At 55.2% G+C, this 111,127-nt stretch carries 124 protein-coding genes, 1 tRNA gene and 1 pseudogene (2 of these 126 only partly in view); 61 read left to right on the plus strand and 65 right to left on the minus strand.

The features are described from left to right. From ABLO27_RS17600 to ABLO27_RS17690, 19 genes are all read right to left on the minus strand, one after another. On the minus strand, positions 1-39 hold the 5' portion of the coding sequence (locus ABLO27_RS17600) for a hypothetical protein (RefSeq protein WP_353034298.1). 435 nt of this gene lie to the left of the window's left edge; the window shows 39 of its 474 coding nt (coding positions 1-39); the start codon lies at positions 37-39; its stop codon lies off the left edge, out of view. Positions 40-230: 191 nt separating this feature from the next. Beyond that, complete coding sequence (locus tag ABLO27_RS17605; protein WP_353034299.1) at positions 231-704, minus strand: hypothetical protein; 474 nt, start codon at positions 702-704, stop codon at positions 231-233. 469 nt (positions 705-1,173) lie between these two features. Beyond that, on the minus strand, positions 1,174-2,211 hold the full coding sequence (locus ABLO27_RS17610) for a hypothetical protein (RefSeq protein WP_353034301.1): 1,038 nt from the start codon (positions 2,209-2,211) through the stop codon (positions 1,174-1,176). A 364-nt stretch (positions 2,212-2,575) separates the two neighbouring features. Then, a complete protein-coding gene (locus tag ABLO27_RS17615) occupies positions 2,576-3,163 on the minus strand; it encodes a hypothetical protein (RefSeq protein WP_353034302.1) in 588 nt (195 codons plus the stop codon). 411 nt (positions 3,164-3,574) lie between these two features. Next, positions 3,575-4,342: a hypothetical protein gene (locus ABLO27_RS17620; protein WP_353034303.1), complete on the minus strand. Its 768-nt coding sequence runs from the start codon at positions 4,340-4,342 to the stop codon at positions 3,575-3,577. 293 nt (positions 4,343-4,635) lie between these two features. After that, entirely contained in the window at positions 4,636-5,664 is a 1,029-nt protein-coding gene (locus ABLO27_RS17625) for a hypothetical protein (RefSeq protein WP_353034304.1), read from the minus strand. After that, on the minus strand, positions 5,665-6,168 hold the full coding sequence (locus ABLO27_RS17630) for a hypothetical protein (RefSeq protein ID WP_353034305.1): 504 nt from the start codon (positions 6,166-6,168) through the stop codon (positions 5,665-5,667). It abuts the gene before it with no gap. Between the two features lie 434 nt (positions 6,169-6,602). After that, positions 6,603-6,833, minus strand: a complete 231-nt coding sequence (locus ABLO27_RS17635; protein WP_353034306.1) for a hypothetical protein — start codon at positions 6,831-6,833, stop codon at positions 6,603-6,605. A gap of 163 nt (positions 6,834-6,996) precedes the next feature. Then, the gene (locus ABLO27_RS17640; RefSeq protein ID WP_353034308.1) at positions 6,997-7,413 is read right to left on the minus strand and encodes a hypothetical protein; all 417 of its coding nucleotides are present in this window, start codon (positions 7,411-7,413) and stop codon (positions 6,997-6,999) included. Positions 7,414-7,711: 298 nt separating this feature from the next. Next, positions 7,712-8,005 carry a hypothetical protein gene (locus ABLO27_RS17645; RefSeq protein ID WP_353034309.1) on the minus strand — a complete coding sequence of 98 codons (294 nt, stop codon included), beginning with the start codon at positions 8,003-8,005 and terminating at the stop codon, positions 7,712-7,714. A gap of 104 nt (positions 8,006-8,109) precedes the next feature. After that, the gene (locus tag ABLO27_RS17650; protein WP_353034310.1) at positions 8,110-8,940 is read right to left on the minus strand and encodes a hypothetical protein; all 831 of its coding nucleotides are present in this window, start codon (positions 8,938-8,940) and stop codon (positions 8,110-8,112) included. 99 nt (positions 8,941-9,039) lie between these two features. Further along, the gene (locus ABLO27_RS17655; protein ID WP_353034312.1) at positions 9,040-9,567 is read right to left on the minus strand and encodes a hypothetical protein; all 528 of its coding nucleotides are present in this window, start codon (positions 9,565-9,567) and stop codon (positions 9,040-9,042) included. A gap of 189 nt (positions 9,568-9,756) precedes the next feature. Then, positions 9,757-10,932 (minus strand): cell wall hydrolase, encoded by a 1,176-nt coding sequence (locus ABLO27_RS17660; protein ID WP_353034313.1) that lies wholly within the window; start codon positions 10,930-10,932, stop codon positions 9,757-9,759. Positions 10,933-10,951: 19 nt separating this feature from the next. Continuing rightward, a complete protein-coding gene (locus ABLO27_RS17665; protein ID WP_353034314.1) occupies positions 10,952-11,308 on the minus strand; it encodes a hypothetical protein in 357 nt (118 codons plus the stop codon). A gap of 482 nt (positions 11,309-11,790) precedes the next feature. Continuing rightward, positions 11,791-11,976: a hypothetical protein gene (locus tag ABLO27_RS17670; RefSeq protein WP_353034315.1), complete on the minus strand. Its 186-nt coding sequence runs from the start codon at positions 11,974-11,976 to the stop codon at positions 11,791-11,793. A 331-nt stretch (positions 11,977-12,307) separates the two neighbouring features. Further along, entirely contained in the window at positions 12,308-12,850 is a 543-nt protein-coding gene (locus tag ABLO27_RS17675; protein WP_353034316.1) for a hypothetical protein, read from the minus strand. 331 nt (positions 12,851-13,181) lie between these two features. After that, positions 13,182-13,808, minus strand: a complete 627-nt coding sequence (locus ABLO27_RS17680; RefSeq protein ID WP_353034318.1) for a hypothetical protein — start codon at positions 13,806-13,808, stop codon at positions 13,182-13,184. A gap of 49 nt (positions 13,809-13,857) precedes the next feature. Then, positions 13,858-14,733 (minus strand): hypothetical protein, encoded by an 876-nt coding sequence (locus tag ABLO27_RS17685; protein ID WP_353034319.1) that lies wholly within the window; start codon positions 14,731-14,733, stop codon positions 13,858-13,860. Then, positions 14,733-15,044: a hypothetical protein gene (locus ABLO27_RS17690; RefSeq protein ID WP_353034320.1), complete on the minus strand. Its 312-nt coding sequence runs from the start codon at positions 15,042-15,044 to the stop codon at positions 14,733-14,735. The genes ABLO27_RS17685 and ABLO27_RS17690 overlap by 1 nt, the downstream gene beginning before the upstream one ends. Positions 15,045-15,236: 192 nt before the next feature. Here ABLO27_RS17690 and ABLO27_RS17695 point away from each other — a divergent pair, with 192 nt between their 5' ends. Continuing rightward, on the plus strand, positions 15,237-15,524 hold the full coding sequence (locus ABLO27_RS17695; RefSeq protein ID WP_353034322.1) for a hypothetical protein: 288 nt from the start codon (positions 15,237-15,239) through the stop codon (positions 15,522-15,524). A gap of 120 nt (positions 15,525-15,644) precedes the next feature. Then, positions 15,645-15,962 (plus strand): hypothetical protein, encoded by a 318-nt coding sequence (locus ABLO27_RS17700; protein WP_353034323.1) that lies wholly within the window; start codon positions 15,645-15,647, stop codon positions 15,960-15,962. Here ABLO27_RS17700 and ABLO27_RS17705 read toward each other — a convergent pair. Together ABLO27_RS17705 and ABLO27_RS17710 are read right to left on the minus strand one after the other, a co-directional pair. Then, a complete protein-coding gene (locus tag ABLO27_RS17705; protein ID WP_353034325.1) occupies positions 15,959-17,674 on the minus strand; it encodes a portal protein in 1,716 nt (571 codons plus the stop codon). The genes ABLO27_RS17700 and ABLO27_RS17705 overlap by 4 nt on opposite strands. 676 nt (positions 17,675-18,350) lie before the next feature. Continuing rightward, positions 18,351-19,298: a LysR family transcriptional regulator gene (locus ABLO27_RS17710; protein ID WP_353034326.1), complete on the minus strand. Its 948-nt coding sequence runs from the start codon at positions 19,296-19,298 to the stop codon at positions 18,351-18,353. A gap of 108 nt (positions 19,299-19,406) precedes the next feature. On the opposite strand from ABLO27_RS17710, the gene ABLO27_RS17715 reads away from it, so the two are divergent. The 6 genes from ABLO27_RS17715 (at position 19,407) to ABLO27_RS17740 (ending at position 23,519) form a co-directional block, all read left to right on the plus strand. Continuing rightward, complete coding sequence (locus tag ABLO27_RS17715) at positions 19,407-20,018, plus strand: FMN-dependent NADH-azoreductase (protein ID WP_353034328.1); 612 nt, start codon at positions 19,407-19,409, stop codon at positions 20,016-20,018. A gap of 172 nt (positions 20,019-20,190) precedes the next feature. Next, on the plus strand, positions 20,191-20,757 hold the full coding sequence (locus tag ABLO27_RS17720) for a hypothetical protein (RefSeq protein ID WP_353034330.1): 567 nt from the start codon (positions 20,191-20,193) through the stop codon (positions 20,755-20,757). A 153-nt stretch (positions 20,758-20,910) separates the two neighbouring features. Continuing rightward, positions 20,911-21,267, plus strand: coding sequence for a winged helix-turn-helix transcriptional regulator (locus ABLO27_RS17725; RefSeq protein ID WP_353034332.1), 357 nt, complete (start codon positions 20,911-20,913; stop codon positions 21,265-21,267). Between the two features lie 93 nt (positions 21,268-21,360). After that, on the plus strand, positions 21,361-22,068 hold the full coding sequence (locus ABLO27_RS17730; protein ID WP_353034334.1) for a glutathione S-transferase family protein: 708 nt from the start codon (positions 21,361-21,363) through the stop codon (positions 22,066-22,068). Between the two features lie 13 nt (positions 22,069-22,081). Next, positions 22,082-22,786, plus strand: coding sequence for a DUF899 domain-containing protein (locus tag ABLO27_RS17735; RefSeq protein WP_353034336.1), 705 nt, complete (start codon positions 22,082-22,084; stop codon positions 22,784-22,786). Further along, positions 22,773-23,519 (plus strand): DUF2182 domain-containing protein, encoded by a 747-nt coding sequence (locus ABLO27_RS17740; RefSeq protein WP_353034337.1) that lies wholly within the window; start codon positions 22,773-22,775, stop codon positions 23,517-23,519. The genes ABLO27_RS17735 and ABLO27_RS17740 overlap by 14 nt, the downstream gene beginning before the upstream one ends. Before the next feature lie 18 nt (positions 23,520-23,537). Here ABLO27_RS17740 and ABLO27_RS17745 read toward each other — a convergent pair whose 3' ends face one another. Next, the gene (locus ABLO27_RS17745; protein ID WP_353034339.1) at positions 23,538-24,422 is read right to left on the minus strand and encodes a helix-turn-helix transcriptional regulator; all 885 of its coding nucleotides are present in this window, start codon (positions 24,420-24,422) and stop codon (positions 23,538-23,540) included. A 199-nt stretch (positions 24,423-24,621) separates the two neighbouring features. On the opposite strand from ABLO27_RS17745, the gene ABLO27_RS17750 reads away from it, so the two are divergent. Then, positions 24,622-24,912, plus strand: coding sequence for a putative quinol monooxygenase (locus ABLO27_RS17750; RefSeq protein WP_353034341.1), 291 nt, complete (start codon positions 24,622-24,624; stop codon positions 24,910-24,912). Positions 24,913-25,286: 374 nt separating this feature from the next. Here the strand turns inward: ABLO27_RS17750 and ABLO27_RS17755 are convergent, their stop codons facing one another. Then, the gene (locus ABLO27_RS17755) at positions 25,287-26,087 is read right to left on the minus strand and encodes an aminoglycoside phosphotransferase family protein (protein ID WP_353034343.1); all 801 of its coding nucleotides are present in this window, start codon (positions 26,085-26,087) and stop codon (positions 25,287-25,289) included. 173 nt (positions 26,088-26,260) lie between these two features. Between ABLO27_RS17755 and ABLO27_RS17760 the strand changes: the two genes are divergently transcribed. Together ABLO27_RS17760 and ABLO27_RS17765 are read left to right on the plus strand one after the other, a co-directional pair. Next, positions 26,261-26,722 carry a hypothetical protein gene (locus tag ABLO27_RS17760; RefSeq protein ID WP_353034345.1) on the plus strand — a complete coding sequence of 154 codons (462 nt, stop codon included), beginning with the start codon at positions 26,261-26,263 and terminating at the stop codon, positions 26,720-26,722. Positions 26,723-26,847: 125 nt separating this feature from the next. Further along, a complete protein-coding gene (locus ABLO27_RS17765) occupies positions 26,848-28,632 on the plus strand; it encodes a B12-binding domain-containing radical SAM protein (protein WP_353034346.1) in 1,785 nt (594 codons plus the stop codon). Positions 28,633-28,636: 4 nt separating this feature from the next. On the opposite strand, the gene ABLO27_RS17770 is transcribed toward ABLO27_RS17765, so the two are convergent. The 4 genes from ABLO27_RS17770 to ABLO27_RS17785 all read right to left on the minus strand — a co-directional run bounded on the left by ABLO27_RS17770 (position 28,637) and on the right by ABLO27_RS17785 (position 32,339). Further along, on the minus strand, positions 28,637-29,071 hold the full coding sequence (locus ABLO27_RS17770; RefSeq protein WP_353034348.1) for a hypothetical protein: 435 nt from the start codon (positions 29,069-29,071) through the stop codon (positions 28,637-28,639). Positions 29,072-29,115: 44 nt separating this feature from the next. Beyond that, on the minus strand, positions 29,116-30,696 hold the full coding sequence (locus ABLO27_RS17775; protein WP_353034349.1) for a hypothetical protein: 1,581 nt from the start codon (positions 30,694-30,696) through the stop codon (positions 29,116-29,118). Then, complete coding sequence (locus ABLO27_RS17780; RefSeq protein ID WP_353034350.1) at positions 30,668-31,150, minus strand: hypothetical protein; 483 nt, start codon at positions 31,148-31,150, stop codon at positions 30,668-30,670. The genes ABLO27_RS17775 and ABLO27_RS17780 overlap by 29 nt, the downstream gene beginning before the upstream one ends. Before the next feature lie 391 nt (positions 31,151-31,541). Next, the gene (locus ABLO27_RS17785; protein WP_353034352.1) at positions 31,542-32,339 is read right to left on the minus strand and encodes a helix-turn-helix domain-containing protein; all 798 of its coding nucleotides are present in this window, start codon (positions 32,337-32,339) and stop codon (positions 31,542-31,544) included. Between the two features lie 112 nt (positions 32,340-32,451). On the opposite strand from ABLO27_RS17785, the gene ABLO27_RS17790 reads away from it, so the two are divergent. Continuing rightward, positions 32,452-33,342, plus strand: a complete 891-nt coding sequence (locus tag ABLO27_RS17790) for an SRPBCC family protein (protein ID WP_353034353.1) — start codon at positions 32,452-32,454, stop codon at positions 33,340-33,342. 115 nt (positions 33,343-33,457) lie between these two features. Here the strand turns inward: ABLO27_RS17790 and sigZ are convergent, their stop codons facing one another. Next, positions 33,458-34,006 carry an RNA polymerase sigma factor SigZ gene (gene sigZ, locus ABLO27_RS17795; RefSeq protein WP_353034355.1) on the minus strand — a complete coding sequence of 183 codons (549 nt, stop codon included), beginning with the start codon at positions 34,004-34,006 and terminating at the stop codon, positions 33,458-33,460. Positions 34,007-34,187: 181 nt separating this feature from the next. On the opposite strand from sigZ, the gene ABLO27_RS17800 reads away from it, so the two are divergent. After that, entirely contained in the window at positions 34,188-34,898 is a 711-nt protein-coding gene (locus ABLO27_RS17800) for a glutathione S-transferase family protein (protein ID WP_353034356.1), read from the plus strand. A gap of 155 nt (positions 34,899-35,053) precedes the next feature. Beyond that, positions 35,054-35,566 carry a hypothetical protein gene (locus ABLO27_RS17805; RefSeq protein ID WP_353034358.1) on the plus strand — a complete coding sequence of 171 codons (513 nt, stop codon included), beginning with the start codon at positions 35,054-35,056 and terminating at the stop codon, positions 35,564-35,566. A 50-nt stretch (positions 35,567-35,616) separates the two neighbouring features. Here ABLO27_RS17805 and ABLO27_RS17810 read toward each other — a convergent pair whose 3' ends face one another. The 9 genes from ABLO27_RS17810 to ABLO27_RS17850 form a co-directional block, all read right to left on the minus strand. Further along, complete coding sequence (locus tag ABLO27_RS17810) at positions 35,617-37,869, minus strand: hypothetical protein (RefSeq protein ID WP_353034360.1); 2,253 nt, start codon at positions 37,867-37,869, stop codon at positions 35,617-35,619. Beyond that, positions 37,866-38,351, minus strand: coding sequence for a hypothetical protein (locus ABLO27_RS17815; RefSeq protein WP_353034361.1), 486 nt, complete (start codon positions 38,349-38,351; stop codon positions 37,866-37,868). The genes ABLO27_RS17810 and ABLO27_RS17815 overlap by 4 nt, the downstream gene beginning before the upstream one ends. A 200-nt stretch (positions 38,352-38,551) precedes the next feature. Continuing rightward, complete coding sequence (locus tag ABLO27_RS17820; RefSeq protein WP_353034363.1) at positions 38,552-39,037, minus strand: hypothetical protein; 486 nt, start codon at positions 39,035-39,037, stop codon at positions 38,552-38,554. A gap of 199 nt (positions 39,038-39,236) precedes the next feature. Further along, positions 39,237-39,722 carry a hypothetical protein gene (locus ABLO27_RS17825; RefSeq protein WP_353034364.1) on the minus strand — a complete coding sequence of 162 codons (486 nt, stop codon included), beginning with the start codon at positions 39,720-39,722 and terminating at the stop codon, positions 39,237-39,239. 318 nt (positions 39,723-40,040) lie between these two features. Next, the gene (locus ABLO27_RS17830; RefSeq protein WP_353034366.1) at positions 40,041-40,865 is read right to left on the minus strand and encodes an ABC transporter permease; all 825 of its coding nucleotides are present in this window, start codon (positions 40,863-40,865) and stop codon (positions 40,041-40,043) included. Next, positions 40,858-41,625 carry an ABC transporter ATP-binding protein gene (locus ABLO27_RS17835; protein ID WP_353034368.1) on the minus strand — a complete coding sequence of 256 codons (768 nt, stop codon included), beginning with the start codon at positions 41,623-41,625 and terminating at the stop codon, positions 40,858-40,860. The genes ABLO27_RS17830 and ABLO27_RS17835 overlap by 8 nt, the downstream gene beginning before the upstream one ends. A 65-nt stretch (positions 41,626-41,690) precedes the next feature. After that, on the minus strand, positions 41,691-42,710 hold the full coding sequence (locus ABLO27_RS17840; RefSeq protein WP_353034369.1) for an ABC transporter substrate-binding protein: 1,020 nt from the start codon (positions 42,708-42,710) through the stop codon (positions 41,691-41,693). Between the two features lie 42 nt (positions 42,711-42,752). Beyond that, on the minus strand, positions 42,753-43,418 hold the full coding sequence (locus tag ABLO27_RS17845) for a GntR family transcriptional regulator (RefSeq protein ID WP_353034371.1): 666 nt from the start codon (positions 43,416-43,418) through the stop codon (positions 42,753-42,755). A 334-nt stretch (positions 43,419-43,752) separates the two neighbouring features. Next, positions 43,753-44,124, minus strand: a complete 372-nt coding sequence (locus ABLO27_RS17850; protein ID WP_353034373.1) for a DUF6362 family protein — start codon at positions 44,122-44,124, stop codon at positions 43,753-43,755. A 92-nt stretch (positions 44,125-44,216) separates the two neighbouring features. Between ABLO27_RS17850 and ABLO27_RS17855 the strand changes: the two genes are divergently transcribed. Beyond that, positions 44,217-44,561 carry a hypothetical protein gene (locus tag ABLO27_RS17855; RefSeq protein WP_353034374.1) on the plus strand — a complete coding sequence of 115 codons (345 nt, stop codon included), beginning with the start codon at positions 44,217-44,219 and terminating at the stop codon, positions 44,559-44,561. A gap of 115 nt (positions 44,562-44,676) precedes the next feature. Here the strand turns inward: ABLO27_RS17855 and ABLO27_RS17860 are convergent, their stop codons facing one another. From ABLO27_RS17860 to ABLO27_RS17870, 3 genes are all read right to left on the minus strand, one after another. Further along, positions 44,677-44,850 (minus strand): ribosome modulation factor, encoded by a 174-nt coding sequence (locus ABLO27_RS17860; protein WP_353034376.1) that lies wholly within the window; start codon positions 44,848-44,850, stop codon positions 44,677-44,679. Positions 44,851-45,012: 162 nt separating this feature from the next. Then, a complete protein-coding gene (locus ABLO27_RS17865) occupies positions 45,013-45,429 on the minus strand; it encodes a hypothetical protein (RefSeq protein ID WP_353034377.1) in 417 nt (138 codons plus the stop codon). Continuing rightward, the gene (locus tag ABLO27_RS17870) at positions 45,429-45,791 is read right to left on the minus strand and encodes a hypothetical protein (protein WP_353034379.1); all 363 of its coding nucleotides are present in this window, start codon (positions 45,789-45,791) and stop codon (positions 45,429-45,431) included. The genes ABLO27_RS17865 and ABLO27_RS17870 overlap by 1 nt, the downstream gene beginning before the upstream one ends. 229 nt (positions 45,792-46,020) lie before the next feature. Between ABLO27_RS17870 and ABLO27_RS17875 the strand changes: the two genes are divergently transcribed. Next, the gene (locus ABLO27_RS17875) at positions 46,021-46,746 is read left to right on the plus strand and encodes a LexA family protein (protein WP_353034380.1); all 726 of its coding nucleotides are present in this window, start codon (positions 46,021-46,023) and stop codon (positions 46,744-46,746) included. A 142-nt stretch (positions 46,747-46,888) separates the two neighbouring features. Beyond that, on the plus strand, positions 46,889-47,221 hold the full coding sequence (locus ABLO27_RS17880; RefSeq protein WP_353034382.1) for a hypothetical protein: 333 nt from the start codon (positions 46,889-46,891) through the stop codon (positions 47,219-47,221). A gap of 22 nt (positions 47,222-47,243) precedes the next feature. On the opposite strand, the gene ABLO27_RS17885 is transcribed toward ABLO27_RS17880, so the two are convergent. The 3 genes from ABLO27_RS17885 to ABLO27_RS17895 form a co-directional block, all read right to left on the minus strand. Next, on the minus strand, positions 47,244-47,690 hold the full coding sequence (locus ABLO27_RS17885; protein ID WP_353034383.1) for a hypothetical protein: 447 nt from the start codon (positions 47,688-47,690) through the stop codon (positions 47,244-47,246). Positions 47,691-47,722: 32 nt separating this feature from the next. After that, positions 47,723-49,129 (minus strand): RtcB family protein, encoded by a 1,407-nt coding sequence (locus ABLO27_RS17890; protein WP_353034385.1) that lies wholly within the window; start codon positions 49,127-49,129, stop codon positions 47,723-47,725. A gap of 1,059 nt (positions 49,130-50,188) precedes the next feature. Continuing rightward, positions 50,189-51,766 carry a VWA domain-containing protein gene (locus tag ABLO27_RS17895; RefSeq protein WP_353034387.1) on the minus strand — a complete coding sequence of 526 codons (1,578 nt, stop codon included), beginning with the start codon at positions 51,764-51,766 and terminating at the stop codon, positions 50,189-50,191. Positions 51,767-51,973: 207 nt separating this feature from the next. On the opposite strand from ABLO27_RS17895, the gene rtcR reads away from it, so the two are divergent. After that, complete coding sequence (gene rtcR / locus ABLO27_RS17900; RefSeq protein ID WP_353034389.1) at positions 51,974-53,557, plus strand: RNA repair transcriptional activator RtcR; 1,584 nt, start codon at positions 51,974-51,976, stop codon at positions 53,555-53,557. A 17-nt stretch (positions 53,558-53,574) separates the two neighbouring features. Here rtcR and ABLO27_RS17905 read toward each other — a convergent pair whose 3' ends face one another. Both ABLO27_RS17905 and ABLO27_RS17910 read right to left on the minus strand, forming a co-directional pair. Beyond that, positions 53,575-54,144 (minus strand): IclR family transcriptional regulator, encoded by a 570-nt coding sequence (locus tag ABLO27_RS17905; protein WP_353035059.1) that lies wholly within the window; start codon positions 54,142-54,144, stop codon positions 53,575-53,577. A 12-nt stretch (positions 54,145-54,156) separates the two neighbouring features. Then, a pseudogene (locus tag ABLO27_RS17910) lies at positions 54,157-54,333 on the minus strand (helix-turn-helix domain-containing protein); the annotation flags it as partial. Between the two features lie 173 nt (positions 54,334-54,506). On the opposite strand from ABLO27_RS17910, the gene ABLO27_RS17915 reads away from it, so the two are divergent. The 10 genes from ABLO27_RS17915 to ABLO27_RS17960 are packed head-to-tail and all read left to right on the plus strand — an operon-like array spanning position 54,507 to position 63,128. Continuing rightward, positions 54,507-55,346, plus strand: a complete 840-nt coding sequence (locus ABLO27_RS17915) for a cyclase family protein (RefSeq protein ID WP_353034391.1) — start codon at positions 54,507-54,509, stop codon at positions 55,344-55,346. A 60-nt stretch (positions 55,347-55,406) separates the two neighbouring features. Further along, the gene (locus ABLO27_RS17920) at positions 55,407-55,754 is read left to right on the plus strand and encodes a cupin domain-containing protein (protein ID WP_353034393.1); all 348 of its coding nucleotides are present in this window, start codon (positions 55,407-55,409) and stop codon (positions 55,752-55,754) included. After that, on the plus strand, positions 55,754-56,554 hold the full coding sequence (locus ABLO27_RS17925; protein WP_353034395.1) for an SDR family NAD(P)-dependent oxidoreductase: 801 nt from the start codon (positions 55,754-55,756) through the stop codon (positions 56,552-56,554). The genes ABLO27_RS17920 and ABLO27_RS17925 overlap by 1 nt, the downstream gene beginning before the upstream one ends. A gap of 3 nt (positions 56,555-56,557) precedes the next feature. Beyond that, positions 56,558-57,481, plus strand: a complete 924-nt coding sequence (locus ABLO27_RS17930) for a 3-hydroxyacyl-CoA dehydrogenase family protein (RefSeq protein ID WP_353034397.1) — start codon at positions 56,558-56,560, stop codon at positions 57,479-57,481. Positions 57,482-57,532: 51 nt separating this feature from the next. Further along, positions 57,533-58,810, plus strand: coding sequence for an ABC transporter substrate-binding protein (locus ABLO27_RS17935; RefSeq protein ID WP_417714812.1), 1,278 nt, complete (start codon positions 57,533-57,535; stop codon positions 58,808-58,810). A 57-nt stretch (positions 58,811-58,867) separates the two neighbouring features. Next, positions 58,868-59,596 carry an ABC transporter ATP-binding protein gene (locus ABLO27_RS17940; protein WP_353034401.1) on the plus strand — a complete coding sequence of 243 codons (729 nt, stop codon included), beginning with the start codon at positions 58,868-58,870 and terminating at the stop codon, positions 59,594-59,596. Further along, on the plus strand, positions 59,589-60,293 hold the full coding sequence (locus ABLO27_RS17945; RefSeq protein ID WP_353034403.1) for an ABC transporter ATP-binding protein: 705 nt from the start codon (positions 59,589-59,591) through the stop codon (positions 60,291-60,293). Before ABLO27_RS17940 ends, ABLO27_RS17945 begins: the two co-directional genes overlap by 8 nt. A 1-nt stretch (position 60,294) precedes the next feature. Continuing rightward, positions 60,295-61,158: a branched-chain amino acid ABC transporter permease gene (locus tag ABLO27_RS17950; protein WP_353034404.1), complete on the plus strand. Its 864-nt coding sequence runs from the start codon at positions 60,295-60,297 to the stop codon at positions 61,156-61,158. After that, positions 61,158-62,180, plus strand: coding sequence for a branched-chain amino acid ABC transporter permease (locus ABLO27_RS17955; protein ID WP_353034406.1), 1,023 nt, complete (start codon positions 61,158-61,160; stop codon positions 62,178-62,180). Before ABLO27_RS17950 ends, ABLO27_RS17955 begins: the two co-directional genes overlap by 1 nt. A gap of 9 nt (positions 62,181-62,189) precedes the next feature. Continuing rightward, a complete protein-coding gene (locus ABLO27_RS17960; protein ID WP_353034408.1) occupies positions 62,190-63,128 on the plus strand; it encodes a 3-keto-5-aminohexanoate cleavage protein in 939 nt (312 codons plus the stop codon). 49 nt (positions 63,129-63,177) lie between these two features. Here ABLO27_RS17960 and ABLO27_RS17965 read toward each other — a convergent pair whose 3' ends face one another. Beyond that, complete coding sequence (locus ABLO27_RS17965) at positions 63,178-63,492, minus strand: DUF1272 domain-containing protein (RefSeq protein ID WP_353034410.1); 315 nt, start codon at positions 63,490-63,492, stop codon at positions 63,178-63,180. A 60-nt stretch (positions 63,493-63,552) separates the two neighbouring features. On the opposite strand from ABLO27_RS17965, the gene ABLO27_RS17970 reads away from it, so the two are divergent. Then, positions 63,553-64,548, plus strand: coding sequence for a GlxA family transcriptional regulator (locus tag ABLO27_RS17970; RefSeq protein ID WP_353034412.1), 996 nt, complete (start codon positions 63,553-63,555; stop codon positions 64,546-64,548). Between the two features lie 49 nt (positions 64,549-64,597). Here ABLO27_RS17970 and ABLO27_RS17975 read toward each other — a convergent pair whose 3' ends face one another. Continuing rightward, the gene (locus ABLO27_RS17975; RefSeq protein WP_353034413.1) at positions 64,598-65,077 is read right to left on the minus strand and encodes an RNA polymerase sigma factor; all 480 of its coding nucleotides are present in this window, start codon (positions 65,075-65,077) and stop codon (positions 64,598-64,600) included. Between the two features lie 525 nt (positions 65,078-65,602). Here ABLO27_RS17975 and ABLO27_RS17980 point away from each other — a divergent pair. Then, positions 65,603-65,995, plus strand: coding sequence for a hypothetical protein (locus tag ABLO27_RS17980; protein WP_353034414.1), 393 nt, complete (start codon positions 65,603-65,605; stop codon positions 65,993-65,995). Between the two features lie 275 nt (positions 65,996-66,270). Further along, positions 66,271-67,527: a hypothetical protein gene (locus ABLO27_RS17985; RefSeq protein ID WP_353034415.1), complete on the plus strand. Its 1,257-nt coding sequence runs from the start codon at positions 66,271-66,273 to the stop codon at positions 67,525-67,527. Between the two features lie 84 nt (positions 67,528-67,611). On the opposite strand, the gene ABLO27_RS17990 is transcribed toward ABLO27_RS17985, so the two are convergent. After that, entirely contained in the window at positions 67,612-68,703 is a 1,092-nt protein-coding gene (locus ABLO27_RS17990; protein WP_353034416.1) for a YeeE/YedE family protein, read from the minus strand. A gap of 131 nt (positions 68,704-68,834) precedes the next feature. Here ABLO27_RS17990 and ABLO27_RS17995 point away from each other — a divergent pair, with 131 nt between their 5' ends. Then, positions 68,835-69,773 carry an MBL fold metallo-hydrolase gene (locus ABLO27_RS17995; RefSeq protein WP_353034417.1) on the plus strand — a complete coding sequence of 313 codons (939 nt, stop codon included), beginning with the start codon at positions 68,835-68,837 and terminating at the stop codon, positions 69,771-69,773. A gap of 18 nt (positions 69,774-69,791) precedes the next feature. Here the strand turns inward: ABLO27_RS17995 and ABLO27_RS18000 are convergent, their stop codons facing one another. The 3 genes from ABLO27_RS18000 to ABLO27_RS18010 form a co-directional block, all read right to left on the minus strand. Then, positions 69,792-70,898 carry a YeeE/YedE family protein gene (locus ABLO27_RS18000; protein ID WP_353034418.1) on the minus strand — a complete coding sequence of 369 codons (1,107 nt, stop codon included), beginning with the start codon at positions 70,896-70,898 and terminating at the stop codon, positions 69,792-69,794. A 157-nt stretch (positions 70,899-71,055) separates the two neighbouring features. Continuing rightward, complete coding sequence (locus ABLO27_RS18005) at positions 71,056-71,406, minus strand: ArsR/SmtB family transcription factor (protein WP_353034420.1); 351 nt, start codon at positions 71,404-71,406, stop codon at positions 71,056-71,058. A 93-nt stretch (positions 71,407-71,499) separates the two neighbouring features. After that, on the minus strand, positions 71,500-71,874 hold the full coding sequence (locus ABLO27_RS18010) for a transcriptional regulator (protein WP_353034422.1): 375 nt from the start codon (positions 71,872-71,874) through the stop codon (positions 71,500-71,502). 91 nt (positions 71,875-71,965) lie between these two features. Between ABLO27_RS18010 and ABLO27_RS18015 the strand changes: the two genes are divergently transcribed. The 11 genes from ABLO27_RS18015 (at position 71,966) to ABLO27_RS18065 (ending at position 82,087) form a co-directional block, all read left to right on the plus strand. Then, positions 71,966-72,700, plus strand: coding sequence for a cytochrome c biogenesis CcdA family protein (locus ABLO27_RS18015; protein ID WP_353034424.1), 735 nt, complete (start codon positions 71,966-71,968; stop codon positions 72,698-72,700). A gap of 21 nt (positions 72,701-72,721) precedes the next feature. Next, positions 72,722-73,315 carry a SoxW family protein gene (locus tag ABLO27_RS18020; protein ID WP_417714804.1) on the plus strand — a complete coding sequence of 198 codons (594 nt, stop codon included), beginning with the start codon at positions 72,722-72,724 and terminating at the stop codon, positions 73,313-73,315. Between the two features lie 157 nt (positions 73,316-73,472). Continuing rightward, positions 73,473-73,952: a sulfur oxidation c-type cytochrome SoxX gene (gene soxX / locus ABLO27_RS18025; protein WP_353034425.1), complete on the plus strand. Its 480-nt coding sequence runs from the start codon at positions 73,473-73,475 to the stop codon at positions 73,950-73,952. 23 nt (positions 73,953-73,975) lie between these two features. Continuing rightward, on the plus strand, positions 73,976-74,425 hold the full coding sequence (gene soxY / locus ABLO27_RS18030) for a thiosulfate oxidation carrier protein SoxY (RefSeq protein WP_353034427.1): 450 nt from the start codon (positions 73,976-73,978) through the stop codon (positions 74,423-74,425). A 19-nt stretch (positions 74,426-74,444) separates the two neighbouring features. After that, a complete protein-coding gene (gene soxZ, locus ABLO27_RS18035) occupies positions 74,445-74,774 on the plus strand; it encodes a thiosulfate oxidation carrier complex protein SoxZ (protein ID WP_353034428.1) in 330 nt (109 codons plus the stop codon). Between the two features lie 53 nt (positions 74,775-74,827). Continuing rightward, the gene (soxA, locus tag ABLO27_RS18040; protein WP_353034429.1) at positions 74,828-75,685 is read left to right on the plus strand and encodes a sulfur oxidation c-type cytochrome SoxA; all 858 of its coding nucleotides are present in this window, start codon (positions 74,828-74,830) and stop codon (positions 75,683-75,685) included. Positions 75,686-75,859: 174 nt separating this feature from the next. Beyond that, entirely contained in the window at positions 75,860-77,554 is a 1,695-nt protein-coding gene (gene soxB, locus ABLO27_RS18045) for a thiosulfohydrolase SoxB (RefSeq protein WP_353034431.1), read from the plus strand. A gap of 52 nt (positions 77,555-77,606) precedes the next feature. Then, positions 77,607-78,881 (plus strand): sulfite dehydrogenase, encoded by a 1,275-nt coding sequence (gene soxC, locus ABLO27_RS18050; protein ID WP_353034432.1) that lies wholly within the window; start codon positions 77,607-77,609, stop codon positions 78,879-78,881. Then, on the plus strand, positions 78,865-79,971 hold the full coding sequence (locus ABLO27_RS18055; RefSeq protein ID WP_353034433.1) for a c-type cytochrome: 1,107 nt from the start codon (positions 78,865-78,867) through the stop codon (positions 79,969-79,971). Before soxC ends, ABLO27_RS18055 begins: the two co-directional genes overlap by 17 nt. A 27-nt stretch (positions 79,972-79,998) precedes the next feature. After that, positions 79,999-80,757 carry a c-type cytochrome gene (locus tag ABLO27_RS18060; protein WP_353034435.1) on the plus strand — a complete coding sequence of 253 codons (759 nt, stop codon included), beginning with the start codon at positions 79,999-80,001 and terminating at the stop codon, positions 80,755-80,757. Between the two features lie 52 nt (positions 80,758-80,809). Continuing rightward, entirely contained in the window at positions 80,810-82,087 is a 1,278-nt protein-coding gene (locus tag ABLO27_RS18065; protein WP_353034437.1) for an NAD(P)/FAD-dependent oxidoreductase, read from the plus strand. A 79-nt stretch (positions 82,088-82,166) separates the two neighbouring features. Here ABLO27_RS18065 and ABLO27_RS18070 read toward each other — a convergent pair whose 3' ends face one another. The 6 genes from ABLO27_RS18070 to ABLO27_RS18095 all read right to left on the minus strand — a co-directional run bounded on the left by ABLO27_RS18070 (position 82,167) and on the right by ABLO27_RS18095 (position 88,426). Further along, the gene (locus ABLO27_RS18070; RefSeq protein ID WP_353034438.1) at positions 82,167-83,579 is read right to left on the minus strand and encodes a 3'-5' exonuclease; all 1,413 of its coding nucleotides are present in this window, start codon (positions 83,577-83,579) and stop codon (positions 82,167-82,169) included. Next, positions 83,579-84,100, minus strand: a complete 522-nt coding sequence (locus tag ABLO27_RS18075) for a hypothetical protein (RefSeq protein ID WP_353034439.1) — start codon at positions 84,098-84,100, stop codon at positions 83,579-83,581. The genes ABLO27_RS18070 and ABLO27_RS18075 overlap by 1 nt, the downstream gene beginning before the upstream one ends. A 60-nt stretch (positions 84,101-84,160) precedes the next feature. Beyond that, positions 84,161-85,990: a DUF294 nucleotidyltransferase-like domain-containing protein gene (locus ABLO27_RS18080; protein ID WP_353034441.1), complete on the minus strand. Its 1,830-nt coding sequence runs from the start codon at positions 85,988-85,990 to the stop codon at positions 84,161-84,163. A 106-nt stretch (positions 85,991-86,096) separates the two neighbouring features. Beyond that, positions 86,097-87,884, minus strand: coding sequence for a sodium:solute symporter family protein (locus ABLO27_RS18085; protein WP_353034443.1), 1,788 nt, complete (start codon positions 87,882-87,884; stop codon positions 86,097-86,099). Positions 87,885-87,899: 15 nt separating this feature from the next. After that, complete coding sequence (locus ABLO27_RS18090) at positions 87,900-88,160, minus strand: DUF4212 domain-containing protein (RefSeq protein WP_353034445.1); 261 nt, start codon at positions 88,158-88,160, stop codon at positions 87,900-87,902. 104 nt (positions 88,161-88,264) lie between these two features. Then, positions 88,265-88,426, minus strand: coding sequence for a hypothetical protein (locus ABLO27_RS18095; RefSeq protein WP_353034446.1), 162 nt, complete (start codon positions 88,424-88,426; stop codon positions 88,265-88,267). Between the two features lie 547 nt (positions 88,427-88,973). On the opposite strand from ABLO27_RS18095, the gene ABLO27_RS18100 reads away from it, so the two are divergent. Continuing rightward, positions 88,974-89,594, plus strand: coding sequence for a glutathione S-transferase family protein (locus ABLO27_RS18100; protein ID WP_353034448.1), 621 nt, complete (start codon positions 88,974-88,976; stop codon positions 89,592-89,594). A 146-nt stretch (positions 89,595-89,740) separates the two neighbouring features. On the opposite strand, the gene ABLO27_RS18105 is transcribed toward ABLO27_RS18100, so the two are convergent. Next, positions 89,741-90,262 carry a CBS domain-containing protein gene (locus ABLO27_RS18105; RefSeq protein ID WP_353034450.1) on the minus strand — a complete coding sequence of 174 codons (522 nt, stop codon included), beginning with the start codon at positions 90,260-90,262 and terminating at the stop codon, positions 89,741-89,743. Here ABLO27_RS18105 and ABLO27_RS18110 point away from each other — a divergent pair. Further along, a complete protein-coding gene (locus tag ABLO27_RS18110; protein WP_353034452.1) occupies positions 90,261-90,530 on the plus strand; it encodes a hypothetical protein in 270 nt (89 codons plus the stop codon). The two genes, ABLO27_RS18105 and ABLO27_RS18110, sit on opposite strands and share 2 nt — an antisense overlap. Before the next feature lie 16 nt (positions 90,531-90,546). Here the strand turns inward: ABLO27_RS18110 and nqrM are convergent, their stop codons facing one another. Then, the gene (gene nqrM / locus ABLO27_RS18115; protein WP_352940603.1) at positions 90,547-90,777 is read right to left on the minus strand and encodes a (Na+)-NQR maturation NqrM; all 231 of its coding nucleotides are present in this window, start codon (positions 90,775-90,777) and stop codon (positions 90,547-90,549) included. 21 nt (positions 90,778-90,798) lie between these two features. Then, a complete protein-coding gene (locus tag ABLO27_RS18120) occupies positions 90,799-91,842 on the minus strand; it encodes an FAD:protein FMN transferase (protein WP_353035063.1) in 1,044 nt (347 codons plus the stop codon). A 163-nt stretch (positions 91,843-92,005) separates the two neighbouring features. Between ABLO27_RS18120 and ABLO27_RS18125 the strand changes: the two genes are divergently transcribed. Genes ABLO27_RS18125 through nqrF form a run of 6 tightly spaced genes read left to right on the plus strand, consistent with a single transcriptional unit; the run spans position 92,006 to position 97,863 of the window. Then, the gene (locus tag ABLO27_RS18125; protein ID WP_353034454.1) at positions 92,006-93,349 is read left to right on the plus strand and encodes a Na(+)-translocating NADH-quinone reductase subunit A; all 1,344 of its coding nucleotides are present in this window, start codon (positions 92,006-92,008) and stop codon (positions 93,347-93,349) included. Positions 93,350-93,352: 3 nt separating this feature from the next. Beyond that, positions 93,353-94,552, plus strand: coding sequence for an NADH:ubiquinone reductase (Na(+)-transporting) subunit B (locus tag ABLO27_RS18130; RefSeq protein WP_353034456.1), 1,200 nt, complete (start codon positions 93,353-93,355; stop codon positions 94,550-94,552). After that, positions 94,545-95,369 carry a Na(+)-translocating NADH-quinone reductase subunit C gene (locus tag ABLO27_RS18135; RefSeq protein WP_353034458.1) on the plus strand — a complete coding sequence of 275 codons (825 nt, stop codon included), beginning with the start codon at positions 94,545-94,547 and terminating at the stop codon, positions 95,367-95,369. The genes ABLO27_RS18130 and ABLO27_RS18135 overlap by 8 nt, the downstream gene beginning before the upstream one ends. Beyond that, positions 95,369-96,022 (plus strand): NADH:ubiquinone reductase (Na(+)-transporting) subunit D, encoded by a 654-nt coding sequence (locus tag ABLO27_RS18140; RefSeq protein ID WP_353034460.1) that lies wholly within the window; start codon positions 95,369-95,371, stop codon positions 96,020-96,022. The genes ABLO27_RS18135 and ABLO27_RS18140 overlap by 1 nt, the downstream gene beginning before the upstream one ends. Further along, positions 96,022-96,630 carry an NADH:ubiquinone reductase (Na(+)-transporting) subunit E gene (gene nqrE, locus ABLO27_RS18145; protein ID WP_352940608.1) on the plus strand — a complete coding sequence of 203 codons (609 nt, stop codon included), beginning with the start codon at positions 96,022-96,024 and terminating at the stop codon, positions 96,628-96,630. The genes ABLO27_RS18140 and nqrE overlap by 1 nt, the downstream gene beginning before the upstream one ends. Positions 96,631-96,642: 12 nt before the next feature. Beyond that, the gene (gene nqrF, locus ABLO27_RS18150; RefSeq protein WP_353034462.1) at positions 96,643-97,863 is read left to right on the plus strand and encodes an NADH:ubiquinone reductase (Na(+)-transporting) subunit F; all 1,221 of its coding nucleotides are present in this window, start codon (positions 96,643-96,645) and stop codon (positions 97,861-97,863) included. Between the two features lie 224 nt (positions 97,864-98,087). Here nqrF and ABLO27_RS18155 read toward each other — a convergent pair whose 3' ends face one another. Further along, positions 98,088-98,993, minus strand: coding sequence for a LysR family transcriptional regulator (locus ABLO27_RS18155; RefSeq protein WP_353034463.1), 906 nt, complete (start codon positions 98,991-98,993; stop codon positions 98,088-98,090). A 116-nt stretch (positions 98,994-99,109) separates the two neighbouring features. Between ABLO27_RS18155 and ABLO27_RS18160 the strand changes: the two genes are divergently transcribed. The 5 genes from ABLO27_RS18160 to ABLO27_RS18180 all read left to right on the plus strand — a co-directional run bounded on the left by ABLO27_RS18160 (position 99,110) and on the right by ABLO27_RS18180 (position 104,418). After that, on the plus strand, positions 99,110-100,264 hold the full coding sequence (locus tag ABLO27_RS18160; protein WP_353034465.1) for an ABC transporter ATP-binding protein: 1,155 nt from the start codon (positions 99,110-99,112) through the stop codon (positions 100,262-100,264). After that, positions 100,264-101,184 carry a carbohydrate ABC transporter permease gene (locus ABLO27_RS18165; protein ID WP_353034467.1) on the plus strand — a complete coding sequence of 307 codons (921 nt, stop codon included), beginning with the start codon at positions 100,264-100,266 and terminating at the stop codon, positions 101,182-101,184. Before ABLO27_RS18160 ends, ABLO27_RS18165 begins: the two co-directional genes overlap by 1 nt. Continuing rightward, the gene (locus ABLO27_RS18170; RefSeq protein WP_353034469.1) at positions 101,181-102,116 is read left to right on the plus strand and encodes a carbohydrate ABC transporter permease; all 936 of its coding nucleotides are present in this window, start codon (positions 101,181-101,183) and stop codon (positions 102,114-102,116) included. Before ABLO27_RS18165 ends, ABLO27_RS18170 begins: the two co-directional genes overlap by 4 nt. 142 nt (positions 102,117-102,258) lie before the next feature. After that, on the plus strand, positions 102,259-103,518 hold the full coding sequence (locus ABLO27_RS18175) for an extracellular solute-binding protein (RefSeq protein WP_353034471.1): 1,260 nt from the start codon (positions 102,259-102,261) through the stop codon (positions 103,516-103,518). A gap of 75 nt (positions 103,519-103,593) precedes the next feature. Next, positions 103,594-104,418 carry a phosphodiesterase gene (locus ABLO27_RS18180; RefSeq protein ID WP_353034473.1) on the plus strand — a complete coding sequence of 275 codons (825 nt, stop codon included), beginning with the start codon at positions 103,594-103,596 and terminating at the stop codon, positions 104,416-104,418. Between the two features lie 101 nt (positions 104,419-104,519). Here ABLO27_RS18180 and ABLO27_RS18185 read toward each other — a convergent pair. Next, positions 104,520-104,596, minus strand: a tRNA-Ile gene (locus ABLO27_RS18185). A 235-nt stretch (positions 104,597-104,831) separates the two neighbouring features. Between ABLO27_RS18185 and ABLO27_RS18190 the strand changes: the two genes are divergently transcribed. Together ABLO27_RS18190 and ABLO27_RS18195 are read left to right on the plus strand one after the other, a co-directional pair. Next, positions 104,832-105,902 carry an AI-2E family transporter gene (locus ABLO27_RS18190; RefSeq protein ID WP_353034475.1) on the plus strand — a complete coding sequence of 357 codons (1,071 nt, stop codon included), beginning with the start codon at positions 104,832-104,834 and terminating at the stop codon, positions 105,900-105,902. Positions 105,903-106,017: 115 nt separating this feature from the next. Next, positions 106,018-106,785: an SIMPL domain-containing protein gene (locus ABLO27_RS18195; protein WP_353034477.1), complete on the plus strand. Its 768-nt coding sequence runs from the start codon at positions 106,018-106,020 to the stop codon at positions 106,783-106,785. 60 nt (positions 106,786-106,845) lie between these two features. Here ABLO27_RS18195 and ABLO27_RS18200 read toward each other — a convergent pair whose 3' ends face one another. Beyond that, the gene (locus ABLO27_RS18200) at positions 106,846-107,937 is read right to left on the minus strand and encodes an NAD(P)/FAD-dependent oxidoreductase (protein WP_353034479.1); all 1,092 of its coding nucleotides are present in this window, start codon (positions 107,935-107,937) and stop codon (positions 106,846-106,848) included. A gap of 116 nt (positions 107,938-108,053) precedes the next feature. On the opposite strand from ABLO27_RS18200, the gene ABLO27_RS18205 reads away from it, so the two are divergent. Continuing rightward, positions 108,054-108,395, plus strand: a complete 342-nt coding sequence (locus ABLO27_RS18205; protein ID WP_353034481.1) for a MerR family transcriptional regulator — start codon at positions 108,054-108,056, stop codon at positions 108,393-108,395. An 82-nt stretch (positions 108,396-108,477) separates the two neighbouring features. Here the strand turns inward: ABLO27_RS18205 and ABLO27_RS18210 are convergent, their stop codons facing one another. Together ABLO27_RS18210 and ABLO27_RS18215 are read right to left on the minus strand one after the other, a co-directional pair. Further along, a complete protein-coding gene (locus ABLO27_RS18210; RefSeq protein WP_353034483.1) occupies positions 108,478-109,356 on the minus strand; it encodes a substrate-binding periplasmic protein in 879 nt (292 codons plus the stop codon). 247 nt (positions 109,357-109,603) lie between these two features. Continuing rightward, positions 109,604-110,206 (minus strand): GNAT family N-acetyltransferase, encoded by a 603-nt coding sequence (locus tag ABLO27_RS18215; protein WP_353035064.1) that lies wholly within the window; start codon positions 110,204-110,206, stop codon positions 109,604-109,606. Positions 110,207-110,375: 169 nt separating this feature from the next. Here ABLO27_RS18215 and speD point away from each other — a divergent pair, with 169 nt between their 5' ends. Both speD and speE read left to right on the plus strand, forming a co-directional pair. Beyond that, the gene (gene speD, locus ABLO27_RS18220) at positions 110,376-110,933 is read left to right on the plus strand and encodes an adenosylmethionine decarboxylase (protein WP_353034484.1); all 558 of its coding nucleotides are present in this window, start codon (positions 110,376-110,378) and stop codon (positions 110,931-110,933) included. Then, a protein-coding gene (speE, locus tag ABLO27_RS18225) for a polyamine aminopropyltransferase (RefSeq protein WP_353034486.1) crosses the window boundary here: on the plus strand, positions 110,930-111,127 show its start. Its footprint extends 675 nt past the window's final position; 198 of the gene's 873 nt are visible here — the first part of the coding sequence; the start codon lies at positions 110,930-110,932; its stop codon lies beyond the right edge, outside the window. The genes speD and speE overlap by 4 nt, the downstream gene beginning before the upstream one ends.

Genomic DNA, 111,127 nt, shown 5'->3' on the forward strand with positions numbered 1-111,127 from the left:
CTCTTCCCGCCAACCAGTGATATCGTCAAAATTTGCCATTCACTCTGTCCTGAATTTCCCACCCAAAATGTTCATGAATTGTTCTGAAAATCAAGCGCTGCCCACCCGCCCAGAACCATCGTTGTAAAGGAAATAGTCTCCACGCCCGTGAAGTGCAGACAGTCCCTCAACTCCGGTTCGCCGTATAATCGTGAGAATTTGTGACGCGTCGATAACTACCACTCGTTCCATTACGGCATCTCCGGCGTGAAGGTAACAAAACGCGAGAATTCCTCTCTCACATACTGTTCCGCTTCGGGAGAGCGCAAGGACGGTAGATCGCCGTTCGCAACGTCGATGGCCAGCCTGTTACCTGCACTGAAAGTCGACCAGCCAGGGGCAATGTTCAGCTTCATGGCGTACCAGCGTGTGAAGGTATTCTTGGTCGCAATCGCGTCCCATGGGCACCAAGCTGAGAAGTTTTCGTCTTCCCGGCCGAAATCAGGGTTGTCATCCAGAAACTTCACCCATTTGGCTGATTTTTTCAGCGCCTCATGAATCTCTTCATGCCGGAAGAGCTCTTCCGCATAACGAACCTCCTGCTCAAAAGTCAGCTTGGTTGCCTTCGCCTTACCGTGTTTACCAAAAAAGGCTCGGCCTTCCTCAGTCGCCTCAAACGCTTCCAGCTCTTCCCGCCAACCAGTGATATCGTCAAAATCTGCCATCTACCTGACCTCAAACTGTTTTCCGCATAATGTTCGCCAAATGTTCCAGACGCAACCCTGGATAGGCATCACATGTGCTCAATTGCGATTTACGGGACAAGTTCAAGCTCTGCCGGAGAATGGCTACACCTACTCACGGTATCGGTATGAGGCTTGTTTTAGCCCGGTTTTGACGAAGCGTCGAGCGCACCCAAGTGTCTGAAACCCTTGTTCAGACACGAGCTTTCGAAAGTCGTTTTATGATCAAGCGCTTTTGCCTGTTCCAGGTTAAGCGCTTGATCGTCACTTTGTTTGACCTCGTGTCCCCTCCCCGTCTGAGAGTGGACCGAGGCGCCTGCGAACACACGCAGTTCGGGAGCACCCTGTCCCGCGGCATCCCCAGCTGAGTGACGCCCGGTTTTACGTCCGGATTTGCGTCAAAACGATAAGCCGGAGTGCCGCAGGTGAACCAACGCTCCCGTGAAGCGCTTTAGATATTCACCTTCAGGCAGGCGAGCTTGACGTTCTTGCGCGTGTATTTGCGATCCCAGTTGGCTGCGTTACGCAGCTCCGCAAGAGATGCACCCTGGGCTTTTGCGAGCGAAGACGCGGTAAAGTCCATGCCTGCCGGGTGGATCATTTCGAACCGGCGGGTGGTCAGGTAATCCGCGCCGCCACCGTCGCCGATATCCGGGTCGCGGGTGATTTCCGTGCCTTCGTTGCCGTAGATGGTTTCCCGGTTCGGAACGTCGTCAATGTGCATGAACGCGCCGGGGGCAAACAGGAAGCAGGAATATTCGTCCGAATTGGTGCCTGTCGTTACCGGCATCATTTCCGAATGCACCACCATCATACCGGCGTAGTAAGGCACCTCGAACGGAGCTTCCGACGGCTTCTTGAACTCGATCTTTTCATCGTCCAGAAGCGTGCCATAGACGAAGCTGTGCATGGCGATCACCCGCAGGTCATCCAGGTTTTCGCCCATGGTCAGCCGTGCCCGGTTGATCGCCTGATAGCTGATCCGGTTGGCCGCAGTCGGCGAGCCGACATCGGAATAGATAGAATAGACCATGTCGCCGGCATCATTGGCCACATTATCGGCGATCACGCCTTCGGCAGTGGCGATGATACGCTCTTCCTTGCGCCGGCCCCAATAGGCACCGATGCGCTCGGCCACCCGGTTCATGGCACTGTCGCCACGCCCGGTCGCCGCATAGCTCGCCACCGTCTTGGCGCCGTATTTCTTGGCCAGGCGATGCTTGTAGGCCTTCATGTCGCTGGCGGTAATCTTGCTGGTGGTGATCTTGTTGTCGCTGTCATCGATCACCGTCGGCTCCGCATCGTCCAGATCCTCCCAGTAAGGCACTTCGATCTGATTGCCCCCGGCCTTGAAGCGCTTGGCGATGTCCGGGGCGGGCGCGGCCAGAATGCCAGACTTTTCCAGCATGACCAGTTTCGCCGGCTTGTTCTCCGCCATGTAAGGGGTGAAAACGCGCGGCACGACGATGTCTGAAATTTGAGACGTCATTGATTGTCCTGTTTTTGGAGTTTTTTCAAAAAAAATCCGGCTGCAAACGCGCCGGAGCAGCGGACGGATCGTCCGTTTTCGGTCGGCATGCACCACTGGAGGGGCCTGCCGGAATGAGTTTTTCCCGAGGGAAATCCAGGCTTGATCGTCGATCAAACTATTGAATGTAATCGGCACAGAGAATTAGCGAGAGAACGCAGGCGTGCGTCGCTCAGCCATCCTTGTTCCCGGGGGGCTGCCCAAACGGTTCAGATCATATGATTTTGGAATGGCTTGTAGTCTCTGAAGCAAAGACCGGTCACGACGGGGCCATGCCCGCTCGAGCGTCAGTTCAATTCATCAATTGCAACTGGCGCAGTAGTTGCTATGCAGCCTTCGCGAACCCGAACATCCCGGGGTCGCGGCCAGCCGCAACAATCATTTGCTTCGCCTGCGCTGGATTTTGCTCCAGCATTTCGGCCTGCTGTTTGAGATTGGGATTGGTTAAATCAAACGGATTCACGTCTTCTTTGATGCTTCGCCGATGTCGGACCCGATTGTTTTGCCTGGCACTTGGCGCCGAAGGCACAAGCGGTTCTTTGATGGGTAAATCGCTGTCTTTCAAGACAGGTTTTTCAAGACCCAGAAACTCTCTGGCGCGTTGACGGCCTGCCTCCGAGTTCCCATACCCCGCAACCGCAGGCCCCACCTTGCCGAGTTCTCCAAGTTGCTGCAAAAACTGATCGGTATCTTCCTGTCCTTGGGAGATGCCAACTCGCGAACGGTTGTATATCAACGCCCCTTCGATCAGCTTGCGCGCCTCCCGGTAATCATCGCCCTTTCGCCCCCAGGCTCGGAGAGCTTCTTGCAACTTTTCGTCAGCAACGCCCTCCTGCCCATATTTATTCAAAAGGTGCTTCTGTATTTGATTGATTTCTTCGACAATTTGCTTTTCGGATGCTCTAGGGTCCAATGACTTCTCTCCTGATTTCAATTGTTTAGTTCGCCTAGCGACTTAAGCACTGAATCAGACGCTCTACTTTTCCACCGGACAGATGAACCGGCAGCGTGAGATATCACCTGTTTCAGTGAATGCGGGTGGTCGAGCCTTCAGGCCTGGGAACCTGGAGAGTGAATGCCTTCCGGGCCAGGGCCTCTTGCATCAACCAGGTACAAAAAGTGTGAAGACTTGCAGAGACAGGCCGCCTGGGAAGAAATGACATTTGCCCGACTTTTCAAAGTCGGCCTCGCCCGTTAGGCCGTTCAGAACACAGACAGTGTCCGCATTGTGCGAATTTGGAAACAAGTCAAGGTTCCCGCAATTTCCCGCGAGGTCACGCCAGACTGTCAATCCCTAGATGGACATTTGAAAATGCGGATGGGTTCAGTTTTGAGAGACCGGGTGCTCGAACGAAACAGAGGCAGGGCGCATGAAAATGAGCGCATGTTTTCGAAGACATGCAATTTGCTCATCTGAACCAGGTTGAGATCCCGAATAAACGATCATCGTATTCATTTGCTCGCCATTTTCCCAACCGTAGAACTCGAAGACGGACGTACAGCTTTCGTCAAACATGCGTTTGCGATAAGAGAATTCAGCCTTCGCAAAATCCTTCATTGGCGGCCCAAGCTCAGTGACGGTAGCGCTACCCATTGGGATTTGCATCAACGCGTAGATTCCACTTCCCAGATTATGAATAAATCCACCCTTGGGATCCAAAATTTCTGATACATCCCCATCGGCTGAAAAATCCTGATACTCGGTGTTTATGAAATCAGGAGCCAGAACCGTAATCGTGCCAGGATTTTGATACGCGCTCGGATTTACTGGCAGACTGTAATACTCGGTTCTACCATAAGGGGAATGCGTGACCTTGTATTCCTGAACCGCTGGAAAACGTGCAGAGTTTTCAGCAATTTCGCTCTCAGAGAAACCCAAATATGCAATGCGGATGTCTTTCCCGAGCCGAACCTTGGATGCTTCTGGATCATACGTCCCACTGATGTAAGACTTGATTTCTTCATTCAAAACCGATGGCTGCTCGGATAGGGGAATAGGCTGTTCTGCCTGCGCGACAGAATTCGACAAAATCCCGAGCCAACAGGAACCCGAAATTACCAAAAAGTTTCGCTTCAAAGATCCAAATGACACCGTGTAACCCTTGGCTGTGCGTGAACAAACTCAACAGACTTTCCAATTGCTGATCAGCAGCATATGTTCAACTTTTGTTCCTATCAATCACTAATTGCATATTTCCCGAAAGCCTTTGCTATCATTTCACATTTAGCACCTGAACAGATTCGGACCCGGCTCGCGGCAACATACGATGTTCCAGCCCGTGCCACATTTCACTCCTGAAGCTCGGACTGTTCCTTCAATCTTGGGCTATCACTTTCGATGAGGTTGGCACTGCCGCCTGCGGCAAGCCAAAGAATTGGCCCACGTCAGCTGATACCAAACAGTTTCGGATCCCGGTCGGCGGCCAAAATCATGCGCTTCGCCATGACAGGATTACGCTCCAGAATTTCTGCCTGCAGCTCGAGCCTGGGCCGAGCGGGATCGAAGGGGTTGGCATTTTTCCAAGCATAGGAGGCAGGCGTGGTTCGACTGTCGCCATTCTTCGTCTTAATGGCCGAACCGTTACTGGGCACTTGCCTCAGGGGCCTCCCCTGAGGCCCCGTAGGCCGTGAGAGTGGAACTGGCAACTCGGATTTCTGACGACGAGGGTACGGAGTTCCTGATGCGTGACCGAGAGGCACTGCCTTCCCGGAATACGGATGTCCGGCGCGTGTAAATTCACCTCCAGGAAGAAGACCACCGCCACTTTTCTGGTGGCCAGCGATTTCTTTGATAGGCGTCCCGCGAGCTAGAGCCCCATAAAATTTGTCGACGATAGGGTCACTGCTGGAAACAGACAACTCTTCGAAAGGAAACAACTCAAGAGACATTTCGGGATCGAGCTTGACGCGTCCCGACTCATAAATTTTTGACCCCATACGAATGTTCGGAGGGTTTCTTGGATTGTTCCACCAATCACCAGTGTCGTCTAAGTTCAGCCCCTTTCCATGCTTTTTCCACCCATTGTACAAGCCACCACCCGCCACGGCCGTTTCTTCATCAACGCCAGCAGCCCGAAGCGAAAGGCCAAAGTGAAACGAAGCAATGTCTCGAAACTCTTCAACAAACTCACTGCCCGCACCGCTCTTCGTCCCGTTGTAACTTCTTTGAAGGTCTTCCGGGCCTCGAGCTCTGAACGCTCGAATTATCTCTGCATACTTGTCAGGATCAATTTTCCAAAGGCCTCGAATGGACCGCCCATAGGTAATCGAATTTTCCACGAAGTAACTTGCAGGAGCGACATAAGGCGCCTTTGTTCTTGGGTTGATTATGAAGTTTCCATTCGAGTCAACAAGATGTTTGGCAAGTACATTCCTACCCTTTTGATCCTTGACATAAAAAGTTGAATTACTCATTTAACACCACGCCCTAACAACGACAAAATCCGTTCTTACCCTGCGTAAATTCAATTCACATTTTCCATTAACCAAGTGAGAATATTCACTCAGCTCAATTACTTTTTTAATTTCCGTCAGATCATCGGAAACCGTATTTACAAGAACGGTCTCATAGTTATGAGTGAATAATGGGTAATCTCCCCACCACATCACTTTTGCGATGGGAGACCCGTCACCAATCAACTTACTAACCCTAAGATAATCTATTAATGTTACTTGAAACGAAATAGAATAGAAAGAAACAAACAAGCAAAGAAATAGAACCAGCGACAGGCCCCACTTTCGCTTGAAAAGCAACACAAGCGCCAAAACAACTACAGACAGAGCAGAGATCAAAAACAATGGAAGCGCAGGAAAAATATAGTAATCATAGAAATTCAGATAATTTAAAATGGAAAAATACACAAACAAAAGAGAAAAAACAATGAAATATAGAAATTCAATACGAATTGTCTTGTTCATCGTTTCTGAATTCCTTTCCTAATGTTGCCCCTGCGAGAGCTACCCGAGGCTATCGGGCGTATTGCCGTTCTTGGATCACTCACATCAAGATTTGCAGTTCTAGAGGTTACAATCGCGACTATTCTTGCAGCTCCTTCTCAGATCAGCCCTATTTTCCGAACAAAAACATCGCCTCACCTTTCATGATGCTCACCCTCTGGAATCTCGCAGAAATCCTCTTCATAGGCTCCGTGTGCTCTTTGAAGTCTTGGTTGCCGTTCACGAACGGATCGGCGCCACAGCCGCATGTACTTTAAGGTCCAAACATTTCGGAATCCCGCCCCCAGTCATGATCATTTGCCAAGCCTGTGCCGGGTTTTGTTCCAGTAGCTCGGACTGTTCCTTCAGGTTGAGGCTGTCGCTTGCGAAGGGGTTGGCACTGCTTCCGCCATCGGTCAGCCCGAAATCTTTGGCCTAGGTCCGCCGATACCAAACAGTTTCGGTTCCCGGTCGGCGGCCAAAATCATGTACTTCTCCATGACAGGATTACGCTCCAGCATTTCTGCCTGCAGCTCGAGCCAGGGCTGAGCGGGATCGAAGGGATTGGCATTTTTCCTAGCATCGGAGGCAGGCGTGGTTCGACTGTCGCCACTCTTCACCTCAATGGCCGATCCGTTACTGGGCACTTGCCTCAGAGGCCTCCCCTGAGGCCCCGTAGGCCGCGAGAGTGGAACTGGCAACTCGGATTTCTGACGACGAGGCTACGGAGTTCCTGACCTGCACCCCTGAAATTCTCATTCTCGATTTTACTATACCTGCCATATGTATCAAAAACTGTTTCGCGATCCATTACTTCAATCTCAATTCAATGATCTTGTTTTCATAGTGAAATTTCAAGAGTTCAGTGTCACCCGGATCAAAACAACGCGTTTCGGTATCGATTTCTGACAAGAAGTAACCTGGAAATCTTAGCGACTCGCATTGCTTGTTCTCATAATAATAAACCATCACGACTGAACCTGAAGAAACATCAAACTCCACATCACAAGGAAACTTTGAATATTTGCGCGTTTCAGTACTTGGGATTTCTGCCATCCCAAAGAGACATAATTTGCTCCAATCCGAAGAAACTTTTTCACCTACACTGTATTGCTCAACTTCCAAATCAACATAAGTGCTGGAACTGTCTGGCAGGTAAATGAAAAGTAGAAACAAGAACAAAAGCAGAGAGAAAAAGACTGATATTCTGTAATCAAAAAAACTCACTGTACGGCCCCTGCGCAAAAGAAACACCGAACGTCGCCCCGTGAGTTAGCTCCCCAATGCCCGCGTTCCCCAATATTGATTGGGAATTTCAGCGCCGCTACACGTGTGAAGTGCCTTTTACTATCGTACATTATTCATTCCTTGCTCAAATCTCGTCAGTCCATCCGCTTTTTTCGCAATACCATTCAGGTTTTCGATTGGTTCCTGACACCAAACCAATTCTGCTGAGACAAAGGCCGTGTTTGGAGGAAACCCTTAGGAAGTAGCGAATAGGCGGAAGCTCCGGAAATGGAGAAAGTCAGTCGAACAAACTCGGCGCCCATTCTTGCTTGGCCGAAAACTCCAGATCCTGGTCCTTGTTGCAGTTCCTCATTTCAACGAAAAAGGCGTCATACAACCGCGAAATCCCTTCAGGTCGCGAGCCTTGAAAGCTTATCTTCATCTGCTCTGAAAGAGTTTCCAAGACAGTACCGGGTTCACAAGTCTTAGCCCCTCTTGCATCCCCTTTGGCTAAAGACGTGGAGTGGTCACCAGAGGCACGGGCACCAAGGAGAACGGCTAAGATCAGGCCCGGAATTGCAGCAGTCTTCACAAACTTTCTCCGAAAGCATTCGTAATCCCTATAACATGTTCACCATTCGCTCCAGAGCAATCTACAATTGCGATTCACCGGAGGAAACAACCATTTTTGCACATTTAAACCCTGAACAGTTTCGGATCCCGTTTCTCAGCCAAGATCATGCGCTTCGCCATGACTGGATTGCGTTCAATCATTTCGGCCTGAAGTTTGAGGTTGGGTTTTTCAAGGTTGAAAGGATTGCCACGCAAAGAGTTTGCGCTACCTGCCGAAGAACCTTTGATGCTCCTTCCTATGCTGGGCGCAAGAACAGGAGCCAAGTCAAACTCCTTTACCTGTTCCTCAGGTGAGAATGACGGTTGCAAAATGTCATTCGCGCCAGGCATCAACGGTTTGTTGGATAGGGGGTATTCGGACCGGTACTTCCGGTTGGGTTTTGACCGGGGAGAAGGAACTCTCCGATACTGTTGCGCCTCTGATTCTTGCAGGGTGTTCGGTACCTTACGAGTCGCTTGCTGCTTGTCATCAGCGGCACCTCCGGCTTTTTTGTCTGCGGGATCATCAGAAGAATACCGCCCGAAGGAAGGCACATAGCTCTCCGGAATAATGCTCTGATAGACTTCCACCGGTAACGTTGCGTACCGCCCCGGCTTCCCTTGAACCGCCCGGTAATAGTCCGAAATCATGGAAGCCTGTGCTTCAATTGCCATCTCGTCGAAGGGAATACCTTTACGAACCTCATCTGAGTACTGGTAATTGTTACTTAGCGGCGGCATGAGCTTTTCGCTCCCCTTGGACCAAGCCAAGTGCCTTCCAAATGTCTGTTCCTGAACAAGATGCGCTCCTTCATGGATGAACCATTCGGGAGCGGTCTGGCTGAAGTCATCCGAATAGGCAAGTTTGCCGACCTTAATATTATTGTTGCTCACCAAACCGAACTCGGACAGCATGTACCAGTTCCCGCGTTCTATCGTCGTTTGATAAAAGTAATCGCGTTCTCCGTAGATTTCCGTAAGTAGATCTATTTCGCCCTGCGTCAGATATCTTTTTCACTCATTTATATTTGCTCTTTCTTTTATTCGACAGGCTTGTTCAAAAAACTCCAAGTACGGTCTGAAACTCTCGTCTTTGCTGTACTCATCTAGGCTCTTGACGTAACCTTTACTGAAAGCCATTTCGGCACAATCCGCTTGTATATCTTCTGAATAACACTTTGCGATTTCGTCCAAGGGCCCTTTCCCAAACAAATCTCTGGTTTCCGGGTTTTCCTGCATGCCCACGAAGAACGACGCAAACTCTTCCTCGAATTCAGCCGTTCTTTGAAACGAGTGAATGATAAGAAACGAAACGAGCTTCAAGTATTGAAGCCCCTCGCTCGGCTCGAAGTCCTTGTCCGCATTCCAAATAACCGTTTCGGCGAACAGCCAGAACACTGGCCTGTTTTCCGGGTCAATGGTCGAGGTCCACTCCCGGTAGCTTGGGCAGTGTTCTTTCTCTTCTTCCTCCGAACCTTGAACGCTCGACACAGCGCCCAACAGGACCGCAAGCGCTATACAACCAGCTTTTGCCAATCTCATTTTTCTAATCCTGTGTTTTTCAAACCGGGCTCAACCCGATGCCGGCTATGTTCTTGATCGCATCCATCAATTTCAACTTAAAATTGTCATTAGTGAGAAACATGAACCAGAGCACTCATTCAGAGTAAGACTTTAACTTGCGATGAGGTTGGCGCCGCTGCCATTGGTCAGACGGAAATCTGGTATACGTCAGGCAAGACAAAACAGTTTCGGATCCCGTTTCTCAGCCAAGACCATGCGCTTCGCCATGACTGGATTGCGTTCAATCATTTCGGCCTGGAGTTTGAGGTTGGTTTTTTCAAAGTTGAATGGGTTTGCTTCGCGCGGAATTTCTGACGCCCTTTGATCAGGCTTCATTCGTGGAGTTGGAATTCGAATGCCCCCACTTCCATTCTTGGCATTTTTCGAGCGTGATCCATTGACGCCTGACGGTAGCGGCTTACGCGAAGGGGCGGGTGCACGTTCCACACCTTCCGCGGCAATGGATGGTTCAGTCTCGCTGTTCAAATCCAGAAGCGCGACGTCGTAGATACTTTGATCACGCGGCCCCACATGGTTCTCGCGGCCTCCAGCAAGATTTTTCTGAAACTCCAGTTTGGATTCAGTCCGGTCCCGGTAGTCATTGAAACTCAATGGTTTCCGTTCAGTGTGGTCAATGAGCTTTGCCCGCATAGGGTTTTGAGGAGCTCTTACCCCTTTTTCCGCCGGGATTGGCGGGGCTACCATGTCTAAGCCGTCGGGCGCCTTGAAGACGTGATGGAGATCATCGATTGAAGGTTTGTCGATTTCACTCGAAGGCGCAAATTTGATTGCAGGCGCAGCAGCCAAAGGACGCATGCTCAGGTCTGTCCCGTGAACGTGCGAGTGGTACTTGCCAGTTCCAGTGACCAGGTACGGGTCTTGTGCGATTTGCCAAACCCAACCATCCGGGCCCCTTGCATTGTCGCCACTATAGGCGGGATGAGGATTTGCGTAGTGAAGACTTGGACCGACAATACTGACTTGGCCGGAAGCCCGCTCGGCGATTGTTTCGCGAACCAGCCGGTCAATTTCCCCGCCGGCCTTCGGTGCATTTTGAACTCTACCGTATGGGTTAAGTTCAACACGCCTTTTCAGTTTAGAGTTGTGGTGGGATTTTGGTCCGTTTATCTTGGTGAAGGCATTTTGCCGATTGACGACATCCGTGACAGTTTCAGGAAAAGGACCATAAGCAACTCGGTTCAAAATCGTATCGACAATCGCTGCGACTCCCGTTTTCAGGACATCGCCTTGCCAGTTTGCGCCAACTTCCGTTTCAACAACACGAGCAATATGGTCAATGTCAGTCTCATTCAGAAAGATGCTCTCTGCATCTCTTTGTTTCATAACGGTTTATTCCAATTTTTCAGTAAAGGTTGCTGCGGAAGAAGAATGTAAGAACATTCTCTATGCAAACGAAGACAACACGCTCGTGCTTTTCTTTCACAATGACAGCGACCGCCCCAATTTCACGATGGTCCGTGATGGCGACGGTCAAATCTGTGAAGGTATTATCTCTTTTGGTGCAGGCGGAGTTAGTTTCTACTGCTCTCCAGAAGTAAACGGCATCATGCGGTCTGCTTGGGGTATCGACGGCGTCGATCCGGACAAAACCTTCCATTTCATGGACGAGCTCGTCACCGAACAATGCGCTCGCTAGCGGGTCAATGGTGCCGTCAGAGCCGCCAATTTCATTATTGTTTCCGGCGGCATTGCAATGCATTTGGATTCCTCAAGAGCAGCGTAGACGAGTTGGTGCTGTTCACTTTCGTCAAGTCGAATACTCAAAGGTGCTTCTTTGCTAAAATTTCTGGTTGGTGTGATTGTTGGAGCTTCAATCTCAACGGCTGCGGCGCAGGTTTACGTTACCTGCGGTCAGGGGCAGCTCAAGGGCTATACTGTTCAGGATTACGATCGAAACCAGGTATGCCGAGATCCAATGGTCTACAATAATTTCAGAGGTCCCGAAAGTTACATCGTGTGCTAACTGAATCCCCGGTTTTCCTTATTTAAGAAAGCTATAGCGTTTCGGGAAACCGTTAAAACGATCAGCATCACATAACGCGTTGAAATCTTTGATTTCAGGCAGCGTTAGGTGTTTCAAATTTTACCGACAACGCTTTAGCAGTTCGCTTTCATTGCGCGGTAAAAGTTTCCCCTTTAAACCCTGAACAACTTCGGATCCCGCCCCGCCGCCATGATCATCTACCGTGCACGCGCCGGGTTTCGTTCCAGAAGCTCGGACTGTTCTTTCAGGTTGAGGCTGTCGCTTGCGAAGGGGTTGGCACCGCTGCCGCCGTCGGTCAGCCCGGAAAGGCCATCCTCGGCAAAGGAGCTGTCGTGGATGAAAGCCAGTAGCTTGACTGCAACCGGATCGGATACCTGTTGCAAACCATTCGCGTCGGCACGTGAAAGCGCCCCCTTGTCGGCAAACCATCAGGTATCGCCCAGTCCAGACGCTTTCAGACGAGTGAGTAACCGGGTGGCGTCACCTAACAAATTCCGCCGTGTCCCACTCTCCGCAAATCTCCATCAGAATATCGAACTCTCTTATCCCCCCTGATCCAGGTCCGTCAGTTGTAGTTTCTGTCACTTGGAGCAAAGACAATTGCCCGAAAAATAAACAACATCTGTCTTTCTCAAAGAGTAATAATCATCCACTACAGAACAACAATTCATCCAGAAATAACAACAAATAGAACATACTAGTGCCTGCTAATTATCATCTTTCGGTAAGCTCGTTCGATCCAGTCCTCTCACACCAATCCAGAAATAATTGTATTGATCTTGATAAATACTCATGTTTCGCCAAACTTCCAAAGCTCGGGATATATCCTTTACGATACGCCATATTCGCACAATCTTCGTCAGTTTCCTCTAAAATGCACTCCGACAATTCAGACAATATTTCTTCACTAAACCGGTCTTGTATCGCCTTACTTGAGGATAGAGCCATAAAAAAATCTCTTAGATAAGCTACATATTCGTGACGCTGGAAAGTATGAACAGTTAACAACCAAGAAACTCGCATAAGTTCATCGTCCTCAAAGGCGGCACGGTTTGACTCTGCAAGTACTCTATTCAGGTTTCTCTCACCCATATAGAAGAACATGGGCCGCGTCTGAGGATCGAGCGTTGACCCCCATTCCCTATCGTTTGGGCAAAGACGGACATCTTCAGATTCCGAGCTTTCAACACCTGGCACCCCAGCTGCCAGAAGTCCAATAGCGACACAGCCTGTCTTCATCAGCTTCATAAAAATCATTGATCCTCGATCTGGAACTGAGCGAACATTCTCATGATACACCTGAACGCTTGCAGCTTGTTCATGATACGCTCCAATAATCAACTTTGAATTGAACTAAACCTGAACCACCCCTGAAGGAAGCTCTGGGAGGGGCTGAATAAAACGCATAAGCATCATCCGGCGAACCTGCCTATAGCCGAAACAATTTCGGATCCCACCCGGCGGCCCCGGTCATCTGTTATGCGCATTCCGGTCTCCTCACCAGAGTCAAGGACCTTTTCATGTTGAGGCTGTCACTTGCGGAGGAATTGGCCTCGGTACTATTAATCTGACAGAAAGCTGGCCTTGGTCAGGCAAGTCCAAACAATTTCGGATCCCGTCCCTCGGCCAAAATCATACGCCGCGCCATGACCGGATTCCTCTCAATCATTTCGGCCTGCTGTTTGAGGTCGGGCTTTTCAAGGTTGAAAGGGTTTGCGTTAGGCGAAACATGTTTTTGCGGTTTGCGTTTAGGCGTTGGGAAAACCTTGCCCGGTCTAGCTCGAGGCACAGGTCTGCTAACGTCACCGCTGTTTAGAGTAACTTTCGGTGATTTAGCTATGTCTGGCTTGCTACTCGGAACAGCTGTTTCCCCGTCTCTGAGATACTTACCGTAAATTGAAGCTCTCTCTCGCCAATGATCTTTGGTAGCATCTGAGGCCTGAGGCTTTTTCCTTTGCATTCCGGTCACACTTTCAGCAACGCCCTCCAACAGTCCTTTTTCCAAAGGGCTGAATACATAGTCAAAAAACTCGGGGCCTTCGCCATAGTACAACGCAACCGCCTCGTCGAATGTAATACCCAATGATTGAACCATCCTCTCAATTGTTACATGATTTAGATTTGTATCACTGGGAAGAATTTGATCGATAAGTAGTTCTTTCAGATCTCCTTCAAGTTTTTCGGAGATTTTATTTTTCGTTTTATCGCCAACCATGTTTTTAGGTTTCCTTAATTCTATCATTTTTTGAGTATGAGAGTGCACTTTATAATCTAAATAACTTCGGATCCCGCCCGGCAGCCATGATCATCTGACGCGCCCGTGCCGGGTTTCGCTCCAGAAGCTCGGACTGTTCTTTCAGGTTGAGGCTGTCGCTTGCGAAGGGGTTGGCGCCGCTGCCGCTATCGGTCAGACCAGCTAGGCCATCCTCGGCAAAGGAGCTGTCGTGGATGAAAGCCAGCAGTTTGACTGCCACCGGATCGGCCACCTGTTGCAGACCATTCGCGTCGGCGCGCGAAAGCGCCCCCTTGTCGGCAAACCAGCCGGTGATGTCGAGCCCGGTCGCCTTCAGGTGGGTTAAAGCCCGGTCGGCCTTGGCGACCGCATTCTGATAGGCATCGCTTTCCGGCTCACCATATTCCCGGATCAGGTCCCGGTGCGCGGCTTCCGCCACTTGAGCCTGCTGCTGCGCGGCGCTGTTGGCAGCGTCCTCCTGGGCACCGAAATGCTCAGCCATTTTGCCGACCCACTTGTCATGCAGTTTTTGCGCCGCTTCCGGGTGCAGGCCTGCCTCCTTGAACCAGCCGCTTGCTTCTGCGGCAAAGGCCTGGTCATAGGGAAAGTTCTCCGGCAGCGCCTCCGGCATGTTGAACTGGTAGCCGTCTTTTGGCGTCCAGCTTTTCGAAATGTCTTGGTAAAAGGCTGATTTTTCGTCGGCACTGGAGCCCTCATCGGGCACTATCACCGCGCTGGTCATCTGGTGCTGCAGCGCTTGATAACTCTCAAGCACACTGCCCGCATCCTGCCAGCCGTTTTGTGTGGCAAGTGCCTTATGGTCGTCATTCAGGCCCGACAGAAAGTCGTTCCCATCTGCCATAGGCTCCATGCCGTCATCACTGATGCCGAACTGGTCGTCCATCATCAAAAGTCCTCTTCGTGTTCAAAGTCGGGAAGGGTTTCCAAACGGGCCGCGGCCTGCAGGGCGGCATGTTCTTCCGGTGGAATGCGGATCATCGACAGAATCCGCGCATATAGCGCCTTGCGGCCGTCCAGATAGCCGCTTTCCCGTGGCCCCAGGTCCACCGGGGGGGCCTGATAGATCCCGCATTCCGCTGCCAGATCCGCCAGCACGGTTTCGCCGTCCGGGCACAAAAAAACGGACCGATAGGCCCGTTCCAGTTCACTTGCTCTGCTACGGCGGCTTGGCGCCCGCCGTCGGAGACAATTCCACATTTGTTTCTCCAGGGCCTGATGGAGCCGGAAAGCCGTTGATCGGTTATCTGGCCTAAACATCAGGAAATCGTTTGTTTTCAAGGGGCGTGCCTGCCCCGAGGCGAAGCAGGCAACGGTATTGAAACGCTGCTCGAACACGCCTAGATTGAATTCACCTCAAACATTTTCTTGAGCGAAAAAAGCGCGCAATAAATGATATCAAGATTTTCGGAACCTTATCGACTGAAGTGGCTTGGCATCATCTTGGCTATTGCCGCGCTGTTCACAGTTGATGAAATTCCGGTCACCGAAGAAAATGCCATGTTGATCGGCCTCCTAGGAGAGGCCGCCGCGCTTTGGCTCTTTCGATTTGGAGTGGTTGTTCTGATTGCCGTTCTTCTTTATTCAATTCTTTCAAGCAGAAAGCAGAACCAAAAGATCGAGGAAAGGATATTGCGCAACAACGCGGCCAAGCAGGATGAGAGGCGCATCCGCGACTGATCTTTTCCCTCTTCTGATAATAGAGTTCGGCATCCGGCTCGCTGATCGCAGCTGAAATTCGGCGTGCCATTCATGACTATCCATGCCACTCATTCACCAAACTGACGGCGGCTAGATACAATGCATACCCCACGCAAGTTCGGAATGATCCGCACTTACTATTCAACGCTGACCGGTTTCAAGTGGATGGGCATTATTTTAGGCGTTGTTGCCCTCTTCTCGGTCGACGAAATTCCGCTTGGATTGCAAGATGGCGGAGCTGTCAGCAGCGTCATCGAATTTGCCGCCCTCTGGTTGTTCCGCGCAGCAACGGTCCTGTTCATCTATATTCTCATTCGCTCAGTCGGTTCAGGCGTAAAGCAGGAACGTTACACCGAGGAATTGATAGAGCGCGAAAGGGCGATGAAGCGCGGCGAAGATCGGTTTCGAGATCGTTAAAGCCCTAGGTCCTTTGGCAATATGCTGCCATCCTGCTCACTGATCGCCTTTAGTAGCGGCGCTCCATCCTTGGCCATCCGCGCCATGCTTTCACCGGCCGCAAGCTGCTGTTGCTGCTCAGTTTCGGCCGCCCGCTCCTGCCGCAGTTTCTCAACTTCCTCCGGTCGCCGTTTCAGCTTCGCCGGAAGGCCAAGCGCGCGCCGGGTCAGGTCGTATTCTTCTTCCCGGTCGTGCAGATCCATGATGGTCGGGTCGGCACCGGCAGCGATGCCCAGATATTCCTGGAAGCCCATGATCGCCTCGAAATGCCCGGCCTCACGCATCTGGTCGATCGGTGCGGTCGGCACCAAGGTCACGTCGCTGTCGGCAATGCTGGCTGGCGGTGCCAGCGGAGAGCCTGAGGCAAACGCGCCCCGGCGACCCAGAATGCCGACTTCCCGCTCAAACAGAGCTTCGTTGCCGGCCATAATGTTGGTGGAGAACGGCCCGATCATGTCGGCCATTTCCTTGCGCCTGATATTTGCTTCTGTCGCCGTCCGCCCATTTCCTTCCAACAGAGTCTGCCACAAGTCGCCGTAGAGCCCGATCCGCAGCTTCTCGCGGATATTCTCGATCTGCGCATCGGCGGCACCCGGATTCACGGTATCAATCATCGGCCGGAACAGCGGCCTGCCCTGCTCGTCGATCAGGCCGGGATTCGTCCGCCCTGGATTGAGGTCCAGTTGCCGTTCCTGGGCATGGGTCGCGATCGGTGGGCGCACCGCCTGCGAACTGGCGATCAGGCCATCTCGCGCAAGGCTCTGCAAGCTCTTGATGTCGCTCATCAGCTTGGCCTGGGGCGGTGAACCATAGGGCGACAAGCCGTCCCGGTCCCAGCGGCTGATCACCAGCGGATACTCGAAATACCCGCCTCTCCGGCAGATATGCTTGCTTTCCTCTTCAAAGTGGATGCTTTCATAACGCGATTTGCGGATGTCCGTTGCTTCCTCAAAGCCGCCTTCGCGCATGAAGCAGGCATGAACGAATGTATGTTCCGCATTTTTGCGTTTTGGATCATCCGCTTCCTCCTTGATTTTGTCGGAGACGTTGCCGCCATATTCCTTTACCGCCTGCCAGGCCTTCAGCTTGCGCACCCGGAAGAAACCGCAATCGGCGCCCTGCGCGTCCACGATCAGATAAATCTCGTAAAGCGGCACATAGCGGTAATGGATCGGCGTGCGGATATCGGCCATATTGCCTTCGTTTTCGGCCGGAAACAGCACGCCTGTCCCCAGTTTCACCGTCGACAGAAGCCGCGACCGGTTGGCAAGCGCAAAACCGGACCTTCCAGATGAGCGCACGCGAAACAGATGATCGCGTACCAACTCGAAAAACTCCTCGTCCTCCTGTGTCGGCGGCGGCGCGAACGGATCACCGAAACCGACCCCGTGCCAGTTGAAACCTTCCGGCATGGTCAGCGAGCCAACGCCGGACGCCAACCGGTCCAGCAGCCAGACCGCCGTCGGATCATATAGCTTGCGCGACCTCTCCCTGGCAGCAGAATGGCGAAATGCACTCATGCCGTCCTGAGCGGTCACTCCGCCCGGCCGGTTGAACGCCCGCTCCATATCGGGCGCTGTGTAAGTCACATAGTCTTGCCAGTCAGCTTCGTACCACTGACGTTCGGCCCGAGCGCTTTGCAGCTCCGATTTCAGATCATCGACAATACCCATATGGATCAAGCCCGTCCCAGAAGCGTCACACCCGGCCGCGAAGCACTCAGGTAGTCGGAAACACCCAGCGGCCCGGTAACATTCGTTGCTCTTGTGTTGTATGCAGCAGCCCGGCGCCTGCTGTTTGAAAGTTGAAGGCTTTTTGCCTGTCGTTGCGGGTCCGGCTCACGCGGTGGCGGCGGAGTCGGCGTTGGTTCCGGAGTTTTCGGTTTTGAGAACATGCACATGGGGCACCTCGTTCTGTCTTGAGTAAAATTGCGGAAATGACGTCCATGAACGGCTCAGGACCGCCTGTCGCATTTCGCGCCGATCTGCAGCCCTTGCGTTTTCTGCAAGGTCCGGGCATAGGCGACGGCAGGAATTTGCAAATCGGGATCTGGAAGGGCGCGAGCGTCAGTCAAGACTGTGCAGCCTGACTTCCATTTGTTCGGCGCGTTATGCTCCGACGCAGCCACATTTTCCCAATGTATCGGTATGAGGCCTGTTTTAGCCCTGTTTTGACGAAGCGTCGAGCATGGCCAGATGTCTGAAACCCTTGTTCAGACGACAGGTTCTAAAACCCCTTTTGATATCAATTGCCTCTGCCTTGATCGCGTTGTGCGCCGGGGTAGCGATTTTTCTGCGCTGGCAACGCCAATGCACACCAAGGTGATCTGGTTCTGAATACCCACCGGTTTCAGCTCCACCCGGCCTGATACAATGGGTAGTTTCTCGCGATCTCCCGGTCCCAGGAAGGCTCAGAGGGAAACCGGTCGGCAATATGGTCAATCAGCGCTCTAACTCTGAGCGGCAGCACTCTGGCTTCCGGGTAAACCACATAGGCAGCATCATCCGACCAGACATGGTCAGAAAACAACGGAACAAGACGCCCTTCGGCAATTGCGGAACTGACAATGAAAGTCGGCTCAATTGCGACCCCAAGTCCATCTTCGGCACATCTGGTCAGAAACTCACCGTTGTTGCAAATGATCCGGTTCTTGATGTGCACGGCACCCCTCGATCCGTCGGGACGCGCAAAACTCCAGCGATTGCTCTGCCGGCTTGATCGATACTGCAATACAGAATAGCGACTGATGTCCTCGGGTCGTTCAGGCAATCCAAGTCTGTCCAGGAGTATCTTGCTCGCCACGGGAAGGTGTCGAATTCGGGTCAGCCGCCGCGCCCGCAACGAGGAATCCTGTAATCGTCCAATCCGGAGCGCCAGGTCAAATCCGTCCTGGATGATATCGACCCTTCGGTCATTTGTTTCCAGCTCCAGTGCGACGTCGGGATAAAGCCGAAGAAATTCCGTGAGGATCGGTCCCAGATGGCGACAGGTAAAGGAGGTTGGAGCCGCCAACCTGATGCGCCCTTCCAGTCGATGTGTTGTTTCGGAAAGGCTGGATTCCGCGTCGTTCAGATCGTTGATGATTTGCTGACATTGCAGGAAAAAGTCATGTCCCGCCTCGGTCAAACTGATCTTCCGCGTTGACCGCCTAACAAGCGTTACGCCAAGCCGTTTTTCCAGCTCCTTAAGTCTCCGGCTCACAGCCGATAAAGCCAGGCCGGTCCGACGCGATGCTTCGGACAATGATCCCGCATTGATGATTTCGACAAAATTTTCAATTTCGGTCAGTCGAGACATTTCTTCTCGTTTCAAGAATAATAAATTGCCATTTGAGGTCATTATCCTTCGCAACAAGAATAGTTAGATCAGATCCTGTCGTCAAAATCCAACCAGGCAGGAAATCAAATGAAGGTTCTACGTCTCGACACCAGTGCCCAAATCGGTAATTCGCACTCACGCGCGCTCACTGCGCGCTTCATTGCCGGTCTCGGTCCGGATACGGAAATCGTCCAGCGAGACCTGGCAAAGGGTATTCCTTTGATCGGCCCTGACTGGTTTAACGCCAGTTTTACGCCCGCGGACAATCGAGACAACGACCAGGAACAGTCCTTATCGGCCTCACAGGAGTTGGTTGAGGAGCTTCAGGAAGCCGATCTTCTGGTCATTGGCCTGCCAATCTATAATTTTGGCGTTCCCGCCAGCTTGAAATTATGGATTGATCAGGTCTGCCGCGCCAATCTGACCTTCAAGCACACGCCCGAGGGTTCTGTCGGCCTGCTGGAAGGCAAACGCGCTGTCGTCATCTACGTGTCCGGTGGCACTCCCTTTGAATCTGACGCCGATTTTGCAACGGACTATCTCCGTTACGTCCTCGGGTTCATCGGCATTAAGGACGTACATTTCATCAAGGCGGATGCCCATATGTCCGACGAAAGCTCACTTCCCAATGCACAGGTCGCAGCAGATCAGCTCAGCAAGAAAATCGGCTTTGAAGATGAAACGGCCCTGGTTTCCTGATCAGAACGTTTTGTTCATGCCGAGAGGCGGGCCTCCTGCCTTTCGGCATGCTTCCAGTCTCAGAAGCACATCTTCCAACTTGCGTCTCACTTGCCGGTAGCCGGTCCTTCAAGAGCGTGATACCAAGCGATCCGAATTCGACCTCAAGTGATATTGGCAAGGGTAACTCAGAGTGTTTTTCGCTCTTTCTGTGGCGCTGGCTTACGTGCTGACAAACATTGACGGCCTGTTCGCCTTCCTTGCCCTTTCCTCAGCTGGACGGCGCACGCAGGTTCTGACCGGATTTCTCGCCGCTCACGTGCTGGTCATTGGCGGTTCATTTCTGGTCGGAGCCGGCGCGACGTTTCTCTCTCCCGAATTTTTGGGATATCTCGGCATCATCCCGATTGGATTGGGATTGTGGGAGATCTGGAAAACGAACCGCCGCTCGGCGCTGGACAAGACCGAAACCCAGTCGGCCAACTCCGTCATCGGGGCATCGTCCATCTTCCTTGCGCTCAGCACCGATACATTCGTGTTGCTGGCAGCGATCTTCGCCGACAGTCGACAGGAGATGGATCATTTTGCGGTCCTAGGTGCTGTCCTTGCCGTCATCGGCCTCTTCGCGTTCGGCACGTTGCTTTCCAATGGTCTTGCAAAGAACAAGAAGATCGGCCGTTTCTTCGAACGTCTTTCACCCTTCGTCATGATCGCCGCAGGGATCTATATCCTGCTCGATACGACCACGGACGTGTTCTGAGGCGTATTCTTTTCGTGTTGGCACCGTTGCCGCTGAAAGAGCCGGACACACAGTTTCTGGAGGCAGGCATGAACTTGGCGTATAACCATCACATTGAGACTATCGAGCAATTCTCTGCCTCGATGGCCATTTCTGAAACCTAACGGAAGTTCCATGCCAGACGATCAGGACACCAAACTCTGCCCCGCTCCCGTCATCTTCAATATGATTGGCGGCAAGTGGAAACTCACCATTCTGCAGATCCTGATTTTCCGAGGCACCAAACGCTTCGGAGAACTGCAGCGTGAAATGGATGGCATCACTCAGACGATGCTCACCAAGCAGCTCCGCGCTCTGGAAGACGATGGACTGGTGAACCGCAAGGTCTATGCCGAAGTTCCTCCCCGTGTCGAGTATTCCGCAACGCCGGATGCACTGGCGCTGAAGACCATGTTTCAGACTATGCACCAATGGTGGGTGGACCACAGAGAAGAAAAATCGGAAGAAAAAACACTTCAATTTCAACAATAGTATCTTTTTAAGTCCTATATACGATTTTTCTGCCTACTTGTTAAACGATACCGTCAACGCACATTCTCCCTATCGGAAAACGGGAGAAGTTAGATGCGACCAACTCTTTACACTTTCAGTGGTGCGCCGCGTGGATGGCGGGTTCTCTTGGGCCTCGCCTTCAAGGGAATAGATGCGGACATCAGAATCCTGAGCGTTTCGGAACGCGATCACCTGAAGCCCGAGTTCCTGGCAATGAACCCGCGCGCGAAAGTTCCGGTCTTGACCTCTGGCGACACACTCTTGCGCGACTCCATTGCCATTCTCGCCTGGCTGGACAAGGCCTATCCGGCTAAGCCGCTGTTCGGCGAAACTCCAGAACAAGCCGCCATCATCTGGCAAGTCGCGATGGAGTGCCGGGAGTATCTGCGCGAAGCCAACCGGCAGCTCCTGAGTCGTGCGTTCTTCACCGATGCCAGAGTTCCTGAAGCTGGAAGCGAAGACGATCAAACCTTTCAGCAGGAAGCTGCTCTCGTTCATGCCGAATGCCGCTATCTGGAGAGCCTCCTGTCTGACGGCCGGACGTTCATGGCAGGTGAAACGCCCAGCGCCGCAGATGCTCTCGCCTATCCGGAAGTCAGGTTGCTGCAGCGGGCTGTCGAGACCAGAACCGGTTTGATGACAGCCGCCGGCTTCGGTTACCCGCCCGACCTTTATCCAAATGTCGCGACCTGGAAGAACCGGCTGAACGATTTGCCGGAAGTGGCCGCAACGATGCCGCCACACTGGCAGGATGAAACACCAATCGCCAGAAGTGCCTGAGGAGAATTGGAAGATGCCAAGTCCTGTTATTGCAACGCGCGAAGAATGGCTGAAGGCCAGGCTGGACCTGCTTCAGCGTGAAAAGGAACACACCCGGCTCAAGGACGATATCACCCAGGCACGCCGGGCCCTGCCCTGGGTCAGGCTGGAAAAAAACTACGCCTTCGAAACCGAAACCGGCCAGCAATCCTTGAGCGACCTTTTTGGGCCCCACTCCCAGCTCATCACCTATCATTTCATGTTCGGCCCGGCATGGGAGGAAGGCTGCAAGAGTTGCTCCTTCTGGGCTGACAGCTACGAGGGATTGTCAGCGCACTTTGCTGCGCGCGACATCGCTTTCACTGCGGTCTCATCGGCACCGCTGGAGAGGCTCCTTGAATTCAAGTCCCGTATGGGATGGACTTTCAATTGGGTCTCTTCCTTCCAGAACGGCTTCAATCACGACTTTGACGTTGGCTTTGACGAGACCCGTCCAACCGATCGCAGTCGAGCCTACAATTTTGGCATCATGCCAGAGGCATTCATGGACGAGATGCACGGTACCAGTGTCTTCGCCAAGAACGAGGATGGGGCCGTCTACCACACCTACTCCATGTATGGTCGCGGCCTCGATGCCACAAACGCCGCCTACGCCTATATCGATTTGACGCCCAAGGGCCGGGACGAACCAGCGGAAGGCAATCCGATGGCCTGGGTAAAGCACCATGACCGATACTGACAACTGGGCAGCAATTCGCACCGCACCGGCAGTTTTCCTGCCGGTGTCGTTGCTCTTCTCGTGTTCAGCACTTCTTTGGGCGTATGTCCTCACCGGCAGTGGCACCGGAATGTCCGTTTGGGCCATGACGCGACTGTCTTTGCCACCGGCTCAGCATGTGGCTGGTCTCGTGGTAGATTGGACAGCCAGCTACGCACTTCAGATGGTCATGATGTGGTGGACCATGATGCTTGCAATGATGCTATTGCCGATTGGTCTGAATGAGTTCAACCGCTTCAGACGCTCAACCGTCCTCGACATCCTTGTCTTTCTGTGTGGGTATTCGTTTGTTTGGCTATTGTTCGCAATCGCTGCTACCGGATTGCAATGGGGACTGGAAAGGGCGGCCCTGCTCCATCCCTTCATGATGTGGAGCGTTTCGCCGAACCTTTCCGCTGCTTTGCTGGCAGGTGCAGGCGTTTATCAGCTGACCGATTTGAAATCACGCACGCGGTCTGCCTGCCGCCTTTCCCGCTTGTCCCTTCATTCGGCCCTCGCCTTCGGGCAAAACTGTGTCCTCAGCACAGGTCCATTAATGCTGCTCTTCTTCGTTGGAGGTGCCATGAACCTGGTCTGGATGACCGGCCTGACACTCATCGTTCTGGCGGAACGCTGCCTGGAAGATCGAAAACTGTTTGACCTTTCGCTCAGCGCTCTACTGGTTGGAACGTCAATTTGGTGCGTTTATCACTGACGCAATTCAGTTCAGGTATTACAGGTTTGACAATCGCAATCGCTTTGGCGTTATGCCAAATCTGCTTTTGAACATGGCGATGAAATGCGACGTATTCTGGTATCCCGCATCCAGTGCTATATCCGTCACCGCGGCAGAGGTATCCAGAACGGCCTCACGGGCCTTGAGAAGCCGCTGCTCGATCAGATACTGGCTCGGCGCAATCCCGAATTGCCGTTTGAATTCTCTGTTGAACGAAGACACCGAGCGTCCGGACAACATCGCGTAGTCGGCCACATTGAGATTGTGCGCCTGATGGATACGCATGAGATGTCGAATGTTTCTTTTTCCCGTATCCGCACTGTTTTCTTCCAAAAACGCGCCAAGTGTCTTCGGTTCACCAAGTGCGGCCACAAGATGCAGCAATTCCAAAAGCTTGGCATGCAGCAATCCGCGCACATTGGGCAAATGCCGATAGGCGGTCGCTAGCGAACTCATATAGTTCGGCACGCCCTCCCTGGCAGCGATCTTGTATGCTCCTACCCGACAGCCAGTCGGTGTCCAACGGCCAGCTGCTGTCCGCTGAAACTCGGAAACAATCGCTTGATCAAAAAAGAACAGGAAGGCTTCCAGCGGACCGGCATCGTTGGTGAAGTTCGACACCATGTGCAAGTTCTGCGGCAATAGGATCATTTCTCCTGCCTGCACAACATACTCCTCACCAATGGGCGTGATGAAGGTTTCTCGACCGCGCAATACAAAACAGAGACAGGGAACTGAGCTAAAGAACTCTACGCCCAACGCATTGGCGCTTATCAGTTTGTGGAAAATAGCTGCGGCACCATCCTGCATTACTTTATGAGCATCGGCAAAACCCGCCAGCCCTTCGGGAATGACAAGGCATTGGTTCAATCCATTCGCCATCACCGCTGCCCTGTCATGTTTGCGCTTGTGTATACTGCCCCCCTCAGAAATTCAGGCACGATTGCATATTCCAGCATGCCTGTTCAGTGGACCTAATGCCTCATGCGATGCGCGATTTCCGGCATTTTTGATTATCCATGGATATCGGCAATTTCTAACGCCCCTTACGAAGATCACACTCAACAAAGGAGATGATCAAATGAGTGTTTGGGTGACTTTGGAGATGACCGTTCGCCAAGGGCAATATGCAAAGCTCGAACTGTTTTTGGAAGAAAAACTGCCAGCTGTAAGGAGCTTCAACGGTGCGTTGTCGGTGTCGGTGTTTTTCGATCAGGCAAGCAATCGTCTGTTGATCTTGGAGGAGTGGAAATCCCGCCAGCATCACCAGTCATATTTTCAGTCGATTACTGAAAACGGTGTCATGCCGCAGCTTCTGTCTTTCATGGTCGCTCCTCCAGCTGTCCAGTACTACGACAGGGTGATTATATGACCGGCTCCAAGGTTTTTATCCACCGTCGTGAGTTTTGACCTCCGGCATGGCGGCAACATTGACTGTCATGCTGCCCATTCAAACAAGTACGCGAATTTCGGAGAATATCATCGTTACGAAGACGGAGTTCTCAGCTGATACACCGGAAGCAACTCTAAAAGGCATTCTCGATCGCCGGATCATTGGAGGGCAGGTGTCGCGAAAAGTGCTCCGATCTTCTTCCAACGTTCTACTCATCGAAGAATGGAAAGGCTCTAAGCAAATGAGTGGCCAGCGACTTGTCCGGAGAGAAATCTAGACGCTATGACAACGACCGGGAGCAATAGCGATCTTATTCCGCTTGGCGATTGCTCCAGTTGTTGACAGATACCCTCCTACTTCAACAATCCAAGCTGTGTCAGCGTGTGTCGGCATTGCTGGCTCAGCGCCTCGTTCCGTCCGCCCCGATAGTAACTCAGTGCAATCACGGCGCCGTATAACGCCCACCCTTGCGCCCGCAGCCAGTCCGTCTCTCCGAGATCCAGCTCCCGGCGAAACACTTGCCTGGCTTCCGGCGCGACCCAGGTCCAGGCAACTGCATGATCGGCTGCGGGATCCCCCACTGCGCAAAGCCCCCAGTCGATCACGGCGACCAACCGCCCGTCTCTGACAAGCAGGTTATCCGCCTTGAGGTCACCGTGCAGCCAGACGGGAATCTTGGGCACGGACTGTGCGCAAGCATCGTCCCAAAGTTTGAAAGCCCTCTGAACATCGATCTCTTCTGCAAGATCTTCAATTGCGGCGCATGTGTTGACTGTCATGTCCTCAAGCGCAACACCTCTGTGATGATTGCTCGTGCCGGCAATCGGCGCATTTGCTGTCCCCTTGGACTGCAGAGCTTTCAAGAACATTGCAAGGTCAATCGCGGCCCTGGTCGGCTCTTGCAGGAGTTTCGTTTCGGCAACGCTCCCATCAAGCCAGTCGACGACCGCAAACAGCTGTTCGCAAGCTGTATCGGCATATCCGTGAAATCGCAGACGCGGTACTTCTAGTGGTAGATCTGCGAACAAAGGCAACCATGCAATCTCCTTCGTCAGCAGCGGTATTGCAGATCTGCGTCTTGGCAACCGCACAATCAATCTGTCACCCAGCCGATAAAGCGCGTTGTCTGTTCCAGAGCTGGCCAGCCGGCTCACTGGAAACGCGCCCAACTCGGGGGCCTGATCTCGGATCAAGCGTTTTACCAGCATTTCATCGGAAGGAATTTCGTCGTTAGGCTCCATAACCGTCGTACCGTGACTTGCTGCAACGAGAAGATGTCCTAGCTACAAACCCTGAGTGTGGGTTTAGGTCAAGGCAGGAGAGACTGGTGAGCCTGTTGCATGTTTCAATCAACGCAGAAAACCCGAAAGGTGTTGCAGAATTCCTCGCGTTTCTCATGGGGGGAAAGGCGATGCCTTTTCCGCCGTTTCCCGACAGCTGGATTGCCTTTGCTGCTGCAGATGATGGCTCTGCGATTGAAATCTATCCGCTCACGCACATTCTTCAGGCGGGGCCCGAACAGATCGAATGCCGCATTGGCACACCGGCTTCCGGTCCAAGTTTTGTCCATGCTGCGATCGCAACTTCGCTGACGGAAAGTGAGATCATTGCAGCCTCGGCTGAGCGAGATTGGCTGGCAAGAACCTGTCACAGAGGCCCTTTTGCCTGCGTGGAAGTCTGGCTGGAAAATCGGCTGCTCGTGGAGGTGCTGGATCCGGTCAGGCAAGAAGAATACCGAAAGGGTATGACGATGACGAACTGGGTCCAAATGTTCGACATCAATATGTGATCCCTCAATCAGGCAGATAACGTAGCGTAAACTTTGTTCTTGCACCCACACTTTCAGCTGTTAGGCTCTTTGCGCGACCGGCACTTTTCAGGGGCTTCTTCGTCCCAATCCGAAGGGAGGCCCGCATGCCGCGCGAATTGTTTCATGTCATATTGATCCGTCCCACCAAGTATGACGACGACGGCTATCCGATCCACTGGCATCGCACCACAATTCCCGCCAACTCCCTCGCCTGCCTGAACGGCATCGTTCGAGATTGTGATACGCGGAAGGTTCTGGGACCGGATGTTGACCTGAACATTCTCTCCATTGACGAAGGCAACACCCGCATCCTGCCGAAAAGACTGATCGCCCATATCAACCGCAACGGAGGTCGCGGTCTCGTTTGCTTTACAGGTGTTCAAAGCAACCAATTCCCACGCGCTGTCGATCTGGCACACCCGTTTCTGAAGGCTGGCCTTCCGGTTAGCGTCGGCGGCTTCCACGTCACGGGCTGCATGGCCATGCTCCCCGAAATGCCGGTTGAGATGCTTGAAGCGCAAGAGCACGGCATAAGTTTCTTCCTGGGTGAAGCGGAAGGCGAACGTTTCGACGCAGTATTGCGAGATGCGTTCGAAGGCAAACTCAAACCTGTCTACGACCATATGAAGGACCTACCCTCGCTTCCCGGTCAACCCAAACCGGTCGTTGAACGCGAGCAGATCGATCGATCGACGCTTGGCTATGGCAGCTTCGACCTTGGCCGCGGGTGTCCGTTCGAATGCAGCTTCTGCTGCATTATCAACGTTCAGGGCCGAGGCAGCCGCTTCCGCTCCGAAGACGACCTGAAAGCCATCATTCGAGATCATGCGAAGATTGGTGTGACCAAGTTTTTCGTGACAGACGACAACTTCGCTCGCAACCGGAACTGGGAAGCCTTCCTCGATTGCCTGATTGATCTCAGAAAGCGCGAAAAGCTGAAGTTCACATTGATCATTCAGGTCGATACGCTTTGCCACAAAATCCCGAATTTTATCGAAAAGTGCGTCCAGGCTGGCGTCGATCAGGTCTTCATCGGTCTGGAAAACATCAATCCCGACAACCTTGCCGGATCGAAAAAGCGTCAGAACAAGATCACCGACTACCGGGAAATGTTCCTGGCCTGGAAGAAGCATCCAGTCATTCTCACGGCTGGTTACATTATCGGTTTTCCGAACGACACGCGCGAGTCCATCCTGCGCGATATCGACGTAATCAAACGAGAGCTTCCCATTGATATCCTGTCACTGTCCATTTTGACGCCATTACCTGGATCGGAGGACCACAAAAACGCGGTCAAGGGCGGCATTTGGACAGATCCGGACCTCAACAAATACGATCTTACACACTGCGTTATTCGACACCCGAACTTTCCGGGAGACATGCTTGATCGTGTCTATCTTGAAGCGGTCGGTCGCTTTTATTCGCCTGACCATTGCCGCACTGTCCTGCGCCGTGCTGCGGCCCTTGGCAGCAACAAGAAAATCGCAACCATGAACCGTTTGCTTCTGTATGGCATTGGTTCACGATTGCACAACGTCTTCTCGCTTGACGGCGGTTACCTGCGGCTCAAGTATCGCACCGACAGACGCCCTGGCCTGCCTTTGGAAAGTCCGCTGGCTTTCTTCGCGAAACACTATTGGTTCACAGCCCGCAACATCTCGATCATGGCACTGCAGAGAATGCGATACAGACGCTTCATCAAACAGCTATGGGCAGACCCCGGAAGGTTTGACTATTCCGATCAGGCGATTGCGGAAATTGGCCACAAGGACTTTGAGACCCTTGAACTCTATACCGCCACCCGCGGCGGCAAAGAGGCCGTTGCAACCCATCGCAAGATGGAAAGCCTGAAGCGAAAGGCTCGCAGCGGCACGGCTGCGCGCGCCTGATGTCTCAATCCAGGCCCCTGCTCTGCCTGACCCAGGCATACAGCAGAAAGTCCTCACCACCTCGACCATAGGAGCGCAGCAGACCTTCCTTCCGGCCGCCCAGCGCCTCGATCCAGGTGTGAGCGATATCGTGTTCCTTATGGGTCAGGACCTGCAGGCGTCGGCACTCCCGTTCAAGAGTTGGTCGAAGTTCATTGAAATGCCTGGTGATCAAGGGGACGCATCGTCTGAAACGGTCAGTTCCAAAAGCCCAGGCCTGCCAGTGGTCCGGATCGAATGCTGAGGCGTGGCTGAAACCGAATGCCGCCGCCGGCTGCCCGTCATACCAGACCGACCAGACCTTGCCTCGAACGGCTGTCTCCACCGCGCAGACACCAAGCGCGCGGGTATCCCAGCTTTTCCAGAGACAGGCAATTTCTTCGAAATCTGCTTGCCGCATGTTGGCTGCTATGAAGGACGCGTCACGTACGCAAAGGTCCTTGATCAAAAGCCGGCGAGAGGGTCTTCCAATGGCGCGGTTTGTATCTGTCTCCGTAGTTTCAGTACCTGTTTGACTTCCGCCTTGTCCTTCCATCCCAATGCCTCAACAATTGCATCCGCTTCGTCCGGAGACGATCCGAGACGCTCCTTTATCTCTTCCTTGCTCTCAATCAGGATCTTGCCGTTCTTGATCTTCCAGCGGTGTGCTGTCAGTTGCGCCTTCACCGTTGCCGAGCGTTTGATGGCCAGCCCCTGGCCGCTTTTCGGATGCAGAGCTTCTCGAAGGCGCCAATAGAGCTGGGCCCGCAGGTTGTAGAAAGGGATGCGGCTGTCCCTCGCCCGTTCTCCGGACTGACTTGAGAAAACACATTTCTCTACCGGAATGTCGTTCTCGCGCTTCAGAAACCCAACGGTATCGCCGCCCCAACCGCCGGTGCAGTCAACCACAATCAGCGCATTGTCCCGCCGTTCCCTGATAATCAGCGACCCGACGTCCGAACCATCCCGCGTATCCGTTCCCTTTCGAATAACATTCTGCTCGAACCGTCTTCCGTGGAGCGGCTGCAAGACCGTCTTGTCCTTTCCGCCCTGCGCGACATCCACGGCAAGCACATCCATCGGCTTGTCTCTGTCGATGCCCTCGTCATAACGCTGAAACGCAAGGTCAACCCATTCCGAGGGGATCACCTGCCAATCATGATCCTGGCGCGCCGCTTGAAAGTCCCCGGTTCTCAAGGCCGTGCGCATCGGTTCTGGCATCTGGTCCAGTTGCGCGTCGTAGCTTTCATCAAGATAGGCATTGTCCATGCGCTTGGCAGGTATGAAGGTTCGGCTTTTCGGTGTCCGGATTTCACCCTCGATCTTCACTGGTTCCGGCCCGTCCACCCACACTGTGCGAATGGCATCGCCATCATCCAGAAACACGGCCCAAAGCAACTCTCCGGGTATCACCTTGCCGAACAACGGATGCAACGGATCCAGCCAGGGAGCGAACCATTCGACCAGAAAGTCCCCTTGTCCGCCAAGAGGTGGATTGGTGGCAATCAGCCCTCGACAACGCTGACCCGGGCGAGTCGTCCTGAGCCAGCCAAGCACGAAAATGATCTTGCGCGGATCCATTTGCGCCCCCTCATCGAAGGCCTTCAGGTCATGATCCCGACCCTGCCAGTCTTCCTCCGCCCCGGGCAGCCCCAGATGGCCGAACTCGATCATGCGCTCATCAGGCCCGACCCACTTGGGCGGATTGCCGGAGATCTTGCCGAGACCCGCCAGACGCATCAGCGTGTTCATGCGTTCGATGAGCCCTTTCAGCGATTTCAACGATTGCCGGAAGATGACTGCCTTGTGATGCGCAAACAGGGCAAGACCTGCAATCAGGTCGGTCTTGCCGCCTCCTGCCGCCCCGCCGTATAGCGTCAGATCTGCCTCGGAAAAGTAACCTTCGGTCTGAGGTCCGGCCTGTGGTTGCCAAACATTGAACTGGTCCAGAACGCCAGCCTGGTCCAGTTGCTTTTGCAAGGCAACCCGATCCGGAGCCGGCATCTTGTCTATGTGGTCAATCAGCGTCTTTAGTGCTGTTGTCATTCGTTTGTGTGCCCTCGCGCGTCAGCAGAGCCATCACCCCCAGCGCGATTTCCGCTGAGCTGCGTGGCTTGAATTTCTCCATCTTTTGAACGTCATCAGCCCCGCCCAGAACGCCCCATGTCTCCAGTTCAGCCCGGTCGCGCCAACCTGCCCTGTTCTTCATGTTGAATGTCCAGGCACTGGCGTTGAACTTGGCCAAATCTCCTTTCGCCCCCTCCTTGCCGATCCTCTCCCATTCAAGAAGCCCCCTGCGGGCTGCCTCCTCCAGCTTGTCGGCAGGAAAGTCCTCGGGAAACTGCTCTGCGTAGTAGCGAATTGTTTTCCGATCGGCAGAGGGAAAACTCTCGATCGAGTATCCTTGAGAAACATGCGTGCAGAAATCTTCACACGCCTTCTGCCGTGAAGCCGCCGTCGGCCATTTCAGCACGCAAGCGTCATCGCTCTCATCGGTCATGACGAGCCCCTTTGTTGATTGAATGTGATTTGCCGGAAGTGAAGTATTGTCCGGGCACCAAAGTGGCAGCTTTCACTCAGCCGCACTTGCCCGACTTACCAATCCAGGACCAGTTTTAGCGCGGTTTTGACGATTTGGCGAACGTGCCTGCTTGTCTGAACCCCCTGTTCAGACAGAGGTTTTCGTTTCTACGTGACGTTTCAATCGCTTGCGCTTTAGTTGCGTGATGCGCTTTTGGTCTTAAAAAACAGAACAGATGATCATGGCATCGTCTTTGAGCTCGCATCGATTCAGCGCGATCATCCGGTGCTGCTCTTTCTCCGCAGTCATGAGCATTGACGGCGCCCCGGAATAGAACCGGACCAGAAAACCGGACTGAGCCCAATTCACCTCATGGAGCCAATTCCAGAAACCAGCTGCGCGTGCGTTCATCGGCAGGCAACAACGTTTCTACGCGAATATCGTCTATGGCAGCATCTGCGCTCATGCCCACGGTAGCAATCAGTGAAAACAGGTGCAGATCGACGCCATCAACGTGGAAGTGAATTGAAAGAACAGGAGCGGGTCTCTCTTTGGCGGGTTGCTGCACGCAATCCGCAACACCCTCGAAAGAAAGCAGTTCGTCCAGAAGGCTCTGTGCCTCCTTGTCGTTCGGACGACGTGCTACCTCAAGTTCAAGCAGCCTGAAGAGCGCTCTCGTGATCTCGGACCAGTTGAAGATCGTTGATCTCACCGGACCTTCCTGGAAGATCGAGCGCAGCAAGTTGGCTTCTCCAACACCTCCCAGTATTGAAAAGAACCTCAAGGCAGCTTCATTCGCCTTCTGCAATGTCCAGATCCGGTCGATGGCAACAGCAGGAAACGGATTGTGCCCAGTCAGAATATGCCCGATTGATGTATCGACCGCCAATCGCGTGGCTTCGCTCCAGCGTTCATCAGGCATGCGACCGGCAAATCCGGCGGAGAGCAGCATCGCATCCACTTCTGCCGCCGGCATCTGCAACGCTTCTCCCAATTGCGAAATGGCGTAGCGACTTGGTTGGGAACGCCCGGTCTCCAGAAAACTGATGTGCCGTTGAGAAAGACCTGCATCCAGCGCAAGCTCAAGCTGGCTCATGCGTCGGCGTCGTCGCCAGTTTTTCAAAAGGCCTGGAAATCCTGAAACGGAATGTAGCTCTGCAATGGTCATGTCTCATTATCCCGAGGCACTGACAAAGTGTCTATTACCTCAGACGTAATTGAACCCATTCAAGGCGGTTGAGATCCTCAATGGCACTTCCAACCACATCGAGGAGTTCATCATGTCGACGACAAAACAGGCCCGAACCTTTCTTGGTCTCAATTGCGCCTTCTCCACAGCGACCGGTTTCATCGTTCTTGTATTCCCCGAAACCCTGACAGAATCCATGTTTCAAAACCCGGCAGGCTGGCTTCCCTTGCTTTTTCAAGGCCTTGGGCTCGGATTGCTAATCTTCGCGCTGGACCTCTTCTTGATGGTGCGCAACCCCTTTGTGACCCGCAAGGAGGTCCAATTGATTGTGCTGGCAGACATGGTCTGGATTGTCGGCAGTATCGCCTTACTGGTATTTGGCGCACATTTCTTCACCTTCACTGGCATGGTTGCAGTTGAAGTGGTTGCCATCCTCGTGGCCGTTTTTGCCATCGGCCAATATCTGGGAGCACAGAAGATCCAACCGCTGGCCAGCAGGGCCAGCGTCACGTCTCAGGACGGTTATGTCATAGCAAGCGTACGCCGCGCCGTCACAGCTCCGGTATCAGCCGTCTGGAACGTCATGAACGATCACCCAGGTTACGCGGACGTCGCCGATAATCTCAGTAAGGTCGAGGTACTTTCTGGGGACGGTGAAGGCATGCAGCGGCGTTGCTACGGCCCCAAGGGGGAACACTGGACGGAAACCTGTGATCTTTTTGAGGACGGACGGTCCTTTGGTTTCAGGATTCACACGGACGCACCGGATTACCCTTATCCGATTGAGGATCTCAAAGGACGTTGGTCCGTTAAACCGATTGCGGATGGCGCAGAATTTAGTATCGACATCACCGCTCGTCCGAAAGGCAACTTCCTGATGCGTATCCTGTTCCTGCTTGCCGCCAAACAGCAGTTCAAGACTATTCTTATAAACCTTGCTGACAGTTGGTCGGAACGCATGGAGCGTGAAGCGAAAGCTTAGATCCACCAGGTCATCAATTCAGTGTCAGGGTGCTGGAAACACATCCTGCGCTGTTTTGGGATTTCTTTGTTATGCGACTTTTATCCGGCGAAACGCAAACGAACCGCGCGGATATCTAGCACTTCCCACAGCCGTCGGACTTGCTGTGATATCCGACAATGTTCCCTTGGGCGTCCAGGGAGAAATCGCAGCAACTGTCATAGACCTTGCGCAATCTGGAGCGTGCCTTCTGAACACGTGACTTCAGCGTTGAATAGCTGATACCGAGATCTTGCGCATATTGCTTTTGCGAAACGCCTTCCAGTTCAATCTTGCGCAAGAGAATTCTCATGTCTTCGGGCAACGCCTCGATGAACGGTTTGATACACTGGTCCAGGTCATGCTTTTCCTCGCCCCCCAAATCGGAGTACCAAAGCTCTTTCGGATCCAAAGCCTTCGCTTTTGCCCTCTTGCGGTAAAAGTCGATTGTTGCGTTGTTGGCGACTTGAAACAGCCACGCCTTCAAACTGTCATCCTTTCCCAGCTTGCCGATGTTAGCGTGCGTCTTCAGAAGAATATCCTGAAGCAGCTCTTCCACATCGGCCGGATTGGAGACTTTTGACCGCAAAAACGCGTTCAAGCTGGATCGATAGTCTGCCCAAACCCTCTCAAGTTCTGTTTGCATGGCTTCATCGCTGTGTCGGTTTCGTTTGCCCTTAATAGGTAGGAAACTCTTTCCGTGGAACCAAGAAAATCAAAAATAGTGTTTTGCATCAATTCATTACAATTTTTCTTGGAGAAAATTTCGTCTTTTTGCCAGCTGCGTCGTCTTACAGGTCGAACAGTCAATCAAAAGGACCACATTCATGATCAGGATCGTCAGTTTCAAGATCTGCCCCTTCGTTCAGCGTGTCACGGCAATGCTGGAAGCCAAGAAGATCGACTATGAAATCGACTACATAGATCTCAAGAACAAACCTCAGTGGTTTCTCGACCTGTCCCCGACCGGTCAAGTGCCTCTGCTGATAGCCGAAGACGGAACCGCGCTCTTCGAGTCCGATGCTATTGTCGAATATATCGATGAAGTCACATTGCCCCTGCAGGAAGACCTTTCGGCCGAGCAACGTGCAATCAACCGGGCCTGGAGCTACCAGGCCTCCAAACACTACCTGGTTCAATGCAGCACCATGCAAAGCGCTGACAAGGCCATCCTGGACGAGCGCATGTCAAAGCTCGTCAAGTCCTTCGACAAAGCCGAAAAGCAACTTGGTGAAGGTCCGTTTTTCTCGGGGGAAAGATTGGGCAATGTCGATATGGCCTGGCTGCCGCTTCTGCACCGCGCTGCGATTGTCGAAAGCTTCAATGGATACGACATGCTCGACAGTCACCCAAAGGTAAAGGCCTGGCAGAAGTCGCTTCTGGAAACAGGAATTCCGCAAAAATCGGTTCCAGCCGATTTTGACGAAAAGTTCTCAAGCTTCTATCTCGCTGAACGCACATGGCTCGGGCGAGGTGCAAACCCGGCTGAACCGGCGGGCGCAGTGGAACCGGCAAAATCAGGCGGTTGCTGTGGCTGAATGATGTAAAATCGGACTGCTTCTCGTCCTTGGTCGAGAAGCAGTTTCCGCCTCACCTGCAAGAACAACACAATCAGTGATATCCTTTCCCCTGAACAACAAGCCAGGTTTCAATTCTGCCTTGCAGGCAAACCAACGGGAAAGGAACGGAGACAATGAATGCGTTGAAATCCAAGAGAGCGTTTGGAACCGCTTTCCTTCTTGCAATTGTCGCTGCGACACCCGCAGCAGCCTTTTCCCTGACCGGGACATACAAGGGGGTCGTTGCCTGCGACAGCACGACAGCCGGCGAAGCTTCGACCTGGGGCTGGAACATCGAGCTCCTGATCGTGCAGGACGGGTCAGACTTGCGTGTCGACTACAAGTATGTCGACACCGCTGAGCTCGGTAACGAATACACGCTATACAGCGGCAAGGCCGCAACCTCTGCAGATGGTTCCGTGGTCAGCGCTTACTTCAAGGCCTGCGATGCCAGTTTCCCCGCCGACGAACTGGTCCGCATCGCTCCCACATCCACCAAGGACAAACAGTTCGGTTTCGCCGCTGACAGCATCTGGGCCTCCGACCAGGTTCCAAATCTTCCAGGCCTGACAGTTCAAAGCTGCCGTTGGTCCTTGAGCCGAACCTCCACGGAAGCTCCAACGGTCAAAGCCTGTCCAACGCAATAGGCGACTTCAGAGAAGTTTTAGAGATCGATTGGACTGGGTTAGGGACCCGGTCACACAGTTGGCCGGATGTCCGGTTTCGGCTTCGACACCGGGGTTTGTGCCGTCGTTGGCGCTTGCAGCGGCACAGGCGCTTTCTTCGGGATGTCCACGCGAGGACCTGATGCAGGTCCCGGAGCGGTTTGCCCGGCCTTCATCCGCTCGGCCTTAAGCTGCTTCTGTTTCAGCTTGATAGCCGCCCCGCGCGCGTTCACCTGGTAACTGTCGCTCAGCCGGTGGCGCTGGCCCGCCTCATCGTCATAGGCAAGCGTCATGCGCGGGCCATAGCCGTCTTCGTCCATCCAGCCCTGTTCCCAGTCCCCGCCGGTCTTGTCGTTCGGTGTCAGGTACCATTTCTTCGCCCGGATCCCCTGGTGGGAAAGCGCGGCGTTCACATCCTCGTCCACATAGCTGTAGCCGATCTCCTCGATATTCGGGTAAACCCGCTCCAGCGGGTATTTCAGCATCAGGCCGTCCGCATCCTCCGCATAGTCAGACAACGCCCACCTGCGGCTGAACCGCCTGGCTGCCAGCAGTTCGGCTGCTTGTTCGTGGCCGTTCATCTCCAGGTAGCCTTGCTCGAACTCCTCCCAGAGCTCGTCATGGCCCTGTTGCTCTTCTTCCGGTGTCCGGCCGATCTTGCGAAAAGTTCTGTAAGACGTCTTGCGCAAGAACCTGTCACTGTCCGCTCCGTCCTCATCGGGTCCAGAGCCCCCCGCCCGGTCCGGTATCGGTGCCGACGCAGCAGGTGTGGTCGCCTGTCCAGACGCCGGGTCAAGGCCCGGCTCAAGGGCTGGCTCAAGGCCAGACTCGAGGGAAGACGGCAGGATCGGCTGCGCACCGGGCAGTGTCGGCACAGCGGAGGCCGGCACTGTGCCATCCCCCGGCAAGACCGTCTCCGGCGACAGCTGATCTGCCGTTGGCACCGGAGCGCTCAGCGGTGCTTGTTCTTCCGCCAACGGCTTGCCGGAGGTGACCAGCGCGGCGGCTCTTGCCTGAAGCGCCGAGGTCAGCACATCCGCCACCTGTTCCTGTGTCGCTCCCGCCTTGAAGGCGTCCCCGGCCGCGTCCCCGCCGATCTCGACGAGCTCGCGCAGATCGCCAAGAGCCTTGGCCTGTTCGTCCTCATCGGCGCTGGCGCCGAACACCCAGTCAATCGCACCGCCCACAGCCCCGGTCAGCGCATCGCGCCCTTCCACATAAGTCTCAAAGATAGCCGTGCCTTCCACGGCATCGGCGATCCCGGCCATCTGCTGGATGGTCTCGTTGTCCGGATAGGCCGCCCCGTAAAGCTGCGTCACCGCGACGATGTCATCGACATTGCCCAGAACGTCCCAGGCTTTCTTGACCGGTCCGATCGGCGTGAACGTTACCGCCAGATCGATACCCGCCTCCGCCGCAAGGTCCGTCAGTTTTTCTCTGGTGAACTCAATTCCGAGCGTCTGCGCGGCTTCCAGATAGGAATTGCCGCTCTCCTCGGCTTCTCTGGAGATAAGTTCATGCAGCGCTGCAGCGGTGGCCGCCGTGATGATCACCGGGGTTCCGGCGTCGAACAGTTTCCGGGCTTTGTTTGCCGCCCGTTTTCTGTTGGTCTTGCGCTTTTGACGCTCTTCCAGCTTGGAGGCCCGGCGCGCCTCTTCCTTAATTTTCTCTGCCGCTTCATAGCTATCCGGAACTAAGTAGCTATGATTCTCGAGGTTGTGGCTCGCTCCATAGTTGCCAGCAAGCACACCTGTCCTGAGTTCGTTGAATTGCACTTCAGACAGCTCAACATCCGGATGTGTCATCAACCAACTCAGCGCAGACTTCATGCTGAGGCGTTCAAACGGCACCTTTTTTAGCGGATGATCCTTGCCGACCCTGTTGTCGAGAAAATCGTCGTCCCGACTGATGACCTCAAAGTCATAGAGATCATTGTTCTCCAACATGAACTTGCGCGCGCCCATGTCCCAAAGTTCATTGTTGTTGCCCTGCGTACCTGCTTTCCCGAGAGGGTCGTACCTCTTTTGTTCTTCGCGTGAGGCGCGGTTTACTCGCCCTGCATAAAGAACTTTGCCCTGATACCGTTTTTCCTTTAGCCACGCTTCAAAAGCTTTTCGCTGGGCTTGGTTGATTTTTTTTAGGTCCTCGTCGCCCGTAAACGATTGATGAACGTATAAAAACTTGTCGCCCCGCGCCACGATTGCATCCAGCGCGGCAAATCCACCATATTTGAGAATGGTGCCAAGTTGCGCCTGATCCAGAAGGATGACCTTTTTCCGGCTCATGCCAAGTCTCCTTCTGCGTCGGCTCTGATTGTAAATGCGTATTCCTTGAGCAAAAATGCCCTGGTTTCGGGAGATTGCACTCCGGAAAGATCTCCCCGAATTATGTCACTCGCGGTGTCTATTCCAGCCAATTGAAATGCCGACGAGACGGGCGGATAACCGGCTTTCCAGCAGAACCACAGCCAGAAATCGTTCGTTAGAACAACCGACGCTTTAGGGTAAAGTTCCATTTCAGGCGCATCGTCTTCAAACGGGCCGCTGGCATCCATAAGCTTTTCCCACTTTGCGATCTCTGTCATGGCCGCAAGGGTCTCCTCGTTCTCAAGGAGAACCTTTATGAAATGAAGAACCTGAGAGACGGGGATCAGGGGCTCCAGTTTATTCACAAACTGATCCACATAAGCCACCCACTCGTCGTCCCACCGCTCCTCAAGATCGTTGAACTCGTCCCGCCACCCGGTAATATCTTCAAGACTCGCCATCTTCCTGGCTCCAATTCGTTTTCCGCACAATGTTCATCAAATGTTCCAAATGCAATAACGCTGGTACGTTGCGACATTGATTTTTGTTGCTTGAAAGGCCCCTCAACCGCGTGAAACGATCGCATCCAGGGCGGCAAATCCACCATATTTGAGAATGGTGCCAAGTTGCGCCTGGTCCAGAAGGACGACCTTTTTCCGGCTCATGCCAAGTCTCCTTCTTCGTCTGCTCTGATTGTAAACGCGTATTCCTTGAGCAAAAAAGCTTTGGTTTCGGGAGATTGCACTCCCGGAAGGTATCCCCGAACAATATCGCTCGCAGAGTCGATTCCGGCCCCTCTAAATGCAGATACCACCGGCGGATAACCGGCTTTCCAGCAGAACCACAGCCAGAAATCGTTCGTCATAGCAACCGACGCTTTAGGGAACAGTTCCATTTCAGGCGCATCGTCTTGAAACGGGCCGCTGGCATCCATCAGATTTTCCCACTTGGCGACCTCCTTCACAGCCGCAAGAGTCTCCTCGTTCTCAAGGAGAACCTTTGTGAAATGAAGAACCTGGGACACAGGTATCTTGGGCTCCAGTTTGTTTACAAATTGATCCACATAAGCCACCCATTCGTCGTCCCACCGCTCCTCAAGATCGTTGAACTCGTCCCGCCACCCGGTAATATCTTCAAGACTCGCCATCTTCCTGGCTCCAATTCATTTTCCGCACAATGTTCATCAAATGTTCCAGAGGCAACAACCCCGGTACCTTGCGACATTGGTTTTTGTTACTGGAAAGGCCCCTTTCCCTGCGCCACGATCGCATCCAGGGCGGCAAATCCACCATATTTGAGAATGGTGCCAAGTTGCGCCTGATCCAGAAGGATGACCTTTTTCCGGCTCATGCCAAGTCTCCTTCTGCGTCGGCTCTGATTGTAAATGCGTATCTGTCGAGCAAAAATGCCTTGGTTTCGGGAGACTGAACCCCGGAAAGATCTCCTCGGATAATGTCGCTCGCCGTGTCTATTCCGGCCAATCGAAATGCCGACGAGACGGGCGGATAGCCAGCTTTCCAGCAGAACCACAGCCAGAAATCATTTATCATGACAACGGAGTTTGTGGGGTACAGTTCCATTTCGGGCGCATCGTCTTCAAACGGGCCGCTGGCATCCATAAGCTTTTCCCACTTGGCGATCTCTGTCATGGTCGCAAGGGTCTCCTCGTTCTCAAGGAGTACACTTATGAAATGAAGAACCTGGGACACAGGTATCTTGGGCTCCAGTTTGTTTACAAACTGATCCACATAGGCCACCCATTCGTCGTCCCACCGCTCCTCAAGATCGTTGAACTCGTCCCGCCACCCGGTAATATCTTCAAGACTCGCCATCTTCCTGGCTCCAATTCATTTTCCGCATAATGTTCGCCAATTGTTCCGCACGCAACCCTGGATAGGCATCAAGTGTCCTCAGTTGCGATTTTTAGGATAAGTTCACGCCCTGCCGGAGAATGGCTACACTTTCTCACGGTATTGGTATGAGGCTTGTTTTAGCCCGGTTTTGACGAAGCGTCGAGCACAGCCAAGTGTCTGAAACCCCTGTTCAGACACGAGTTTTCGAAAATCGTTTTATGATCAAGTGCTTCGAATACAGCTGCCGTTACGCGCTTTCAGGCCCATTGGTTTCGACTTTCTCCGAAATCGAAGAGACTATGTTCGCCAGCCAAGCAGACGGCGCTCGATCAACCCGATGCAAGCACTGACAATCACCCCGAGCAGCGACAGGATGACAACGCCTGCGAACAGCCGCTCCAGGTCATACAAGGCGCCAGCTTCCAGAATATAGGCACCGATCCCGTATTCAGCGCCCAGCATTTCGGCCGCAACCAGAAGGATGATCGCGATGGCCAGACTGATGCGCAATCCGGACAGAATTCCGGGCATCGCTCCAGGCAGAACGATTTTGCGCACGATCGACAGCCAGGACAGGCCGAAACTCTGCCCCATGCGGATGAGCGAGCGATCGACATTGTCCACCGCCCCATAGGTTGCAACCACGGTCGGGGTGAAGGTGCCGAATGCGATCAGCGCGTATTTCGAGCCTTCATCAATCCCGAACCAGATCACGAACAACGGCAGCAGCGCAATTTTCGGGATCGGGAAAATTGCCGCGACCAGCGGCACCATGCCTGCGCGGATATAGGAAAACAGGCCGATCAGGACACCGATGGCAACTCCGGCGCTCGCCCCGATGGCAGCGCCTACGATAAGACGGCGCAGTGATGGCTCCAGATGCTTGAACAGCAATCCGCTTTGCCAAAGTTCGCCGAACGTCGCCAGGACGTCTGTCGGCTTGGGCAACGTCAGAGGTGAAATCCACCCTGCCTCTGTCCCCCATTGCACGAGCGCGATCAGCACCACGAAGACGGCAACGCCAACCCACCGATGTGCTTTGGGAGCAAAGCCTCCACCCCTGAAACGAACTTCCATGGAGCCTTGTGAAACTGTCTTGCCTCCGGCTTTGGCGTCAGACATCGATGAGCTCCTCATCGGCTGCACGCGCTTCTTCGCGCATCAGCCCCCACAGGAGGTCGTGTTTCTTCTGACAAACAGGGTCACCCGCTCGGCGGTCCTGGATCGGAGTGTCGATGGTCACGATTTCACGGATTTGCCCCGGACGGCGTGACAGCACGACGATGGTATGGCCGAGCCGAACGGCTTCGGACAGGTTGTGCGTGACATAGACGGCGGTGAAAGGCTGACGGCTCCACAGCTTCACCAGGTCATCCATCAGCAATTCCCGTGTCTGGCTATCCAGCGCCGACAGAGGTTCGTCCATCAGCATGACCGCGGGCTTAACCGCAAGTGCCCGCGCGATGGCGACCCTTTGCTTCATGCCGCCAGAGAGTTGCTTGGGCAATGCATTAGCGAAATCGGACAGCTTTGTGCGGGCCAGCACGTCGTCAATGATCTCCTTGGCTCTACCACCGCGAATACCATGATCTTCTAGCACCAGCGAAACATTGCCCTTCACTGTGCGCCAGGGCAGCAAGGCAAAATCCTGAAAGACGAATGTCAGCGGATTGAGGCTGCCTTCCGGTGTTGACCCAAGTTGCAGCACCTTGCCCTTTTCAGGCCGTTCCAATCCGCCAATGAGGCGCAAAAGGGTCGACTTTCCGCATCCGGACGGACCAACCAGACAGACGATCTGCCCCGAAGGTATTTCCAGCGAGATATCCCGCAGCACTTCCGTATCGCCATAATGATGGCTGATCGAATCCAGTTTGATGTCCATGGAACGCCTGTGAAGTCGGAAAGAATGCGGCAGCATCCCGATGAGGCGCTGCCGCGGGGAAGGTTTTAACCTTCGTAGGTTTCAACGTAGCTGTCGTCGACGAGCGTTTCCAACTCGACATGTTTGCGAACCAGCTCTTCAGACTTGAACCAATCGAGCTGGTTGCGAATGGAGGCAATGTTCAGCCGCGCGTCTTCATTGAGCCACATCGACCCGTTGATAATGGACGGTGCGGCCTTCTCCAATGGACGGTCGGTATAGACGTATTTGTGGATCAGCTTGACCATCTCCTCGACGCCTGCCTCTCCGCCGGTTTTTTCGACCATGGTCGCATCATAATCCCTGACGCCCTTGCTGTATCCCGCCAGGAACTCTTCCGTCTGTGTCCGTTCGTCGGTGGCGTTCTTGGTCGAGGTGAAGATCGTGGTTACCTGATATCCCGGCAGATAATCTGAAACGTTGCCGATGATATGGGCGGCTCCAGCCCCGGCCAGAGGCTTGGCAATATGCGGAACGATGGACCAGGCATCGATCTGGCCCGACTTCAACGCACCAATGATCGCACCGACCTTCTGCAAGGGTTTGAAGGACATTTCAATGCCCTCCGCCTCTGCAATCTTGGAACCCATATAGTGGAAGGAGGAACCGGCTGTAGAAATGCCGAATGTCTTGCCTCCAAGCTGTGCCGGAGACGTCAAGCCAGCCTTGAATGCGGCGTCGGACGCCAGGATCTTCTGACCATCCACGCCCTTTTTCTCGCTGAGAGCCCCGCCGATTACCTTGACCGCACCTTTGTCAGCAAGCGAAATCAAGCCGCCGGAGACAGCAGTGACACCATAGTCGACATCGCCGGAGGCGATAGCCACCGCCATCGGCTGCGCCGCCTGGAAGAATTTCAGCTCAACATCAAGTCCGGCGTCCTTGAAATACCCCCGCTCCAGGGCGATGAAACTGCCGGAGTGAGAGGTAAAGCGCAGCGCGCCAAGCACGATCTTCTTGTTCTGCGCGATTGCCGGCGCCGCCAAGGTCGAAACAGCTGCCGCACCCATTAGGCCAAGCGTCTGTCGTCTGTTGAATGTCACCATGAATTCCTCCCCGGTTTGGTTCTTTTGCTCATGTGCCGTTTCTCAAATTCCCAGATCGGCACGAATATCGTCTTCAAGAAGAGCAAGCGCCGCGGTGGCTTCACGCGCCAGCAAGGCTCTTTGCAGTTTTTCCAGTCTCTCTGCCCGTGCTTTGAAATCGACACGTCCTTCACGCAGCAAGGTCAGTCGAAAGCGCCGCGACTGGTTGTAAAACTTGTCTGCCATCTGGATCAGGCGTGGTGAGCCGCAAGCAGACAGAAGTGTTTCAGTTGCAGCCCTGCAGGCCTCATCCCATTCCAGCGCAGTGACGTCATCCGGGTTTTCCTGAACCGCTGCTTCGGCGCGGCTCAAGGCATGAAGCGCAGCAACCACACGCGCCTCCCAGGCCACATCTCCGCGTGTCATAGACCTGGAAAGTCCAAGCTTTTCCGTTTCCAGGCGCATCAAGAGGATATCCTGCAGATCCTCCTCCGTGGCCGACATCACCCGGAAACCGCGCTGACTGGTTGCCTCCACCAATCCTTCGGCAACAAGCATCCGCAATGTTTCGCGCATCGAATGGTTCGAGCCGCCATACGACTGGCGCAAGGCTTCTATCTTGAGCTTCTGATCAGGCCTCAGCACCCCGAAGGAAATGTCGCGGCGGATCGCTGACGCCAGCATCGCCACAACCGTATCGTCCTCCCGCGCTCTCATCCCGAACAGCATTCTGCACCCTATTTGAAAAAATGTTGGATATTTTTCCAATTATTGAATGCAACTTGTCAAGCGGCAAGACAAAACCCCATTGAGCCTTTGGCATCAAGGTAAGCATCGGCCAGAAATCAACGGTCATTCTCGGTCGTTGCTCATGCAAAGGAACCTGATGTTGAGGATGGAGAGTTTCAGGTGAATTTCAGAGCACCAGTTCGCACTTCTTTGCATGTGCGCATGACACCTCCCTTGCCGCCGGAAAAGGGAAGGTTCGCCCCTCCCTTACCGACATCCATTCTGGGGCTGAGCCTGCATGCTCCTCCCATGGACCTTCAACTTCGCAAGGATCTCAGGACGAGAGCTGAATCCTTTTTGCAAGCTTGCTCAGCAGCACCTTGTTCCGACTTGTCACAGTCGTACGCTTCCAGCCATATTTCTCACAAATACGGCTGAACTTCCCGCCTCCTGCTTTGCACATAACCTCAAACTGCAAAGCCCGGCGCGCATCTGCATCTTCGATGAGTGCGAACCAGGTCAGAGCTTCTTCTGCCTTTGAAATTTGCGCTGGCAGAAAAGTCCGACGCCGCTTTGCGACCTTCGTCCGGCAATCGGGCCAGGCCGCAAACACGGCCTTTGGTCCATCGCCTTTGCCTGTCACGGCGATCACTTCGACTGCCTCGACCAAACGCCCCATGACATCTTCCGACGTGGAAACACTCATAAAAAGAACCTCTTAGGTTGAAAAACACCTTGCGCGCGAAAGCTGCAGCATCCTACCTGACAGCTTCTGGAAGAATCACATCTGGGGGTAAGATGACTTTGAAAACGATCGCAATTCTCTCTGCCGGACTTCTCGTAGTTGCAGGCTGCGCCAAAGGTCCGGACGCGATCAAACCGGCCAACATACCTTTGGCGGCATACACGGGCCAATCCTGCACAAACCTGACAAAAGAACTCGCGCACGAGAAGGATCGATTGGACGATCTCGAGGACGCGCAACGGAGCGCACAAACCGGAGATGCAATTGGCGTGTTTCTGGTTGGGATTCCTATTTCGAGCGCCACAGGTGGTGACAAGGAAGGTGATCTCGCCGTTTCCAAAGGCAAGGTCCAGTCCATCGAACTTGCGATGAAGTCCAAGAACTGCCGCATGTCGTAAGCCTCGCCCAAGCGCAAAGGTCTGCGCAAGGAACTGAACATTAGCCGGAGCGCGCAGGAACTCAATTGGTGTTCTTGAGCGCCCTGGCGGAAAGAGCCTGATCCCGGTCTCTTTACTACAAATGCTGCTTTTGTGCCGCTTGGCGTTCCGTCAGATATCCCTGTTCCCAAAAATCGAAATAGTCCGCTTGGCGCGGGTAGGGATTTTCTGACTGCGACTTGCCTTCTCGATAAGCTTCCATGCCACGCTCGAACGCGTGGGTCTGGGCTTTTGTCTGATACGTGGTCATGTGTCCCACCCACCCCAGGAAAAACTGATTTGAAATATCTGCCCCATGGCATTCCCGGCGGCGTGACGCACCACAATGTTTGCGCGTACAACCCAGACCATTCCACACAGCCGCTGATTGCCGCGCGAAGTTTACCCAACCATCTTTGTCTGACAATAGGACTCATGCTGCTTTCCCCCGTATTTCTACGGATATTTGCTTATCCAGATCATACGAAAGTAGTACTGAAAGGGTGATTGTGGGCGCTGCGGGGTTCAGATCCTTCGCACTTTCAAGAAGCACCCTCAGATCCAGCTGATCGAACCGGTCAACGAAATCCGTACGGGCAACCCACTCGGGCTTGTTCAGAACTACCCAGGAAACGGCGGTGAGCACAGGCGCCGACCAGTTCCCCCGGTTCTGGGGAGTATTGATCAGACCGAACACCAATCGCAGATGGTCTGCCCCATGCTTGTTCAGAAGCGTCTGGCAGGTGCGCCGCGCCTTGGACTGATGGCGACCATCAGTACGCTTCGCATGGCTGACGAACTGCACGCCGAATTCGGCGGCAATTCGGTCCACCACTCCACCCGACGCCATCAGCAGCCCTCCTTGCTGGACGTCGCCCCCTTCTGCAAATCCGCAAACTTCTTTTCCGCAGCCTGCCGAACAGTCAGCGTCTTTCGTTCATGATTTGTTCTAATTTTTTTATCTCGTGGATACACCCTTCCCTGCCGCTCACTTGGATGTGCTCCGATTGAAACGCTCCCTTTTTCAGTTTTTTTGCAGCCGGATTTGACCTCAGCCTGCCTCAATTGCTTCAACTCCAGGGTCAAAAGCCTGTTTCTAGCTTTTTCCAACGCATACTCATCTTCCAGCCGCGCGCTTGGCCGCTCGGCCTTGATCCGGCAATGCGCCACTCTCACCCTTGCTTCTTCAATCTGTTCCTTGAGTTCGATCACAAAATACTCCCTGGCCCAACAACTGGCCTCAACATCAGATCATGACTTCGCAGCTCATTCGTCTGCGCTCATCCAACATTTTTCAGCGTCTTCTCATTCCTTCAACATCCCGACTCACAGTCTCAAAACCACATTCAATTTTGTACGCATAGCACGTACACTTGTCAACGCACATTTCATACAGTAGAACTACAAACTCCATAGAACCAAACATACGACTGGCAGCGGTATGAATGACACCAAACAGTCTTTGCATGAGAGACTTCAGGACCTGAAGGAAAGATCCGGCCTGTCGCTGCGCGCAATTGCGCGGGAGATGGGTTATTCGCAGGCGTCCTCCATTCAGCGTTACTTCTCCGCTGACTATCCAGAAACTGGATTGCCCGCGCCTTTCATCTCCAAATTGCTGAACGCATTACCAGGCAAGGGAACCCCAGCAATTACGCGTGAGGAGATCCTGACTCTGGCTGACGGCTCGGTCGCCGAAATACAAAAGAAGTCCCCTTCACTGCCGGAAACCGGCGTGCCTATTGTCGGGGAAGTTGCTGCAGGATTATGGATGGAAGCCGCTCTTTTTGAGACAGAAAATGCCGAAGAATCAACAATTTCATATGACGTTCGTTTTCCGGCCCAATCTCAGTTTGTCGTCAGGGTACGTGGAGAGTCCCTAAACAAGATTGCTGCCAACGGTGACCTGCTTTTGTGCGTGGATTACCTTGCCGCCGGCATTGAACCGAAGGAAAACGATCTGGTCCTGGTGGAGCGTTCTCGAGACAACGGCATGACCATTGAGCGCACAGCAAAGCGCGTGATCAAGCTGAACGGCCAGTCCGAATTGATGCCCGAGTCAACCGATCCCCGCTTCCAGGACACAATCATTTTTCGGGAAGGCGACTTTGATCACACCGAGGTCAAGCTCAAGGCCCGTATCGTGATGGTGTTCAAGCCCCTCTAACCACCGCCCCCCCCCAGCAACCCAAAGCCCTGCTCTTTTTGACCTCAACACTCACGCAAAGCGCGTACATCTCTCATGAACTGACTTGATTTGTACGCATTTTGCGTATACAAATTCATTCAGCTTGTTGAGGAGGCAATTTATGGGTTTGAATTTCGATACGTCCTTTTTCTCCATCATCTGCGAACTTAACGGAGCGCTGTACACACCGGAATGCGACCTCGCCGACATGCAGGCCTCGCAACTCATCGAAGACCTTAGAAACGGACAATTCGAAAACGTTCACGCGATCTTTGAGTTCAATCCCGTCGAGGGCTGGTGCAACAACGTGACGGATGACGTACTTGCGGCGGCATTCAGTCACCAAGGTGCTGAAGAGAGCAATCAGAACGACAGCACTGAAAACTGGTCAGACTACAAACGGGAACGCATAGAAGCACGTTTGGCAGGGGTAACGACGCGAGTGGCAGCCTAGATACAAACCTCGCTTAAGCGGGTCACATCCGATCACAGAATTCGTTTCGGAAAAACAAAGTACAAGCAAACGCACATTCCTTTTTACCCTCGGCAGCCCAGTATCGTATGAGCGCGTCAAACAATCCCTTGTCGGACTTGAGGATCACAGCGATCTTCGCCCAAAGTTGACACTCCTCCTCCGTGTACATTCGGGTTACGTCAAACTCTGCAATCCGCATGAGTTCGTAAAACTCCTCGCCCAACGGATAAATCCTTTCTAGTAGCCGCTCATCAAAACTCGCGATGATAAGTGCAGCCATAGCGAAGGCGTATTCATCATCGACCGAAAACTCCGGATAGCGCCTGATGAATTCCAGGAGCCGCGCACTGTTCGCAAGCTGAATATCCCAGTCTTGCTCATCTCCATCCGCCGGGAGTTTCAGCATCCGGCTTAAGTGTTCGCTCGCTCTGCCTGTTATCCAGTCCATGTTTAATTCACTACGTGATGGAACAAGGCGGATTACCGCCTTGCTCCCTTGTTTTTCCTCCAGAACGGCTCCATTTCACCGGCCATGATGCAACCATATGGATCGATGTAGTCTTCGATCTCGGCCAGATCGAATTTCTTTATCTGAGCCACCACCGAGTCCGCTTTTTTGTAACTGGACGGTAACTCGGAAATATCGGCCTTGTTCTCAAAGAAGCGAATATCGAGCCCCTCCGTTTCCGCTTTCAGCATTTCTTCCGGCGTTCTGGAGGCAGATCGACGCTTGTGCTCGGTCCTGGAGTAGTTACGCCCTGCTCCATGCGGTGAGAAGCCCAGCGCATGGCCGGCATCCCTGCCACGCACAACCAGGACCGGCTCGGCCATGTTGAGCGGGATCAGGGTCAGACCGGTTGCATCCGAGGCATATCCGTCCCAGGCCGGAGTTGCTCCTTTGCCGTGGTAATAGAGCCCGTCCCGCTCGAAGACGAAGTTGTGCTCGTTCCAGAAACGCTCGGCATAGTCTACCCGGGCACCCTCCACCGTTGCCTGGTGAATGGCATTGTGGTTGGCCTTGGTCCACTTGCGGATCAACTGCAAGGCTTCCCAGTAAGCCACCCCCTCTTCCGTATCGGACGGGATCCAGGCATTCTGCTTCAAGGTCTTCGGTGAAAGCTTCTTGCGGAATTTCTCAGCAACGCTCATGCCGATCTTGTAGAGCCCGGCCCCCGGTCCACGCGAACCGTGATGGGTCACCATCGCCGTCTTGCCGGTTTTTCGGGAAATCCCGACAAACAGAAAATGGTTGCCGTCTCCCTGAGTACCCAGATGTTCCTGCGCCGCGCGGAGGATCTTCGGATTGCTCAGGAACCGGTTTTCCCGGAAGCTGTCAAAGAGGTTCATCGACATGGTGAAGCGCTTGCCGTTGGCACGCCCTCCAGCGCCGAAGTGTGTAACCTGATGCGCAGCATCCAGAACAACCTTCGGATCGGCGTCTTCGAACTCGGTCATCATCACCGAACAGCAGATATCGGCACTGTGCATCCCCGGATGGATCGCGCCACGCGCCGCAACAACACCGCCAACGGGGATGGTACCAAGCGGCCCCGCCGGACAGGCATCCGGCATGATTGCACCGGCTTCAATTGTCGGCGTGCGCATCAGCTCCGTCATGTGGTGCTTTACCGCTTCCAGGTTTGCCTTCTCGTCTTCGGTTTCCGCCTCGATGTTGATGTGAAACGGTTTTTCTCCAGAAGCCGCGAGCGGCAGAACAGGTGCGGGTTTGTAGCCTTCCAGCATCTGCCGAACTGCATCTAGACTGTCTCCTTTTTGCAGTGCGGCCTGACCGTCACGCAAAGCCGCACCGAAAGCTTTGCCTGGCTGGTGCCCCCAACCCGCCAGCATTTCGCTGGTCAGTTCTTCACTTGCCGTTTCAGTCGTCATCTTTTTCATTTCCTTCATTTCAGCCTGGCGGCAAACGGAATCGCAAGACCTCTCCGCTTTGACGCGGGCCGGAGTTGCACCGGCGACACTCACTGTAGTCCTGCTGGCATCCGCCAGGCTTCGCGGGGCAAGGGTCGGCAAGATTGATTTTCCGCCACCGGATTTCTCCGGGCCGGATTTGAACCGGCATGGGATGAATTCATCAACCCCTCCCGACCACGTCGGAAGGCGTCTACCTGTAATCCTGCCGGCATCCCCGGCATCGCGGCAGAGCCGCACTTGCATGTCCATGTTCGAGTCAGTGCCGATCAGGGCGGCAAGGTGAGTGCAAAACGTCCTGCTCTACCAATTGAGCTACGCTGCATCATGTGGCTGCAGCGGCGGGACTCGAACCCGCAACCTGGCGATTAACAGTCGATGTAGTTCTGCGGACATCCGCCCTGATCTGCGGTTTTAAAAATGTTGGCGGCAAGGCATGGCAGGACAGTCTGTTCCATAGATGTAGTCCTGCCGGCATCCGCCGAGAGTATGAGTTTCGTGTCCCCCTTGAAGCGGCATACGCCGCAGTCTCGGTTCAGATCGATGCCAGCCAGGGCGACAAGTTGGTGCAAAACGTTCCTGCTCTATCCGTTGAGCTACGCTGCATCAGATGTTTGCAGCGACGGGATTCGAACCCGCAACCTGGCGATTCGTAGTCGATGTAGTTCTGCAAGCATTCGCCCTGACTGGTTGAAAAGGTGTGGCGGCAAGTTTGTGACGAAACATGTCCGGCGTCCTTCCTCGTTAGACGACATCGCGCACTCGCGATGGCATGGCTCGACCCACGCATTACCGGTGTGGATGTAGTTCCGTCGGCATCCGCCACGGTTGAAATTCCTTTCTTTTGGACAGGTGACAAGAAAGAAGAAACCCGGGTGTCCCGCTCGAGCCTAAGAGCGCCTGCAAGGAGGGGAGTCGAACCCACTCGGACTTGGTCCCATTTTGGAGCAATGTAGTTCCTTCGGCATTCGCCTGATTGTTCGGCGAACGCGGCGGGCGCAAACCCCGCCGCGCTCAGTCTTATGAGGCCAAATCGATCGCTTCAATCTCTCCGACCCACTGGTCTGCGTTCATGCGGCCCTCAACAAAGGCCGCAATCTGCTCGAACACCGCATCGGAAAATCCTCCGACATTCAGGATGTCAGGCCGTGACTGAGCCTGCGTCGTCCCGTAGGGCGCAATATCGATGCACACCATCTTGGCTTCCGGATTGCGCCGTTTCAGCACCATCCATTCTCGCATCACACCCGTGGTTACACCGCCCTGAGCACCTGCCCAGGACTGGTTGTCCGACACCAGGATGACAAGATCGGGCGCTTGACCGTTCTTGTTCAGCCATTCCAGCGGCGCTGCACAATTCGTTCCGCCACCCCACTGCTCCATGAGCTTTTGGGCATTGGTCATGATTGTGTCGCGTGCCTCCAGAACAACGTTGCGCACACTGACCTCGAAGGGCAGTACCATTGCATCGCGGTTCTGGCGCAAGATGGCCGAGGACACCAGGGCAGCCACGTCGATGCAGCGCGTCTGCGTGCTCGCCCCTTTTCTGTAGCCGGTCACGGGCGACCCCATGGAACCGGATACGTCCGGGCAGACCACAACCCGCCGCTTGAAGGACGGCACGTTGGCAACGGAAAGCTCCATCGCCTCGTGCATCGCGTCTCGGATCTCCACCGGCATGTCCGAAGACAACGCCTGATAGGAAGTCAGCAACTGATACGGGAAGACATTGGCCTTCCTGATCCGCTGAGGATCCTTCAGGATGTCTGCGACTTGCTGGACGGCATGCGCTTTCCCGAACAGCGTTCCTTCAAACACGCCGTGCCTCAGAAATGTGTTCAGGTTCATCCGCACCATGTTCCAGCTGCCGTTCAACGCCAGTTTCGTCCAGTCGTCCTTGGACAAAGGCAGATGCGTCAGCATCTGGAACGGCACATCCGGCACATCGCGACCTTTGGGATTCTCCTTGTAGGCCACATAGTCCTGTACGTTCTCAGGCAGTTTTCCGACATCGCACGGCTTGCCGATCAACCAGGCGAACAACGCCGCCCTTTCCTCGTCACGCGGCTTCGGATGCACCATCTTGATAACATCCGCCAGCGACGGATCGTTACCGATGCTTGCCTGCAGCAACTGATATTCGGAAGTTGAGTTCAACCATCCCCGCACCAGCGCTTTCGGCCGGGTACCCAGCGACTTTCGCCCGGTCTGACCAGAGCGCATGATCTGCACGAAGTTGCGCAGCATCTTGCCGTTGGTCACCACCTGCGGAAATGCCCTGGACAACAGAACCGGATCGCGAGATGCCAAGACCGACAGCAAAAGCGCCGGAAGGTCTTTCATCCTGCCCTTTTGCCGGGCGTAGACCGCGGTCTTGGCCAGGAATTCGTCCGAAACAGCTTCAGCTGCCTTGAGCACCTGATCCAGCTCCATCTCGGCATTCTGATAGTAGAGATCGCCAATAGTGCCGGTTACAGCCAGCTGAGCCAGCTTTTGACGATCTGCATATTTGTATGCCTCGCCGCCAGCCAGGTTTCTGGTGTCAACCTTGCCGGAATGTCGCCCTCTAAAAGGCGCAAACAGAAATTTGTTCGCCATGATCTCACTCCTCGAACCTGTCTTCCGAAGGACCGTGTCCCTCGTGTCGTTGTTGAGAAGGAGAATGCCCGGCGCCCGATCACCGCAAAACAAAAATCGACAAACTCATTAAACTATTGAAATAATTCAGACAAATCCGCTATTGACATTAAAGACAATGAATATTCTTATATATGTATCTACAACTTTATCTGTATGGATAATTGAGTGAAAAAGAACGTCGTCATTGGCTTTCTCGGCACCCAGCTCGATTCAGGGAAAAAGCGCCGCTGGCGGCCATCAATCGCCGTCACCCAGCATGGCAGCTTTCCGATTCACCGCCTCGAGCTCCTTTACGACCGGGACTTTCATCGGCTTGCGCATAAGGTAAAGCGCGAGATTGAAGACGCCAGTCCGGCAACTGAAGTGCTGCTGCAACAGGTTGACCTTGGAGACCCCTGGGATTTTCAGGAGGTATATGGTGCCCTGTTCGATTTCGCTCGGGACTACGGCTTTGACGAGGACAGGGAGGACTATTTTGTCCACCTGACCACCGGCACCCATGTGGCCCAGATTTGCTGGTTTCTGCTGACCGAATCCCGCCACATCCCGGCCAAGCTCGTACAGACGTCTCCGCCACGCCGGGACGATGAAGACGTCACCGGCAATTACAACATCGTCGACCTGGACCTGTCCCGCTACGACGCCCTCCAGCAGCGCTTTGATCTGATTGCCGAAGAGTACAACGCTCTTCTGAAGGCCGGCATAGAAACAAGAAATCCGGGTTTCAACAGCCTGATTGAGCGGATCGAGCTGGTCGCGACAAACTCCGACGCCCCCTTGCTGCTGCTAGGCGATACGGGCACCGGCAAGAGCGAACTCGCCGAACGCATTTACGAACTCAAATTGCAACGGCGACGGGTCAAGGGACGGCTCGTCCATGTCAATTGCGCAACCCTGAAAGGCGAGCGCGCCATGTCGAGCCTGTTCGGTCACCGCCGAGGCGCAATGGGAAACGGCAGCTCAGATCGGCGCGGTCTTCTGAGGGAGGCAGATGGCGGCGTTTTGTTCCTCGACGAGATCAACGAGCTCGGTATTGATGAGCAAGCCATGATCTTGCACGCGGTGGAAACCGGACGCTTTCTTCCGCTCGGATCAGATCATGAAATCACCAGCCGCTTTCAGCTGATCGCCGGCACCAACCGCAACCTCGGTCAGCTGGTTTCCGAAGGCAGGTTCCGGCCCGACCTTTACGCACGCCTCAATCTTTGGACCTTTCGCCTGCCGTCGCTGCCCGAAAGGCGCGAGGATATTGAACCAAACATTGAATTTGAACTGAACCGGTCTGAAAAGCTTCTGGGAAGTCGCGTCGGCTTCAACGGTGACGCATATGCCCGATATTTGGATTTCGCCATTTCTCCGGCGACCCCCTGGCCCGGGAACTTTCGCGACCTCAGCGCATCGGTTCAACGCCTGTGCACACTTTCACCGCGCGCGCGCATCACGCTATCCTTGGTGGAACAGGAAATCGATGCATTGGAGCGCCAGTGGAAGAGCGCGGAGATCGACCCTGACGAAGCGCTTCTATCAGAACTGATTGGCGAAACGGTCGATCAGATCGACCCCTTCGACAAGGTTCAGCTGGCACATGTCATTCGCACTTGCCGGAAAAGCCCTACCTTGAGTGCTGCTGGGCGCGCACTCTTTTCAGCCTCTCGCAAAACCAAGAAAAGCCAAAACGACGCGGACCGCCTGCGCAAATACCTGGACAAGTTCGGACTTTCCTGGAGCGATGTGAGCGAAGCGGACTGAAAGTCCTCGGCCCAACCTCAAACCAGCTTCAGAACCTCTCCGCGCACGTCCAGAAGTTTCTCGGCCAAGGCGCCCTTCAGACCTTCGAATCTGTGTGAAGGAACGGGAACCGAAATCGCATAGATGAGACCGACAGTATCTTGGAAGGCAAAACCTGCTGCAGATATTCCTTCCGTGTGCTCGCTCAGGTCCCATGCGATGCCGGAAGCACGCACATCTTCAATCTCCTTCAGAAAATCGGACAACGGCCGTCTGATCTCACCATCCGACTTCAATTCCTGGGCCGCGATTGCGACGACTTTATCGTCTTCCATCAGCGACAGCGCCGCCTTCCCGTTTGCGGTGTCTGTCATTGGAAAAACCTCGCCGACAGCGGAAACCGTCCTGAGTCGGTGGGTGCCGATCACCTGATCCACGAAAACCATGTGATCGTCACGAAACACGGCCAGATCTACGGTTTCCTTGGTCTGCCTTGCAAGCTCCTGCAATGCCGGCCGAACAAGTTCTGCCATGTTGACACGGCCGGCAGCGGCGAGCGATTGAATTTCCGATCCGAGCCTCAATCCCCCTTCAGCGGAAGCAGACATAACCAGCCGCTCGGAGAGCAAGGCATTGACAATCCTCTGTACCGTAGAGCGGGGCAAGTGTACGCGCTCTGCGATCTGCCCCAGACTTAAGCCCGAATTGTCCCGCTTGAGCACCCGCAAGATTTCCGCAGCACGCGAAATTACTTGAACACCTTGATTTGATTGATTTTTATTTCCTGTTTCCATCATTCAAACCACTTCATTCTCTTGAAACAAGCAAGACAAACGCGCCTTTTAAGCAGGCCCTTTGTCCAGCATATAGGCCAATTTGGATTACCTGTCGAGATTTCCTATTGACCACGATACGATGCATATGTACCGTTTAGCAATACAGTGATACGCTGACTGACGGGAGGATGCATATGTCAGTGACAATTCGCGGGATCGAGTTTCAGGAGAACCTGAACAACGACATGGGCGTGGAGTTTTACAACCTGTCCCACCGCTACGGCTTTCAATGCCCGAACTGGCCCTACTTCAAGGATGTCGCGATCGAGCGGAAGCATTACATGGCCAAGTCTGGTGTTCTTTCTCAGACCATCACCACGACCATGCATGTGACGACCCATATCGACGCACCGGCTCACGTGGTACAGGGCACGCCATTCATTGATGAAGTCCCCCTGCCCCATTTCTTCGGTTCGGGCCTCGTCGTCTCCATACCCAAGGACAAGTGGGAACCGATCACCGGCGATGACCTGGAGAAGGCGTGCGGTCATGCCATTCGCAAGAACGACGTTCTGATCATCAACACCGGCTGGCACAAGCAGTACGAAGACGGTGACTACTTCGCCTATTGTCCGGGACTGGTCCCATCGGCGGCCGACTGGATGGTCGACAAGGGCGTGAAGGTCGTCGGTCACGACACCCAGGCAAATGACCACCCGCTCGCAACCGCCATCGGCCCACAACGCAACGGACCGATCCTTCCGCATCTGGAGGATGAATACAGGGAGTGGTCCGGCGGCCGGGACTGGAAAGATGATTTCCCCGAGTGGGAACCGGTCCACAACAAGCTCTTCAGCAACGGAATTCTCGGAATTGAGAATGTCGGTGGCGACCTGGATGCCGTCACCGGGAAGCGATGCACCTTCGCGTTTTTCCCATGGAACTGGGATCGGGGCGACGGCTGCATCATCCGTCTGGTTGCGATGATCGACCGCGGTCAGCAATACCGCATCGAGCCGGGCAAAAGCTTCTGATGAAATCACCGGACCGCCCCACTGATTGGCGGTCCGCCATGCTGCGTCTGGGAGGAAGCAATGCATGTAAAGCGTTTCGAGGACGCAAAACCTTACGAGGCTCCCAACCATCACGGCGTGGTGGGGTTACGGCTTCAGGGCTTTGAAGAAGCTGGACCGGAAAACCAATGGGTCGGTCTCAGCCAGTTTCTGCCAGGTGGCGGCGCCGGACCGGACGCGACGCCATTCGAGAAGGTCTACGTCGTTCTTGAAGGAGAAATGACGGTGATCACCGAGGCCGGCGAGACCGTTCTTTGCAAATACGACAGCTGCACCATTGCCCCTGAGGAAATTCGGACGATTGAAAACCGATCCAACCATGCCTGCACCATGCTGGTTGTCATTCCCTACCCGCCGGAGGCGATCTGATGACAGATATCTGGACTCAACCTTTGTCGCTGTTCGGCATCAAGGGCAAAGTGGCGCTGGTGACCGGCGCTTCCGGAGCATTTGGGGCTGTCGCTGCCAAAGCTTTGGCAGGAGCAGGTTGCAAGCTGGTGCTTGCTGCTGGAAATGCAAACGCGCTGGAAAAGGAAGCTGAAATCTGCCGCCAGCTTGGCGCAGAAGTGAAAACCATCCGCAAACGTCCTTCGACATCAGACGTTTGCGAGGAATTGGTCGCGGCTGCGGCCGATTGTTTCGGCTCGCTGGACATCCTTGTGGTCGCTTCAGGCATGAACAAGGTTGCCAAGATCAATGATCTTTCGCCGGAAGACTTCACCAGCGTCATGGACGCAAATGTTACCCAGTCCTGGCTTCTGGCAAGAGCTGCGACCGCGCAAATGATGCAGCAACCTGACGGCGGCAAGATCGTTCTGGTGTCTTCAGCGCGCGGCCTTCTGGGTCACCCGGCCGGATACACCGCCTATTGCGCTTCCAAGGCAGCCGTCGACGGTATTACCAAGGCCCTTGGCTGCGAGCTTGGGGCAGACCGGATAACCGTCAACGCCATTGCACCGACTGTCTTCAGGTCCCCTCTAACAGCCTGGATGTTTGAAGACGACGAATTGGCGAAAGGTTTTCGCGAAGGTTTTCTGGCCCGTGTTCCAAAAGGGCGCCTCGGAGAACCGGAGGACCTGATCGGCCCGCTTCTGTTCCTGTCTTCAAGAGCATCCGACTTCTACACCGGGCACATTCTATATGCCGATGGCGGCTACACGGCGGGTTGATGAATGAGCGACCTCAGAAAAATTACTGTTCTCGGCGCCGGGTTGATGGGACACGGGATTGCCCTCACCTTCGCCCGCTCGGGACATCAGGTGACAGTCTACGACGCCTTCGCCAACAGTCTCGAAGCGCTCCGCACCCGGGTTGAGAACAGCCTGACAGCTCTCGGCGTGGGCGGGGCTGAGATCGACGCAACGCTCAACCGGATCCGGACCGAACCGGATCTTGCCGAGTGCGTCAGACGTGCGGATGTCATATTCGAGGCCGCACCGGAAAAGCCCGACCTTAAGCGTGCCTTGTTCGCCGAAGTGGAAAAGCATGCTTCTGTCGATGCGATTCTTGCTTCCAACACCTCGGTAATTCCGATCACCACAATAATGTCGGACCTTCGAGATCCATGGCGTGCTCTCGGAACCCACTGGTGGAATCCACCGCATATGATCCCGCTGGTCGAGGTGATCCGGACCGAATGGACTGCGGATTCGATCATGGGCTCCATGGTCGATTTGCTGACATCCGTCGGCAAGACACCCGTGCGGGTGGAAAAAGACGTAGCTGGCTTCATCGGCAATCGCCTGCAGCACGCCATGTGGCGTGAGGCGATCAGTCTGGTTGAAAACGGTGTCTGTTCGGCAGCCGATGTCGACACGGTTGTCAACGCCAGCTTTGGACGCCGTCTGTCCGTTCTCGGACCGATGGCAAACGCGGATCTGGTCGGCACCGACCTGACGCTGGACATACATGAAAATGTTCTGGCCGATCTCGACAATCGGCCCAACCCTTCCCCCTACCTGCGCGATCTTGTGGAGGCAGGCAAGCTTGGAATGAACAGCGGGGAAGGATTTCAAAGCTGGACGCCCGAGGAGGCTGAGGCCATCCGCCAACGTGTTGCGATACACCTGCGGAGGCTTGAAACCATCTTGAGTTGACGTGCCCTGAAACCATGAACGGCACATCTGGGAGGAGATACGATGACGCTTATGGGAAAGAAATCTGGCATCACGCGCCGTGGCTTCATGGCTGGAGCTTCAATCGGTCTTGCCGCACCCGCAATCCTGAGAAGAACCCGGGCATATGCCGCTGATCCGGTCATAAAGATCGGACATGTCAGTCCGCGCACAGGACCGCTTGCAGGCTTTGCCGAGGCTGATGATTATGTCCTGGCCGGCATTCAAAAGGCACTCGCAAGCGGCGTTGAAAACAACGGCAAGACCTACCGTGTCGAGATCATTTCCAAGGACAGCCAATCCAATCCCAACAGGGCGGCAGAAGTCGCTTCTGAACTGATCCTTGGCGAGGAAGTCGACATCATCGTGGCTGCCTCGACACCGGACACCACAAATCCGGTCTCCGATCAGGCCGAGCTCAATGAGGTTCCTTGCGTCACAACGGACTGCCCCTGGCAGCCTTACTTTTTCGGCCGCAACGGCGACCCGGCCCAAGGTTTCGACTACACGTATCACTTCTTCTGGGGCCTGGAAGACGTGATCAAGGCATTCCTTGCGCTTTGGGAGGAAAGCGGCGTTGCCCGCAATGTCGGAGGTCTTTTCCCGAACGACGCAGATGGCAATGCTTGGGGAGACGAAGTTCACGGTTTCCCTCCCGCGCTGATCGGCAGCGGGTTCGCTTTGACGGATCCCGGGCGCTATCAACCCCTTACCGACGACTTTTCCTCGCACATTTCAGCCTTCAAGGATGCCGGTTGCGAGATCGTCACCGGCAACATGATCCCTCCGGATTTTGCAACCTTCTGGTCACAATCGGCGCAGCAGGGTTTCAAGCCCAAGGTTGTCACAATCGGCAAGGCGCTGCTTTTCCCTTCGGTCATAGACTCCCTGGGTGAACGTGGAGACGGCCTGACCTCGGAAATCTGGTGGACCCCGGAACATCCATTCTCCTCATCGCTCACCGACGAAACCGCCAGACAACTGGCCGATGGCTACACTGCGTCGTCCGGGCGTCCGTGGACACAGCCGATCGGTTTCAAGCACGCCTTGTTTGAGGTCACAACGGATGTCATCCGCCGCAGCGCGGATCTCGATGACCCGAATGCCATCCTGGAAGCGATCCAGTCAACGGACCTGCCGACGGTCGTCGGTCATGTGAATTGGGGTTTTGGCCCAGTGAAAAACGTGTCCAAGACCCCGCTTGTCGCCGGCCAGTGGCAGAAGGGCGTGAACGGAATGGAATTGGTCATTACGTCCAACCACAGCGCACCGGAAATCCCCACCACCGGCACCTTGAAACTGCTGTCGTAAGACCAACCGGCGCACGGAAACAATCCCGTGCGCCACCCCTTCTTCAAAGGAAGCTACATGGCGCCTGTCCTAGAATTGAAAGAGCTTTCCAAAGCCTATGGTGCAATCACCGTTGCCGATCATCTCTCCTACAGCCTCGAGGCCGGAGATGCGCTGGGCGTGATTGGCCCGAACGGTGCAGGCAAGACTTCCATGTTCAACCTGATCACCGGCACGGTCCGGGCAGACCGGGGAGCAATCTGTTTCGACGGTACGGACATAACCCGCACTTCCGCCGCCCGACGATGTCGTCTTGGCATCGCTCGTTCTTTCCAGATACCGCAGCCGTTTTCAGGAATGACGGTTTATGAGAACGTTCTTGTCGCCGCGGCTCATGGCGCCGGCCTGCCTGCCCGTGAGGCCGACCAGTGCTGCCTGGAAATGCTCGAGATGACAGGTCTCATCGACAAGGCCAACACCTTGTCAGGCGGCCTCAACCTACTTGGCCGCAAGCGCCTCGAACTTGCCCGCGCTCTCTGCGCCAGACCCAGGCTGCTGCTGCTGGATGAGATCGCAGGCGGCCTGACGGAAAACGAATGCCATGATCTTGTCGAGACAATCAACACGATACGGGCGACCGGCACATCCATCATCTGGATCGAGCACATCGTGCATGCACTGCTATCCGTCGTCGACAGGCTGATCGTCATCGATTTCGGCCGCAAGATCGCTGATGGCGATCCCACAGCCACCATGGCCAGCCGGGAGGTTCAGGAGATCTACATGGGGGTAGACGCCGATGCCTGAACCGCTGCTGGCCACACATTGCCTCGATGCCCACTACGGAGATTTTCAGGCGCTTTTCGGCGTTGATATCGATGTTTTTGAGGGCGAAATCATTGCGATCATTGGCGCCAATGGCGCGGGCAAGACCACGCTGATGCGTTCGATCACCGGATTGTTGGCAAATGGCTCGGACATGGTGACCTTTCGCAAGGGCCCGATCGGCACTTTGCGGGCAGACCAGGTCGCTCGTCTGGGTATTGCCATGGTTCCAGAGGGCCGCCAGCTGTTCCAGTCCCTGTCAGTCGAGGAAAACCTGATCATTGGTGGCCAGATGGGCCGGAAAGGGCCCTGGGACCTTGCGAAAGTGTTTGAGCTGTTTCCGGTTCTGAAGGAACGGCGCTCCGTTCCAGCAACGGCACTGTCCGGTGGACAGCAGCAGATGGTCGCAATCGGGCGAGCTCTCATGTCGAACCCCGAACTAATCCTCTTTGACGAGATCAGTCTCGGCCTTGCCCCCATCATCATCAAATCAATCTATGACGCTCTTCCGGAAATCATCGGTGGCGGCATGAGCGCCGTGATCGTCGAGCAGGACATAGCCAAGGCGTTGCGCGTCGCCGGACGGGTTTATTGCATGCAGGAAGGCCGCATTTCGCTGGAAGGCCGTTCTGACGAGCTGAGCCGGGAACAGATCAGCGCTGCCTATTTCGGAGTTTGAGATGGATTGGATTAACGCGATCATTCAAGGCGTTTTGCTCGGCGGTCTCTATGCACTGTTTGCAGCTGGTCTCTCGCTGATTTTCGGTGTCATGCGGCTCGTCAACATTGCACACGGCGACTTTATCGTTCTGGCGGCTTTTCTCGCCGTTTCCATCACGACAGGCGTTGGAATGCACCCGCTTGCCTCGCTTCTGCTGGTCGTCCCCCTTATGGCCTGTATCGGCTATGTGCTTCAGCGCGGCATCCTCAATCAGACATTGGGCGACGATATTCTTCCGCCCCTCCTGGTTACGTTCGGGCTCTCGGTCATCATCCAGAACGGATTGCTGGAAATCTACAGTGCCGACCCGCAAAAGATGAATGCAGGCACTCTGGAAACCGCAAGCATCGCCTTGCCGGGAGACTTGAACATAGGCGTCCTGCCGCTCTTGATGTTCGCGGTTTCGGTTGCGGTGATCGCCAGTCTCCAGTGGGTATTCTATCGCTCCGCTCTCGGCCGGGCCTTTCGCGCGGTATCGGACAAACAGGACATTGCCCAACTGATGGGCCTCAACAAGGCCCATGTCTTCGGCCTTGCAATGGCCCTATCCCTGGCGGTGGTTGGAATTGCCGGCGTGTTCCTCGGCATCCGAACCAGTTTCGATCCCTCAATCGGCCCTGGCCGACTTATTTTCGGTTTCGAAGCTGTCATCATCGGTGGGCTGGGCAACCTCTGGGGGACGCTGATCGGAGGCATCATCCTTGGCGTCAGCCAGAACATAGGAGCCCAGATCAATCCGGGTTGGCAGCTGCTTGCCGGTCACATTGCCTTTCTGATCGTTCTTGCGGTGAAGCCGCGCGGCCTGTTTCCACGGATTGACTGATGACCACTTCAAGCTACCAGATATCCCGATCATCCCCGGCAAGCCGCGTCGCTGCCGTGTTAGGCCTTATCGTCCTTGTCGCTCTCATAGCTGCCCCCTGGTGGGCGGGTCGAGCCGACATGCGGCTCCTCAGCGAAATTTTCCTCTATCTGTCCTTGGCGTGCCTCTGGAACCTTCTTGCCGGCTATGCCGGACTGGTTTCGGTTGGTCAGCAGGCCTTTGTCGGCTTCGGCGGATACATGCTCTTTGCGCTTGCAATGTTTGCAGGCATTTCCCCCCTTGCCGCAATTCCTCTGGCGGGGCTTCTGGGCGCTCTGGTCGCAGTTCCAGTGGCCGTTCTGATCTTTCGTCTCCAAGGTGCATACTTTGCAATCGGCACCTGGGTCATTGCGGAAGTGTTCCGGCTGAGCTTTGCTCAGGTTTCGGCGCTGGGAGGCGGTTCGGGAACCAGTTTGCCTGTCTCTATTGTGCGGTCGCTGGCGTCAAACCGCTCGATGCGAGAGGCAACCACCTATTGGCTGGCTCTCGCAATGGCAATCATCGTGCTGGCTGCGATCTACCTTTTATTGCGGTCCCGCAATGGCCTGGCGCTGACTGCCATTCGCGACAGCGAAATCGCGTCCAGCAGCTTCGGCATAGATATCTGGCGCCACAAATTTGTGGTCTACGTGATCACTGCCGGTCTCACAGCTTCCACTGGCGCCCTCATTTTCCTTCAAAAGCTGCGCATTTCTCCCGATGCCGCCTTCAGTGTGAACGACTGGACCGCATTCGTGATTTTCATCGTCGTCATCGGCGGCATCGGTACGCTCGAGGGACCGATCATCGGCGTGATCATCTTCTTCCTTCTCAGAGAAACACTCGCAGACCTGGGGACGGTCTATCTTCTCATCCTCGGTCTCGTCGCCATCGTGGTGATGCTGAAAGCACCCAAGGGCATCTGGGGCTTTGTCGCCGCCCGCTACGGTATTGAGCTCTTCCCGATTTCACGGCGCGTCGTTGACGGCAATTCCAAAAAATAGGAGGCGGTCTTGGCCCGCAAACGCAAGAAAACAATCATTACATGCGCCATCACCGGCGCCATTCACACGCCCACGATGTCCGAAGCACTGCCCTACACCGCACAAGACATCGCGGATCAGGCCATCGAAGCATCAAAAGCGGGCGCATCCATACTGCATCTTCACGCAAGAAATCCGGACAACGGCTCGGTTTCGATCTCGCCGGAACATTTCAAAGCTTTTCTTCCGGTCATCAAACAGGCCACCGATGCTGTGGTGAACGTTTCGACAGGTGGCAGCCTGGTCAATACCATGGAAGAACGGATTGCTCCGGCCAAATGGGCCTCCCCAGAAATGTGTTCGCTCAACATGGGATCAATGAACTTTTCCTTCCACCCAATCGCCGACAGGATCGAGGATTTCAAGTTCGACTGGGAGGAAGACTATATCCGCAACTCGGAAGGCTACATTTTCCGAAACACGTTTGCCGACATCCGCTACGTCGCCTCTGAACTAGGCGGAGCGCACGGTGTAAAGTTCGAACATGAATGCTACGACGTCGGGCATCTTTACAATCTCAAGTTCTGCATGGATGCCGGGCTCTTCAAACCGCCTGTCTTCATCCAGTTCATATTCGGCATCCTGGGTGGCATCGGGCCGGACATCGACAATCTGGTATTCATGAAGCGGACCGCGGACCGGCTTTTCGGCGACGACTATCAATGGTCGGTGCTTGGCGCCGGGGGAGCTCAGATGCCGTTTGCAACGACAGCAAGCCAGATGGGCGGAAACATCAGAGTCGGTCTGGAAGACAGTCTGATGATCTCCCGCGGCAAACTTGCCAATTCCAATGCCGAGCAGGTCACCAAGATCCGCCGCATCGTCGAAGATCTTGGATGCGAGGTCGCAACACCGGACGAGGCCCGCGAGATGCTGGACCTGAAGGGGGGAGATCGAACGGCATTTTGAAACGATCGCCCACTGCCAGCCGATGCCCACCGAGTGACTTCAGACAAACTCACCTTTGGTTGGGCTCGATCGTGCAAAGCGATGTCACAAAGCGTTCAATCTCTTCAGCGGAAAACTTCGAATGCTTCCGCCTGGTGCTGGCAGGATTGTTTTCCAATCCCAATTTCAACTCCGGTCGATACGCCCGCTTCGGCCGGATGGGGCGCGGAGTAAACCCGCCACCACAAGTCGGGCAAACGTTGTGCAATCTGGTTTCCACACATGATGCGCAATAGGTGCATTCGTAACTGCAAATACGGGCGTCACCGCTTGCTGGAGGCAGGTCGCAGTCGCAAAGTTCGCAATTCGGTCTGAGTTCTAACATTCCGGCATCTCCTGTACTCACCCTTTACTAATCGCAGCAGCCGTTGGCATAAATGACCTTATGCCCACACTTTCTGCCAAACCGAATTCCAATCCTCCTCACCGCATTGTCTTTGTGGTGTTTCCAGGAACCAAGCTTCTGGATGTTGCTGGTCCTCTACAGGTCTTTCAGGACGCCAGAACCGCAAGTGGCGAACCGGCTTATGAGGTAACCCTCGCATCAGTCCCAGGCGGACCAATCGCGACGGATACATGCGTTACACTTGAAACTGTGTCCTTCGCCTCACTCTCCGGCTCACCAACAGACATCGTGCTTGTCTCAGGCGGCGCTTCGGCCATGCAGGCAGCGGAAGATGAAAGTCTTCAGCATTGTCTCAACAAGTTGGTGGAGAACACCAGCCGGATCGGCTCGATCTGCACAGGTGCATTTGTCCTTGCAGCCGGCGGGCACCTGGCAGGCCGAAAGGCGACAACGCACTGGATGCATTGCGTGGAGCTTCGCGAAGAAAACCAAGGCGTGGCGGTTGACCCAGACGCCATTTTCGTCGTGGACGGGCCAGTCTGGACTTCTGCCGGAGTGTCCTGCGGCATAGACATGGCCCTGGCGATGGTAGAAGCCGATCTCGGTCGCCACGAGGCACTCCGTCTTGCCCGGGTCCTTGTTCTTTATCTGAAACGCCCCGGAGGGCAATCTCAGTTCAGCGCGCCTTTGAAACAGCAACTCACCCTGTCCAACGGCTCTCTGGATGAGCTCATGGCCTGGATCGATGACAATCTCGCCAGTCGTTTGTCTGTCGAGCAACTCGCGGATCGGGCCAACATGAGCGGTCGCAATTTTGCGCGGGTCTTCAAAAAAATGGTTGGCCTCCCCCCGGCAGCATTTGTCGAGCAACGCCGTGTGGAAGCAGCCTGCCGACTGCTGGAGAACGGTCAGCTATCCGTCAAGGAGATTTGCTCTCTCGCAGGCTTTGGCAGCGAGGAAACGTTCCGGCGGTCATTTCTCAAGGTCAAGGGAGTCCCGCCGTCAGCCTACGCGAGGCGGTTCGGCGAGACGTAGTCCGGACTTGCAGATCAGAATTGAAGATCGCTCAGCCCAGGGACTAAACTCAAGCTGCCAGAGACTGACGCGCGCGCGACAAACGACTTTTGACAGTTCCGACCGCAACGCCCATACGGCTGGCGATCTGATGGTGCGAAAGTCCGGAGAAAACCCGAAGATGCAGGACATCACGTTCCTCGGGTCGCAGGTTTTCAATGCCCTTTGCAACATCACCGAGTTCCACACGCTTTTCCTGTGCCGGAGCAAGCCGGGTTTCGTGATACCAGTCCTCGATCGGAACATGATGACCGCGACGTTCGGTTTTCCGGATCTCGTCCAGATGAGCATTGCGGATGATCGTAAAGAGCCAACGGCGCAACGCGGTTCCGCTCGTAAACTGGTTCCGGTTTCGCAGTGCCCGTTCAAGAGCTGTCTGCATCAGGTCATCTCCGGCTTCCGGTGAGCCGGAAAGGGAGCGCGCGTAACGGCGCAGGTGCGGAATTTCAGACTTCAGGTCTTGCGCAAAACTGTCCTCAACACGGCTCATCTGGCCCTCCCTTGCAACTGGAGCGATGGTCCGCATGTAGTGTTGCCGGGCAACGACTTTTACAGATTTCAAAGTAATTTCATCTGAAGTTGAATTCAGCTCGAGATATTACACGGGATTACACATACGCTTACCAAATTGTTACTTTCGGTGAACTCCAAAACATCAACAACCGCCCCAATAACGATGAACTGGAAACCAGGACAACGGGCGGTAATTCTGATGCTTAACGGGAAAAACGCAACTTTTCCGATCGCTGGAATTCACCCAAACAAAAACGGATCACTCACAAATATTACTTGAATTCAAATCCAGTTTACCCAGACAAATTACACGAGATTGAAATCATAATAGTAGAAATTACCAACAACATCGAAATATCAAGATACTTTACTTATTATTTTTTCTAGCACCTCGGAACCAGTCTTCGAAAAATTCGTTCTTACGTTATGACCATGACACATGAATGCATGCTTTGGAAAAGTCATCATGGTCGAGAACAGTAGATTGATACGGAGCTTGATTATGCGTACTACCAGGAAAATTCTGTCACCCCTGCTTGCAGCTGCTTTTGTTTCCGGTGCATTCATCGGCACAGCCTATGCGATCGACAACGCGACGCAGTTCGGCGATCTGTCCGGCAATGAACCCTTGTCGGTTCAGACCATGCGCGCGCAAAATGAAAGAGCCCTTCGCTCCTCGCAAAAGCAATCTGCCAACGCCTATCGGGGCGGCAATACCAATCGGGCCTATGCCGACTTCCCCGATCAGGCCTATGGCGATTTGAGTGGCGACAATCCCGTTCCCATCCGTCGTCAATCAGCCAACAACAGGGCATCCGGCAGCGACTCGCTTCTGATCCTTCAATTCCAGGGTGACTGGAACGGAACAGCCAAAGAGGGTTTCCCGCATCGCTAAGCCGAAACGGCAGACACTCAAGAAAGGGCCGCGTACACTACGCGGCCTTTCTTGCCTTCAACCTCACGTATTTAGCGAGTTCCCTCACACATTCGCCCTCACACTCATCCCTTTTTTGAATGCGGCAAAATGCAAGCAGGCTGCGAAACCCGTTCACTTTGCAGTTTAGACTTGCTTTTTGCGCCCGGCACCTCACCATCCTATGGTCACAGATGAGAGGACAGAAGACCTGAAGGGGCGCCAAGCCACCTGAACGGGATAAGGGTGAGAGAACCATGGACGCGATCAATTTCGACTATGCCGGCTATCAACCCAAGGGCGACAAGAAGAACTCCGATTTCTTTGATGAATACAGACTGAAGATTTACGAACGGCGGCAATCCAGCGGCGTCAACGACCTCGTTGGCCGTATGAAAGCGATTGTCATTCAGGTGGATGCCGGAGATGGCATAGCGACAATGGCGGAAATACACCGCATGACGCCAAATCGCTACCACTCCAGCTACCTGTCCAACAGCCACAAATTTCATGTGCTGCACACCAGGCCCGAATTCCCAGCGCTCATCATCATGGAACCGCTCTCAGATGGGTACGAGGATTACATCAGGCGGCTGAACGTTCTCTACCCCATGTCTCGCGGCAAACCGAACACCCGCTATGTTGGCGAGATTTTTGATTCTCCGGATACATCCGTGCTTCGCAAGACGCTTGAAGACCAGAGCATTCGGTTTGAATACAAGGGTGATACCGAAAACGGTTTCTACACGGCAGAAAACGTTCTCTTTTCCAACATCTCCGATTTCACCGGCAATCGTATCGGTTACTCCGCTGCGGATTTCAACGATCCCGCTGGTCTCGGGCTGGGCGAACGCCTAGAGCTGACACCCGAGGAAAGGGCCGTATTGCAGGAAGGCGTGGATTTTGCCCAGGCTCACGGTCTGGATGGCCTGATGCTCGGCTATGATCACATGGCAACCCGCATTCTCGCCGGCGAGCGCGAAGATGCCATTCTCGAATTCCTGACCATGGTACCCTACTACTTCTGGGGGGCCTACAACATTCAGGACATGAACTCTTCGACCAACGTCAACCGTTGCCCGATCGTCTCAGACGACAAACAGTCCCCGGCCAAGGTCTTTACGGCTAACAACACGCCGTCATTCGTCAATTCCTTCGAAAATCTTCCGATGCCAACGGAAAATTTCGTCCGGAACTTCGGTCGGCGCATGCATCATATGGCAGTTGAGATCCTGGACGGGGACCATCCTTCAGGCCAGAAAAATGTCGACTATGTTGTTGGCATTCTGGGCGAGCAAGGCGTTCCGTTCCTGGCGCATGTCGTTGGCGAGTGTAAGGATTCACCGGATCTGAAGCAGATCTTTTCCAAGCACTCTCAGCACACGCTGCTGATCACGGAGTATATCGAGCGATGCAAGGCCTTTGATGGCTTCTTTACCAAATCCAACGTTGCAGCCCTGACCGAGGCCGCCGGCAAGGACGAAAGATATCAACACGGGCATGTCTTCGACTGACACGCCCGAGGACACAGCCATTGCCGCCTTCTGGGAGGCTGTTCGAGTCTCCCCAGAAGGCGTGCCCGGCCGCGGGTAGTGAAGTCAGGGGTTGTTTCCAACAGGTCCAGCGGGCAGGTTTCTGGAGGCATTGTATCCACTCAGGGCTCTGTCCGTTACCGCTGCGGAAAACCAGATCGCAGTGAGTGTAATCCAGGCCGTAAGCGCAAAGATGGAGGCACCGGTGATACCAGCGCCGACTGCACAGCCTCCTGCCAGCATTCCACCGAAGCCCATCAGGGTTGCACCCGTCATGTAGCGAGCCATCGACTTTCCGCCTTCGAAACCCTGAAGCAAGAGTTCGCGCGTCAGGAACGCGGCCAGGAATGAGCCCAGGAAAACACCGGGCACAAGTCCCGTGTCGAAATCAAGGACATCTCCGGGTGGAGACAAGACCAACATCAACGTGTCCGCGGAAGGTCCTGTGAAAGTGACGCCTTCCACCTGCACCGGATCAAACGCCTGCCCGGCCATGCTGGAAGTGAACCACCAGGCCAACGGGATTGCCAGCCCCGCTCCTGCGGCAGCGACCAGCTGCCAAACAGGAACCCGGCTTCGCCAGGCAAAGACCAGACCTGCCAGAAACCAGAAAACGGCAAAGACAACCGCCACATTAAATGTCAGTCCCAACAAAGCGGTCAGGTCGTTGCTGCCGATATCGCTCGTGGTCCAGATTCCGGCGAACCATTCGCGCAGCGGCTTTAGACTGCCACGCAGGCTCGCTTGCGCGACGACAGCAAAGACCAGGCCTGAAAGCAGCGCACGCAGGTTTCCCGTTGCTGAAAGCACCAGGAGACGGCTGGCACATCCACGCGCCAGCACCATGCCTGCACCAAACATCAGCCCACCGAGAACAGCACCCGACAGGCTTTGAGGGGACGCAAGCTGACGGGCTTCATGCGCCTGGACCTCACCCAGCTGTATCAGGATCTGAGTACCGATCAGTGCTGAAGAAAATGCCAGCAACCAGACAGGCAACCGCTCGCTCGGAGTTCCTCTGGCAAATTCCAGCGATGCTGCTCTGAGGCAAAACCGGCTTTGCTGGGCAAAGGCGCCAAAGACAATACCAACTATCAAGCCGCCAATGGTGAGGAGCCAGGCTTCGGAAATGTGGTCCAGCAGATAGGTCAAATCCATCAGTTACTCCTGAATTCCAGCCAGGAAGGAGCCGTTCTTTCTTCAGATTTGAAGGCCGCAATCGTCTTCTGCATTGACCTTTCTCAAGGAAACATAGATAAATTCAAAAGTTTGAATATGTGGAGTGAGAAATGTCTGGATCGCACCGGTTCCAAATGTCGAGACGAAATATTCTGGCGGGAGGGCTCGCCCTCACGGCCACAGCTCTTGCAGGCCCGATGCGCAGAGCCGTTGCCGAGACCAGCTTTGCATTTGGAGATCATGAAATCACGGTTTTTTCGGACGGACACCTGACCCTGCCCATGAATTTCGTGCTGCCGGAACAGAGCGAAGCAGAAATCACGGCCTTGCTGTCAGCTCATGATCTGCCGACTGATACGCTGACGCCCGACTGCAACATCACCCTTCTGCGCAGCGGTGACCGGCTTGTTCTTTTCGATGTCGGCTCCGGCAGCAACTTCCAGTCCAGTGCGGGCGAACTCGTCGGTAAACTGGAGGAAGCGGAAATCGATCCGGCAGACATTACCGACGTCGTCCTGACCCATGCGCATCCCGATCACCTCTGGGGCATTCTGGATGAGTTTGACGACCCGCTTTACTCCGAAGCGAATGTCTGGGTGCCGGAAACGGAATGGAATTACTGGCGCTCCGACGAAACGCTTGCCGGAACGCCGGATGAAAGAAAGAGCTTTGTCGTCGGCGCTCAATCCCGTTTTGAGGCAATCGAGGATCAGGTTTCCATGATCAAGCCAGGTCAGGAAGTGCTGCCCGGTGTGGAAGCAGTTGATACCGCGGGACACACCCCCGGCCACATGTCCTATATGATCCACAATGGCTCGGAGAGTGTTCTTGTTGTCGGCGACGCCATTTCCAACAGCGTCATCTCATTCGAGAAACCGGGTTGGATCTCCGGATCTGATCAGGATCCAGAACAAGGCATCGCGACCCGCAAGATGCTTCTCGACCGGCTTTCCCAAGATGGCTCACGCCTGATCGGCTACCACTTCCCGCATCCCGGCAGTGGACGAGTTGAGAAAACGTCTTCGGCTTACCGGTTTGCCGTCAGCTAGCAGCCCTGCTCTTTGCGGTTACTCGGCCGCGGTGTGGTGGGCGCCATCGTGATTACGGCGGAAGGCTGCAAATGCGGAGCCTTCCATCAGCCACGCCAAGCCCACCTTGGCACCGAATGCCATGGACACCATCACAATCGGGGCGGAAATAGCGAGAGTGGAAAAACCGGTTATCCCCTGCCCGACCGTGCAGCCCATGGAAAACACTCCGCCGACCCCCATGAGCGTCCCGCCGAGAATATGACGACCGAGCTCCCGGGCATCGTCGCACGCTTCCCAACGGATATCGCGTTTCCACATGGCTGCCAGAACCGCTCCGATCAAGGTTCCGACAATCAGACCGACGGCATAATCAGGCCAGGTTCCTGTGTAGGTAATGAGCTGCATGATCGTGTCGCCAACGGGCACTACAAAAGACCCGGCCTCGATCTGAACCGGATCAAACGATCTTTCTGCAATGAAAGTCGTTGCCCACCAGCCGAACGCAATGACCCCACCTATTGCCAGCGCTGCCCCGATCTTTGTGTATTGGTGGCGATACGAAGCCGATTTGAAAACCCAGGCAAGACCGATCGCCGCCATGATCGCCGCGACGGCTTCCTGCAGGTGCAGCCCTGTCATTGCCGAAAGAATATCGCCTAACGATTGGCTGCCGCTGCTTTCGAAGGAAATGGCCAGGTCGTCCACGATCGGAACCCGAAGGATACCGACGATCCCCCGCTGCGCAGCCAGCGCGGCCAGTCCGATGACTGTCAGAACGACCAGTGCGCGCAAGCTTCCGCCGCCAAGGCGCAGCACGGCGCCAAAACCGCAAGTACCGACCAGCGCCATGCCGATCCCGAACATGAACCCACCGAGAATAGCCCCCGTCCACGGAAAATCCGAGGAGAGATAGAAAGAAGCTGCCGGGTTGGCGAGGCCAAGCGCGACCAGAACCTGTGTTCCGATAAGCGCGGACACCGCAGCCAGCACCCAAGTGCGCAAGCTGCTGCTGTCTCCCGCGTACCAATGACGTTCCAATGCCGACAAGGTGCAAAAATGGGTGGCGCGGGCAACGAAACCCAACACACACCCTGCGAACACTCCCAGCAACGGGAGCAGCAACATCGGGTTCAGCTCTGTCATAAATCCTTGCCCCAATCGGGGCCCTGAAGCGTTTCCTCTGCCGCGCTTTGGCGCTTATGCGCTCTTTGACGGTCGCCGAAAACGTAGCAGGGCCGTCTACGGACAGCAAACGAAGACCTTGCTGCAGTGCAAGGCGATGTGCAAAACGCTCTGAAAGTCAGTCGGATTGCGGGCGAACGTCTCTGCAGAAGAGTTCGTAGAGCGTTGAAATGATCGAACTCACCTCGTCATCAACGAGGCTGTAATAGATCATTCGGCCTTCCCGGCGGGATTGAACCAGTCCCTCAAGACGCAAACGCGCCAGTTGCTGGGAAACAGCGGCCTGCGGCATCGTCAGAATGTCTTCCAGCTCCGAAACGGACTTCTCACCTTCCGACAGCAGACACAGGATCACGAGCCGCACTTCGTGAGAAAGGGCTTTCAGCAAATCGCTTGCTTTTCTCGCCTGCTGCATCAGCTGGTCGAGATCTTTTGGGTCCATGTCTTTGCTGAAGACCGGCAAGTTCATCAGGTCGCATTGTCCTTACAAGTCACCTATTCACGGTGACGTATAGTCTCTGGTTCCGTTACATGGAACAAGACGGACGTTAGATCAATATTATTAGTTGATCTTTTCAGGTAACTTTTCCAGCATCCCCGACAAAAGCGGCCAGAAGAAATGCTCTCCCGGATAACCTCGCAGACGATCGATTTCGACACCACCATCCACTAGAATGAACGTCGGGGTCAATCGTTCCTTCAGCACGCCTGACAAGTCCTCCGGCCAGGGATCGGTAATGTCGATCCGCCGCAAGGGAGCCCGCTGTCCCTCTTCCGTCTTGGGATAGGCAATGCCAATTTCCTCATTCCAGCGCTGGCACCACACACAGCCCGGCTGCTCAAGCATGATCAGCTCGGCCGCATGAACGGCTTGAGCCGAAAAAAGACTTAAATTTAGCACACTTACAAGGGTGATCAGTTGCGCGACGGCCCTCATGAAACATTCTCCGCATTTCTTTGATTGCAATATATATGAATATTTGAATATTTTAAAGCCATCGCTATCGAGATTCGTCGGGAGGATTTGAATGCTCGATATTTCCCTGGGTGCCGCATTTCTTGCCGGACTGCTCTCATTTGTATCTCCTTGCGTGCTGCCGATCGTGCCGCCCTATCTTTGCTACCTTGCCGGCGTCAGCGTCGACGAACTAAAGGGTGACGCCGCAAGCACGGACACCGGAAGGCGCGTGATCCTTGCCGCCATTGCTTTCGTCCTCGGGTTTTCCGTGGTCTTCGTGGCCTTGGGCGCAACGGCAAGCGTCATCGGTCAATCCATAGCACGCTACTACGATATTCTGTCCTATGTGGCCGGAACGATCATCATTGTCATGGGGCTGCACTTTCTGGGTGTCTTCAGGATAGGCCTGCTCTTCCGCGAGGCCCGCATCCAGGTCGAGAGCAAACCGGCCGGCCTTGTCGGCGCTTTCATCATGGGTCTCGCCTTCGCCTTTGGCTGGACGCCATGTGTCGGTCCGGTGCTTGCCGCGATCCTGTTTGTTGCCGGTTCTTCCGACACAACCTGGCATGGCGCTGGGCTGCTGGCGGTCTACGCCCTCGGCATCGGCCTGCCCTTCGTTCTGGCTGCTGCCTTTGCCAGCCGGTTCCTCAAGCTTGCCGGGCGTTTCCGCAAACATCTGGGCACGGTGGAGAAACTCATGGGTGGCCTGCTTGTTTTGACGGGCCTGCTCTTCATTACCGGCCAGATGTCGGCAATTGCCTTCTGGCTTCTCGAAACATTCCCGATTTTCACGCAAATCGGTTGAGCTCATCAGGGAGAATAGACGATGCGTATCTGGAAACCTCTGTTACTCGCTTTTGGCATCACCATGGCATTCGCAACGCTCGGCTCCGCCGCCACGGTCGGCGAGGATGGGTTGCACAAACAGGACTGGTTCGCAGTCACATTCCGTGACATGAGCGAGGACATCGAGGCTGCAGCCGAACAGGGCAAGAGGCTTGCCATCATCTTCGAACAGAGAGGTTGCATCTATTGCCAGCAGATGCACGAGAAGATCCTCTCCGACCCGGAAGTCTCGGATTATATCAAGGAGAACTTCATGGTCGTTCAGTACAACATGTTCGGCGATGAGGAAGTGATCGACTTGAATGGCGATGAACTGACCGAAAAGACAGCGGCCCGCAAATGGGGCTTCGTTTTTACACCAACCATCGTTTTCCTTCCTGAAGAAGTTCCTGCCGACGGAACCGTTCCGGAAACGGCCGTCGCCACGATGCCGGGTGCGTTCGGCAAATGGACTTTCCTCAACATGTTTCGCTGGGTTCGCGAAAAAGGTTACGAGGGAGACGAACATTTCCAGAAGTATCACGCCCGCATAATCAACAAGTTACGGGAAGAAGGTCGCCTGAAGTCGGAATAGGGCTTGCCAATTCAGTGATGGTTGCATTTTCAACAAAAAGCCTATTGCATAACATATGCAAAAAATCATATCTTTTAATATGAGGAGGATGGGCAGACCGAATCCGGCTGCCTATGAAACGGGAACCCGTTTCGCATTGAGGAGGAAAGCCAACACTATGATGAAGGGCGCGACTTTAACAAGCCTGTCGGCCGCACTGGCCGGTCTGGCTGTCATGGCCGCATCCGTGGCAACCGCGGAAACGGTGGCACCGGACAGTGTTCCGATCGTGGACATGGAACTGCAGCAATCTCTGACCGGTGCAAAGGGAGATCCAGTCGCGGGGCGCGATACATTTGCAGACCGCAAGAAAGGCAATTGCCTTGCCTGCCATGCCAACGCGGACCTGAACGATCTGTTGTTCCACGGCGAAGTCGGGCCTGAACTCGATGGAGTTGCCGACCGCTGGAGCGAAGCGCAATTGCGCGCAATTCTGGTGAACAGCAAGGACGTTTTTGGTGAGCAGACTATCATGCCCGGCTTCTACACACTCAGAGTGGGCTTGAACGTTGCCAAGGATCACAACGGTAAGACCATCCTTTCTGCCGAGGAAGTGGAAGACGTGGTCGCCTACCTCATGACACTCAAAGAAAACTGATCTCGACACTCAAGGAGCAAGAGATGACGATCACACGACGCCAAATGTTTGGCCTCACGGCGGGAACCGCCGCTTTTCTGGCGTTCAAGCCGGAATTCTCATTCGCCGCAACCGACAAGGCAGAAGACGCCATCAAGGCGTTTACCGGCGGAGCTGCCCCCATGGAGGGTACGGTCGCCCTGGACACCCCCGAAATCGCTGAAAACGGCAACACCGTACCGGTGGGCGTTTCCGTGGACAGCCCGATGACGTCTGACAGCTACGTCGCTTCTGTCCTTATTCTTGCCGACGGCAACCCGAACCCGGCGGTCGCCACGTTCCACTTTTCCCCGATGAGCGGTGCGGCGGAAGCCAAGACACGTATCCGCTTGGCAAAGACCCAGAACGTTATTGCTGTCGCCAAGATGAACGACGGCTCCACCTATATCGACCGCAAGGAAGTCAAGGTCACTATCGGCGGCTGCGGCGGCTGAGCCAGAAAGGAATACGAACATGGCATCTGCTAAACCCCGCGTGAAAGTGCCGAAAAAGGCATCTCAGGGTGAAGTCATCACAATCAAGACGCTGATCAGCCACCCGATGGAATCCGGCCAGCGCAAGGACAAGAAAACCGGCGAACTGATCCCGCGCAAGATCATCAACAAGTTCACCTGCGAGTTTGACGGACAGACCGTATTCAGCTGCGATCTCGATCCGGCCGTATCGGCCAATCCCTACCTGCAATTCAGCGCGAAAGTGGACCAGAGCGGAACGTTCAAGTTCATCTGGGTGGACGATGACGGCTCCGTTTACGAAACGGAGAAGAAGATAACGGTGAACTAGGCCGCGGCTGCAATTCGGCTGCACAAATCGGAGGAGGAGACGATTTGGCCAAAATGAATAAAGTAGCCCGGCTTTCGGCGTTGGTAACCGGTGCAAGTGTGCTTGCGATTGCCGTCACGCAATCCGCCTTGTCCGGGGAAGACAGCGAGCTTGTTGTCGAAGACGTCAAGTTCGTAACCAAGACTGAGGCACCTGCCGACCATCCGTTGGATGAGATCATTTCAGGGTGGCGTTTCCGTTCGGATGAAACGCAGGCTCTGCAGATGGATGACTTCGACAATCCGGCATTCACATCCGTCGACTATGGCGAGGAGCTTTGGGAAACAGCCGAGGGAACCTCAGGCAAATCCTGTGCGACCTGTCACGGCGATGCTTCTGAAAGCATGAAAGGCGTCCGTGCTTCCATGCCCAAGTGGCATGAAGGCAAAGAGACACTGATGACCCTGGAAAACCACATCAACTGGTCCAGGCAGGAGCATCAAGGTGCCGAACCGTGGAAGTGGGAAAGCCCGGAAATGCTGGCGATGACGGCCTATATCGGCGTTCAATCGCGAGGTATGCCTGTTGAAGTGACCGTCGACGGGAATGCCGAAGACTGGTTCAAGAAAGGCGAGGAACTTTACTACACCCGGGTCGGTCAGCTCGACATGTCTTGCTCTAATTGCCACGAAGACAATTATGGCAACATGATCCGTGCCGATCATCTCAGTCAGGGTCAGATCAACGGATTCCCGACTTACCGACTCAAGTGGCAGGGTGTCGGTTCCATCCATCGGCGCTTCAAGGGTTGCATGAAGAATATTCGTGCAGTGCCGTTCAAGCCAGGCTCCGATGAATTCAAGGCACTGGAACTCTATCTCGCCTGGCGTGGCCAGGGGCTTTCCGTGGAAACCCCGTCTGTCCGCCAGTAAGTGCACAATCCGGTGCAGCGCACTTTGCTGCACCGGAGCAATTGGCCGCGCACGCGGCACACGACAACTCGTCCCCTGTTGAACGGGTCAGGAAGGTGCGCGGGCAGCTGCGTGCCAACGGGAAAAATATGCATGTGACCGGACAAGTCTCCGGTCGGCTTTGGAGTAAGCGGAATGTTCTCAAGACGTGAGTTCCTGATGGCAGCGACAGCAACAAGTGCGCTGCTTGGGTCGGGAATGGCTGGATCCTGGTCGCGCCTGATGGCGCAACAGGCGCTCACCGAAGATCAACTCTTGAGCATGGACCCCACGGGACAGCTCACCCTCATTCACATCACCGATATTCATGCCCAGCTGAAGCCGATCTATTTCCGCGAGCCTTCCATAAATCTGGGCATAGGCGACGTAAACGGCAAACCACCCCATGTCACCGGCGCCGACTTCCTGAAGCTTTACAATATCGAACCGGGCACGCCGGACGCATATGCCCTCACCTCCGAGGACTTTACCTCGCTGGCACAAACCTACGGCAAGATGGGCGGCATGGACCGGGTCGCTACCGTCATCAAACGGATTCGTTCAGAGCGCGGCGATGACAACGTCCTGCTGCTGGACGGCGGAGACACCTGGCAGGGAAGCTATACATCCAACGAGACGCTTGGCCAGGACATGGTCACGGTCATGAATGCTCTGCGGCCGGACGCCATGACCGGCCACTGGGAGTTCACCTATGGAACCGACAGGGTTCAGGAAATCATAGACGAACTGCCCTTCTCGTTCCTTGGCTCCAACATCTACGACAACGAATGGGATGAACCGGCATTCGAGGCCTGGAAGATGTTTGAGCGGGGCGGCGCCAAGGTTGCCGTGATCGGACAGGCATTCCCCTATACGCCGATCGCCAATCCCCGCTGGATGATCCCGGGCTGGTCCTTCGGCATCCGGGAAGAAGATATTGCAAAGCACGTCGAAGAAGCCAGAAGCGAAGGCGCCGACGTGGTCGTCCTCCTGTCCCACAACGGCTTCGACGTCGACCGGAAACTGGCGTCACGCGTCGACGGAATCGACGTCATTCTGGCCGGCCACACACATGACGCTCTGCCCGAGCCCGTCATCGTCAACGACACATTGGTCATCGCGTCCGGCTCCAACGGCAAGTTCGTAACGCGGCTGGATCTCGACATTCAGGACGGCAAGCTTGCTGGCTATTCTCACCGCCTGATCCCGATCTTTTCCGACATCATCACACCGGATGCGGACATGGCTGCGCTGATCGATGAAGTGCGTGCGCCGTATGAAAAGGACTTGTCGCGTGTGCTTGGCCGCACCGAGAGCCTGCTTTACCGCCGTGGCAATTTCAACGGGACATTCGATGACCTGATCTGCCAGGCTTTGCTGGAAGAGCGCGATGCCCAGATCGCGCTGTCTCCCGGTTTCAGGTGGGGAACTTCCCTGCTTCCCGGACAGGACATCACCTTCGAAGATCTGCACAACGCCTGCGCGATGACCTATCCGGCGGCCTACCGTTCCTCAATGAACGGACAAATGCTGAAGGACATCCTGGAGGATGTTGGCGACAACCTCTTCAACAAGGACCCCTATTACCAGCAAGGTGGCGACATGGTTCGTGTCGGCGGCATGGGCTACACGATCGATCCGAACAAGGACATCGGCGAGCGCATCTCCAATATGACACTGCTTGCGACCGGCGAAGCGATAGACCCTGCGAAGGACTACATCGTGACCGGCTGGGCATCGGTCAACGAAGACACCGAGGGGCCCGCGGTCGACGAAGTCGTCGAGGCGTATCTGACCAAAAACCCTGTCGTCAAGCTGCCGGACAACCAGTCCGTCAAATTGGCCGGCTGACCCTATTTTTCTTCAGAAAACTCCTGAGGACCCATCCCTGAGGATAAAATTCATGAGTGATACCAGGAAATCCAAATCACCGGACCTCTCACGGCGCTCCCTGCTGAAGGCAGGACTGGCAGCTGGTGCAGTGGCCGGCACTGCGGGCGCAGCACGCGCTGGCGGAGACCCTCTCATTACCGAGATACAGGACTGGAACCGGTATCTCGGTGACGGCGTGCAGTCCCGCCCATACGGCACGCCGTCGGAATTCGAGGCCCATGTCGTGCGCCGGGATGTGGAATGGCTGACTGCCTCAACCGAGAGCTCGGTCAATTTCACGCCCCTCCACGAACTCGACGGCATCATCACGCCCAACGGTCTGTGTTTCGAGCGCCACCACGGCGGCATCGCGGAAATCGACCCGGCCTCGCACCGCCTGATGATCAACGGCTTGGTGGACACACCGCTCGTCTTCACCATGGAAGACCTGAAGCGCTTTCCTCGCGAAAACAGGATCTATTTCCTGGAATGCGCGGCAAACTCCGGCATGGAATGGCGTGGTTCACAGCTCAATGGCTGTCAGTACACCCACGGCATGGTTCACTGTGTCATGTATACCGGTGTCCCGCTCAAGCTGCTGCTGGAAGAGGCCGGCATCAAGACCAGTGCCAAATGGATCATGCCGGAAGGCGCCGATGCGTCGGCCATGACGCGCTCCATCCCCCTGGAAAAGGCGCTCGACGACTGCCTCGTCGCCTTCAAGATGAACGGTGAAGCGCTTCGCCCCGAACAGGGGTATCCCCTTCGCCTGGTCGTGCCGGGTTGGGAAGGCAACATGTGGGTCAAGTGGCTGCGCCGCCTGGAAGTCGGAGACGAACCGTGGCACCAGCGTGAAGAAACCTCCAAATACACGGACCTCATGGAAACCGGGAAGGCACGGCGCTTTACCTGGGTCATGGATGCGAAATCTGTCATCACCACGCCCAGCCCGCAGGCTCCGGTTTCTCATGGCAAAGGCCCCTTGGTGATCTCCGGCGTTGCCTGGTCAGGCAATGGCCGTATCAAGCGTGTCGACGTGTCCATCGATGGCGGCCGCAACTGGAAGACCGCCCGTATTGATGGTCCGAGCCTTCCGAAAGCCCTGCATCGGTTCTACCTCGACATCGACTGGGATGGGTCGGATCTGCTGCTTCAGTCCCGTGCAATGGACGAGAACGGCTTCTACCAGCCCAGCAAGAACGAGTTGCGGGCTGCCCGTGGTGAAAACTCGATCTACCACAACAACGGCATCCAGACCTGGCATGTCAAAGCAGACGGAACGGTGGAAAATGTCGAAGTTTCTTAAATCCCTCAGCCTCTGCGCCGCTCTTGCCACATTGCCCCTCTTGTCAGGCTCCGCCCTGGCGGGAGACGTTGACAAGGGCAAAAAGGTCTTCAAGAAATGCGCCGCGTGTCATGCTGTCGGCGACAACGCAAAGAACAAGGTCGGCCCGCATCTGAATGATGTATTCGGGCGGTCGGCCGGGTCGATTGAAGGCTACAAGTATTCCAAGGCGATGATTGCTGCCGGAACCGATGGTCTTGTCTGGGAAGAGGACACTCTGACCACCTATCTCGAAAAACCGAAGGCAATGATCAAGGGCACGAAGATGGCCTTTGCAGGCCTGCGGAAGCAGAAAGACTTCGACAACATCCTCGCTTACCTGGCCACGTTCTCCAGCGAAGCACCCGCTCAAGAAGAGCAGAGCGCCACAGAACCCGCCGCAGATCCCGCCCAGACCACAGCCGCAACAACGGCAGCGCCCGTGTCCACCACGAGAGACGGCGGTGTCTTCGGTCTCGGCCGCAAGGCCACACCGGAAGAAATCGCTGCCTGGGACATTGACATTCGCCCTGATGGCCAGGGACTGCCGGTGGGATCCGGCACAGTCATGGACGGTGAGGTGCTCTACACGGACAACTGCGCGGTCTGTCACGGTGACTTTGGTGAAGGTGTCGGCCGCTGGCCGGTTCTCGCAGGCGGTCACGACACATTGACCGAAGAGCGTCCTGAAAAAACGATTGGATCCTATTGGCCATATCTTTCAACGGTTTATGACTACGTTCGCCGGGCCATGCCCTACGGCAATGCACGTTCGCTTACCGACGATGAAGTCTATGCCATCACCGCATATCTGCTTTACCTGAACGACGTTGTCGAGGATGAGGAATTCGAGCTGTCCAACGAGAACTTCCTCGACAAGCGGCTCCCCAACGAACAGAATTTTGTTGCGGACAGCCGCCCGGAAGAAGATCACTATGCAGAAAAGTCCGAGCCTTGCATGAGCGAGTGCAAGCCCGGACCGGTCGAAATCACCATGCGTGCCCGGATCCTGGACGTGACGCCGGGTTCGGTTGACGACGACGCAGCTGCAGGAGTTGGCGGGGTCGATTGATCACCAAGGGTTTCGGGAGGACCCGAATTGAAAAAGGACCGGCAGCGCAGGCGAATGCCTCCTCTCTTCGGAGGGGCTGAGAGGCTGAGGGGGGCCTTGCCGGTCCTTGCCCTGTGTGGAGCCGCTCTGACAGCCTCCCCTTCCCTTTCGCAGGAAGGTGATCCTCAAAAGGGCGAAAACCTATACAAGGACTGCAAATCCTGCCATCAGATCGGTGCAGGCGCTGCAAATCTTGTCGGCCCACATCTTGACGGACTGTTCGGACGTCAGGCAGGAGCAATCGATGGTTTCAAGTATTCCAGCGCGATGAAGAAGCTCGGACGGGAGGGACTTATCTGGAACGAGTTCACTCTTGATCAGTATCTCGCCAAACCTCGCGCCTATGTTCCAGGAACACGGATGTCCTACCTGGGCATGAAGAAGCATTCGGACCGCACCGACCTGATCGCCTATCTGAAAACCTTGTCTCAAGAACAGCCCGCTGCAGATCCGCAAACCGCACAGGTGGCACGGGCAGAGATCGGCTCTGTTGCCATGGGCCTGGATGGTGACGCCGAATACGGAGAGTATCTCTCCAGCGAATGCGTGACCTGCCACCAGGTTTCAGGTCGTGCGGACGGTATCCCCTCGATCGTTGGCTGGCCAAAGAACGCCTTCATCAGAGCGCTGTTCGAGTACAAGACCAATGTTCGAAGCCATCAGGTTATGCAGAACATGACGATCAACCTCGGAAACGAGGAAATCGCAGCACTTGCGGCTTATTTCGGATCATTGGATCCACAGTGAAGCGGACCTTTTGAAGGCCAGTCGATGTGCTGCAAACCCGGGAGGAAGGAAAATGCGGAAGTTTTCACGCCGGACCTTTGGACTGCTGGCCGGGGCCGGCGCCACCTCTTTGGCTCTGCCTCACTATGCCCGCGCGCAAGGTAAGCCCAGGGCCGTCGTCATCGGTGGAGGCGCCGGAGGCGCAACCGCCGCACGTTACATGGCCAAGGATGCCGGAGATGATCTGGACGTAACCCTGATCGAGGCAAACCCGGCTTACACGACTTGCTTCTTCTCCAACTTGTATCTCGGAGGCTTCAGAAGCTTCGATTCCATCACCCATGGCTACGACACACTGGCATCGAACTACGGCATTACAGTTGTAAACGGCAGGGCGGACGCCATCGACCGGGATGCGAAAGAAGTGGTGATGGCAGATGGCTCCAGGGTCCCCTATGACCGGCTCGTCGTCGCTCCCGGTATCGATCTCATTTACGACAGCGTGCCGGGCTATTCGGCAGAAGCGGCGGAAATCATGCCGCATTCGTGGAAAGCCGGTCCGCAGACGAAACTGCTCAAGACCAAGCTGGACGCGATCGAGAACGGACAGCAGATCGTCATGGTCACGCCACCCAATCCGTATCGCTGCCCACCGGGACCCTACGAACGTGTATCAATGATGGCGCATGTGCTGAAGGAAAAGGGACTTGGTGACAGCAAGATCGTCATCATCGACCCCAAGCCCAAATTCTCGAAGCAGGCGCTTTTCCAGGAGGGCTGGGAAAAGTACTACCCCGGAATGATCGAATGGTACGGTCCCGACGTCCATGGCGGCATCAAGGGGGTCAATCCAGCGACCGGCGAAGTTGAGACCGACTTCGATACTTTCAAGGGCGATCTGGTCAATGTCATTCCGGCTCAAAAGGCAGGCAACATTGCAAGCAAGACCGGCCTTGCCAACGACACCGGCTTCTGTCCGATTGACCCGAAATCCATGCGCTCGCAAATCGATGACAACATCTTTGTCATCGGTGATGCCTCGATTGCAGGCGACATGCCCAAATCCGGGTTCTCGGCAAACAGTCAGGCAAAGGTCGCGGCGATGGCCATCCGGGGCGACCTCATCGGGTCAAAGGTCTTTCCCGCAAAATACTCCAACACTTGCTGGAGCCTGATCGAGACCAATGACGGCGTGAAAGTCGGCGCCCAATATGCACCGACAGACGAAAAGATTGCCTCGACATCAAAGTTCATCAGTCAGACCGGGGAAGACGACGCCGTTCGTCAGGCGACATACGAAGAATCCGTCGGTTGGTACAAGGGTATTACGACCGATATATTCGGCGCATAACGCAAGTCATCATGGCCGCACAACCGCTGCGGCCATGGCATGCTGGCAAAGTGCTTTTCGGATGCCGGAAACGGCTTTGTCAATTGAGGTCTTTCAGCAACCTGCCGTGCTTGCGGGTTTCCTGAATGACTTCTCCAAAGGTTTCGAACCCTCTTGAAACAAGAACCGGCAGCATCTTGCAGAGCGCTTCTGCGGTCGCCTGCGCATCCCCAAGAGCCGTATGTCGCAGCTCTGGCGCAATGATGATACCGAGACGCTCGCACAAGGCGTCGAGGGTATGGACTTCGGTGTCACCGAACAGCACAGCCGACAACAGCACCGTGTCCAGGAGCGGATGATCCCAAAGCAACCCGGATGTCTTTTCGTGGCGATGGAGAAAGGCCATGTCGAAAGGGGCATTGTGAGCGACCAGAACGGAATCCCTCGCAAATTTGTGGAAGCTCGATACGGCTTCCGAAACAACCGGTGCTTCAGCAACCATCGCATCCGTGATGCCATGCACTTTGGTTGATGCTCGTGGAATTGCGCGTCCGGGATTAACGAGCTGGTCCACGTTTTCACCGGGCACAATCCGTCCCTTGACCACACGGACAGCTCCGATCTGAACGATTTCGTCCTTGTTTGGCATCAATCCCGTGGTTTCCGTGTCGAACACGACAAAACTCAGGCTTTGGAGTGGACGGTTTTCAATGGCATGTTCGGCTTCGTGTTCCGTCAAATCGAAATCGAAGATCAACGGACGCGCCGCCTCCGGTGCAATCCGCGCATGCGTGTCATCCACCAGGATCATGTAACCAGGTGTCTGGTGAAGTTTCTTCAGTCTCAGCTCAAAACTCAAACGCCCGCCTGTGGCGCACACTTCGACCACCACTTCCGTGCGTGTTTCTGAAAGCTGTTCAAGCCCCGCCTGCAAATCCGTCTCGTCGAAATAATCGAAAATCGAAGCGCTCAGGCGCGGCACGTGCACCTGCCCCAGAACATCGGCAGCCTGCCCGTCATAAAGCATGATCTGGTTTGTCGGGCTGACAAGGATGATCGCGACGGGGATTTCGGTCAGAAGAAGGGCAAGATGGGCTTTTTCGGCCACAATCCGCGAGGTCTCGGCTGCAACGATCTCATCCGTTCCGGAAGAAACCTTGGAGAGATGACCTGTGACGGCGTGAACCGCAGGAGCAAGGTCCCCCAGAAAACGTGTTTTGTGCATATCGATGGACGCTTTGACATCCGCATGCGCACATGTCCTGACCGTCGATGCGATGTGCTCGATCGGGCGTGCAACGTTCTCGTCGAGAAATCGCCACGCCCCGGTGGAAAGGGCCAGCACTCCGAAAAATGACAGGACACCAGCCAGCAGAAACCCTGAAGCGTGTCCGGTTTCAGCTGCTCTCAGGAAGCCGAAAAAGAGTGAGAAGCCAATCAGCAGGCAGCTCGCCGTGGCCAGACCACTGAACAGGAGGAAAAGGCGAAGCCTCAGGCTGAGCGTGGACAACATCAGCCAGCTCCACAAATCGTTGACACAAGCGGATCTCCCGCGGAAACGGCAATCCACTCCGCGCCATCCACTGCGCCATCGTTTTCAAACCGGATCCCGTCTGCCAGTGCGGCGCGCCTGTTGCCCGGGCAGTCGGCGAGGACCGGCAATTTGTTGACCGCAGACCACCGGCCGAAAAAATAGATCTCAGCGAGTTTGATACCAGGCTGATTGGGGTGGGAGCGAACAGTTGCCGTATCGACCGCGACAAACCGCTCTACGAAGGGCCAGACATAGGTCCAGGGGCGATAGAAGGCCTTGCTTTCAACAGTCTGGGCAACAACCACATCTTCCGGCAATGCCCCGCTGGTTCGCGAATACCAGCCATATTCGTTCGAGATCGTCACCAGGATCATTGCTGCTCCAGCAGCAACCGGAGCGAACCAGCGCGGCAGGCGTCCGCGCAACACCCTGTTCACCAGCATGACGGCACCTGCCGCGGCAATCCCTGCAACAAAGGTAGCGATCAGTTCGACAAACATTGCATTCCTCCATTTCGGGTCCGATCACTGCTCCCCCGGTGGATCGGAGCCCGAATGTAATTAGCTCAACATGCCCCGCCCGTGGCCGACTGCCGACTGCATGGTCTTGACGACAACAAAGGCATCCCGAAGGTGACTGCGTTCAAAGTCCGAAAGAACCGAGGGCTGCAGAAAATTGTCCGGTGCGGCACCCTGTTTGACCAGACTGGCCTGATGCAACAACCGGGTCTCGGCGATCAGATCGTAGGCATCCAGAAGATCACCTGCTCCCGACTGGCTGAGCTGCCCGCTGGCTCTCGCCTCGACCAGACGCGCCCTGGTGTTCACCGCTCCGATCTGTCCGCGCAACGCATAGATGCGGGCAAGATCGACAACCGGCACGACGCCATTGAGTTTCATATCAAGCGCATGCTTGTGCTCGCCGGACCGTATTGTCGCCAGACCGCGCAAGAGGTTCAGCGGCGGAGTATGCTTCAGCGAATTGCTGATCATATGCGCAACGAAAATCGAATTCTCGCTCGACGCTTTTAATGTTTCGTGCTGCAAGTTCTCAAAAAGAGCCGTGTGGCCTCCGATCGGCCGCAGGTCGAACATGACCGAACTCAGCATCTGCGCTTCGGGGTCTGGATTGCGGATCCATCCATCGAAATAGCCTTTCCAGACCCGGATGGGCTGGCACCAGCGCGGGTTCGTCGCCATCATGTCACCGGGACAATAGACATAGCCGCATGTGTTGAGCCCATCGCAAACGAACCTGGCAAGATCCGCGAAGTAACCGTCCCGGTCAGCGTCGCTGACACTGTCGTGCAGAAAAAGGCAATTGTCCTGATCGCTTACGCCGGTCTGTTCCTGTCTTCCTTGAGACCCACAGGCCAGCCACAGATAGGGGACTGGCGGAGGTCCCAGCTTTTCCTCTGCCAGCGCCAGCAGACGGCGGGTGGCCGTATCCGCAATGTCCGTGATCAGACGGGTGACGACTTCATGCCGGCTGCCACCGGCAACGAGTTGAACCAGCAACCCGGAAATGCCGGCTGTGCCCTTCGCCATTTCGTCAGCGTTTGCAGCCTCGGCAATCTCACTGACCAGATTGGCCGAACTCACGGCCTGGAACCGGGTCAGGTCAGTCTGCGTGATCATGCCAACCAGCTGTTTTCCCTCGACGATGGGCACATGCCCGATACGGCGCTCCATCATCAGATGCAGAATGTCAGAGCCGATGGCCGAAGGTGCCAGGGTGATCGGATCCGCGGTCATGATCCTCGAAACGGTTGTTTCGACCGGAAGACCTTCCGCAAGGATCTTGCCTGACAGGTCACGCGTCGTGACGATCCCCCTCAGCGTTTCATCCGCGTCTGTGACACAGAGTGAGGATACGTGCTTGTCGCGCATCTTGCGCGCAGCATCCTGCACGCTTGTTTCCGGTTGGCAGGTAAGCGGATTTGCCGCCATCAGCGTTTCTGCCCTGCTCGTCGCCAGACCGCTGTTCGACGCCTGGGGCTTGCGTGCCCGATCAAAGAACCTGGCAAAAGCCTTGTGCTCGGCAATCAGGGCATGAAAAATTTCAGGCGGCAGAACCAAAAAGATCGAGGTTTCATCGGCCCTTGCGGACGTCACCGCTATGCCGTCACGCATTAGACCTCGTTCGCCAAACGAGTTCCGTGGGCTCAGATGACTGACAACGACATTGTTTTCGTCACGCACTTCGACGGCACCGTCATAGATGATGAAGAGACCGGGCAGCTTCTCCCCATGCTCATACACGCTGCGGCCACCGACCACTTTGCGAATATCGAATTGCTGGGCAAGCGATCTGGCCGCATCTTCCGGCAAGGAATCATACGGGTGCAATGAATTGAGAAAGCGTAGAATTTCGTCAGTTTCGAGAGACATGGCTTGGGCCTAAATCGTAAAGCAAAAATGTCCCGCCCGGCACAAACCGGGCAGGACAGGATCGGAAAAAGTCGGGCAGCTGTGTTACAGCCGCCCGCTACAGGTATCAGTGATCCTGTGCTGCACCGGCGCCACGCGGGATGCGCACGCTTGCAACCAGATCCTTGATCGCCTGCGGGGTTTCCTTGGTCATACCCGCAACAATGTAGGCCACCGTGAAGTTGATCGCAGCACCAATCGCACCGAACGACGTCGACTTGACCGGACCAAGCAGAGGATCTGCATCGGTGAAGCTGTTGGTGCCCGGGATGAAGAACCATCCCTTGTGCAGGAAGATGTAGACCAGGGTCACAACCAGGCCGGCGAGCATTCCGGCAACCGCGCCGGTGTTGTTGATGCGGGTCGAGAAGATCCCCATCATCAGCGCCGGGAAGATTGACGCCGCTGCCAGGCCGAAGGCAAGGGCCACCGTCTGTGCCGCAAATCCTGGGGGATTCAGTCCAAGATAGGTTGCGACCATGATGGCGACCGCCATGGCAATTCGCGCCGACAGCAACTCTCCACGTTCCGAAATCCCGGGATTGATGGCTCCCTTGATAAGGTCGTGACTGACGGCTGACGAAATCGCAAGCAGCAGTCCCGCGGCCGTGGACAACGCGGCGGCAAGACCACCGGCGGCCACCAGACCGATCACCCAGCTGGGCAGGTTGGCGATTTCCGGATTGGCCAGAACCAGGATGTCCCGGTTGAACTTGGTCAGCTCGTTGCCGACCCAGCCCTTGTCTTCGGCCAAAGTCTGCATCTCGGCGTTTTTGTCGTTGTAGTACTGGATCTTGCCGTCATGGTTTTTGTCTTCCCAGTCCAGAAGACCGGTTTTCTTCCATGTCTGCATCCAGTCGTAACGCTGGTCGTTGTCGATCTGCTCCAGGGTCACGGCGCCGCCGTTGATCCCGCCATTCGGCCACATCATTTCGGTGATGTTCAGGCGAGCCATCGCACCCACAGCCGGAGCCGTCAGGTAAAGCAGCGCGATGAAGACCAGTGCCCAGCCGGCAGACCAGCGTGCATCTGACACTTTCGGCACGGTGAAGAAGCGCATGATCACGTGCGGCAGGCCCGCGGTACCGATCATCAGCGACAGGGTGAAGAGCACCATGTTGAACGTATTCGAATGATGCGCCGTATAGGAATTGAACCCGAGTTCCGTCACCACCTGGTTCAGCTTTGCCAGCAGAGGTTCGCCGCTGGAAACATCATTGCCGAACAGGCCAAGTGCCGGGATCGTGTTTCCTGTCAGCTGAAGCGAGATGAAGATTGCCGGAATGGTGTAGGCGGTGATCAGCACCACATACTGCGCCACCTGGGTATAGGTAACGCCCTTCATGCCGCCGAACACTGCATAGGCAAACACCACGCAGGCCCCGATCAGAAGACCAGCCGTGTTGCTGACCTCCAGGAAGCGGCCGAAGGCAACGCCGACGCCGGTCATCTGGCCGATCACGTAGGTGGTGGAAGCAACGATCAGGCAGACAACCGCCACGATACGTGCAGTCTGGCTATAGAAACGGTCACCGATGAACTCCGATACCGTGAACTTGCCGAACTTGCGCAGATAAGGCGCAAGCAGCAGTGCCAGCAGCACGTAGCCACCGGTCCAGCCCATCAGGAATGAGCTGTTGTCATATCCTGTGAAGGCGATCAGACCCGCCATGGAGATGAAGGATGCCGCAGACATCCAGTCGGCGGCGGTCGCCATGCCGTTGGTGACCGGGTGCACGCCGCGGCCAGCTGCATAGAATTCCGAAGTCGAGCCCGCGCGGGCCCAGATTGCGATGCCGATGTAGAGCGCGAAAGAGCCGCCCACAAACAGCAGATTGATAGTAAACTGATCCATCTGTCCCCGACGTCCTTATTCTTCGTCCACACCGTGCTCGCGATCGAGCCTGTTCATTCGCCAGGCGTAAAAGAAGATGATCGCCAGGAAGACCAGGATTGACCCTTGCTGGGCGAACCAGAAGCCCAGATCGGTGCCACCGACCGGGATGCCGCTCAGCAACGGGCGCAGCAGGATGCCGAACCCGAATGAGACCAGCGCCCAGATCACCAGGCTGACCACAATGATGCGCATATTGGCTGACCAATACGCGTTGTTGGATGAGTTATCGGACATGTCGGCTCCTCCACTTAGTCCGGTTTGCCCCTAGGCCGTGCCTCTTCCACGCCCCCGGTCGTTTTGCCCTCAACAGCCGCTCCGGCTTTCACATTCCCAATGGCTCATTCAGCGCAATTCGCGTTTGATCTTGCGGTGCCAAGCGGCGTCGGCATGTCAGGATCCAGGCGCACCCGGCGGCGAATAGCGCTGTCAGAAAGGATCTGAGGCAGGACAACACGCGGCTGCCGTGCAAAAGCAGGCAGAAAACGGTTGATCCTGGCCATTGGTCAAAGTCCTTACTGTTCTTGAACCGATGGATGAAACAGGCCTCAAACGGTTACTTCATCATCCCGGAACGTATAGTTGGGCTACATTGAAGTTCATCAGAACTCTGGCCGGGACATTACCAACACATTAAACATATTCAAGACTACTAACGGAGTAATATACTTAGGTATGACTATACTTAGGTTCAGATACCTAAGTATAACAATACTTAGGTATAGTAATACTTAGGTATAACGACCACTTATCCCAAATGGGTACGAACACCCGGAAAACCGGCTTCAAACGCGAAACAAAGGTGGTTTGCGCGCACAGCACCGATGGAAATTGGTGAGGCCCCTCGCCTATTGGCAAGGCGCGTTCCGATCACTTCAGGATGCTTTCATGTTGCGAATATTCATGAAGGAAGACAAACAACCCCAACCGTCCAGGCTCATGGCGGCGGTGACGGCGTTGTCAGCTGTTTGAATTTGGCAAACGGTATCCAGGCTGTTATGCGCAAGGGCTCTGCCTGCAGTACTCATCGTCCAATGTCAGGAAAGTTCCATGCTCAAGGTTCTCGGTCGCGCCAATTCTGTAAATGTCCAGAAGGTCATGTGGTGCTCTGCTGAACTCGGCCTGGATGTTGAGCGCGTGGACATCGGTGGAGCATTCGGTGGCAACGACACGGACGATTACCTGGCTCAAAACCCGAATGGCCGCATTCCGACATTGCTGGACGGCGATTTTGTCCTGTGGGAATCAAACGCAATCGTCAGGTATCTTTGTGAAAAATACGGCACCTCACCCTGGTTTCCTGTCACTTTGGAAAATCGTGGTCACGCCAGCCAATGGATGGACTGGTACATCGCCGAGCTTCACCCGCCGATGACGACACTTTTCTGGCAACTGATCCGCACATCACCCGACAAAAGGGATCCTGCCGCAGTCAACAAGGCAATCGAAAGCTGCTCCCGACTGTGGACTGTGCTCGACACTCATCTGGCCAAGCACAACTATCTTCTGGGTGACGATCTCAGCATGGCCGACATTCCCGTCGGTTGCTCCGCGTATCGCTGGCACTCCATGGATTTTCCGCGTCCCGAACTGCCGGCCTTGAAGGCCTGGTGGACCAGACTGTCTGATCGCCCACTCTACAAGACGCACGTCATGCTGCCCCTGACCTGAGGCAGAAGCCTCGGTGATGATGAGCGCAGGAAAAATGGAAAGCCCGGAAAAAACTCCGGGCTTCATTACTTGAATGCTCAAATAGCAAAGACGATGAATGTACAGCTCGGCAGATTACATCGCCTTTGCCTCACCGAATTGCTCGGCTAACCGACAATCAGCTGCTTGAGCTTCAACGACTCGTATTCGAGTTCGTTCAGCCGATAGTTCACGAGGTCTCCGATGGTTACCATTCCGGCAATGGCGCCATCCTCCATCACCGGCATATGCCGGAAACGACCATCGGTCATTTTGCGCAGAACGGAAATCAACAGATCGTCCGGCCCGCAGACTTCCACATTGGTCGTCATGATGTCCTCGACGCGTTGCGGCAAGGTCTGGCCAGGTGTTTCGGCCAGTCTTCTGACAATGTCGCGTTCAGATAGGATGCCGAGCAACTTGCCGTCCGCATCCTTCACCAGCAGCGCACCGATTCGCTTTTCCTTGAGCATCACGACGGCTTCGTGCAGCGTGTTCTGCGGGCGAAGGGCGAATACGTCCGTGCCCTTCTTTTCGAGAATTTTCCGGACTGTCGCAGTATCGCTGGAAGTATTGGACTTCGCGGTCTGGCTGTGGGTCGATTCGTGCATCTTGTCTTTTCGGCTTGGGGCCTGATAAGAGCTTGGCATGATTTTGGCTCCCTGCTGTATGTCCACCTATGGTTTGACATACAGCTTAACCGAAACTAGTCGGCCGAAGGAACTCTCCAAATTGGCAGAATTTATTCTAACCCCGTTGATCGCAACGATTTTGTTCGTTTTGGCCTGTTTCGCCGGTTACCAATATCGTCGCGTCTGGGTGAAGGAAGGGCCGCGCTGGCAGCTTTGGCTGTTTGGCCTGATCGCAGGCGTCTGCCTGGCCCTTGTCGCGTTTATTCCGCTCTCGTCAACGTCCTAGCAGCCCCTTCGGGCAACTAGCCTTCCATTTCAGCAAGTTTTTTCCGCGCTCTCGGGCATGCGAGGCGGTCACGCAGCGGGCTGTTCGGATCGATTTCCTTGCTGCAGACAACACACTGGTCTGCATCAGAAATCGCGTTCAACCCGCCGCAACTTCCCTTGATGGTCTTGCCTGAAAAAATCACGCCAAGCGCCATGCCGAAGATGACGATCAGGAGGAGCGCGAATGTCAGAGCAAAGGTCAGCACTTTTCTAATCCGTTCTGGTTATCAGGCCTGCAGTTGTGCAAAGCGGTCGCTGGTTGCGGAAACGAATCCCTTGTTTCCTGTTTCAGCGCTACGTTCAATGAACAATACGGCGAGATCACGCTCATTTGCGATTTCAAGTCCGCGCTTTGTACCAAGCACCAGCATTGCCGTCGCCCAGGCGTCTGCAAGCATGGTGTTTTCGGCCAGTACGGTCACTGACGCCGTGCGGTGGGTAATCGGCCGGCCGGTATGCGCGTCAATGATATGCGAATAACGAACGCCATCCTGCTCGAAATAGTTCCGGTAATCACCGGATGTGGCCATGCCAAGATTTGAAACGCTGGCAACCTGGTAGGCGGTCTTGGTCAACGCATCCGGCGCTTCAATGCCGATCTGCCACTTCATGCCATCCGCATTCTTGCCCGAGACATAGACGTCTCCGCCGATCTCAACCATGAAGTCGGACAGACCAAAGCCCTTGACGACTTCAGCCATCTGATCGACGCCATGCCCCTTGCCGATGGACGGCAGATAGATCTGCGTGCCCGGATTGCTTTTGCGCAGGTAGTTCCCGTCGACATGCAGGCCGTCAGTCTGACCCGCAACTTCATACGCGGCCGCCAGAGCTGCCGGGTCGGGCTCGACATGACGTCCGGAGTTTTTCGCCCCAAATCCCCATGCTTCGATAACCGGGCCAAGCGTGATGTCGAACTGTCCGTCACTGGCGCTGTTGATTTCCTGCGACGCACCGACGACCTTCGCCAGCTCCCGGGAGACTTTCATCGGCTCCAAGGAGCGCGACGCGTTGAACCGCGAAACTTCAGACGAGGCATCCCAGTTGGACATCTGAGCATTGACTTGCGCCAGGCTCTTTTCAAGCGCCTGTTTCAAGGCTGCCTTATCTACGTTTCGATCATGATCGATGGCCGTGACCGAATAGCTGGTCCCCATGGTGGACCCGGAAAGCTCAAGAACATCCGCACCGCCTTTACAGGCAGCCAAGGTCAGCGACATCAGGATGAAGCTGCGACGGGAGAATGTAATGTTAGTTGGCACGGTAACCATCTCCGATAGATCAAGAGCGACTAATGTCGCCCGTCCTGTGGCGCTTTTCATTCGTTTCGAGAGCCGATTCAACAAAAAAATGTAGCAAACTGGCAAAATAGTACTTTTTACCGGAGCAAAAACGTAGCATATGGCGGCTTGTCGAATTCTGGAGGCCAGATGCGTGCAAAGCTTTAAGCTCAAAAAAGGTCTTGATCTGCCTGTAACGGGAGCGCCTGTTCAAGAGATCAGTGACGAACGCGAGATTCGGACAGCTGCCGTTATTGCTGCAGATTACATCGGTCTGAAACCGCGGCTGGTTGTTCAGGAAGGTGATGTTGTAGGCGTCGGCGCACCGGTACTTTTCCACAAAGACACGCCCGATGTCATGGTCACCTCACCGGTTTCGGGCCGTGTCAAGGCGATCAACCGAGGCGCACGACGCGTCCTGATCAGTGTCGAAATCGAGATTGATTCCTCTGCTGCCGAGCCAGTGGACTTCTCCGGCGTCGGTGATGCCACCACTTCGACCGGGCTCGTCGAGCGTTTGTGTGCCTCCGGCCTGTGGACATCTTTCCGCACGCGTCCATATTCAAAAGTTCCCGATCCGGCGACGAAGCCAGCAGCCATTTTTGTCACGGCAATAGACACCGAACCTTTGTCGCCTGATGCTGCCGTGGTCATTGCCGACAGTGGCGAAGCTTTCAAAAAGGGTCTCGAAGCTGTTCAGTCTCTGAGCGAAGGCAAGACTTACCTGTGCTCCGAAGCCGGTACGTCCGTTCCAGGTCAGGACATGAACGGCATCGAGGCAGCAGAGTTCTCCGGACCTCACCCGGCCGGCCTCGCCGGAACCCACATTCACTTCCTTGACGCTCCAAGCGCGCAAAAGACAATCTGGACCATCGGTTATCAGGACGTGATCGCAATCGGTCGCCTGCTTGAAACGGGCTGCTACGATCCAAGGCGCATTGTCGCCCTATCCGGTCCCCTGTGCGCGAAGCCACGTCTCGTACGGACCGTTGCCGGTGCTTCGATGACCGAGCTATCTGAAGGGGAAATTTCCGGGGACGTTCCTGTTCGCCTGATTTCCGGGTCGGTTCTCAGCGGACGTCTCGGCGAAGGTCACGGCGCTTATCTTGGCCGTTACGCGCGGCAGATCACGCTGATCGAAGAGGATCACAAGCAGATCCCGATGGGTTGGATACGTCCGATGCCATCGAAATATGCTTTCCAACCTGTACTTGGCTCTGCATTCTCCAAGAAGCTCTACGCCCTGACGACCAACCTGAACGGCGGACGGCGTGCGATGGTTCCTACCGGCACCTTTGAAGAACTTATGCCGCAGGACTTTCTGCCCACTCAGCTGTTGCGTGCCCTGCTTGTAATGGATACGGATCAGGCGCAGGCGCTCGGCGCCCTGGAGCTGGACGAAGAAGATCTGGGGCTGGTGGGTTTTGCCTGCCCCGCCAAGTATGAATATGGCATTGCGCTCCGCGACTGCCTCACCAAAATCGAAAAGGAGGGCTAGGTCTTGGGTCTGCGCAGCTTCTTTGACCGCATCGAGCCTCATTTCGTAAAGGGCGGCAAATACGAGAAACTTTTCCCCGTCTACGAGATGGTGGAAAGCTTCATCTACACTCCCAAAACGGTGACCACAGCCGCTCCGCATGCGCGCTCTTATGTCGACATGAAGCGGATCATGACCTATGTGGTCATTGCGACGATCCCTTGTATCCTGGTCGGCCTCTACAACGTTGGCTTTCAGGTCAACTCCGCGATCTCGACCTATGACCCGACCGGTTGGCGGGCGTGGTTGATCGAGGCAATGGGAATTGGCTTCGACCCAACGAACCCGTTTGCCAATTTCGTTCACGGCCTCCTTTACTTCCTTCCAATCTACATCACCACGCTGGTGGTAGGCGGCATCTGGGAAGTCATTTTTGCGACCGTGCGCGGGCATGAAGTGAACGAGGGCTTCCTGGTCACGTCCATGCTGTACGCGCTGATCCTGCCGGCTTCGGCACCGCTCTGGCAGGTCGCTCTTGGTATTTCCTTCGGCGTCGTGATCGGCAAGGAAGTCTTCGGCGGCACCGGCAAGAACTTCCTCAACCCGGCGCTCACCGGCCGCGCATTCCTTTATTTCGCCTACCCCGCACAGATGTCGGGGGACACGATCTGGACGCCGGTCGACGGTTTCTCCGGGGCAACGGCCCTCTCCATTTCCGCTTCCGAAGGCTACAAGGACCTTGCTGCAAACGGCATCAGCTGGATGGAGGCCTTCCTCGGCACCATTCAAGGCAGCATCGGTGAGACATCTGCCCTGGCCTGCATGATCGGCCTTGCCTTCCTGCTCATTACCAAAATCGCCAACTGGCGCCTGATCGTCGGCTGTCTTGCAGGCACGATCGGCTTCTCCGCCCTGCTGAACTTCATCGGATCGGACACCAATCCGATGTTTGCGATGCCCTGGTACTGGCACCTTGTGCTTGGCGGTTACGCCTTCGGCCTGGCGTTCATGGTGACGGAACCGGTCTCGGCATCCCATACCAATGTCGGCCGCTATATCTATGGCGCGCTGATCGGCTTCATGGTTGTGATGATCCGCGTCATTAACCCGGCCTTCCCCGAAGGTATGATGCTGGCGATCTTGTTCGGTAACGTTTTCGCACCATTGATCGACTATTTCGTGGTGCAAGCAAACATCAAACGCAGGGCGAAACGAAATGCCTGAAGAAAACGGACAACTGGAAAAGGGCCAGAACAAAGGCTTCGTGCGACGTTTTCTGGACATGCCCCCGGACTCGGTTCCGAAAACCCTGTTCGTCGCGGTAACCTTGTGCCTGGTGGCATCGATGATCGTGTCGGCAACGGCTGTGTCGTTGCGACCGATCCAGGAAGAAAACAAACTGCGCGACAAGCGCATCAACATTCTTCAGGTCGCTGGCGTCTATGAACCCGGCACCAATGTTCGCGAAGCTTTCCAGGCCTTCGAACCGCATGTTCTCGATCTGACCACCGGCAAGTTCACCACTGAATTTGATCCGGCTACGTTCGACGAGCAGGTAGCAGCCGGAGATCCTGAGCTGAGCCGTGCCCTGACCAATGACCCTGCCGGCATTGGCCGCCAGTCGAATTTCAAGACTGTCTATCTGCTGCGCAAGGGTGACGGATCGATCGACAAGGTCATCCTGCCCGTGCATGGCTACGGGCTGTGGTCCACTCTCTACGGATTTGTCGCCCTGGAAGCCAACGGCAACGACATCTTCGGCCTTCAGTTCTACCAGCACGCCGAAACCCCGGGCCTTGGTGCCGAGGTCGACAATCCGCGCTGGAAAGCTCTTTGGACAGGCAAGAAACTGAGAGATGAGAACGGCGACCTTCAGATCACAGTCGACAAGGTTCCGCCGCCGGCCGGCATTGAATTCCACGTTGATGCCATTGCCGGAGCAACGCTGACGTCTCGCGGCGTCGACAATCTCGTGAAATTCTGGATGGGTGAAGAAGGCTACGCAACCTTCTTGGCCAACCTGCAGGCAGGAGAGATCTGATGGCGCAGACCAAGAGAAGCATGCTGATCGATCCGCTGGTCGACAACAACCCGATCACCTTGCAGGTTCTCGGGATCTGTTCGGCTCTCGCGGTGACCTCGTCCTTGCAGGTGGCCTTCGTGATGGCACTCGCCGTGACGGTGGTGACGGCTTTTTCATCGATGTTCATCTCGATGCTGCGCAATCAGATCCCTGGCGCAATCCGCATCATCGTGCAGATGGTGATCATCGCGTCGCTGGTGATCATGGTTGACCAGTTCCTCAAGGCGTATGCCTACGAAATCTCCAAAACCCTGTCGGTTTTCGTCGGACTGATCATCACAAACTGTATCGTCATGGGCCGCGCTGAAGCCTTCGCCATGAAAAATCCTCCGATCGCGTCCTTCATTGACGGGATCGGCAACGGCCTCGGCTACGGATTGATCCTGATGCTGGTCGGTGTTGTTCGTGAATTGCTCGGCTCCGGCAGCCTGTTCGGTATCACCATTCTTGAGACCGTGAACAATGGCGGCTGGTACGTCCCCAACGGTCTTCTGTTGTTGCCGCCGTCAGCGTTTTTCGTAATCGGCCTGCTTATCTGGGCTTTCCGGACCTGGAAACCAGAACAGACAGAAGAGCCTGAGTACAAGATCCAGGTAGTGGAAGCTCATTGATGGAACATCTGCTCTCTCTTGGCGTTAAGGCAATCTTTGTCGAGAACCTCGCGCTTTCGTTCTTCCTGGGCATGTGCACGTTCATTGCCGTGTCGAAGAAGATTTCCACGGCCATCGGCCTTGGCATTTCGGTGATGATTGTTCAGGCGATCACGGTCCCTGCCAACAACCTCATCCTCACCTATCTGCTTGCTCCCGGCGCCCTCTCCTGGGCAGGTTTCAGCAATGTTGACCTCACGTTCCTTGGCCTGATCTCCTATATCGGCGTCATCGCGGCTCTGGTGCAGATCCTGGAAATGGTCCTCGATAAGTACTTCCCGCCGCTCTACAACGCGCTGGGCGTCTTTCTGCCGCTCATCACCGTGAACTGTGCGATCCTCGGCGGCTCGCTCTTCATGGTGGAGCGCGACTACGATTTTGCCGAGTCGGTAACCTACGGTGTCTCGTCCGGATTTGGCTGGGCGCTGGCAATCACCGCTATGGCCGGTGTCCGCGAAAAACTGAAATACTCAGATATTCCGGAAGGCCTCCAGGGTCTGGGCATCACCTTTGTCACTGCAGGTCTGATGGCTCTTGCCTTCATGTCCTTCAGCGGCGTCAAACTGTAACGGGAGAGCCCTGTGGCCACATTTGGACTAGGCATACTGCTCTTTACCCTGATCGTGCTCGGGCTGGTCACGATCATCCTCGCCGCCCGGTCGAAGCTTGTCTCCGTCGGCAACGTCAACATCAATATCAATGGCGAGAAGACCATCTCCGTGCCTGCCGGCGGCAAGCTGCTGCAGACGCTGGCGGAGCAAAAACTCTTCGTCCCGTCCGCCTGTGGTGGCGGTGGCACCTGTGCTCAGTGCCGGGTCAAGGTTTTCTCCGGCGGCGGATCGATCCTGCCGACAGAGGAAAGCCATATCACCAAGCGCGAAGCTGCTTGTGGCGACCGCCTGTCGTGTCAGGTAGCCGTCAAGCAGGACATGAAGATCGAAGTTCCCGAAGAGGTCTTCGGCGTCAAGAAATGGGAGTGCACTGTCCGTTCGAACGAGAACGTGGCGACCTTCATCAAGGCGCTTGTTCTGGAACTGCCCGAAGGCGAGGACGTGAACTTCCGTGCCGGTGGCTACATTCAGATCGAAGCACCTGCACACAAGCTCAAATACACCGACTTTGACGTTGAGGAAGAATACCGCGAGGACTGGGACAGGTTTAACCTCTGGCAATATGAGTCGGTCGTGGACGAACCCGTTGAGCGCGCCTATTCCATGGCCAACTACCCTGAGGAAAAGGGTATGATCATGCTGAATGTCCGCGTCGCCTCCCCGCCTCCGGGCTCGGAAGGCATCCCCGCGGGCAAGATGTCGAGCTATATCTTCAATCTGAAACCTGGCGACAAGGTCACGATTTCCGGTCCATTCGGCGAATTCTTCGCCCGCGATACGGAAAAGGAAATGGTGTTCATCGGTGGTGGCGCCGGCATGGCACCGATGCGCAGTCACATTTTCGACCAGCTCAAGCGGCTCAATTCAAAGCGCAAGATCAGCTTCTGGTACGGCGCTCGTTCGAAGCGCGAGATGTTCTTTGTCGAAGATTTCGATCAGCTTGCTGCCGAAAACCCCAATTTTGAATGGCATGTGGCCCTGTCGGATGCGTTGCCCGAGGATGAATGGACCGGTTACACCGGCTTCATTCACAACGTGCTCTACCACGAGTACCTCAAGGATCATCCGGCTCCAGAAGACTGCGAATTCTATATGTGCGGTCCTCCGATCATGAACCAGTCGGTGATCAACATGCTGCTCGAACTGGGCGTCGACCGCGAAGACATCATGCTGGATGACTTCGGCGGCTAAATTCAAAAACGATCCGTGACCCTCCAACTCTTTTCGTGACTTCGCGCAATAGCCGAATGTTCACCGGAGGGTCACCGGCAGCCCCGCTCCCGCTGCCAACAAGATATCGTTGACCAACAACGATGATGGCGAGCCCCTCCCCCTCCTTGCGGAAACAGTGTCAGTCCGACGGGAGACACAGGCTGGCCCGACCACGTTGTCCAGGATGCTTGCCTTCCTGCTCTTCAGGACCCGACAGAGTTGCTTTCTTCTGAAACAACCGCTTCAACACAGACCCCGAGAAAGCTCTTGATCAGGCGCAGGTCCTTCTTGTCGCGCGGAATGACCACGCAATCGCGATAGTCCTCCGGCATTTCCTCAACCGGAATGGCAACGAGTTTGTCAGAAGGATACATGCTGTTTTCCAATAGAAGACCAACACCAAGATTGTGAAGCAACGCCTCCTTGACCATCGGAAAGGTCGTTGTTTTCAAAACACGTGGAAACTTCAGCCCGTATTCCCTGATTTTGGACTGAGCGACCTTTTGCGTCAGCGATCCATCCCCTGGCAGGACCAGAGTTTCCGACTGCAGTTCCTCTAACGAGAGGACGGCCTTTTTCGCCAATCGATGGTCGCTGCGCATATGCGCCATGTATCTGGATCTTCTGAGTTCATGTGTCACAAGCGTTTCGCTGTCGGAGGGCTCGGTCACAATGGCCATATCCACCTGTCGCTCATTCAAAAGAGACATGGCGGAGGTCCAGTCATACAGCGTGAAGTCGATTTGCACGTGCGGATAGAGTTCGCCGTATTTCGCGATGATCGGCATGGCAGGACGCGGTGCATTGGCGATCAGGCGGATGTTTCCCTCTGACAATGCGCTGTAGTCATTTATCTTTTCCATTACCAACTGGTCGAGTGTCGCCAGCCGGTCGGTAATCTTGAACAGTTCGATCCCCGCGCGCGTCAGCTCGACCCCTTCTCTGCGCCGGATGAAAAGCTGCGTTCCCATCTGGTTCTCAAGTTTCGCCACATGCTGGGTAACCGAAGACTGCGTTACATTCAGGCAGTGGGCGGCCCGGGAAAAACTTCTTTCGCGAGCAACAAATGTGAATGCCTTAATTTGGTAGGGGTTGGGGGACGCGTTCATGACAATTCCATGTTGGATTTCATGGAAGACTCTAGCCTCCATTAGCGACGCTAATATTACGTCACAGACGCTTCAATGAGGCTCACTAGATTGCCCGCAACAACGAGGGCAGTTTCATGGCGTCGATTTCACTAAGGGCGATAGAAAAGAGATTTGGCGAGACACCGGTGCTCGAGGGGATAAACCTCGACATCGAAGCTGGGGAATTCCTCACTCTCGTCGGCCCCTCGGGGTGTGGAAAGTCCACTCTTCTGCGGATCCTGGCAGGTCTTGAAGCACCGACCTCCGGCACGGTCGTCATCGATGGTAATACGGTCAACGAGATGCGGCCGGCCGACAGGAACCTGGCAATGGTGTTCCAGTCCTACGCGCTCTATCCGCATTTGACCGTTGCCCAGAACATGATGACCCCGCTCCGTTTGCGCGATCTGTCGTTCACCGAGCGACTTCCGATTGCCGGACCATTGCTGGCGAGGTCCAAACATCGAGCGCTTGTCAGGCAGGTTGAGGACACAGCCAAGGTTCTGAAAATCGATCATCTTCTTGCGCGCAAGCCGGGACAGCTTTCCGGCGGCCAGCGGCAACGCGCTGCGCTCGGCCGGGCAATGGTACGCAAGCCTGCCGGGTTTCTGATGGATGAACCGTTGTCCAATCTGGACGCTGCACTGCGCATCCACATGCGCGCCGAACTTGCCGAACTCCACCGGTCCCTGCAAACGACGTTTGTCTATGTCACCCATGACCAGGCAGAAGCGCTGACAATGTCCGACCGGATGGCCGTGATGATGGACGGAAACATCCTGCAGCTCGGCACTCCTGACGAAATCTATAACAACCCGCGCGATATTCGGGTTGCGGAGTTTGTCGGAGCACCCAAGATCAATCTGCTGCCGGGACATCTCGATTCAGGTGGTCACGCTTGCTGCGGTGGCGTTGTTCTGACCCGCGTCGCCCATACAGCGTCTGACGAAATCACTCTGGGCCTGCGCCCCGAACATCTGTCCGTGTGCGACCACACCGATCAGCAAGCTTTGAAAGGCCGCGTCGTGCACAAGGAAAACCTTGGCGCTGACATCTACCTGCACATCAGCCTTCAGGATGGTGCCCATCGCATGGTCGTGCGGGCAACTCCTGTTGAAGGCGTCCCGGTTTCAATAGGCACTGACATCGCCTTCAAACGCCTCCACGGCGTTGCCATGGTGTTCGACAAGGCCGGCAAGCGCATTGACCTGACGGATGACACCTCGGCTGCTGTACCGGAGGTGGCCTGATGCCTGCTTCCAGAGCGCATTACTGGTTTGTCGGCCCGGCGCTTTTCCTGATGTTCGTCATTCTGCTTTTGCCGATCGGTATTGCAACCGTGATGAGCTTTACCAGCTACAGTCTGGGCAATCCCGGGGCTGAATTCGTTGGTCTGACCAACTACGAGAAAATCTTCACACGCTCGACCTATGAAAAGATGTTCGGCGCGACTTTCCGTTATGTTTTTGTGGTGGTGCCCCTTTCCGTCGGCCTGGGTCTCGGTGCAGCGCTTCTGATCAACTCCACACGGCGTTTCGGCGACCTTTACAAGACGATCTACTTCCTGCCGGTAATGGCCGCTTTGATTGCCATGGCAATCGTCTGGGAGTTTGCTTTTCACCCCACGATCGGGATCGTCAATTCCACCCTCGAACGCGGCTGCGGTACATTGCTGGAAGCCTGGAGCTGGTACGCACATGGCTGCGATCGAGGCTTCCCGCTCTGGCTGACCGACCGGGACTATGCCATCTGGACAGTTGCCTTCATCGGCGTGTGGCAGGGATTCGGCTTCAACATGGTGCTCTACCTTGCAGGCCTCACCTCCGTGCCGCGGGAGCTCTATCAGGCTGCCGAAATGGACGGCGCCAAGAGCGCCTGGGATCGCTTCAGACTGGTCACCTGGCCAATGCTTGGCCCGACCACCGTTTTCGTCGTCACGATTTCCTTCATCCGCTCCTTCCAGGTGTTCGACACGGTCGAGGCATTTTATCCGCAAGGCGGCGGTCCATCGAAATCCGTCTACGTGATGATGTTCGCGATCTATGAAAAGGCAATCCAGCAGAACCTGATGGGTATTGGCGCTGCCATCACCGTGGTTTTCCTGGCCTTTGTCATGTTTCTCACTCTCGCCCAGCGTTGGCTGGTGGAAAGAAGGGTTCACTACACATGAGCGACGCAACCCAGACCGCTGCCGCTTCTGTCGACCTGCCCGCCTTTCGGTTTTCTGCGACGGAAACCCTGAAGCATGTCGTGTTGATCTTCGGAAGCCTCATCGTGCTTCTGCCCTTTTATGTCATGATCAGCTACAGCTTCAAAAGCCCGGCCGAGATCATGCAGAACGTCGGAGGTTTTTTCGGCACCCAGGCCCCTTTCCGTGATGACTATTGCATCAAACTCGGGAAGGACATCGCCGACTGCATGGTGACACCGGTCATCTACAACTACACAACAGCGTTCGAGAAAGCTCCGCTGGTTCGGTATTTGTTCAACGGCGTCGTTGTCACGGCATCCATATTCTTCATCCAGGTTCTGGTTGCCCTGCCCTGCGCCTATGCGCTCGCCAAACTCAGGTTCTGGGGCCGGGAAGCCGTCTTTGGTCTGGTGCTCTTCTGCCTGCTGATCCCGGTTCATGCGATCGCCCTGCCGCTCTACATCATGCTGGCCAAGGTCGGCCTCACGAACACATACGCAGCGCTGATCATCCCCTGGACGATTTCGGTTTTCGGCATCTTCCTGATGCGTCAGTTCTTTATGACCGTTCCCGATGATCTAATCGATGCGGCGCGCATGGATGGCATGAACGAGTTTTCCATCATCTGGAATGTGATGCTGCCGACCGCGATCCCCGCGCTTCTTGCCTTTGCCATCTTTTCAGTCGTTGCACACTGGAACGACTATTTCTGGCCGCGGATCGTCGTCACGGGTGACCGCTCGTTGTTCACGCCGCCACTTGGTCTGCGGGAGTTCAAGGGCGATGCGGATGGCGACAATTTCGGTCCGATGATGGCAACCGCAACCATCATCGTTGCTCCCCTCATCGTGGCCTTCCTCATCGCACAGCGGCGTTTCATCGAAGGCATCACGCTTTCCGGCATGAAATAGGCCGGCGGAAGACAGAGACCGGAAACAAGGAATTGCGGGGCCGCCTTTCGGCAGCCCCATCACCGAAATCCCGAGATGGGATCAACCGGGAGCGGACGAGTTTGGCGACCAGCCACTCCCACGGCAACAGACGGAGAGTTCCATGAAAAAGACCCTCACCGCAATAGCAATGCTGCTGTCAGTTTCGGCTGTTCACGCAGAAGACAAAGTCACCATCGAATTCGCTTATCCCTATTCGCATCTCTTCGATGTGACCTACGAAAAGATCCTGCCGAAGTTCAACGAGAAGTTCCCCAACATCGAGGTCAAGATCCGCGCGACCTACGAATCCTATGAAGATGGCACCAACACCATCTTGCGCGAAGCTGTTGCCGGTACGCTTCCGGATGTGACGATGCAGGGCCTGAACCGCCAGGCAATCCTCGTCGAAAAGGGAATTGCCAAGTCGCTGGAGCCGTTCATTCTGAAGGAAGAGACCTTCGAAAAAGACGGTTATCACGATGCCATGCTGAAGCTCGGCACGTTCAACGACGACATTTACGGTCTGCCGTTTTCTGTTTCCCTGCCGGTCGGCTACTACAACATGGATGTGATGGCGAAGGCCGGCATCACCTCAACGGCCGACCTGCCGAAGTCCTGGGATGAAGTCGTTGAAGTCTGTGGCAAACTTCACGAGGCCGGGGTCAAGAACCCGATGTTCTGGGGCTGGAACATCACCGGCAACTGGTTCCTGCAGGCGCTGATGTGGTCTCAGGACAAAGCCACCATGGAAGGCAACGCGTTCCAGATTTCTTCCGATGAAGGTTTGAAGTCTCTGGAGACGATGAAAAACATCTTCCGCGGCTGTGACATGCAGAACATCGAATGGAAAGCGGCTTTGGCCTCCTTCTCCGCCGGTGAAATCGGCATGATGTTCTGGTCAACATCCGCATTGGGCGCTGTTGAGCGGGCCAAGGGCGACTTTGAACTGAAGACCAACGAATACCCGGGCATTGAGGCTACCGGCCCGAAAGGCCTGCCGGCGGGCGGCAACGCTGCCATGCTCGTCTCGTCCTCAGAAGACCCGAAAGTCCTGAATGCTGCCTGGGAATGGCTGAAATTCATCACCTCCGGTGAAGGTGCGGCGGATGTTGCCCGCACCACCGGCTACATGCCGCCGAACAAGGCAGCCAACGAAGTCATCCTGGCCGATTTTTATCAGCAGAACCCGAACAAGGAGACCGCCGTGCGCCAGCTGCCGCTGCTGCGCGATTGGCAAGCTTATCCGGGTGACAACGGCCTCGCTGTCACACAGGTGATCTACGACGGTATCGAAGGCATCGTCACAGGTGAATACGACGACATGGCCGAACTGCAGGAGCAGCTCGACGAAGAAGTTTCAGACCTGCTTCCTTCAAACTGATCCACCACTCCTTCCGACGCCGCCCGGTTGCCCGGGCGGCGTTTTCCATTCAAATCAGAACAAGGGGAGGAAGTGATGAAGCTTCTTCAACTCACGGACATTCATTTGACCGAACCGGGCCAGACCATTGGCGGTCGGGAGCCGAACGAAAACTTTCTGAAGGCAATGACCCACGCGCTATCGCATCACCCCGACGCAGACGCCGTAGTCATTACCGGCGACCTTTCCGATTGGGGCGATGAGCATGACTACCAACGCCTGAAGCAGATGCTCGCCGGAGTGGATGTTCCTGTTCATCTTTGCATCGGCAATCACGATAACCGGGAAGTCTTTTTGTCGGTCTTTCCCGAGAACGCTGATGAAAACGGTTTCGTTCAGGCCGTAGTCGACTTGCCGGATGGCACTGGCCTCCTGCTCGACACATGGGGTCCGGATTCCCATGCCGGGTTCTACTGTGAAACACGGCAATCCTGGCTCAACCAAAAGCTCGCCGAATTGCCAGGGCCAGTCTATCTGTTCATGCACCACAATCCGGTTCCCATCGGAATTGCGCCGATGGACAGGATCATGCTTCAGGACAGTGAAGGATTTGCGCGGGTCGTCGCGCGCCACAACTCCAAAATTCGCCATATTTTCCATGGCCACTGTCACTTGCCTCTGTCGGGATCCCTCGAAGGTATTCCGTTCAGTGCCCCGCGCGGCACCAACCATGCCGGTTGGCCGGATTTCGGTCACGACAGCAAGCTGAGCGGCTCCGACCTGCCGGAGAGCTACGCGGTGATCCTGACGAACGGAAACTCCGTCATGGTTCACATGGTCGAATACGGTTACCAGGGTGAAATCCGCCGGGAAGCATCCCCGAACTATGCAGATTGGGATCGCTTGACGATGGTTCGCTAACGCTCTCACATGGACAGACAAACTCGCGGTCAGCAAGCAGCATCGCCCAATGACCGCTTTCTCAGTGAAAAATAACAGAGAAGCACGTAGAATGAGAGAAATGGTGGGCCCGGAGGGACTCGAACCCCCAACCAATCCGTTATGAGCGGACGGCTCTAACCAGTTGAGCTACAGGCCCACAGCGCATTGCCGGGAAAAGGTGGCAGTTGCGCGTCACGTTTCCCTATACCACGGCAAAATTCCGGGGCAAGTGCTTTGCGACAGGAAGCTCAAAAAGGTCTTGGAAAGTTGCCCGAAGAGGTTCGAACGGTCGATCAAGTCTGTCCTTCCGTAAAAACCGGTTCCGTTTGCAGCTCGCATAAGGTCTAAATGTTCAAAACAACTTAGCGCCTGAATCACTTACCGGAGCCGTCATGCGATCACCGCTTCTTTCCGTCACGTTGAGCGTGCTGCTTGTGTGTCTGATCGGCTGGCTGCTGGTTGTCGGCCGGTCGCTGCTTCTTCCCTTCGTGATCGCCCTCATCGTCTGGTACATGATCAACTCCCTGGCGCATGTCTTTGAGCAGATCCCGATCGGCCGCTGGCGCCTGCCCGGGTTCATTTCATTTACGATGGCACTCCTGACGATCTTCGCAGTCGCCACCGTGGTGCTCGACATCGTGACGGTCAATCTCACCCAACTGGCGCAGGACGCCCCGACCTACCAGCGACGGCTTGAAGAGCTTTTCAATCAGGTCACTTCGCATCTGAACCTGAACGATCCCGTGGAACTCAAGGATCTGTTCCCGGACTCGGTGGTTCCGCGCATGGTCACGGCAGGGGCCAGCGTGGTGACCGCTCTCGCCGGCTCAGCCAGCCTTGTGTTCATCTATGTGCTGTTTCTCGTGCTGGAACAGTCCACCTTCGACCGCAAGTTCGAACGCCTTTTCGCATCGCCTGAACGGGCTCAGGCCGCCTTTGCGATCCGTGCGGAAATCAACCGCTCGATCATGCACTATTTTTCCATCAAGACCGCCGTCTCCGTTGCGACCGGTGCCCTGACAAGCCTGATACTGATCGCCATCGGCCTTCCCTATGCGGCGCTGTTCGGTTTCATTGCCTTCCTGCTGAACTACATTCCAACCATCGGCTCTCTGATCGGGGTCATTTTCCCGAGCCTGCTGGCTGTCGTTTATTACGACAATCTGGCGCCCTTCTTTGCAATCGTGACCGGTCTCGGCCTCATTCAGTTTACCGTCGGCAACCTGATCGAGCCAAGATTGATGGGCTCGAACCTCAATCTTTCCGGACTGGTCATCATGCTCTCCCTGTCCTTCTGGGGCGCAGTCTGGGGTGTTGTCGGCATGGTGCTGTGCGTACCGCTGACAGTGATGATCGTCATCGTCTGTGCCCGCTTCGAAGGCTCGCGCCCTATTGCTGTCCTGCTTTCCGAAACCGGCGACGTCGGGTTTCACAAAGACACAAGCAGTGAAGGCAATAGCTAACGCTTTCGCTCAAGTCCTTGAAAATGAACGGAAGCTGAACCGGCAAGCCTTATCCCTGCCGCAATGGGAGACAATCTTCGCGGCAAACAACAAACAGTTGAAAAGGATTTGTTCCATGACATCCATTGTTTCTGTATTGCCCAACCGTCCCTTGTCGTTTGCCCGCAACATCGCGCTCGCCGTTGGCCTCTCGGCGGCGATGTTGACTGTTGCCCCTGCTGTTGCCCAGGATCAGCCTTCCCTCGCACAAACCGGCAGCATCACCATGGAAGGCCGAGGAACCGTTTCCGTCGCCCCTGATATGGCCGTCATCACCACGAATGTGGTCACCACCGCTGAAACCGCAGCTGAGGCGCTGGCCGAAAATTCCGCGTCAATTACGAAGGTCATCGATGCGATCAAGGGGGCCGGTATCGAAGCCAAGGATATTCAAACCCGGGGTTTCGGCATCTATCCGCGCTATGAGCGGATCACCGACGGTTCCAACCGCCAGCCCAACATCATCGGATACGAGATCCGCAATGGCGTGGAAGTAAACGTGCGGGATCTGGCCAAGCTTGGCGGACTTTTGACCCTGGTCGTGGAGAGCGGCGCGAACTCGGTCGATGGCATCCGTTTTGAGGTGAGCGACCCGCAAGAGAAACTGGATGAAGCTCGCAAGAAGGCGGTTGAAGCCGCACGCCACAAGGCAGAGATCTTTGCCAGCGCTGCAGGCGTGGAACTCGGCAGCATCATGACGATCACCGAGACCGGCACCCAGATGCCCCGCCCGCTGATGATGCGCGCCGAGGGCATGATGATGGCAAAGGCAGATGCCGTTCCGATCGAGGCCGGCGAGGAAACCATCGGCGCCAACGTCACGATCCGCTGGTCACTCAAATAGGTCACAGCCACATCTCTCGGGATCGATGTTTTATCGACCCCGAGAGGTGACTAGGTCCTCTTACGAAGCGCTTTGGTTCCGGCCGAAGCTCTTGTTGTATTTGGTCAGGAAAAGATCCAGCCCTTTGATCTTGCTCGTGACCCAGTTTCCGGCGGTAAAGAGCACCAGGAAGGAACTTCCCTTGTGAGGTCCGAGCGGCAGCAGGATCGGTGCCTTTTTCCACGGTGAATACGGTTTCATGTCAACGAGATTTTTTCCTGAGACCAACCCCTTCAATGTCTTCGTCAACCACGGCAGTTGCCGGGCGATAGCAACGATGGTCATGGCATCCCCATTTTCAGCAACATCTCCTGCTGCAAAGACATTTTCCAGGCTCGACGGCCGCATCCAACCGTCTGTCGCGATACGGCCTGCGGCCGTTTTCCTAACATCCGGCAGCATCTCCAGCAGGGAAGAATTCGCCTTCGAGCCGATGGCGGGAAAGACGATATCGGCACTGATGCTCTGCCCGTTGTCCAGCTGAATGGTGCCGGCATGAGGCTCGCTCGTGCTTTGAAGGTTTGCGGCACGCGCTCCGAAGACGATCTCGACACCCTCAGCTCTCAGTTTGGCTTCCAACGACCTGCCGAGCTTCCGGGGCATTTCCGGAAGCAGCGCCTGCTTGTCCGATAGAAGCATGATCTTCTTTTCAGGCATTGCGTGGGCAATCTCCCCCGCAAGCTCAATCCCAACGGCACCGCTACCGACTATGACAACCGACCTTGCATGCAACAGCTGTTCATGCACTTGCCGGTTTGCTTGCCGCAGTGCCTCAATATCTCCGCCCACAGGCTTGAATGGCGAGATGTGCGTCGAGCCGGTCGCCAGAACGATGTAGTCCCCCTCCACGCGGCGACCGTCACTCAGCGTGACGCCGGCATGATCCACTTCCGTAACACGGCCATGAAGAACCTCGCCGTTCGATAGCAATCTGTCGTAAGGGATCAGAGCCCGGTCCAGAAGAGCCGGGTCGACAACCGCCCGGATCATGGCCGGGGCGTGAACGAAGTGGTCCGCCTGTTCGACCAACGTGACCTGAGCGTCATTTTCCAGGGCCTTGGCAAGTTCGGCACCCAGATAGCCTCCGCCCACAATGACGATGCGTTTTGACATATTTTACCTTTCCGCAGCCTGTTATATCAGGCGAATGGACTTTCAATGATCTTGCCCTATGTAACCATAGTCAGAGAGAAAACAATAGACCATTGTCCATGGTTTGGAGATTTTAGATGAAAATCGGTGAACTCGCCGAAAGATCAGGCGTAACCCGTGACACGATCCGCTTTTATGAACGCAATGGATTGATCAGATCCCGGCCCGGGCAAAGCGCAACAAACAATTACCGGGACTACCCCGAAGACAATCTTTTCCAGCTCGAGTTTTTGACCAGAGCACGCGATGCTGGAATGTCGATTGCCGACCTTCAGGACATCGTCAACGCAACGGAAGGATCGTGTGACATGGAGGCGGCGAAAAACGTCATAGGTGCAAAGATCAGCGAACTGAAGGAGCGCGAAGAGCAGATTCGAAAGGTCGTGCTGTTTCTGGAAGAAAGTCTGCAGAAACTTTAGCCACTCCATACACACCGGGGAATCTGGTCAGACACTCCGTCTTTGGCGTGGACACACCCCGAACTGCGCTTTACGCAGCGGCCTAGAATGCCGTTGTGTCCTTGTTCGGCGCGTCGGCGTAGAAGCCGTCGCTCGGACTGAAACGAAGCGGAATACCTAGCTCCTGGCTCCATTTTTCCGCCGCCTTGTCGAAAAAGTCCGACTGCTTCAGGCCCTCATATGCATTGCGCCATGCTTCGGCCAGTTGAGGATTCGTGCCGTTGGACACCATCAGGTAGGAAGGCGACTGGCGAACGGTGTAGACAGAGGAAACGGAATCAGCGGGCAACCCGAGATCCTGCAAAATGGCGGAGGCCTGCAAGCGGGAGGTGACCCAAAGGTCGACCCGCCCGGCAAGCAACATCTTGACTCCGGTCTGCTGGCTCTCGGTCTCCACAGTCTGGATACCGGCCTTTTCCAACAGCCGGATTTGCCAGGACCCGCGAACACCGGCGACGGTCAGGTTTTGTGTCCTGACAGCATCAAGGTCCTTCAGTTGCCGCATCGCCCCATTCTTGGCCATGAGGCTATGGGTCCACATGACCACAGGGCCGATAAATTGAAATCCCATGTCCAGCCGTTCCTGCGTGCGCCCTGCTGTAAACAACAGAACATTAGGCTCAGACTTGGCAATCAGATATCCCCTCGCCCAAGGAATGACTTCAACCGGCGTCGCGATTTCCAGTTTTCTCTTGAGAGCTTCGACGACTTCTACACTGATGCCGGTCGGAACCCCTTTTTCGTCCAGAAAATTGGATGGAGGCCACGGTGAAGTGATCAGGCGCATTTCCTGCGCGTGGATCTTTTCTCCCCAAAGAACGGTTCCCCAGGTGACCAGAAACAGAAACAGGCTGACATAGAGTAGATCGCGCCGGCTGGCCTTCACTCGCGCACCGCGCACCTCATATTCCGCCTGATTCATATCGTGGGCCCCTCCAAAGCCAAACAAGATTGGAAGATGATAGCGTCAAACGCTTGCCTGTCACTTGAAATAACGACTGTTTGAAGTTTAGGCGGCTGCCTTTTGTTGACAATTTGGAACAGCAGGGCTCGCGGAAATCTTGTGAAAGAGCAGAACATTTCCCGCTCAAACACCACTTCGCATGCACAATGTTCCTGAAATCCCGGACCTTCAGGTTGAACAATTTCCGTCCCTTAAAGCCGTGCGACTACAGCTTGCGGTACCACACCTGCATTGGCTTTTCCGTTTCTTCATCTTCCCCCACGTCCTGCCAGGGAAAGGTCACAACGACGTCCGGCAATTTTTCGTATCCGCGCTTGCGCCAGAATGGATCCAAAGGCCGGTAGTCCGATGGCCTCATCGGGTGATCGTCCGGGCGAATGACCGCACAAAATACCGACTGGGAAAATCCCAGTTTTCTCGCGTGCGCCTCGCGTTCGTCAAAGAACCGGTGACCAATGCCCTGGCCCCGATAGGCCGGATCAAGAACAGATTCCGCAAGATAGAAGATATCGCCCGGGTCAAAACCACGTTCTTCAAGCGGAGTTCGGAACGCTTCGAATTCGTCACCCAGCGGCTCCCCTGTGGCCGCACCAACAAGCTTGCCTCGATCATAGGCTCCAACGATCAGCGCCCCTTCTGTTTCGGCGTAGCGCTGCAGGTATTTCTCCTCATAGTCCATGGATCCTTCATAAAGGTACGGCCAGTCCCTGAAGACCTTGATCCTGAGCCCGGCGAGATCGTTCAGAGCCTGTTTCAACTCCTCACCCGTTAAGCTTCTGATTTCGACCGGCACGGCTAACCCTTTCATATGGCGCACTGTTTTGCTTTCCAAACTCGCGCCTGCCGGTCAATCATGGCAGGCACGCAAATTTTGTAGAAAGATTTTGCAGATTTCCCATTGAGATTAAACACTTCTTTCTGTAAGGAGTGCGCTCCGGAAATAACACCGGGTACATCTGCTGGTTTGGGAGAGCGATATGGAAAGCAACGCCCTCTTCGAACTGGGGATGGACTTGGAGGCTCGTGTAGCAGAAGACGCACATTGCGTTGCCGAGCCAAGAAGCACCACCCAGAAGGAAGAAAACGTTTCGACCGCGGCCGCTGGCGTTTATGCAGACGACCGCCTGGATCACTTCATTCAAAAGGAAGGGGTCCACTGCGCTGGTGCGCATTTGATCATTGACCTTTATGATGCTGAAAAGCTGGATGACCTGCCTCATGTTGAGCAGGCGCTGCGCAATTGTGTGGAAGAAGCCGGTGCAACACTGCTTCACATCCATTTACATCCGTTCGAACCGACGGGTGTTTCGGGTGTAGCGGTGCTCGCGGAAAGCCACATTTCCGTGCATACCTGGCCGGAAGCCGGCTATGCTGCCTTTGACGTTTTCATGTGCGGCGACGCACAGCCTGAAAAATGCGTCGAAGTGCTGCGCAGGGCCTTCAATCCTGGCAAAACCGCCGTGTCAGAACTGCTTCGCGGTCGCGAAGTGGCCAATCAGCTGTCAAAGCCGCACACAATGGAAGCAGCGGAATGAGCGAGGGCCTGAATTTCAACGAAACCCTCTATCCGGGGGTTCAGGTCAGCTACAGCTGTGACGAAATCCTTTATCAGGAAAAGACAGAGCATCAGGATCTGGTGCTCTTTTCGAACCCTGTCTTCGGCAAGGTTCTGATGCTGGATGGAGTGACGCAGGTCACCACCGCGGATGAGTTCATCTACCATGAAATG

Source organism: Roseibium sp. SCP15, assembly GCF_040329435.1.
In the GTDB taxonomy this organism is placed as follows: Bacteria; Pseudomonadota; Alphaproteobacteria; order Rhizobiales; family Stappiaceae; genus Roseibium.

Coding starts and splice junctions, on each gene's coding strand:
- ABLO27_RS17950 (WP_353034404.1), top strand. CDS start 60,295: ATGGATTGGATTAACGCGATCATTCAAGGCGTTTTGCTCGGCGGTCTC.
- ABLO27_RS17965 (WP_353034410.1), bottom strand. CDS start 63,492: ATGTTAGAACTCAGACCGAATTGCGAACTTTGCGACTGCGACCTGCCT.
- ABLO27_RS18195 (WP_353034477.1), top strand. CDS start 106,018: ATGACATCCATTGTTTCTGTATTGCCCAACCGTCCCTTGTCGTTTGCC.
- ABLO27_RS17830 (WP_353034366.1), bottom strand. CDS start 40,865: ATGTCTGACGCCAAAGCCGGAGGCAAGACAGTTTCACAAGGCTCCATG.
- sigZ (WP_353034355.1), bottom strand. CDS start 34,006: ATGCAAACAGAACTTGAGAGGGTTTGGGCAGACTATCGATCCAGCTTG.
- ABLO27_RS17875 (WP_353034380.1), top strand. CDS start 46,021: ATGAATGACACCAAACAGTCTTTGCATGAGAGACTTCAGGACCTGAAG.
- nqrE (WP_352940608.1), top strand. CDS start 96,022: ATGGAACATCTGCTCTCTCTTGGCGTTAAGGCAATCTTTGTCGAGAAC.
- soxX (WP_353034425.1), top strand. CDS start 73,473: ATGATGAAGGGCGCGACTTTAACAAGCCTGTCGGCCGCACTGGCCGGT.
- ABLO27_RS18075 (WP_353034439.1), bottom strand. CDS start 84,100: ATGTTTGTCGAACTGATCGCTACCTTTGTTGCAGGGATTGCCGCGGCA.
- ABLO27_RS17930 (WP_353034397.1), top strand. CDS start 56,558: ATGAGCGACCTCAGAAAAATTACTGTTCTCGGCGCCGGGTTGATGGGA.
- ABLO27_RS18120 (WP_353035063.1), bottom strand. CDS start 91,842: ATGGTTACCGTGCCAACTAACATTACATTCTCCCGTCGCAGCTTCATC.
- ABLO27_RS17985 (WP_353034415.1), top strand. CDS start 66,271: ATGGACGCGATCAATTTCGACTATGCCGGCTATCAACCCAAGGGCGAC.
- ABLO27_RS18215 (WP_353035064.1), bottom strand. CDS start 110,206: ATGAAAGGGTTAGCCGTGCCGGTCGAAATCAGAAGCTTAACGGGTGAG.
- ABLO27_RS17605 (WP_353034299.1), bottom strand. CDS start 704: ATGGCAGATTTTGACGATATCACTGGTTGGCGGGAAGAGCTGGAAGCG.
- speD (WP_353034484.1), top strand. CDS start 110,376: ATGGAAAGCAACGCCCTCTTCGAACTGGGGATGGACTTGGAGGCTCGT.
- ABLO27_RS17945 (WP_353034403.1), top strand. CDS start 59,589: ATGCCTGAACCGCTGCTGGCCACACATTGCCTCGATGCCCACTACGGA.
- ABLO27_RS17845 (WP_353034371.1), bottom strand. CDS start 43,418: ATGCTGTTCGGGATGAGAGCGCGGGAGGACGATACGGTTGTGGCGATG.
- ABLO27_RS17820 (WP_353034363.1), bottom strand. CDS start 39,037: ATGGCGAGTCTTGAAGATATTACCGGGTGGCGGGACGAGTTCAACGAT.
- ABLO27_RS17860 (WP_353034376.1), bottom strand. CDS start 44,850: ATGACCACGTATCAGACAAAAGCCCAGACCCACGCGTTCGAGCGTGGC.
- ABLO27_RS17625 (WP_353034304.1), bottom strand. CDS start 5,664: ATGAGTAATTCAACTTTTTATGTCAAGGATCAAAAGGGTAGGAATGTA.
- ABLO27_RS18065 (WP_353034437.1), top strand. CDS start 80,810: ATGCGGAAGTTTTCACGCCGGACCTTTGGACTGCTGGCCGGGGCCGGC.
- ABLO27_RS17955 (WP_353034406.1), top strand. CDS start 61,158: ATGACCACTTCAAGCTACCAGATATCCCGATCATCCCCGGCAAGCCGC.
- ABLO27_RS17710 (WP_353034326.1), bottom strand. CDS start 19,298: ATGTCTCGACTGACCGAAATTGAAAATTTTGTCGAAATCATCAATGCG.
- ABLO27_RS17975 (WP_353034413.1), bottom strand. CDS start 65,077: ATGAGCCGTGTTGAGGACAGTTTTGCGCAAGACCTGAAGTCTGAAATT.
- ABLO27_RS17800 (WP_353034356.1), top strand. CDS start 34,188: ATGATCAGGATCGTCAGTTTCAAGATCTGCCCCTTCGTTCAGCGTGTC.
- ABLO27_RS18015 (WP_353034424.1), top strand. CDS start 71,966: ATGCTCGATATTTCCCTGGGTGCCGCATTTCTTGCCGGACTGCTCTCA.
- ABLO27_RS17780 (WP_353034350.1), bottom strand. CDS start 31,150: ATGACCGATGAGAGCGATGACGCTTGCGTGCTGAAATGGCCGACGGCG.
- ABLO27_RS17685 (WP_353034319.1), bottom strand. CDS start 14,733: ATGATGGACGACCAGTTCGGCATCAGTGATGACGGCATGGAGCCTATG.
- ABLO27_RS17770 (WP_353034348.1), bottom strand. CDS start 29,071: ATGCGGCAAGCAGATTTCGAAGAAATTGCCTGTCTCTGGAAAAGCTGG.
- ABLO27_RS17970 (WP_353034412.1), top strand. CDS start 63,553: ATGCCCACACTTTCTGCCAAACCGAATTCCAATCCTCCTCACCGCATT.
- ABLO27_RS17655 (WP_353034312.1), bottom strand. CDS start 9,567: ATGAGATTGGCAAAAGCTGGTTGTATAGCGCTTGCGGTCCTGTTGGGC.
- ABLO27_RS17880 (WP_353034382.1), top strand. CDS start 46,889: ATGGGTTTGAATTTCGATACGTCCTTTTTCTCCATCATCTGCGAACTT.
- ABLO27_RS17825 (WP_353034364.1), bottom strand. CDS start 39,722: ATGGCGAGTCTTGAAGATATTACCGGGTGGCGGGACGAGTTCAACGAT.
- ABLO27_RS18105 (WP_353034450.1), bottom strand. CDS start 90,262: ATGCCAAGCTCTTATCAGGCCCCAAGCCGAAAAGACAAGATGCACGAA.
- ABLO27_RS18190 (WP_353034475.1), top strand. CDS start 104,832: ATGCGATCACCGCTTCTTTCCGTCACGTTGAGCGTGCTGCTTGTGTGT.
- ABLO27_RS17935 (WP_417714812.1), top strand. CDS start 57,533: ATGGGAAAGAAATCTGGCATCACGCGCCGTGGCTTCATGGCTGGAGCT.
- ABLO27_RS17680 (WP_353034318.1), bottom strand. CDS start 13,808: ATGGTTGGCGATAAAACGAAAAATAAAATCTCCGAAAAACTTGAAGGA.
- ABLO27_RS18160 (WP_353034465.1), top strand. CDS start 99,110: ATGGCGTCGATTTCACTAAGGGCGATAGAAAAGAGATTTGGCGAGACA.
- ABLO27_RS17790 (WP_353034353.1), top strand. CDS start 32,452: ATGTCGACGACAAAACAGGCCCGAACCTTTCTTGGTCTCAATTGCGCC.
- ABLO27_RS17855 (WP_353034374.1), top strand. CDS start 44,217: ATGACTTTGAAAACGATCGCAATTCTCTCTGCCGGACTTCTCGTAGTT.
- ABLO27_RS18205 (WP_353034481.1), top strand. CDS start 108,054: ATGAAAATCGGTGAACTCGCCGAAAGATCAGGCGTAACCCGTGACACG.
- ABLO27_RS17905 (WP_353035059.1), bottom strand. CDS start 54,144: ATGTCTGCTTCCGCTGAAGGGGGATTGAGGCTCGGATCGGAAATTCAA.
- ABLO27_RS17850 (WP_353034373.1), bottom strand. CDS start 44,124: ATGAGTGTTTCCACGTCGGAAGATGTCATGGGGCGTTTGGTCGAGGCA.
- soxA (WP_353034429.1), top strand. CDS start 74,828: ATGAATAAAGTAGCCCGGCTTTCGGCGTTGGTAACCGGTGCAAGTGTG.
- ABLO27_RS17980 (WP_353034414.1), top strand. CDS start 65,603: ATGCGTACTACCAGGAAAATTCTGTCACCCCTGCTTGCAGCTGCTTTT.
- ABLO27_RS17785 (WP_353034352.1), bottom strand. CDS start 32,339: ATGACCATTGCAGAGCTACATTCCGTTTCAGGATTTCCAGGCCTTTTG.
- ABLO27_RS17920 (WP_353034393.1), top strand. CDS start 55,407: ATGCATGTAAAGCGTTTCGAGGACGCAAAACCTTACGAGGCTCCCAAC.
- ABLO27_RS18095 (WP_353034446.1), bottom strand. CDS start 88,426: ATGGCCAGGATCAACCGTTTTCTGCCTGCTTTTGCACGGCAGCCGCGT.
- ABLO27_RS17740 (WP_353034337.1), top strand. CDS start 22,773: ATGACCGATACTGACAACTGGGCAGCAATTCGCACCGCACCGGCAGTT.
- soxB (WP_353034431.1), top strand. CDS start 75,860: ATGTTCTCAAGACGTGAGTTCCTGATGGCAGCGACAGCAACAAGTGCG.
- ABLO27_RS18140 (WP_353034460.1), top strand. CDS start 95,369: ATGGCGCAGACCAAGAGAAGCATGCTGATCGATCCGCTGGTCGACAAC.
- ABLO27_RS17890 (WP_353034385.1), bottom strand. CDS start 49,129: ATGACGACTGAAACGGCAAGTGAAGAACTGACCAGCGAAATGCTGGCG.
- ABLO27_RS17695 (WP_353034322.1), top strand. CDS start 15,237: ATGATATCAAGATTTTCGGAACCTTATCGACTGAAGTGGCTTGGCATC.
- ABLO27_RS17630 (WP_353034305.1), bottom strand. CDS start 6,168: ATGAACAAGACAATTCGTATTGAATTTCTATATTTCATTGTTTTTTCT.
- ABLO27_RS18010 (WP_353034422.1), bottom strand. CDS start 71,874: ATGAGGGCCGTCGCGCAACTGATCACCCTTGTAAGTGTGCTAAATTTA.
- ABLO27_RS17660 (WP_353034313.1), bottom strand. CDS start 10,932: ATGAAACAAAGAGATGCAGAGAGCATCTTTCTGAATGAGACTGACATT.
- ABLO27_RS18080 (WP_353034441.1), bottom strand. CDS start 85,990: ATGTCTCTCGAAACTGACGAAATTCTACGCTTTCTCAATTCATTGCAC.
- ABLO27_RS17700 (WP_353034323.1), top strand. CDS start 15,645: ATGCATACCCCACGCAAGTTCGGAATGATCCGCACTTACTATTCAACG.
- ABLO27_RS17995 (WP_353034417.1), top strand. CDS start 68,835: ATGTCTGGATCGCACCGGTTCCAAATGTCGAGACGAAATATTCTGGCG.
- ABLO27_RS17705 (WP_353034325.1), bottom strand. CDS start 17,674: ATGGGTATTGTCGATGATCTGAAATCGGAGCTGCAAAGCGCTCGGGCC.
- ABLO27_RS18090 (WP_353034445.1), bottom strand. CDS start 88,160: ATGTCCGATAACTCATCCAACAACGCGTATTGGTCAGCCAATATGCGC.
- ABLO27_RS17745 (WP_353034339.1), bottom strand. CDS start 24,422: ATGGCGAATGGATTGAACCAATGCCTTGTCATTCCCGAAGGGCTGGCG.
- ABLO27_RS18110 (WP_353034452.1), top strand. CDS start 90,261: ATGATTTTGGCTCCCTGCTGTATGTCCACCTATGGTTTGACATACAGC.
- ABLO27_RS17765 (WP_353034346.1), top strand. CDS start 26,848: ATGCCGCGCGAATTGTTTCATGTCATATTGATCCGTCCCACCAAGTAT.
- ABLO27_RS18200 (WP_353034479.1), bottom strand. CDS start 107,937: ATGTCAAAACGCATCGTCATTGTGGGCGGAGGCTATCTGGGTGCCGAA.
- ABLO27_RS18100 (WP_353034448.1), top strand. CDS start 88,974: ATGCTCAAGGTTCTCGGTCGCGCCAATTCTGTAAATGTCCAGAAGGTC.
- soxC (WP_353034432.1), top strand. CDS start 77,607: ATGAGTGATACCAGGAAATCCAAATCACCGGACCTCTCACGGCGCTCC.
- ABLO27_RS17865 (WP_353034377.1), bottom strand. CDS start 45,429: ATGGCGTCGGGTGGAGTGGTGGACCGAATTGCCGCCGAATTCGGCGTG.
- ABLO27_RS17990 (WP_353034416.1), bottom strand. CDS start 68,703: ATGGATTTGACCTATCTGCTGGACCACATTTCCGAAGCCTGGCTCCTC.
- ABLO27_RS17885 (WP_353034383.1), bottom strand. CDS start 47,690: ATGGACTGGATAACAGGCAGAGCGAGCGAACACTTAAGCCGGATGCTG.
- ABLO27_RS17675 (WP_353034316.1), bottom strand. CDS start 12,850: ATGATTTTTATGAAGCTGATGAAGACAGGCTGTGTCGCTATTGGACTT.
- ABLO27_RS18210 (WP_353034483.1), bottom strand. CDS start 109,356: ATGAATCAGGCGGAATATGAGGTGCGCGGTGCGCGAGTGAAGGCCAGC.
- ABLO27_RS17805 (WP_353034358.1), top strand. CDS start 35,054: ATGAATGCGTTGAAATCCAAGAGAGCGTTTGGAACCGCTTTCCTTCTT.
- ABLO27_RS18135 (WP_353034458.1), top strand. CDS start 94,545: ATGCCTGAAGAAAACGGACAACTGGAAAAGGGCCAGAACAAAGGCTTC.
- soxY (WP_353034427.1), top strand. CDS start 73,976: ATGACGATCACACGACGCCAAATGTTTGGCCTCACGGCGGGAACCGCC.
- ABLO27_RS17610 (WP_353034301.1), bottom strand. CDS start 2,211: ATGACGTCTCAAATTTCAGACATCGTCGTGCCGCGCGTTTTCACCCCT.
- ABLO27_RS18085 (WP_353034443.1), bottom strand. CDS start 87,884: ATGGATCAGTTTACTATCAATCTGCTGTTTGTGGGCGGCTCTTTCGCG.
- ABLO27_RS17810 (WP_353034360.1), bottom strand. CDS start 37,869: ATGAGCCGGAAAAAGGTCATCCTTCTGGATCAGGCGCAACTTGGCACC.
- ABLO27_RS18055 (WP_353034433.1), top strand. CDS start 78,865: ATGTCGAAGTTTCTTAAATCCCTCAGCCTCTGCGCCGCTCTTGCCACA.
- ABLO27_RS17815 (WP_353034361.1), bottom strand. CDS start 38,351: ATGGCGAGTCTTGAAGATATTACCGGGTGGCGGGACGAGTTCAACGAT.
- ABLO27_RS17775 (WP_353034349.1), bottom strand. CDS start 30,696: ATGACAACAGCACTAAAGACGCTGATTGACCACATAGACAAGATGCCG.
- ABLO27_RS18070 (WP_353034438.1), bottom strand. CDS start 83,579: ATGTTGTCCACGCTCAGCCTGAGGCTTCGCCTTTTCCTCCTGTTCAGT.
- ABLO27_RS17940 (WP_353034401.1), top strand. CDS start 58,868: ATGGCGCCTGTCCTAGAATTGAAAGAGCTTTCCAAAGCCTATGGTGCA.
- ABLO27_RS18000 (WP_353034418.1), bottom strand. CDS start 70,898: ATGACAGAGCTGAACCCGATGTTGCTGCTCCCGTTGCTGGGAGTGTTC.
- ABLO27_RS18155 (WP_353034463.1), bottom strand. CDS start 98,993: ATGAACGCGTCCCCCAACCCCTACCAAATTAAGGCATTCACATTTGTT.
- ABLO27_RS17750 (WP_353034341.1), top strand. CDS start 24,622: ATGAGTGTTTGGGTGACTTTGGAGATGACCGTTCGCCAAGGGCAATAT.
- ABLO27_RS18005 (WP_353034420.1), bottom strand. CDS start 71,406: ATGAACTTGCCGGTCTTCAGCAAAGACATGGACCCAAAAGATCTCGAC.
- ABLO27_RS17735 (WP_353034336.1), top strand. CDS start 22,082: ATGCCAAGTCCTGTTATTGCAACGCGCGAAGAATGGCTGAAGGCCAGG.
- ABLO27_RS17730 (WP_353034334.1), top strand. CDS start 21,361: ATGCGACCAACTCTTTACACTTTCAGTGGTGCGCCGCGTGGATGGCGG.
- ABLO27_RS17690 (WP_353034320.1), bottom strand. CDS start 15,044: ATGTGGAATTGTCTCCGACGGCGGGCGCCAAGCCGCCGTAGCAGAGCA.
- ABLO27_RS18175 (WP_353034471.1), top strand. CDS start 102,259: ATGAAAAAGACCCTCACCGCAATAGCAATGCTGCTGTCAGTTTCGGCT.
- ABLO27_RS18180 (WP_353034473.1), top strand. CDS start 103,594: ATGAAGCTTCTTCAACTCACGGACATTCATTTGACCGAACCGGGCCAG.
- ABLO27_RS17715 (WP_353034328.1), top strand. CDS start 19,407: ATGAAGGTTCTACGTCTCGACACCAGTGCCCAAATCGGTAATTCGCAC.
- soxZ (WP_353034428.1), top strand. CDS start 74,445: ATGGCATCTGCTAAACCCCGCGTGAAAGTGCCGAAAAAGGCATCTCAG.
- ABLO27_RS17915 (WP_353034391.1), top strand. CDS start 54,507: ATGTCAGTGACAATTCGCGGGATCGAGTTTCAGGAGAACCTGAACAAC.
- ABLO27_RS17725 (WP_353034332.1), top strand. CDS start 20,911: ATGCCAGACGATCAGGACACCAAACTCTGCCCCGCTCCCGTCATCTTC.
- ABLO27_RS18170 (WP_353034469.1), top strand. CDS start 101,181: ATGAGCGACGCAACCCAGACCGCTGCCGCTTCTGTCGACCTGCCCGCC.
- ABLO27_RS17895 (WP_353034387.1), bottom strand. CDS start 51,766: ATGGCGAACAAATTTCTGTTTGCGCCTTTTAGAGGGCGACATTCCGGC.
- ABLO27_RS18165 (WP_353034467.1), top strand. CDS start 100,264: ATGCCTGCTTCCAGAGCGCATTACTGGTTTGTCGGCCCGGCGCTTTTC.
- ABLO27_RS17840 (WP_353034369.1), bottom strand. CDS start 42,710: ATGGTGACATTCAACAGACGACAGACGCTTGGCCTAATGGGTGCGGCA.
- ABLO27_RS17650 (WP_353034310.1), bottom strand. CDS start 8,940: ATGCTGTCCGAGTTCGGTTTGGTGAGCAACAATAATATTAAGGTCGGC.
- ABLO27_RS17665 (WP_353034314.1), bottom strand. CDS start 11,308: ATGCATTGCAATGCCGCCGGAAACAATAATGAAATTGGCGGCTCTGAC.
- ABLO27_RS17835 (WP_353034368.1), bottom strand. CDS start 41,625: ATGGACATCAAACTGGATTCGATCAGCCATCATTATGGCGATACGGAA.
- ABLO27_RS17925 (WP_353034395.1), top strand. CDS start 55,754: ATGACAGATATCTGGACTCAACCTTTGTCGCTGTTCGGCATCAAGGGC.
- ABLO27_RS18020 (WP_417714804.1), top strand. CDS start 72,722: ATGCGTATCTGGAAACCTCTGTTACTCGCTTTTGGCATCACCATGGCA.